Origin of the sequence: Corynebacterium sp. HMSC22B11, from assembly GCF_001815965.1 — a bacterium.
Taxonomy (GTDB): domain Bacteria; phylum Actinomycetota; class Actinomycetes; order Mycobacteriales; family Mycobacteriaceae; genus Corynebacterium.
On sequence record NZ_KV823522.1, the window covers coordinates 1 to 95,383 of the forward strand.

86 protein-coding genes and 1 tRNA gene are annotated in these 95,383 nt (G+C 66.0%); 50 read left to right on the forward strand and 37 right to left on the reverse strand.

All coding sequences use genetic code 11. The features are described 5' to 3' along the window. Positions 1-224: 224 nt before the first annotated feature. Positions 225-944: a hypothetical protein gene (locus tag HMPREF3088_RS09095; protein WP_246818145.1), complete on the reverse strand. Its 720-nt coding sequence runs from the start codon at positions 942-944 to the stop codon at positions 225-227. A gap of 202 nt (positions 945-1,146) precedes the next feature. On the opposite strand from HMPREF3088_RS09095, the gene ppk2 reads away from it, so the two are divergent. Continuing rightward, the gene (gene ppk2 / locus HMPREF3088_RS09100) at positions 1,147-2,046 is read left to right on the forward strand and encodes a polyphosphate kinase 2 (RefSeq protein ID WP_070759621.1); all 900 of its coding nucleotides are present in this window, start codon (positions 1,147-1,149) and stop codon (positions 2,044-2,046) included. A 216-nt stretch (positions 2,047-2,262) separates the two neighbouring features. On the opposite strand, the gene HMPREF3088_RS09105 is transcribed toward ppk2, so the two are convergent. The 5 genes from HMPREF3088_RS09105 to HMPREF3088_RS09125 all read right to left on the reverse strand — a co-directional run bounded on the left by HMPREF3088_RS09105 (position 2,263) and on the right by HMPREF3088_RS09125 (position 6,489). Beyond that, on the reverse strand, positions 2,263-3,225 hold the full coding sequence (locus HMPREF3088_RS09105) for an Abi family protein (protein WP_070759623.1): 963 nt from the start codon (positions 3,223-3,225) through the stop codon (positions 2,263-2,265). Positions 3,226-3,756: 531 nt separating this feature from the next. Next, entirely contained in the window at positions 3,757-4,785 is a 1,029-nt protein-coding gene (locus HMPREF3088_RS09110; RefSeq protein WP_070759625.1) for an NAD(P)H-dependent flavin oxidoreductase, read from the reverse strand. 287 nt (positions 4,786-5,072) lie between these two features. Beyond that, positions 5,073-5,330, reverse strand: coding sequence for a hypothetical protein (locus HMPREF3088_RS09115; RefSeq protein ID WP_070759627.1), 258 nt, complete (start codon positions 5,328-5,330; stop codon positions 5,073-5,075). Positions 5,331-5,514: 184 nt separating this feature from the next. Further along, positions 5,515-5,841, reverse strand: coding sequence for a rhodanese-like domain-containing protein (locus tag HMPREF3088_RS09120; RefSeq protein ID WP_070759758.1), 327 nt, complete (start codon positions 5,839-5,841; stop codon positions 5,515-5,517). Positions 5,842-6,012: 171 nt separating this feature from the next. Next, positions 6,013-6,489 (reverse strand): inorganic diphosphatase, encoded by a 477-nt coding sequence (locus HMPREF3088_RS09125; protein ID WP_070759629.1) that lies wholly within the window; start codon positions 6,487-6,489, stop codon positions 6,013-6,015. A gap of 144 nt (positions 6,490-6,633) precedes the next feature. Here HMPREF3088_RS09125 and dacB point away from each other — a divergent pair, with 144 nt between their 5' ends. The 19 genes from dacB to HMPREF3088_RS09220 all read left to right on the forward strand — a co-directional run bounded on the left by dacB (position 6,634) and on the right by HMPREF3088_RS09220 (position 27,669). Continuing rightward, entirely contained in the window at positions 6,634-8,010 is a 1,377-nt protein-coding gene (gene dacB, locus HMPREF3088_RS09130) for a D-alanyl-D-alanine carboxypeptidase/D-alanyl-D-alanine endopeptidase (RefSeq protein WP_070759631.1), read from the forward strand. 59 nt (positions 8,011-8,069) lie between these two features. Then, positions 8,070-9,323 (forward strand): tRNA lysidine(34) synthetase TilS, encoded by a 1,254-nt coding sequence (gene tilS / locus HMPREF3088_RS09135; RefSeq protein ID WP_210398492.1) that lies wholly within the window; start codon positions 8,070-8,072, stop codon positions 9,321-9,323. Further along, positions 9,316-9,918, forward strand: a complete 603-nt coding sequence (gene hpt / locus HMPREF3088_RS09140) for a hypoxanthine phosphoribosyltransferase (RefSeq protein WP_012360938.1) — start codon at positions 9,316-9,318, stop codon at positions 9,916-9,918. The genes tilS and hpt overlap by 8 nt, the downstream gene beginning before the upstream one ends. An 87-nt stretch (positions 9,919-10,005) precedes the next feature. After that, positions 10,006-12,510 carry an ATP-dependent zinc metalloprotease FtsH gene (ftsH, locus tag HMPREF3088_RS09145; protein ID WP_246818146.1) on the forward strand — a complete coding sequence of 835 codons (2,505 nt, stop codon included), beginning with the start codon at positions 10,006-10,008 and terminating at the stop codon, positions 12,508-12,510. A 20-nt stretch (positions 12,511-12,530) separates the two neighbouring features. Beyond that, a complete protein-coding gene (gene folE, locus HMPREF3088_RS09150; protein WP_012360936.1) occupies positions 12,531-13,145 on the forward strand; it encodes a GTP cyclohydrolase I FolE in 615 nt (204 codons plus the stop codon). A gap of 171 nt (positions 13,146-13,316) precedes the next feature. Next, the gene (folP, locus tag HMPREF3088_RS09155) at positions 13,317-14,171 is read left to right on the forward strand and encodes a dihydropteroate synthase (protein ID WP_173362367.1); all 855 of its coding nucleotides are present in this window, start codon (positions 13,317-13,319) and stop codon (positions 14,169-14,171) included. Next, the gene (gene folB, locus HMPREF3088_RS09160; protein WP_012360934.1) at positions 14,164-14,541 is read left to right on the forward strand and encodes a dihydroneopterin aldolase; all 378 of its coding nucleotides are present in this window, start codon (positions 14,164-14,166) and stop codon (positions 14,539-14,541) included. Before folP ends, folB begins: the two co-directional genes overlap by 8 nt. Positions 14,542-14,545: 4 nt before the next feature. Beyond that, the gene (folK, locus tag HMPREF3088_RS09165; protein ID WP_246818147.1) at positions 14,546-15,220 is read left to right on the forward strand and encodes a 2-amino-4-hydroxy-6-hydroxymethyldihydropteridine diphosphokinase; all 675 of its coding nucleotides are present in this window, start codon (positions 14,546-14,548) and stop codon (positions 15,218-15,220) included. A 5-nt stretch (positions 15,221-15,225) separates the two neighbouring features. Then, a complete protein-coding gene (locus HMPREF3088_RS09170; RefSeq protein WP_070759637.1) occupies positions 15,226-15,702 on the forward strand; it encodes a DUF3180 domain-containing protein in 477 nt (158 codons plus the stop codon). A gap of 26 nt (positions 15,703-15,728) precedes the next feature. After that, entirely contained in the window at positions 15,729-16,907 is a 1,179-nt protein-coding gene (locus tag HMPREF3088_RS09175) for a DUF6779 domain-containing protein (RefSeq protein ID WP_070759639.1), read from the forward strand. 47 nt (positions 16,908-16,954) lie between these two features. Beyond that, positions 16,955-17,902 (forward strand): DUF2520 domain-containing protein, encoded by a 948-nt coding sequence (locus tag HMPREF3088_RS09180; RefSeq protein ID WP_070759641.1) that lies wholly within the window; start codon positions 16,955-16,957, stop codon positions 17,900-17,902. A gap of 5 nt (positions 17,903-17,907) precedes the next feature. Beyond that, a complete protein-coding gene (gene panC, locus HMPREF3088_RS09185; protein ID WP_070759643.1) occupies positions 17,908-18,900 on the forward strand; it encodes a pantoate--beta-alanine ligase in 993 nt (330 codons plus the stop codon). A gap of 18 nt (positions 18,901-18,918) precedes the next feature. Continuing rightward, complete coding sequence (gene panD, locus HMPREF3088_RS09190; RefSeq protein ID WP_070759645.1) at positions 18,919-19,338, forward strand: aspartate 1-decarboxylase; 420 nt, start codon at positions 18,919-18,921, stop codon at positions 19,336-19,338. Positions 19,339-19,480: 142 nt separating this feature from the next. After that, positions 19,481-19,975, forward strand: a complete 495-nt coding sequence (locus HMPREF3088_RS09195) for an RrF2 family transcriptional regulator (RefSeq protein ID WP_070759647.1) — start codon at positions 19,481-19,483, stop codon at positions 19,973-19,975. A gap of 39 nt (positions 19,976-20,014) precedes the next feature. Beyond that, positions 20,015-21,226 carry a globin domain-containing protein gene (locus tag HMPREF3088_RS09200; protein WP_070759649.1) on the forward strand — a complete coding sequence of 404 codons (1,212 nt, stop codon included), beginning with the start codon at positions 20,015-20,017 and terminating at the stop codon, positions 21,224-21,226. Positions 21,227-21,411: 185 nt separating this feature from the next. Beyond that, entirely contained in the window at positions 21,412-22,959 is a 1,548-nt protein-coding gene (gene lysS / locus HMPREF3088_RS09205) for a lysine--tRNA ligase (protein WP_070759651.1), read from the forward strand. Between the two features lie 193 nt (positions 22,960-23,152). Beyond that, on the forward strand, positions 23,153-24,553 hold the full coding sequence (locus tag HMPREF3088_RS09210; RefSeq protein ID WP_070759653.1) for an acyl-CoA dehydrogenase family protein: 1,401 nt from the start codon (positions 23,153-23,155) through the stop codon (positions 24,551-24,553). A 64-nt stretch (positions 24,554-24,617) separates the two neighbouring features. Continuing rightward, entirely contained in the window at positions 24,618-25,823 is a 1,206-nt protein-coding gene (locus HMPREF3088_RS09215; protein ID WP_012360923.1) for an acyl-CoA dehydrogenase family protein, read from the forward strand. Between the two features lie 238 nt (positions 25,824-26,061). Next, positions 26,062-27,669 carry an inorganic phosphate transporter gene (locus HMPREF3088_RS09220; protein WP_070759655.1) on the forward strand — a complete coding sequence of 536 codons (1,608 nt, stop codon included), beginning with the start codon at positions 26,062-26,064 and terminating at the stop codon, positions 27,667-27,669. Positions 27,670-27,787: 118 nt separating this feature from the next. Here HMPREF3088_RS09220 and HMPREF3088_RS09225 read toward each other — a convergent pair whose 3' ends face one another. Next, positions 27,788-29,563, reverse strand: a complete 1,776-nt coding sequence (locus tag HMPREF3088_RS09225; RefSeq protein ID WP_070759657.1) for an AMP-binding protein — start codon at positions 29,561-29,563, stop codon at positions 27,788-27,790. A gap of 401 nt (positions 29,564-29,964) precedes the next feature. Between HMPREF3088_RS09225 and HMPREF3088_RS09230 the strand changes: the two genes are divergently transcribed. Then, positions 29,965-32,661: an ATP-dependent Clp protease ATP-binding subunit gene (locus HMPREF3088_RS09230; protein WP_070759659.1), complete on the forward strand. Its 2,697-nt coding sequence runs from the start codon at positions 29,965-29,967 to the stop codon at positions 32,659-32,661. A 208-nt stretch (positions 32,662-32,869) separates the two neighbouring features. Here the strand turns inward: HMPREF3088_RS09230 and HMPREF3088_RS09235 are convergent, their stop codons facing one another. The 3 genes from HMPREF3088_RS09235 to HMPREF3088_RS09245 form a co-directional block, all read right to left on the reverse strand. Further along, the gene (locus HMPREF3088_RS09235) at positions 32,870-34,243 is read right to left on the reverse strand and encodes a lipase family protein (protein ID WP_070759661.1); all 1,374 of its coding nucleotides are present in this window, start codon (positions 34,241-34,243) and stop codon (positions 32,870-32,872) included. Between the two features lie 79 nt (positions 34,244-34,322). Further along, a complete protein-coding gene (gene brnQ, locus HMPREF3088_RS09240; RefSeq protein WP_070759663.1) occupies positions 34,323-35,714 on the reverse strand; it encodes a branched-chain amino acid transport system II carrier protein in 1,392 nt (463 codons plus the stop codon). A 189-nt stretch (positions 35,715-35,903) separates the two neighbouring features. Beyond that, a complete protein-coding gene (locus tag HMPREF3088_RS09245) occupies positions 35,904-36,887 on the reverse strand; it encodes an HhH-GPD family protein (RefSeq protein ID WP_070759665.1) in 984 nt (327 codons plus the stop codon). 286 nt (positions 36,888-37,173) lie between these two features. On the opposite strand from HMPREF3088_RS09245, the gene HMPREF3088_RS09250 reads away from it, so the two are divergent. Beyond that, positions 37,174-37,788 (forward strand): carbonic anhydrase, encoded by a 615-nt coding sequence (locus tag HMPREF3088_RS09250; protein ID WP_070759760.1) that lies wholly within the window; start codon positions 37,174-37,176, stop codon positions 37,786-37,788. 119 nt (positions 37,789-37,907) lie between these two features. Beyond that, positions 37,908-38,675 carry a hypothetical protein gene (locus HMPREF3088_RS09255; RefSeq protein WP_070759667.1) on the forward strand — a complete coding sequence of 256 codons (768 nt, stop codon included), beginning with the start codon at positions 37,908-37,910 and terminating at the stop codon, positions 38,673-38,675. A gap of 81 nt (positions 38,676-38,756) precedes the next feature. On the opposite strand, the gene radA is transcribed toward HMPREF3088_RS09255, so the two are convergent. Together radA and HMPREF3088_RS09265 are read right to left on the reverse strand one after the other, a co-directional pair. Continuing rightward, positions 38,757-40,157, reverse strand: coding sequence for a DNA repair protein RadA (gene radA / locus HMPREF3088_RS09260; RefSeq protein ID WP_070759669.1), 1,401 nt, complete (start codon positions 40,155-40,157; stop codon positions 38,757-38,759). Positions 40,158-40,289: 132 nt separating this feature from the next. Next, complete coding sequence (locus HMPREF3088_RS09265) at positions 40,290-40,862, reverse strand: hypothetical protein (protein WP_070759671.1); 573 nt, start codon at positions 40,860-40,862, stop codon at positions 40,290-40,292. A gap of 320 nt (positions 40,863-41,182) precedes the next feature. Here HMPREF3088_RS09265 and HMPREF3088_RS09270 point away from each other — a divergent pair, with 320 nt between their 5' ends. From HMPREF3088_RS09270 to ispF, 3 genes are all read left to right on the forward strand, one after another. Then, on the forward strand, positions 41,183-41,755 hold the full coding sequence (locus HMPREF3088_RS09270) for a CarD family transcriptional regulator (protein ID WP_070759673.1): 573 nt from the start codon (positions 41,183-41,185) through the stop codon (positions 41,753-41,755). Positions 41,756-41,817: 62 nt separating this feature from the next. Then, complete coding sequence (locus tag HMPREF3088_RS09275) at positions 41,818-42,618, forward strand: IspD/TarI family cytidylyltransferase (protein WP_070759675.1); 801 nt, start codon at positions 41,818-41,820, stop codon at positions 42,616-42,618. Between the two features lie 42 nt (positions 42,619-42,660). After that, entirely contained in the window at positions 42,661-43,149 is a 489-nt protein-coding gene (gene ispF, locus HMPREF3088_RS09280; RefSeq protein ID WP_070759677.1) for a 2-C-methyl-D-erythritol 2,4-cyclodiphosphate synthase, read from the forward strand. Between the two features lie 371 nt (positions 43,150-43,520). On the opposite strand, the gene HMPREF3088_RS09290 is transcribed toward ispF, so the two are convergent. Continuing rightward, positions 43,521-44,351: a fumarylacetoacetate hydrolase family protein gene (locus HMPREF3088_RS09290; RefSeq protein ID WP_070759682.1), complete on the reverse strand. Its 831-nt coding sequence runs from the start codon at positions 44,349-44,351 to the stop codon at positions 43,521-43,523. Positions 44,352-44,549: 198 nt separating this feature from the next. Here HMPREF3088_RS09290 and cysS point away from each other — a divergent pair, with 198 nt between their 5' ends. Further along, on the forward strand, positions 44,550-46,016 hold the full coding sequence (gene cysS / locus HMPREF3088_RS09295) for a cysteine--tRNA ligase (protein ID WP_070759761.1): 1,467 nt from the start codon (positions 44,550-44,552) through the stop codon (positions 46,014-46,016). 54 nt (positions 46,017-46,070) lie between these two features. Here cysS and HMPREF3088_RS09300 read toward each other — a convergent pair whose 3' ends face one another. Genes HMPREF3088_RS09300 through HMPREF3088_RS09315 form a run of 4 tightly spaced genes read right to left on the reverse strand, consistent with a single transcriptional unit; the run spans position 46,071 to position 49,765 of the window. Continuing rightward, positions 46,071-46,742 (reverse strand): biliverdin-producing heme oxygenase, encoded by a 672-nt coding sequence (locus HMPREF3088_RS09300; RefSeq protein WP_070759684.1) that lies wholly within the window; start codon positions 46,740-46,742, stop codon positions 46,071-46,073. A gap of 20 nt (positions 46,743-46,762) precedes the next feature. Continuing rightward, positions 46,763-47,539, reverse strand: a complete 777-nt coding sequence (locus tag HMPREF3088_RS09305; protein WP_070759686.1) for a heme ABC transporter ATP-binding protein — start codon at positions 47,537-47,539, stop codon at positions 46,763-46,765. Beyond that, the gene (locus HMPREF3088_RS09310; protein ID WP_070759688.1) at positions 47,539-48,726 is read right to left on the reverse strand and encodes a FecCD family ABC transporter permease; all 1,188 of its coding nucleotides are present in this window, start codon (positions 48,724-48,726) and stop codon (positions 47,539-47,541) included. Before HMPREF3088_RS09310 ends, HMPREF3088_RS09305 begins: the two co-directional genes overlap by 1 nt. Next, positions 48,716-49,765 (reverse strand): heme/hemin ABC transporter substrate-binding protein, encoded by a 1,050-nt coding sequence (locus HMPREF3088_RS09315; protein ID WP_070759690.1) that lies wholly within the window; start codon positions 49,763-49,765, stop codon positions 48,716-48,718. The genes HMPREF3088_RS09310 and HMPREF3088_RS09315 overlap by 11 nt, the downstream gene beginning before the upstream one ends. 99 nt (positions 49,766-49,864) lie before the next feature. Between HMPREF3088_RS09315 and HMPREF3088_RS09320 the strand changes: the two genes are divergently transcribed. After that, positions 49,865-50,455, forward strand: a complete 591-nt coding sequence (locus HMPREF3088_RS09320; RefSeq protein ID WP_070759692.1) for a neocarzinostatin apoprotein domain-containing protein — start codon at positions 49,865-49,867, stop codon at positions 50,453-50,455. A gap of 94 nt (positions 50,456-50,549) precedes the next feature. Continuing rightward, a complete protein-coding gene (gene rlmB / locus HMPREF3088_RS09325; protein WP_070759695.1) occupies positions 50,550-51,503 on the forward strand; it encodes a 23S rRNA (guanosine(2251)-2'-O)-methyltransferase RlmB in 954 nt (317 codons plus the stop codon). Between the two features lie 90 nt (positions 51,504-51,593). Here rlmB and HMPREF3088_RS09330 read toward each other — a convergent pair whose 3' ends face one another. The 3 genes from HMPREF3088_RS09330 to HMPREF3088_RS09340 are packed head-to-tail and all read right to left on the reverse strand — an operon-like array spanning position 51,594 to position 54,477. After that, positions 51,594-52,604 (reverse strand): metal ABC transporter permease, encoded by a 1,011-nt coding sequence (locus HMPREF3088_RS09330; RefSeq protein ID WP_070759697.1) that lies wholly within the window; start codon positions 52,602-52,604, stop codon positions 51,594-51,596. Continuing rightward, positions 52,601-53,302, reverse strand: coding sequence for a metal ABC transporter ATP-binding protein (locus HMPREF3088_RS09335; protein WP_070759699.1), 702 nt, complete (start codon positions 53,300-53,302; stop codon positions 52,601-52,603). The genes HMPREF3088_RS09330 and HMPREF3088_RS09335 overlap by 4 nt, the downstream gene beginning before the upstream one ends. After that, a complete protein-coding gene (locus tag HMPREF3088_RS09340; RefSeq protein ID WP_070759700.1) occupies positions 53,299-54,477 on the reverse strand; it encodes a metal ABC transporter solute-binding protein, Zn/Mn family in 1,179 nt (392 codons plus the stop codon). The genes HMPREF3088_RS09335 and HMPREF3088_RS09340 overlap by 4 nt, the downstream gene beginning before the upstream one ends. A gap of 106 nt (positions 54,478-54,583) precedes the next feature. Here HMPREF3088_RS09340 and HMPREF3088_RS09345 point away from each other — a divergent pair, with 106 nt between their 5' ends. Beyond that, positions 54,584-55,714, forward strand: coding sequence for a LacI family DNA-binding transcriptional regulator (locus HMPREF3088_RS09345; RefSeq protein ID WP_070759702.1), 1,131 nt, complete (start codon positions 54,584-54,586; stop codon positions 55,712-55,714). A 126-nt stretch (positions 55,715-55,840) separates the two neighbouring features. On the opposite strand, the gene otsB is transcribed toward HMPREF3088_RS09345, so the two are convergent. The 5 genes from otsB to HMPREF3088_RS09370 all read right to left on the reverse strand — a co-directional run bounded on the left by otsB (position 55,841) and on the right by HMPREF3088_RS09370 (position 61,153). After that, positions 55,841-56,770 (reverse strand): trehalose-phosphatase, encoded by a 930-nt coding sequence (gene otsB, locus HMPREF3088_RS09350; RefSeq protein ID WP_070759704.1) that lies wholly within the window; start codon positions 56,768-56,770, stop codon positions 55,841-55,843. 63 nt (positions 56,771-56,833) lie between these two features. Next, positions 56,834-57,346 (reverse strand): hypothetical protein, encoded by a 513-nt coding sequence (locus HMPREF3088_RS09355; protein WP_070759706.1) that lies wholly within the window; start codon positions 57,344-57,346, stop codon positions 56,834-56,836. Next, positions 57,346-58,908: an alpha,alpha-trehalose-phosphate synthase (UDP-forming) gene (locus tag HMPREF3088_RS09360; RefSeq protein WP_070759708.1), complete on the reverse strand. Its 1,563-nt coding sequence runs from the start codon at positions 58,906-58,908 to the stop codon at positions 57,346-57,348. Before HMPREF3088_RS09360 ends, HMPREF3088_RS09355 begins: the two co-directional genes overlap by 1 nt. Before the next feature lie 54 nt (positions 58,909-58,962). Beyond that, entirely contained in the window at positions 58,963-59,346 is a 384-nt protein-coding gene (locus tag HMPREF3088_RS09365) for a hypothetical protein (RefSeq protein WP_210401525.1), read from the reverse strand. A gap of 94 nt (positions 59,347-59,440) precedes the next feature. Continuing rightward, positions 59,441-61,153: a threonine/serine exporter ThrE gene (locus HMPREF3088_RS09370; protein ID WP_371441317.1), complete on the reverse strand. Its 1,713-nt coding sequence runs from the start codon at positions 61,151-61,153 to the stop codon at positions 59,441-59,443. A gap of 122 nt (positions 61,154-61,275) precedes the next feature. On the opposite strand from HMPREF3088_RS09370, the gene HMPREF3088_RS09375 reads away from it, so the two are divergent. From HMPREF3088_RS09375 to HMPREF3088_RS09385, 3 genes are all read left to right on the forward strand, one after another. Continuing rightward, a tRNA-Thr gene (locus HMPREF3088_RS09375) sits at positions 61,276-61,348 on the forward strand. Between the two features lie 401 nt (positions 61,349-61,749). After that, positions 61,750-63,090, forward strand: coding sequence for an acid phosphatase (locus HMPREF3088_RS09380; protein WP_070759715.1), 1,341 nt, complete (start codon positions 61,750-61,752; stop codon positions 63,088-63,090). Further along, positions 63,090-64,853 carry an alkaline phosphatase D family protein gene (locus tag HMPREF3088_RS09385; protein WP_070759717.1) on the forward strand — a complete coding sequence of 588 codons (1,764 nt, stop codon included), beginning with the start codon at positions 63,090-63,092 and terminating at the stop codon, positions 64,851-64,853. The genes HMPREF3088_RS09380 and HMPREF3088_RS09385 overlap by 1 nt, the downstream gene beginning before the upstream one ends. Before the next feature lie 29 nt (positions 64,854-64,882). Here HMPREF3088_RS09385 and HMPREF3088_RS09390 read toward each other — a convergent pair whose 3' ends face one another. Further along, the gene (locus HMPREF3088_RS09390; RefSeq protein WP_070759718.1) at positions 64,883-65,413 is read right to left on the reverse strand and encodes a GNAT family N-acetyltransferase; all 531 of its coding nucleotides are present in this window, start codon (positions 65,411-65,413) and stop codon (positions 64,883-64,885) included. A 100-nt stretch (positions 65,414-65,513) separates the two neighbouring features. Beyond that, entirely contained in the window at positions 65,514-66,320 is an 807-nt protein-coding gene (locus HMPREF3088_RS09395) for a L,D-transpeptidase (protein WP_070759719.1), read from the reverse strand. Positions 66,321-66,592: 272 nt separating this feature from the next. Between HMPREF3088_RS09395 and HMPREF3088_RS09400 the strand changes: the two genes are divergently transcribed. After that, entirely contained in the window at positions 66,593-67,300 is a 708-nt protein-coding gene (locus HMPREF3088_RS09400) for a response regulator transcription factor (RefSeq protein ID WP_070759720.1), read from the forward strand. Positions 67,301-67,314: 14 nt separating this feature from the next. Continuing rightward, positions 67,315-68,904, forward strand: coding sequence for a sensor histidine kinase (locus tag HMPREF3088_RS09405; RefSeq protein WP_070759722.1), 1,590 nt, complete (start codon positions 67,315-67,317; stop codon positions 68,902-68,904). Here HMPREF3088_RS09405 and HMPREF3088_RS09410 read toward each other — a convergent pair. Then, positions 68,843-69,706, reverse strand: a complete 864-nt coding sequence (locus HMPREF3088_RS09410) for an esterase/lipase family protein (protein WP_070759724.1) — start codon at positions 69,704-69,706, stop codon at positions 68,843-68,845. The genes HMPREF3088_RS09405 and HMPREF3088_RS09410 overlap by 62 nt on opposite strands. Positions 69,707-69,726: 20 nt before the next feature. Further along, on the reverse strand, positions 69,727-70,164 hold the full coding sequence (locus HMPREF3088_RS09415; RefSeq protein ID WP_210401522.1) for an HIT family protein: 438 nt from the start codon (positions 70,162-70,164) through the stop codon (positions 69,727-69,729). Positions 70,165-70,258: 94 nt separating this feature from the next. Between HMPREF3088_RS09415 and purD the strand changes: the two genes are divergently transcribed. From purD to HMPREF3088_RS09445, 6 genes are all read left to right on the forward strand, one after another. Then, complete coding sequence (gene purD / locus HMPREF3088_RS09420; protein WP_070759728.1) at positions 70,259-71,536, forward strand: phosphoribosylamine--glycine ligase; 1,278 nt, start codon at positions 70,259-70,261, stop codon at positions 71,534-71,536. Between the two features lie 19 nt (positions 71,537-71,555). Continuing rightward, entirely contained in the window at positions 71,556-72,458 is a 903-nt protein-coding gene (locus HMPREF3088_RS09425; RefSeq protein WP_070759731.1) for an Fpg/Nei family DNA glycosylase, read from the forward strand. Between the two features lie 55 nt (positions 72,459-72,513). After that, the gene (gene purB / locus HMPREF3088_RS09430) at positions 72,514-73,956 is read left to right on the forward strand and encodes an adenylosuccinate lyase (RefSeq protein ID WP_070759733.1); all 1,443 of its coding nucleotides are present in this window, start codon (positions 72,514-72,516) and stop codon (positions 73,954-73,956) included. Positions 73,957-73,995: 39 nt separating this feature from the next. Continuing rightward, on the forward strand, positions 73,996-74,424 hold the full coding sequence (locus HMPREF3088_RS09435) for an NfeD family protein (protein WP_210401523.1): 429 nt from the start codon (positions 73,996-73,998) through the stop codon (positions 74,422-74,424). 45 nt (positions 74,425-74,469) lie between these two features. After that, a complete protein-coding gene (locus tag HMPREF3088_RS09440) occupies positions 74,470-75,687 on the forward strand; it encodes an SPFH domain-containing protein (protein WP_070759737.1) in 1,218 nt (405 codons plus the stop codon). A 67-nt stretch (positions 75,688-75,754) separates the two neighbouring features. Further along, positions 75,755-76,648: a phosphoribosylaminoimidazolesuccinocarboxamide synthase gene (locus tag HMPREF3088_RS09445; RefSeq protein ID WP_070759739.1), complete on the forward strand. Its 894-nt coding sequence runs from the start codon at positions 75,755-75,757 to the stop codon at positions 76,646-76,648. Between the two features lie 176 nt (positions 76,649-76,824). Here the strand turns inward: HMPREF3088_RS09445 and HMPREF3088_RS09450 are convergent, their stop codons facing one another. Further along, positions 76,825-77,640 (reverse strand): GDSL-type esterase/lipase family protein, encoded by an 816-nt coding sequence (locus HMPREF3088_RS09450; RefSeq protein WP_070759741.1) that lies wholly within the window; start codon positions 77,638-77,640, stop codon positions 76,825-76,827. A gap of 381 nt (positions 77,641-78,021) precedes the next feature. Here HMPREF3088_RS09450 and HMPREF3088_RS09455 point away from each other — a divergent pair, with 381 nt between their 5' ends. The 4 genes from HMPREF3088_RS09455 to purL all read left to right on the forward strand — a co-directional run bounded on the left by HMPREF3088_RS09455 (position 78,022) and on the right by purL (position 83,847). Continuing rightward, complete coding sequence (locus HMPREF3088_RS09455; protein WP_070759743.1) at positions 78,022-80,238, forward strand: S9 family peptidase; 2,217 nt, start codon at positions 78,022-78,024, stop codon at positions 80,236-80,238. A gap of 177 nt (positions 80,239-80,415) precedes the next feature. Beyond that, positions 80,416-80,661, forward strand: coding sequence for a phosphoribosylformylglycinamidine synthase subunit PurS (purS, locus tag HMPREF3088_RS09460; RefSeq protein WP_070759745.1), 246 nt, complete (start codon positions 80,416-80,418; stop codon positions 80,659-80,661). Next, positions 80,658-81,326, forward strand: coding sequence for a phosphoribosylformylglycinamidine synthase subunit PurQ (purQ, locus tag HMPREF3088_RS09465; protein ID WP_070759746.1), 669 nt, complete (start codon positions 80,658-80,660; stop codon positions 81,324-81,326). Before purS ends, purQ begins: the two co-directional genes overlap by 4 nt. Before the next feature lie 58 nt (positions 81,327-81,384). Then, a complete protein-coding gene (purL, locus tag HMPREF3088_RS09470) occupies positions 81,385-83,847 on the forward strand; it encodes a phosphoribosylformylglycinamidine synthase subunit PurL (protein ID WP_070759747.1) in 2,463 nt (820 codons plus the stop codon). A 39-nt stretch (positions 83,848-83,886) separates the two neighbouring features. On the opposite strand, the gene HMPREF3088_RS09475 is transcribed toward purL, so the two are convergent. The 3 genes from HMPREF3088_RS09475 to HMPREF3088_RS09485 form a co-directional block, all read right to left on the reverse strand. Then, positions 83,887-84,546 carry a pyridoxamine 5'-phosphate oxidase family protein gene (locus HMPREF3088_RS09475; protein ID WP_070759748.1) on the reverse strand — a complete coding sequence of 220 codons (660 nt, stop codon included), beginning with the start codon at positions 84,544-84,546 and terminating at the stop codon, positions 83,887-83,889. Positions 84,547-84,631: 85 nt separating this feature from the next. Continuing rightward, positions 84,632-85,984: a molybdopterin molybdotransferase MoeA gene (gene glp / locus HMPREF3088_RS09480; RefSeq protein WP_246818149.1), complete on the reverse strand. Its 1,353-nt coding sequence runs from the start codon at positions 85,982-85,984 to the stop codon at positions 84,632-84,634. A 4-nt stretch (positions 85,985-85,988) separates the two neighbouring features. Then, positions 85,989-87,053 carry an acyl-CoA thioesterase gene (locus tag HMPREF3088_RS09485; RefSeq protein WP_070759750.1) on the reverse strand — a complete coding sequence of 355 codons (1,065 nt, stop codon included), beginning with the start codon at positions 87,051-87,053 and terminating at the stop codon, positions 85,989-85,991. A gap of 156 nt (positions 87,054-87,209) precedes the next feature. Here HMPREF3088_RS09485 and HMPREF3088_RS09490 point away from each other — a divergent pair, with 156 nt between their 5' ends. The 3 genes from HMPREF3088_RS09490 (at position 87,210) to purM (ending at position 90,388) form a co-directional block, all read left to right on the forward strand. Beyond that, on the forward strand, positions 87,210-87,644 hold the full coding sequence (locus tag HMPREF3088_RS09490) for a sterol carrier family protein (protein ID WP_070759751.1): 435 nt from the start codon (positions 87,210-87,212) through the stop codon (positions 87,642-87,644). A 75-nt stretch (positions 87,645-87,719) separates the two neighbouring features. Beyond that, the gene (purF, locus tag HMPREF3088_RS09495) at positions 87,720-89,270 is read left to right on the forward strand and encodes an amidophosphoribosyltransferase (protein WP_173362363.1); all 1,551 of its coding nucleotides are present in this window, start codon (positions 87,720-87,722) and stop codon (positions 89,268-89,270) included. 50 nt (positions 89,271-89,320) lie between these two features. Next, complete coding sequence (gene purM / locus HMPREF3088_RS09500; protein ID WP_012360852.1) at positions 89,321-90,388, forward strand: phosphoribosylformylglycinamidine cyclo-ligase; 1,068 nt, start codon at positions 89,321-89,323, stop codon at positions 90,386-90,388. A 170-nt stretch (positions 90,389-90,558) separates the two neighbouring features. On the opposite strand, the gene HMPREF3088_RS10280 is transcribed toward purM, so the two are convergent. After that, on the reverse strand, positions 90,559-90,732 hold the full coding sequence (locus tag HMPREF3088_RS10280) for a DUF3073 domain-containing protein (protein ID WP_012360850.1): 174 nt from the start codon (positions 90,730-90,732) through the stop codon (positions 90,559-90,561). Positions 90,733-90,949: 217 nt separating this feature from the next. Beyond that, positions 90,950-92,125 carry a CAF17-like 4Fe-4S cluster assembly/insertion protein YgfZ gene (locus tag HMPREF3088_RS09505; RefSeq protein ID WP_070759752.1) on the reverse strand — a complete coding sequence of 392 codons (1,176 nt, stop codon included), beginning with the start codon at positions 92,123-92,125 and terminating at the stop codon, positions 90,950-90,952. A gap of 185 nt (positions 92,126-92,310) precedes the next feature. Here HMPREF3088_RS09505 and HMPREF3088_RS09510 point away from each other — a divergent pair, with 185 nt between their 5' ends. Continuing rightward, positions 92,311-93,201, forward strand: a complete 891-nt coding sequence (locus HMPREF3088_RS09510; protein WP_070759753.1) for an aminodeoxychorismate lyase — start codon at positions 92,311-92,313, stop codon at positions 93,199-93,201. Positions 93,202-93,213: 12 nt separating this feature from the next. Here the strand turns inward: HMPREF3088_RS09510 and HMPREF3088_RS09515 are convergent, their stop codons facing one another. Together HMPREF3088_RS09515 and HMPREF3088_RS09520 are read right to left on the reverse strand one after the other, a co-directional pair. After that, positions 93,214-93,978 carry a heme-binding beta-barrel domain-containing protein gene (locus HMPREF3088_RS09515; RefSeq protein WP_070759762.1) on the reverse strand — a complete coding sequence of 255 codons (765 nt, stop codon included), beginning with the start codon at positions 93,976-93,978 and terminating at the stop codon, positions 93,214-93,216. 10 nt (positions 93,979-93,988) lie between these two features. Then, positions 93,989-94,849: an LmeA family phospholipid-binding protein gene (locus tag HMPREF3088_RS09520; protein ID WP_246818150.1), complete on the reverse strand. Its 861-nt coding sequence runs from the start codon at positions 94,847-94,849 to the stop codon at positions 93,989-93,991. A gap of 148 nt (positions 94,850-94,997) precedes the next feature. Here HMPREF3088_RS09520 and HMPREF3088_RS10785 point away from each other — a divergent pair. Next, positions 94,998-95,383, forward strand: a 386-nt coding sequence (locus HMPREF3088_RS10785) for a GNAT family N-acetyltransferase (protein WP_246818151.1), incomplete at its 3' end; no start/stop codon positions are given.

Genomic DNA, 95,383 nt, shown 5'->3' on the forward strand with positions numbered 1-95,383 from the left:
TGAAAATCAGACACACTTTTTGCTACTTAACCCTTCGTGGGGTCGAAGGGGCTCTGCTGTAGGGGGTCTTGTCAGCAAGCCTCATGCTTCGTAGCGCCGGGCGGTGTGTAAACCTGGTTGACACTTCAAATGAGGTTGGTTTAATCTACTGACGGAAGGCAGGGATTTAGTCCCTAGCTTTGAGGCGGGGAAGGTCCACCGGATGAGACGCCGGTGGGCCTTCCCTATTTTGGTCTCTGCTTGATGATCTCCTTGACTGTGCTGATGCTCGTTAGCCACACGCGGAGCTGCGGGTCGATACTTTCTACGAGGGCAAACGCGTCTCCCAAGACATCTTCAATATCCACATGGAGAAGGCTGTCCATGTGTGAAACGCGGTTGCGTAGTTCGACGAGGTGCGAAACCCGCCAGAATGTTTGCTTACCGTCGGGGTCCTCGACGTGGGGGATGGCCTTGGAGATGGCCTCTTCCCATAGCCGCAGTTTGTTTTTGTTTCTTTGATCGTCCCGGTTGGCATCCGGGGCGTGGTTAGGCAGTACCTGTCTCCAGAAGCTAAACATGATGTGTGCCAACACATCGTCGTGGCTCAGGGGCTCTGACCGGCGAGGGTGGTCTTCTTTCCGCTGCGCTCTGGACTCTTCCGCTCGCTCTGTGGCCTTATGGACGTTGTTTTTGATTAAGCCACGTAGCGGTGCTGCTGGTTTTTCGAGGAGCCAACTTTGTGGCCGGGGAAGATTAGCGTTATTCCAGTCCTGCAGTTCTCTGTCGATTGCGTTTCGGAGCAACACCTCAGTGATGTCGAGTACCTCCTGAACCGAGGCAGCAAGTCGAACGCTCCAGCGGTATAAATTTAAGGCCTGCTTCTTGTGGCCATTTGTCGCCCGCAGGTAGGGCTCCATACGAGCGGCTCCGAGAGAGTCGAGGATGAAATCACGATTGTCCATGTTGTTCGTGTACCTCACTGGTGGTGCTGCAAATGGTTTGAATCAATGTAACAATGAACGCGAGTTGTTCAGGAGCTTTCTAAAGAAGGGGCGCATGTTCCGTTCTTCAATAAGGGGAGGTGTAGTCCACCCCCGGGGTCGTTAAGCAGTAGAATAGAAGGCGTAGAAGTCTCACTCACTAGGCCGAAAACAGGTGCACAGCATGAGCAATAGCAACGAAGAAGACATGCACTTCGTCGACCTCGCATCCACCGAGGGGTACATGGTGGATGACTCCGATGAAGACGACCCGGTACTGATCACCCCAGACGGCCAGCGCGTCGACACCTGGCGCGAGGACTACCCCTACGAAGAGCGCATGAGCCGCGATGAGTACGAACACATCAAGCGCGCCCTCCAGATCGAGCTGCTGAAGTGGCAGAACTGGACCAAGGACACCGGCCAGAAGCACATCATCCTCTTCGAGGGTCGCGACGCAGCCGGTAAGGGTGGCTCCATCAAGCGTTTCAACGAGCACCTCAACCCCCGTGGTGCCCGCACCGTCGCCCTGGAGAAGCCGACCGAGCGCGAGTCCACCAGCTGGTACTTCCAGCGCTACATCCAGCACTTCCCCGCCGGCGGCGAGATCGTGTTCTTCGACCGCTCCTGGTACAACCGCTCCGGCGTCGAGCGCGTCATGGGCTTCTGCACCCACGCGCAGCACGCCGAGTTCATGCGCGAAGTCCCGATGCTCGAGAACATGATCATGGGCTCCGGCATCTCCCTGACCAAGCTGTGGTTCTCCGTGACTCAGAAGGAGCAACGCACCCGCTTCGCGATCCGCCAGGTCGACCCCGTCCGCCAGTGGAAGCTTTCCCCGATGGACCTGGCATCCCTGGACCGCTGGGATGACTACACCCGGGCGAAGGAGGAAACCTTCCGCTACACGGACACCAACGAGTCCCCGTGGATCACCATTAAGTCCAACGATAAGAAGCGCGCCCGCATCAACGCGATGCGTTACGTGCTCAGCAAGTTCGAGTACACCGGCAAGGACCACGAGGTCGTGGGTCAGCCGGATCCGCTGCTGGTCAAGCGCGGCCGCGACCAGATCGGCGACTAAAACCCTCTAGCTGCCCGCGGAGCCCGCGGGGCAGCGGGGATTCTGCGACGCGTTCGTCACGCGCTCACGGCGAAGGGAGGGCTACCCAACCAGGGTGGCCCTCCCTTTTCACGTTTCCTACGGAGTCAGCTCTGCGACGATCGCCGCAGCTGGCCCCGGTCGCGTGAGTTCATAATTCTCCCCGGCCCACAGGTTCAGGTACTCCCGATCGCCGGCCTAAATGGTTTTGCGATCCCAGGTTTCAGAAATTCCTAAACTGCTTGGCTCTACGAGTGGGTTCGGAAGGAAACCCTTATTGATCAGGGATAGGACCTTGTCCGGCCAGCTGGTCCCGGGGGATACCTTGCGCAGGATGTGGGACATCACAACGATGGCGTCGAACACACGCTCACTCTGCGACCTCTCGATCACGCAGAGATTGCCGTTTCCCCGCAACCCGTTGATCGAGACGGGCTTGAATGACTTATTCCAGAGCCTGCCATGATGCGCGCACGTGTTACGAATAATTGTTAACTGGTGGATCCAGTTCGCAAGGGGGTGTCCTTTGGGTAGTTTCTTGCGCTGATTCTGGGAGAGCTCGCCCGTATCTAGGGAGAAGCCCAGATTTTTAGCGATTGCAAGCTGATCGTCATACTCAAGACCTGTGTAGAGGATAGAAATATCTGAGAAATCCATAACCTCGGCGGCAACCCACAGCGGGTAATTGCCAGAGTAATTTTTCTTGTAGTGTTTCACCGGTTCGGAATGAGAGGACGATCGACGGAGGCGGCCGTAAATACGGTGGATCCACGTAAGGTGGTCGAACTCGTCGCGGAAGGCCTCAGATGTGAGGTAAAAGGTCGGATCGCTAGGATGTCGATTGCACAAGTGATCCGTGACCTGGGTTCGGAGAGCGATCTCAACGCGTTCCACGCCATCGTGGAGAAGGGTCCTTAGTTTGCGGTCGGCCTCATAGAGATCGGTGGCATTCTGGAAAGCGAATCCGGGCGCGAAGCGGTCGAGGCGTCTTCCGGTACTTTTATCGAAAGCGCGGGCGGGATACCAGTAACCCGAAAGCCGGTAATAAGAAACATTTGCCAACCATTGCTTGGCGAGTGGGGGATCGACCTCCAGGCCGCGACTCTTGAGAAGTGCAATCTGCTCGTTCGCTGACTTGGCATTTTTTAGGGCTAAGTTCATTCCCTAAGGCTAGCAGTGCAAAAAGAGATCCAGCCCACTCTCCGGTGCTTCGGGAAGCACCGGAGGCGGGCTGAACGGTTAACCTCACTCTAGCGGCCGGTGTCTCAAAAAGCAAGAATTATTGCCACTATGGGCGGTTGGCTCGCGGGTAGCGTGCCTATCATGATGGCTGCGTAGTGGGGTGTAGTTGCGAAAGTAAGAGGGGCGGCCGGGGGGTCCGAGCTCGGGGTGTGCTGTTGCTTCGCGGTTGCCCCGCAAGAACTTTGCGATGAGCAGGATGGTGATCGGGGATTCCCCGATCATGAACAGGGTGATCAGGATAGTGAGCCTGGTGCTGCAATCCAGCGCTTAGGGTGGGATCGTGGTCTCCTCGCCGTTGATGTTGATCGTGGGGTCGGGATCGCGCCAGCCGATGGGGCCATTGGACACATTGATCGTGTTACTGCCCCGCGGGGCGGACCGGCGCCCGGAGTGTAATCCCGGACTAAACACAAAGGAGGGGCCACTTGGGTCCTCCTTTTCCTATGCCTTCTACGGCGTCAGCTCCGCGACGATCGCCGCGGCTGGCCCCGGTCGCGTGAGCCCGTAGTTCTCCCCGGCCCACAGGTTCAGATACTCCCCCTCGTCGGCCTTATCCGCCTCCCCGCGCAGGCCGGAGGTCAGGTAGTGCAACTCCGGGTACAGACTTGGGGCTAGCGGCTGGAAGCGGTCAGTGAAAGCATTGCGGATCGCACGCGCCGGCTTGCCCGTGAACGCCGTGGTGATCACGGTTGGCCTCCCCCTGAGTGTCTGCAGCGCCTGCTGGTGCGTCTTCTTCGTTCCCGCCTCCGCGGCCAGGAGGAATCGCGTGCCCACCTGGGCAGCAACCGCGCCGTGCTCCAGGGCCTCCGCCACGTCCTGCCTAGTGGTGATGCCGCCAGCGGCGATCACCGGCTTATCGGTGGCCTCCTTCGCATGTGCCAGCAGCTCGGTGAGCGAGTACGCGCAGCCCTCCTTTGGGGTGGAGAGCACTGTGCCCCGGTGGCCACCGGCCTCGTTACCTTGCAGCACGATGGCGTCGCAGTCCGTGGCCGCGAGATGCTCGGTCTCCTCCGGGGTCGTGGCGTTGAGCACCACCAGCTTCTGCTTGGTGTGGAGGGCATCCACGACCTCCTGGGCCGGGTAGCCAAAGGTAAAAGACACAACCTTCGCGGCAGAGGAGAGAGCGATCTGCACCTTCTCCTCATAGTGGTCATCCGTGTTGTGCGGGGCCTCCGGAAAAGAGGCCTGCACGGCCGAGTAGGTGCTCAACTGCTCGCGGTAACGCTGCCAACTACCCAGCTCTGCGGCGGAGAGACCCGTGTGGGACGGCGGGGAGAAGATATTGACGCCGAACGGCCGGGTGGTGAGTTTCTCCACTGCTATAAGGCGCTCGCGGAACGCATCGGGGGAGAGGTAGCCCGCAGCCATCATGCCGAGCCCTCCGGCATTGGATACTGCGGCGACGAGCTCCGGGGTGGACGGGCCACCGGCCATTGGTGCCAGGACGATGGGGCGCTGCAGGGATAGGAACTCAGTCATGCGTGCTCTTTCCAACGGGTTGATGGGTAGGTTCCGATATCCACGTTAGCGAGGTAGCGGCAGCGAAAAACCCCGCCACGGGTTCTTCCATGACGGGGTGGGGACAACGAAGGGCGGTGGTTAGGGAGGTGCGGGTGCTCAGAGTGTAGTGAAGGTAGGGCCTAATTGTGGCTTTTGCAGAGTTTGTGGTCGGTTTTCAGGTGTTTGGCGACCTTAAACTCTGCAAAACTGTGCGGAGCGCGGGGTGCGCCCGCGCCGGGGCGTGCTGCCCGCGCGAAGGCTGGGCCTTAGAGGGTCGGGCGGGGGAGGTGATCCGAGCTCGGGGTGCGCTGTTGCTTTGCAGCTTCTTCGCGGTTGCCCCGAACGAACTTTTCGATCAGCAGGATGGTGATCGGGAACTCCGCGACCATGAACAGGGCGATCAGGATGATCAGCCGGGTGCTGCCATCCAGCGCCAAGAACTCAGCTGGTGGTGCGGCGAGGAGGTAGATGAAGGCGGCGATGGCAACCACCGCGAAGACAATGATGAATGCATGTTTCTTCATTGGAATGCAACCCTTAGCTTTGTCGATCAGGGCCTTGTTCCTCCGACGTTAGCGGGGCAGCCGGCTCGGGTAAATGCTTTTGGAGGAAAATCTAAAGTGAATTCTTGATAAAGAAACTCCCGCCACCGGTGGCTGAAAACCACCCGCAGCGGGAGTAGAGAGGGTGCGCACCCAGCGCCAGCGCTTAGGCCGGGTTCGTGGTCTCCTCGCCGTTGACGATGATTGTGCGGCCCGCATCGCGCCAGCCGATGGAGCCATTGGACACGTTGATCGCGTCAATGCCGTTGAGCTCCAGCCACTGGCAGGCCTTCGCCGACCGGCCGCCGGACAGGCAAATGATGTACAGGTCCTGGTCCAGGTCCAGTTCGCCGTAGCGCAGCTGCAGCTCGGACAGCGGGAGGTTCTCCGCGCCCTTGGCGTGCCACTCCGCGAACTCATTGGCCTCGCGGACGTCCACCAACTGGACTCCCTCTGGGACGTCTTCTGCTCTCATGGATTCAAAGTCACTCATGCCCGCCATGCTACTAGCCACCACGCCGCCTGCCCCACGGCGGTGGGGCAGCCCGTACCCCTCCTGTCGCGCGATCCACCCTGCGCATACAAAAAGCGCCCGCCCCACAGCGGGGGACCGGGCGCTGAGAGCCTAAGAAGCCTTACGGTTGAAGTCTAAAATCCTAAGCCGTTACTTCTTGGCGCGCTCGATGGCGTCGGTCAGGATCTTCTCCGCGTCAGCAGCGGTGCCCCAGCCCTCGCCGCGGGCCTCCTTGCCCGGCTCGAGGTCCTTGTAGTGCACGAAGAAGTGCTCGATCTCGTCCTTCGTGAACTGGGAGATGTCGTCCACGTCCTGGTACTGGTCGAAGCGCGGGTCGTCGAGCACGCAGAGCAGCTTGTCGTCGCCACCGGCTTCGTCGGTCATCTTGAACACGCCAACCGGGCGGGCCTTGACAACCACGCCTGGGAACAGTGGCTCCGGAAGGATGACCAGCGCGTCCAGCGGGTCGCCGTCCTCGCCGAGGGTGTTGTCGATGAAGCCGTAGTCAGCCGGGTACGCCATCGGGGTGAAGAGGTAACGGTCCAGGTAGACCTTCCCGTTCTCGATCTCGTACTTGTTGCGGGAACCCTTCGGGATCTCGATGGTGACTTCGATGCTCTGAGCCATAACTCGCGCCATCCTTAAAATCGGTGTTCTGCTTGAAGCGCCTCGTGGCGCCTGACGTACATGCAGGCCCCATCCTAGTCGCAGGATAAGGTGGAACCTACTAACCACCGCCCCTGCCGCCCACACATTGTCAGGATTTAGATTTTGGAAGCTGAGAAGAAGTCCTCTTTCCGCCGCTGGCTCCTCGCGGTGGTGGCGTTCCTCGTGGTCGCCGCTGCCATCATCGCTGGCGCGGTGGTTCTTTCCCAGCGTCCTCATTACGACGTCGCCCCCGCAGCGCTTCCCCGTCCTGACGAACCAGTGATGGTGGAGGCCAGCCCGCCTGCCACCCCGGTGGACTTGACCGAGGTGAAGAAGGCGGCGAAGGACCGGCAGCTGGGGCGCCTGTCCGCGGAGATCACCGACCTGGAAACCGGCGAGGTGATCTACGCCAACAATGAGGGCAAGCACCTGGTGCCGGCCTCCTCGACGAAGGTGTACACCACCGCCGCGGCCCTGCTGGCGAAGGGGCCGCAGGACCGGCTGGCGACCTCCGTGGTCAAGGGCGGCCCGGGCGAGTTGATCCTCGTGGGCGAGGGGGATATCACCCTCGCCCGCAAGCCTGGCTCCGGCTTCTTTACGGATGCCCCGGCCATCAGCGATCTGGCGGATCAGGTTCGCCGAGCGTTGCCGCCGGAGGAGCTGAAGAAGATCACCAAGATCACGGTGGATAACTCCATGCGGGAGAAGTCCACCTTCCACAAGAGTTGGGACCTGGTGGAGATCGGGATGGGCAACGTGACCTTCCTGGACTCCGTGATGATCGACGCCGGCCGCATCATCCCCACGGAAAATTACTCCGCCCGCAGCAACACCCCAGCCCGGGACGTGGCCCAGGCGCTCGCCGAGGACATGGGGCTGGGGGAGAAGCTCAAGAACAAGAAACTGAAGCTCGAGGTTTCCGATGATCCCGTGGGTCCGGCCCACCCTTCCGCTGAGGAAGCGTTGGGGCAGGTGCTCTCCGCGCCACTGAGTACCCGACTGCGGGACATGATGCTGCACTCGGACAACATGCTCGCAGAGGCCGTCGGCCGCGAGGTGGCGATCAGCCAGGACCTGCCGGGCACCTTCAAGGGCGCGACCGAGGGCGTGCTCAAGGTGCTGAAGGACAACGGCGTGGACACCGAAGGTGCGGTGCTGCACGACACCTCCGGCATGAGCGAGGACAACCGCCTGAGCGCCCACAACCTGAACTCCGCGCTGGGCAGCAAGAAGCTGCACGCCCTGCAGCAGGACCTGCCGGTCGCCGGTGCGGAGGGCACGCTGCGCAACCGTTACCTGGCGGGCAGCGGGGCCGAGGACGCAGCCGGGTGGGTGCGCGCGAAAACCGGCAACCTCGACGGGGTCAATGCCCTGGCCGGCACGGTGGTCACCAAGTCCGGCCGCCCGTTGAGTTTCGCTTTCCTGTCCAATACTCCCGCCGACGTCGGCGACGGGCGCGAAGCCCTCGACCGGCTGGCCGCCGCCGTGTATCGGCTCTAGTTTTCTCGGCAGCAGCCACGCAGGGTGACTGGGGCCAGGCCCTGGGGAGGAGGAACACCGTGAGCACCGCAGCGGACTTCCGCGCCTGGCTCGCTGGGCTGCGCACAACGCATCCGGAGCACGCCGCGCAGTTGGCCGAGGGGCCGGTCTACCTGGGGGTTTCCGGGGGTGCGGACTCCCTCGCGCTGGCCTATACCGCCGCCGGGATCGCCAAGAAAGACCTGCCGGGGGCGAGCTTCCGCGCCTTGGTGGTGGATCACCAGCTGCAGGAAGGTTCCGCCGAGGTCGCCGCCACCGCGGCGCAGAACTGTGAGGAGATCGGCATCCCGGCCCAGGTCCTCACCATCGATGTCCCCGGCGGGCCGGGTGCAGATGAGGCCGCCGCCCGCGAGGCCCGCTACCGCGCGCTCGGGGCCGCGGCTGCGGGGCGGCCACTGTTGGTGGCGCACACCGCCTCCGATGATGCGGAAGGGGTGCTGCTGGGCCTCGCCCGCGGCTCCGGGACGGGTGCGCTGGCCGGGCTGCGCCCCATCACGACGGCCACCCACCAGCGCTCGGATAATGGCGAGCAACAGGCCGGCAACGAGCACCCGGCCATTGCTGCGGGGGCCGGGTGGCTCGGCCGCCCCTTGCTGGACAGCACGCGAGAGGACACCGAGGCCACGTGCCACCGCGCCGGGCTGAGCTTTTGGTCTGACCCGCACAATGCCAGCCCCCGCTTTCGCCGATCGCGGGTCCGCCAGGAGCTGCTGCCCCTGCTGGAGGAGATCCTCGGCCCCGGCGTGGCCGACTCCCTCACCCGCACCGCCCGGCTGCTGCGCGAGGATTCCGACTACCTGGAGGCCGCCGCCCACGCGGAATACACCCGGCTTATCGCCGAAGCCGGCAGCCACGGGCACGCCGAGGGTCACGAGCAAGCCGACAACCGTGAGCACGCCGGGGATCGTCCGCACGCCACCGCCGAGCTGGCCTGCGCCCCACTCGCCGAGCTGTCCGACGCCCTCCGGCGCCGCGTAATCCGCCATTGGCTCGCGGGAAAAACCGGGCCGTTGACCTACTCCCACTTGAGCCGCATCGACGCCCTCGTCACGGATTGGGCCGGGCAAGGCGGCGTGTCCGTCCCGTGGCATACAATGAACGGTTATGAGGCTTTAGGCAGAGGCCACGCCCACCCGCCGAGCCCGCCACCAGCGGAGGTGTCGCCCACCGGGCAACACCGCACCCGGCTGGTGGTGGCGCGGCGCGGCGGCGTCCTGCGCCTCGTGGCGGAAGAATCACACAAGCACCCAAAGGATCGACGAGCACATGACTGATCAGAACTCGACTTGGACCAAGAAGAGCACCGACATCCCGGCCCACCCCTACGGTGACGACCTGGAAGCAGTCCTGATCGACCAGGACACCCTCCACTCCCGCATCCGCGAACTCGCTGCCGCCATCGACGAGCGCTACCGCGACGCCCCGGAGGACCTCATCCTCGTCTGCGTGCTCAAGGGTGCGGTCTTCTTCATCACCGACTTCGCCCGCGAGCTGGAGATCCCGAACCAGCTGGAGTTCATGGCCGTCAGCTCCTACGGCAACTCCACCAGCTCCTCCGGCGTCGTCCGCATCATGAAGGACCTGGACCGCGACATCGAGGGCCGCGACGTCCTGATCGTCGAGGACATCATCGACTCCGGCCTGACCCTGTCCTGGCTGATGAAGAACCTCACCAACCGCAAGCCGCGCTCCTTGTCCGTCGTGACACTCTTCCGCAAGCCAGAGGCCGTCAAGGTCGAGATCGAGGACCTCATTGAGGTCGGATTCGACATTCCGAACGAGTTCGTGGTGGGCTATGGCCTGGACTTCGCCGAACGCTACCGCGACCTGCCATTCGTCGGCACCCTGAAGCCGGAAGTGTACGAATAGAGCGTTCACGAACCTTCAGCCAGCGCCCGGACGTCCGCGAGTAGCGCTGGCGAAACAATGCGCGGGCACAACTAACTGATGGGAAATATGGACAACAACAAGGTCCTGAGGATCGCGGGGATTGTCGCCGCCGCCCTCATCGCTATTTACGCTTTTGGCGTGCTCACGGACAGCGACCGTGGTTTCGACAAGGTCGATACCTCCATCGCGATCAAGGAGCTCGACGCCAAGAACGTCAAGGAAGCCGAGATCAAGGACCGCGAACAGACGGTCCAGCTGAAGCTGAAGAAGCCCATCGAGGTCGAGGGCAAGGATGGGATCGAGCAGATCACCACCCAGTACCCGGCCCGGGCCAGCCAGCAGATCTTCGATGCGGTGAAGGGCTCCGAGGCGGAGAAGTTCGACACTCACGTCTCGCAGGACTCCTTCATCGGCGGGCTGCTGATGATGCTCCTGCCGATGCTGCTGATCTTCGGCCTGCTGTTCTTCATGCTCACCCGCATGCAGGGCGGCGGGGGCATGGGCCCCTTCGGCTTCGGCAAGTCCCGCGCCAAGGACCTGCAGAAGGACAACCCGGATACCCGCTTCGACGACGTCGCCGGTGCGGACGAGGCCGTCGAGGAGCTCGACGAGATCCGGGACTTCCTCTCCAACCCAGGGAAGTACGAGAAGCTCGGCGCGAAGATCCCGCGCGGCGTGCTGCTCTACGGCCCGCCCGGCACAGGTAAGACGCTGCTGGCCCGCGCGGTGGCCGGTGAGTCCGGGGTGCCGTTCTACAGCATCTCCGGCTCCGACTTCGTGGAAATGTTCGTCGGTGTCGGTGCCTCCCGCGTGCGCGACCTGTTCAAGCAGGCCAAGGAAAACGCGCCCTGCATCATCTTCGTCGACGAGATCGACGCCGTCGGCCGCCAGCGTGGCGCCGGCATGGGCGGTGGCCACGACGAGCGCGAGCAGACCCTGAACCAGCTGCTCGTGGAGATGGATGGCTTCAACGGCCGCGAGGGCGTGATCCTCATGGCCGCGACGAACCGCCCGGACGTGCTCGACCCAGCACTCCTGCGCCCGGGCCGCTTCGACCGCCAGATCCCGGTGACCAACCCGGACCTGGTGGGCCGCGAGCAGATCCTGCGCGTCCACGCTGAGGGCAAGCCGCTGGCACCGGACGTCGACCTGGCCTCCCTGGCCAAGCGCACCGCTGGCATGTCCGGCGCGGACCTGGAGAACGTCCTCAACGAGGCCGCGCTGCTGACCGCGCGCGTGGACGGCAACGTCATCACCGGCGACGCCCTGGAAGAGGCCACCGACCGCGTGGTGGGTGGCCCGCGCCGCACCTCGAAGATCATCTCCGAGCATGAGAAGAAGGTCACCGCCTACCACGAGGGCGGCCACACGCTGGCTGCCTGGGCGATGAAGGACATCGAGCGGGTCTACAAGGTCACCATCCTGGCCCGCGGCCGCACCGGCGGGCACGCGATGACCGCCGCGGAAGACGACAAGGGCATGTACAACCGCTCCGAGCTCTTCGCTCGCCTCGTCTTCGCGATGGGCGGCCGCGCCGCCGAGGAGCTGGTCTTCGGCAACCCGACCACCGGCGCGAGCGCGGACATCGAGATGGCCACGAAGATCGCCAAGGCCATGGTCGTCGAGTACGGCATGAGCCCGCGCGTGGGTGCCGTGAAGTTCGGCGAGGAGCAGGGCGACCCGTTCGTTGGCCGCGGCGGTGGTGGCCAGTTCCACCCCTCCGAGAAGGTTGCCGCGCTGGTGGACGAGGACGTCCGCATGCTCATGGACAAGGCGCAGAACATCGCCTACGAGGTCCTGCGCGAGCACCGGGAGTACCTGGACACCCTGGCGGAGAAGCTGCTCGAAAAGGAGACGCTGCGCCGCCCGGACCTGGAGGCCATCTTCGAGGGCATCACCCCGCGCGAGGTCTCCGAGATCTTCCCGGGCCAGGACCTGGACCGCCCGAAGGACTACCGCGAGCCGGTGAAGACCCCGGTCGAGCTGGCCAAGGAGCGTGGCGAGGAGCCGCCGAAGCGCAAGGATTACTTCTCCGCTGCCCGCCGCGCGCGCATCGAAAAGCGCAAGCAGCAGCAGGAGGAGCAGGTCAAGAAGCTGGAGCGCGAGCAGGAGGCACGCCAGGAGCCGCAGCGCGGTTTCGAGCTGCCGGAGCACGAGCGCCCGGATAACCCGTGGACCTCGGACGACGCCCCGACCACTCAGATCCGTCCGGTCACCGAGGCAGGGGAGCGGGTCTCGGAGTCCCCGGCCGCCGGCGAGCCGGCACCGCATGTATCTGGCCCGGATGCGGAGGATCCAGAACGTTCGGCGCCGCAGAACCCAGCGTCCGGCAACCCAACGCAAAACACCCCAGCGTCGGGCAACCAAGCGTCGGATAACCCAGCGCCAAATAACCCAGCGTCGGGCAACCCAACGCCCGAGCCCTACACGGGCGGGCGCCACGCCCGCCGCGACCCCGCTCAGCACCCAGGGACCAGCGCCTACGGCGACGGAACTGACCGGGGCGAGCCGGGTGGACGTCATCACTCCGGCCCGGAGGGGAACAACCCCACCGACGAAGAGAAGAACTAAGGAAGGCGGCGAACACCGACATGGCTGATTCGACAAAGCCTGATTCGACCACGTCTGAGTCGACGAGGCACTTCGACCGCGAGCGCGCCGAAGCCGCCGTCCGCGAGCTGCTCATCGCCGTGGGGGAGGACCCCGACCGCGAAGGGCTGGCCGATACCCCGGCCCGTGTGGCGCGCGCCTACGAGGAGGTCTTCTCCGGCCTCGGCACCGACCCCACCGAGGTGCTCAACACCACCTTCAACGAGGACCACCGGGAGCTCGTGCTGGTCAAGGACATCCCGTTCTACTCCACCTGCGAGCACCACCTCGTGCCCTTCTTCGGCCACGCCCACATCGGCTACATCCCGGGGCGTTCCGGGAAGGTCACCGGGCTGTCCAAGCTGGCCCGCCTGGTGGAGGGCTTCGCCCGCCGCCCGCAGGTCCAGGAGCGCCTGACCACCTCCATCGCCGACGCGCTGATGGAACGGCTGGACGCCTCCGCGGTGATCGTCGTTATCGAGGCCGAGCACCTGTGCATGGCGATGCGTGGGGTGCGCAAGCCGGGCGCGAACACCGTGACCTCCGCCGTGCGCGGCGGCTTCCAGAACAACGCCGCCACCCGCGCCGAGGCCATGGCGCTGATCCGCGGGAACTAGAACCCCAGCACTAGCGCCCGGGCCAAGCGCACCAACAGCGAACCCTGCGGGAACCAACCCTAGAAAGACTTGATGATGCAGCCTGCACAGTCTACTCAGCCTGACCAGCCGACCACGCCGGAGAAGAGCACCCAGCAGAACCAGTCGGCCACCCCGCCGCGCACCAAGGTGATGGGGATCCTCAACGTCACGGAAGACTCCTTCTCCGACGGGGGCTCCAACCCGGACACCGCCACCGCCGTGCGCCATGCCCAGCAGATGGTTGACGCGGGCGCGGACATTATCGACGTCGGCGGCGAATCCACCCGCCCCGGCGCCCAGCGCGTTGACCCGGAAATCGAACGCGGGCGCGTGACCCCCGTGATCGCGGAGCTCTCCGCGCTGGGTATCACCACGAGCGTGGACACCATGCGCGCCGCCACCGCACTCGCCGCTGCGGAGGCCGGGGTGGACATCCTCAACGACGTCTCCGGTGGCCTCGCGGACAAGGACATGCTCCCCGTCGCCGCCGAGACCGGCCTGCCGATCTGCCTCATGCACTGGCTGACCGACCGCTTCGAAGGCGCGGAAGGCTACGCGGATCAGAGCGCGGGCACCGGCGTGGATGTGGTCACCGCCGTCCGCGACTGGCTGCTGCGCCGAGTGGACGCAGCACTCGCCGCCGGGGTGAAAGAGGAGAACATCATCCTGGATCCCGGCATCGGGTTTGCGAAGTCCCCGGCGGATAACTGGCAGCTCCTGGGGGCGATGGGACAGCTCAACGAGCTGGGTTTCCCCGTGCTGATCGGCGCCAGCCGTAAGCGTTTCCTCACCGCCCTGCGCCCTGCCAGCGACGGCCTCCCTGGCTCCCCGGAGACGGCGGACGACGCCACCGCGGCGGTCTCCGCGCTGGCAGCCCAGGCGGGCTCCTGGGCGGTGCGGGTGAACAACGTGGCCCCCTCCCGGGCCGCGGTGGACGTGGCTTATTACTCCCGCCTGGGCGACGGCCCGGCGGTGGCAGAAGGGTGGCGAGCGCGCCGTGGCTGATCGCATCGAACTCATGGGCCTGAAGGCCTATGGCTACCACGGGGTCCACGACTTCGAGAAGGACGAGGGCCAGAACTTCGAGGTGGACATCGTCGTCTGGACGGACTTCGCCGCCTCCGCGGCCTCGGATGACCTCGCCGACACGATCTCCTACGTGGACCTGGCAGACATCGCCGTGGCCGTGGTGGAGCAGGAGCGCTTCGACCTGATCGAAACACTCGCCGCCACCATCGCTGACCGGATCATCGCCCTCGGCGGGGCACATGCTGCGGAGGTCACCGTGCACAAACCACAGGCCCCGATCCCGCACCACTTCAGCGACGTGCGGGTGGTTGCCCGCCGCAACCTCAAGCAGCAACGAGGCAGGTAAGACCGTGGCGAGCAACACCGCCGGCTGGCGGGTGGCCATCGGGCTGGGCAGTAATATGCCCGGCGACCAGGGCAGCCCGGAAGCCATGATCCGCGCGGCCGCCAGCGCCGTGCTCGATCTGCCCGGCACCCAGCTGCTGGCAGCCTCCCAGGTCTACGCCACCCCGCCGTGGGGCGTGGTCACCCAGGAAGAATTCCGCAACGCCGTGATTCTCGTGGCCACCGAACTAGAGCCCCTCGATCTGCTGCACGCTTGCCAGCACATCGAGAACGAAGGCGGTCGGGTGCGCCTCCAGCACTGGGGGCCGCGCACCGTGGACCTCGACCTGCTGGCCGCCTACGACGCCGCCACCGGCGAGCCGGTGATCTCCGGTGGGTGCTGGGGCGAGGAGCTGATCCTGCCGCACCCGTACACCACCGCCCGGGGATTCGTGCTCGTGCCCTGGGCAGAGATCGCCCCGGAGGACCCGCTGCCGCGCGTGCCCGGCTCCCCGGCAGGGCCGGCCGCAACCGCCACGGTCGGTGAGTGGCTGGCCCAGCTGCCCGAAGAGGACACCGCAGGCATCACCCAGCTCGGGGCGCTGCTGACCAGTCCAGCCACGCCCGGGGAGGCTGGGGTTGACGTCCTAAAAAACGGCGGCAACGAGCCCAGGAACCGCGACGAGCCCTGGGTAGACTGAAAAACATGAAGAAGATGAAGCAGGTCGCGCCCACGGCGCTGGTGATCGCAGCAGTGATCGCCGCCGCGTTCGCGTGGGTGACCGCACTCGGCTTCTACGCCCACTTCCCGCGCATCGAACTGGCGACCGGCAGCGTGCTGTGGATCGCCGCGATCATCTGCGGGGTGCAGGGCTTCATCATGCGCAAGAAGCTGCAGGACAACGCCATCGGCCTGGACCGTAGCCAGGTCAACCCGATGACGGTCGCGTTCAGCGGGGTGCTCGGCCAGGCCGTCGCGTGGATCGGCGCGATCTTCGCCGGTGCCTACGGCGGGATGGTCATATTCCTGGTCTTCAACGCCGGACACCTCGTCGTCGCGCAGGAGGACGCCCCGGGCGCGATTGTCGGGATGCTCGGCGGGGCACTGGCCGCGGTGGCGGGCAAATGGCTGGAACAGAACTGCCTCACACCACCGGAAGATGGCGGGGTGCCCGGTGAATAACAGCGTCAACAGGTAAGGTGACCAGCATGAGCAATCGGGAGAACTGGAGCCAGAACGCCGCTGCGGGCGGCGCCGAGCAGACGGACGGGCAGAACAGCGGGCCGCGCGTACTGATGGTGCTGCTCGTGGTGCTGGCGCTGATCGCCAGCATCCTGATGCTGTTCCTGGATTCCGACCTGTGGCTGAAGATCGCGGTCATCGCCGCGCTGTGGGCCGCGTTCCTGGGCATCGTGCTGGTCTCCAAGTACTCCAGCGCGCTGCGCGCCGAGCAGAAGCGCGTGAACACCCTGGAGCGTGCTCACCGTGCGGAGATGGAGCGCGAGGTCGCGGGCCACCAGCAGCGCGAGGCGGCGCTGAAGGAGAACTACACCCGCCAGCTGCGCAACCAGCGCGATGAGCACCTGGAGCAGCTGCGCCACGAGCTGATCTCCCTGCGGGCGCAGCTCGCGGAGATGTCCGGCGAGGAGCTGGACGACGAGCAGACCGCCGTGCGCGCCCGCGCCGAGCGCATCATCGAGCTGGACCGGGGTGGGTCGCAGCCGGCCGACCGCCGCTACCAGACCGGTACGTCCGGGCAGGCTGAGTGGAAGCAGCCGCAGGCTGGGCAGACCAAGAAGAGCGCGGCGCGCAGCAGCCAGCCGGGTGCGTCCGCCCGCGCCGCCTCCTCCGCGGGTTCCCCGACGCTTGGCCACAACAGCGAGCCGAGCTCCGATCGCCGCGCCTCGGCATTCTCCACCGGCAGCTTCGCCGCCGTGAAGTGGACCGGGGACAACACCGAGGAGACCACGCAGATCCCAATCGTCGTGGACTCCAGCTCCTCCAGCAGCGCGCAGTCGGGTACCTCGGGCGCGCAGGCCGCAGCCAACCGCGGCTCCGAGGCCGCCGAGCCGAAGGCAGCGGGCCGTGGTCAGCACGAGCAGCGCGAGGCCGCGCAGGCTCCCCAGCAGGAGCGCGCAGCCCAGCCCGCCCCGCGCACCGAGCCGGCGTTCCGCGCCTACGAGCCGAGCCAGGCCGCTGCCGAGCAGGCCAGCGGATCGGCACAGAAGCAGGCTGCGCCGCAGGCTGAGCAGGCCGCCAAGCCAGCTGCTGATGAGAAGCGTGGCGCCCACGAGTACCGCGCCGGCCGTCGCCGCGCGGACGAGAACTCCGAGGGCCTGACGGTCGCAGAGCTCATGAAGCGCTTCCAGCAGAACGACAAGAAGTAGCTCGCACCGCAACCCAAAGATCTCGCACCGCGACCCAAAGACTCAGCATGATTGATCGCCAACCCCCACGCCTGAGCGTGGGGATTATTTCTGCCGGCGCCGTCGGGCTCGCCCTTGCCGAGGCCTTCACCCGGGCCGGGCACCACGTCCACGGCATCCACGCCCACTCCGAGCGCTCCCGGGCACGGGCCACTCAGCGCGTCCCGGGCATCCCCATCGTTTCGGTGGCGGAGGCCGCGATGGCCCAGCTGGTGGTCCTCGCAGTGCCGGACCCGGTGCTGCCGGAGGTCGCTGCCGAGGTGGCCCACACCGTCCGCGACGGCCAGATGGTTATGCACACCTCCGGGCGTAACGGCTGCCAGGTGCTCCAGCCCATCACCGACGAGGGCGCACTCCCGCTGGCCCTGCACCCGGCGATGGGCTTCGTCGGCACCCCGCAGGACACCGACAACCTGCTGGGCTGCGGCTGGGGTGTCACCACCGACTCCGAGGTCGGCCAGGCAGTCGGCGAACTGCTCGTCCAGTCCCTCGGCGGTGTGGCCGTCCACATCGCGGAGGACCGCCGCCCGGCCTATCACGCGGCCATGGCCCACGCCGCGAACCATCTGGTCACCCTCATCTCGGACGCCCACTCCATGCTCAACGCGGTGCTCGATAAGCCGAACGACCCGGCCGCCATCGAGGGGGAGGGGGAGTCGAGCGAAGCCCGGCTGCTGCTCAACTCCATCGTCCGAGCCGGAGCGGATGCCACCCTGCGCGAGCACCTGGGCGCCCTGACCGGCCCTGCCTCCCGCGACGACGCCCCCGCCGTCCTCGCGCACCTCGAGGCACTGCGCCAGCTCTCCGAAAACTCCGCCGACCCTCACTCCCATGACCTGCACCTGCGTTATCTGCCGATGGCCGAGCGCACCGCCCAGGCAGCCGGCTCCCCGGAGGTCGAGCGGGCGCTCATGGCCTACCGCAGCGAACACGGTCTGCCGGGTGGACTAACCTAAGGCGCATGACCAAGAATCAGCCCAGCCCCCAGGCCGACCCGCAGGCAAACCCCCAGCCCTTCCGCCGCGGCGAAGCCACCCTGATGACCACCATCGACGAGTTCAGCCAGGTCACCCGCGCGATGCGCAAGGCCGGCAAACCGGTGTGCCTCGTGCCCACGATGGGCGCGCTCCACGAAGGCCACCTTTCCCTGGTCAAGGCAGCAAAGTCGGTCCCGGGCGCCTTCGTCGCGGTCAGTATCTTCGTCAACCCGCTGCAGTTCGCGGAGGGCGAGGACCTGGACGCCTACCCCCGCACCCTCGACGCCGACGTCGAAAAGCTCAAGGCCGCAGGCGTGGACGCCGTCTTCGCACCCTCTGCCCGGGAGATGTACCCCAACGGCCCCCGCACCACGATTCACCCCGGCCCCGCCGGCGCGATCCTGGAAGGTGAGCACCGCCCGACCCACTTCGCGGGCATGCTCACGGTCGTCAACAAGCTCTTCCAGATCTCCCACTGCGACCACGCCTTCTTCGGTGAGAAGGACTACCAGCAGCTCGTCCTGGTCCAGCAGATGGTCAACGACCTCAACATGGAGCTGCGCGTCCACGGCGTCCCGATCGTCCGCGAGGGCGGGGGACTGGCGCTGTCCAGCCGCAACGTTTACCTCTCCGACGAGGAGCGCGAGCTCGCCCTCACCCTCTCCGCGGCACTGACGGCCGGTTCCTTCGTCGCCGAGGACGGCGCGGATGCGGTGCTGTCCACTGCCCGTGCCATTCTCGACGACGCCGAGGGGGTTGAGGTGGACTATCTTGCTCTTCGTGGCACCGATCTCGGCGAGGCCCCGGAAACCGGGGACGCCCGGCTGCTGGTCGCCGCGCGCGTGGGCAGCACCCGGCTGATCGATAATGTTGGCGTGCCGATTGGTGTAGGGTTCAAGAACTTGGACCCCGAGCAGGGCGCAGGAGGCCCCGACGCTGCCGCCCCTGCCGCTCCCGATGCCGCACCCCAGAGCTAGAAAAGTTAGGTTCATCTCTTGTTCCGCACCATGCTGAAGTCAAAGATCCACCGCGCGACGGTCACCCAGGCCGACCTGCACTACGTGGGTTCCTGCACCATCGACGCAGACCTGATGGACGCCGCCGACATCCTCGAGGGCGAGCAGATCGACATCGTCGATATCGATAATGGCAACCGGCTGACCACGTATGCCATCACCGGCGAGCGGGGCAGCGGGGTCATCGGTATCAACGGCGCGGCCGCCCGCCTGATCAGCCCCGGCGACCTGGTGATCATCATCGGCTACGGCATCTTCGACAATGCCGAGCTGGCGGATTACCACCCGCGGGTGATCTTCGTCGATGAGAGCAATAAGCAGGTTGAGCTGGGAGAGGACCCAGCTCACGCCCCGGCCGGCAGCGGCCTGAAGGACCCGCGCCACCCGGAGGCGGAGTAGCCCCTGCGAGGGATTACTTTTTGGCCCGCCTGCGCCATGGTTGCGCGGCGGGCTTTGCCAATATTTGTGACTGTGATTAACAGCACACCATAAAGATGTATTACAGATGCATCTTTACGGGATTTTTGGATAGGTTGGAATTATGCAACTCACAACATTCGCTGACCTGGGGCTTCGCGTACTGATGGTGCTCGGCGCTACCCAGGCTGTGGATGCTGCCGACCGTTCGCCGGTACGAATTCAGGACCTTGCGGACCAGCTCAACGCCTCGCGAAACCATGTCGCGAAGGTCGTCAACGTGCTGGCCAGCGACGGGCTGCTCGAATCCATCCGCGGACGGCACGGCGGGGTGCATATCACTGAACAGGGCATGCACGCGAGCGTCGGTGCGCTCCTGCGCCAACTCGAAGGCAACCGGGAAGTCGTCGACTGCGAGGGGGCGCTGCAGTGTCCCCTCGCTCGCCACGACTGCGCGCTGCGTCACCGGCTCGCCGCCGCGCAGGAGGCGTTCTTCGCCACTCTCGACGGGGATACCGTCGGCGATCTGGTGTCCGCGACGAAGGGCCTCGCTGCCGGAGCTTCCGACGGGCCTGTGCCTCTCGCCGCTCCGACGTTCAAGGCAAAGCCCACGTCTTAACTTCCCTGCGGGGAGGTTCTTGAGGAGGAATGATTCGCAATGTTCATCGCCGAGACCCCAGCCAATGCCCGCGGCCGCTTGACCCCAGGCAACGCCGAGATCATCAAGCAGACCCTCCCGCTCGTTGGTGCGAATATCACGAAGATCACCCCCATCTTCTATGAGAAGATGTTCGCCGCCCACCCGGAGCTGATCGCCGATACCTTCAACCGCGGCAACCAGAAGTCGGGGGAGCAGCAGAAGGCGCTGGCTGCCTCCATCGCGACCTTCGCCGCAATGCTCGTGGACGACAACGCCCCGGACCCGGTGGAAATGCTCTCCCGCATCGGCCATAAGCACGTGTCCCTGGGGATCGTGGAAGATCAGTACCCCATCGTCCACGACAACCTCTTCGCCGCCATCGTCGAGGTGCTCGGCGAGGACGTTGTCACCCCCGAGGTCGCTGCCGCCTGGGACGAGGTCTACTGGCTCATGGCCAAGGTGCTCATCGACTACGAGCGCGAGCTCTACCGCTCCGCAGGCGTCGACGACGGCGAGGTCTTCACCACCGCCGAGATCGTTTCCCGCAAGCAGCTGCCCGCCGAGGCGATGGAATTCACTCTCCGTCCGGACGAGATGACGGAGAAGTTTATGGATGCCCTCCCTGGCCAGTACATCTCCATCGGCGTGCGACTGCCCGACGACGCCCGCCAGCTGCGTCAGTACTCCCTCGTCGACGTGGACAAGGAGGCTGGCTGCATCCGCATCGCCGTCCAGCGCGACGGTGAGGTCTCCTCCTTCCTGATGGACTCCCTCTCCGATGGGGACCGTGTCGACGCCACCCTGCCGGCCGGTGACCTGGTGCTCGACGATTCAAACGCCCCGGTGGTGCTCGTCTCCCAGGGCATCGGCTCCACCCCGATGGTGGGCATGCTCTCCGCACTGGCCGCCAAGGGCGGCCAGGAACGCAAGGTCGTGGTCTTGCACGCGGACGCCTCCGCCGAGGAGCACTCGCAGGCCGAGCTGCAGAAGAACCTCAGCGAGCAGATCGGCGCGACCTTCAAGACCTTCTACCGCGAGAATGGTAAGCGCATGAACCTCGGGGAGCTGGCTGCCGAGGGCGTGGTGCCGGCCGACGCCCACTGGTACCTGTGTGGCGGAACGTCCTTCCTGCAGAACATCCGCGAGCAGATCGCCGATAGTGAGCAGGCGCTGGCTCCGGAAAAGATTGGCTTCGAGCTCTTCAGCCCGAACGACTGGCTGATCAGCTAAAACTTGCCTCGGGCTGCAGGGGTATAGCGGGGTTCGGCCAGTGGTGGGCCGGGCCCCGTTGGCCGTGTCATCGTTGGGGTAATCTGCGTCCGCGAACCCCTCACGGGTGTGTGCGGGCGATGCAGTAGTCTGGTGGGGTGACTACAAAGAATCCATCCACCAGCAATGATGAAATTCCCGAGCAGATGCGCGTGCGCCGCGAGAAGCGCGAGCGCATCCTTGACGAAGGCCGTCAGGCTTATCCAGTAGAAGTTCCCAGGACTCACACGCTGGCGGAGGTTCGTCAGCAGTGGGCGGTCAAGCCCAAGGAGGACGACCCGGAGGCAGCGGAGAAGCTCGCCGCCCTTCCGGAGGGGGCGACCCTCCTGGGCGTCGGTGAGGAAACGGACAGCGTCGTCGGCGTGGCCGGCCGCGTGATGTTCGTCCGCAACACCGGCAAGCTGGCCTTCGCCACCCTGCAGGACGGCGACGGCACCCAGCTGCAGGTCATGCTCTCCCAGGCCGAGGTTGGCGCGGAGTCGCTGGACCGCTGGAAGGCGGAGGTCGACCTGGGCGACATCGTCTTCGCCAAGGGACGCGTGATCTCCTCCCGTCGCGGCGAGCTCTCCGTCATGGCCCAGGAGTGGTTCATGGCGGCCAAGGCGCTGCGCCCGCTGCCGGTCGCGCACAAAGAGATGAGCGAGGACGCCCGCGTGCGTCACCGCTACACCGACCTGATCATGCGCGAGGAAGCCCGCAAGAACGCCATGACCCGTATCAAGGTGATGCGCGCGCTGCGCCACGCCCTGGAGCGCCGCGGCTTCAACGAGCTCGAAACCCCGATGCTGCAGACCCTGCATGGTGGTGCCGCGGCTCGCCCGTTCGTGACCCACTCCAATGCGCTGGATATCGACCTCTACCTGCGCATCGCGCCGGAGCTGTACCTCAAGCGCGCCGTCGTCGGCGGCCTGGACCGCGTCTTCGAAATCAACCGCAACTTCCGCAACGAGGGCATCGACCGCTCCCACAGCCCGGAGTTCGCGATGCTGGAGACCTACCAGGCATACGGGGACTACAACACCGCGGCGACGATGACCCGCGAGGTCATCCAGGAGGTCGCCGAGGAGGTCTTCGGCACCACCAAGCTGACCATGCACGACGGCACCGAGTACGACCTCGGCGGCGAGTGGCCGGTCATCGAGGTCTACCCGTCCCTGAATAAGGCGCTGGCCGAGAAGTTCCCGGACCAGCCGGAGGTTACCGTCGACTCCACCGTCGAGGAGCTCAAGGCGCTGGCGAAGGTCATCGGCCTCGAGGTCCCCAAGGACGGCGGCTGGGGCCACGGCAAGCTCGTCGAGGAGATCTGGGAGTTCCTGTGCGAGGACCAGCTGTGGGGCCCGGTCTTCGTCTACAACTACCCGGTCGAGACCTCCCCGCTGGTCCGCCAGCACCGCACCGAGCGCGGCGTGACCGAGAAGTGGGACCTCTACCTGCGCGGCTTCGAGCTGGCCACCGGCTACTCCGAGCTCGTTGACCCGGTCATTCAGCGCGAGCGCTTCGAGGACCAGGCTCGCCTAGCCGCAGGCGGTGACGAGGAGGCCATGGTTCTCGATGAGGACTTCCTGCAGGCAATGGAGCAGGGCATGCCGCCAACCGCTGGTACCGGCATGGGTCTGGACCGCCTGCTGATGGCCTTCACGGGCCTCGGCATCCGCGAGACCGTGCTCTTCCCGTTGGTGAAGCCAGAGAAGTAATCTTCCTCTCGGTTGCATAAAGCCACACACCGCCCATGGTGTGTGGCTTTCTTTATGGCATTCTGCGGAAAATGTGATCTGCGCCATGTTGCCAAGTTATGATTAATAAGATCATTATCCGCACATGGTGATGCTCGGCGGATCGCAACGAGCGATGCGTAGGGCACCTCTACTGAAAGGTGGCTACCAGACAATGAGCGACTCCAAGAAGCTCAACGACTCCACCCCGGGGCTGAACAACGTCAAGCGTGACGCCATTGGTGTCGTTATGCGGGCGCTGTCTCGTTTCACTGGTTCCGACTTCGCAGAAAAGTACAACCTCAACAAGGCCGTCGACCGCGCTGCCTACGAGACCGCCAAGGGCGGCATCCGTACCGCAGGCGCGATGAACCGCCAGTTCAAGCGCATCAAGGGCTCCGGCGACCCGGTCCGTCTCCCGAAGCAGAACGAGGGCGACGTCCAGCAGTTCGAGCCGGGTAAGGCACCGTTCGACCTGAACCCGACCGAGGACCAGCAGATGATCCTCGACGCGGTGCGCGAGTTCGCCATCGAGCGCCTGCGTCCGGCCGCCGCGGAGGCCAACGACGAGTCCAAGCCGACCGAGGGGCTGCTCGACACCGCCGCTGAGCTCGGCATCGCCCTCGTGAACCTCCCGGAGGAGTTCGAGGGTATCGCTAGCGCATCCGGCGCCAGCACCAACGCCCTCATCGCCGAGGCCCTCGGCTTCGGCGACATGGGCCTGGCCGTCTCCATCCTCGCCCCAGCAGGCGTGGCCAACACCATCACCAACTACGGCGACGACGCCCAACAGAAGACCTACCTGCCGTCCTTCTCCGGCGAGTCCGTCCCACCGGCAGCCGTCGTGGTCTCCGAAGCCCGCCCGATGTTCGACGCCTTCGAGCTGCAGACCACCGCGAAGCTGGAGGGCGACGACGTCGTCCTCAACGGCGTGAAGACCATGGTCCCGAACGCCGCGGAGTGCGAGCTCTTCGTCATCGCCGTCGAGCTGGACGGCGTGAACACCTTCGTCATCGTCGAGTCCGGCACCGAGGGCCTCGAGGTCGAGTCCGACCCATCCATGGGTCTGCGCGCCGCAGCCCTGGGCCGCGTCGTCCTCAAGGACGTCCGCGTCCCGGCAGCCAACCTCCTGGGTGGCGCGAACCTCTCCGACACCGACCGCACCGAGCAGTACGCGGAGATCGTCCGCCGCTCCCGCCTGGGCTGGGCCGCACTGACCTCCGGCACCGGCGAGGCCATCCTCGAGTACACCAAGAAGTACGTCAACGAGCGTGAGGCCTTCGGCGAGCCGATCTCCCACCGTCAGGCAGTGGCCTTCATGGTCGCCAACCTGCGCATCGAGCTCGACGGCCTGCGCCTGATCATGCTGCGCGGCGCATCCCGCCTCGACCAGGGCCTGTCCTACCACCGCGAGGCCGGCCTTGCTCGCCGCTACGCCTCCGACAAGGGCATGGTCATGGGCCTGGACGGCGTCCAGCTGCTGGGTGGCCACGGCTATACCAAGGAGCACCCGGTCGAGCGCTGGTACCGCGACATGCGCGCGATCGGCGTTGCCGAGGGCGTCGTCGTCATCTAACCCGCCATAACAAGACTTTTGGCATCTACGCACAACACAGTCCCGAAAGCAGAGGAAAAAGATCATGCTTAATCTGGAACTTCCCAAGCGTCTGAAGGCGGGCGCCAACCAGGCACACCAGGCGGCCGCACAGATTTTCCGCCCCATCTCCCGCAAGTACGACCTCAAGGAGCACGAGCGCCCGGTCGAGCTCGACACCATGGCAGCCCTCGTCGAGGGCGCCGCTGACGGCGGCGTGGCCATGGCCGGCGCCACCAGCAGCCGCGGGGACAAGAAGCAGGACACCGGCGTGAAGAACGGTGGCAACATGGCCGCCGCCCTGAACGTCATGGAGACCTGCTGGGGCGACGTCGGCCTGACCCTGTCCATCCCGTACCAGGGCCTGGGCAACGCAGCCGTCGCCGCCGTCGCCACCGACGAGCAGCTCGAGCGCTTCGGCAAGATCTGGGCCGCCATGGCCATCACCGAGCCGCAGTTCGGCTCCGACTCCGCGGCAGTCGCCGCGACCGCGAAGCTGGACGGCGACGAGTACGTCCTGAACGGCGAGAAGATCTTCGTCACCGCCGGTGAGCGCTGCACCCACGTGGTCGTCTGGGCCTCCGTGGACAAGTCCGCAGGCCGCGCAGCCATCAAGTCCTTCGTCGTCCCGCGCGACACCCCGGGCTTCGAGCTGGTTCGCCTGGAGCACAAGCTGGGCATCCGCTCCTCCGACACCGCGCACTTCATTCTCGACAACGTGCGCATCCCGAAGGACAACCTGCTTGGCTCCCCAGAGGTGGACACCAAGAAGGGCTTCGGCGGCGTCATGGCGACCTTCGACAACACCCGCCCGCTGGTCGCAGCGATGGCCGTCGGTGTCGCACGCGCCTCCCTGGAGCGCCTGCGCGAGGTCCTCACCGACGCTGGCGTGAAGATCGACTACGACGCGCCGGCCTGGAACCAGTCCGCTGCGGCGTCCGAGTACATCCGCCTCGAGTCCGACTGGGAGGCTGCTTACCTGCTGACCATGCGCGCAGCGTGGATGGCGGATAACAAGAACCCGAACTCCAAGGAGGCCTCCATCTGTAAGGCGAAGGCCGGCCGCATGGCGACCGACCTGACCCTGCGCGCCGTGGAGCTGGCCGGTGCTTACGGTTACTCCGAGCGCGACCTGCTGGAGAAGTGGTCCCGTGACTCCAAGATCCTCGACATCTTCGAGGGCACCCAGCAGATTCAGCAGCTCATCGTCGCCCGCCGCGAGCTGGGCTTGAGCTCCGCTGAGCTGAAGTAAGCGGAACTTCAGCTTTTCACCCACTCTGAATAACCCCGTTACCGGCAAAGATAATCGCTGGTAGCGGGGTTATTTCTGCGCCGGGGTGAATGCCCACCCCCCGGTGGAAATTATGGGCTTTAGAAAACTCCGGGAGCAAGGCAAAATGTGTAATGCCTGGGATCTCTCTGACAAAGCTGGGAGCCCCGTGAAATGTCTTATTCGCAACTGTTTGATTCACGAGTTAGGTCAGCACTGAATGTCTCAACCGGAGACCAAAGCCCCCATTAACGGGAGCGCAGCAGGACAAGAAAACGACTTCTGGTGGCACACCATCTTCGGCGGGTTGCTGCTCCTCGCGGTTCTCGCACTGACCTGGTGGTCCGTGGATCTCATGCCGGAGTCCGCGAACATCGGGATCCTGATCGTCACGATCATCTTCGGCATGTTCATGGCGTTCAACATCGGCGGTAACGACGTCGCGAACTCCTTCGGCACCTCGGTCGGTGCGAAGACACTGACCATCAAGCAGGCGCTGCTCATCGCCGCCATCTTCGAGGTCGGTGGTGCGCTGATCGCCGGCGGTGACGTCACGGATACCGTCCGTTCCGGCATTGTCGACCTGGACGGCGTGAACCTCGACCCGCAGCACTTCGCTTACATCATGATGGCCGCCCTCCTCGGCGCGGCACTATGGCTGCTGATCGCGACCCGCAAGGGCTGGCCGGTCTCCACCACCCACTCGATCATCGGCGGCATCGTCGGCGCCGCGGTGGCCCAGGGCATTGCCACGGGCACCGGCGGCCTGGAGATGGTCCAGTGGGGCAAGATCGGCGAGATCGCGATGAGCTGGGTGCTTTCCCCAGTGCTGGGTGGCGTGGTCGCCCTTCTCCTGTACTCCTTCATCAAGCGTCACGTGCTGCGCTACAACGATGAGGTCGAGCACAAGATGCGCGAGATGCAGGAGCGCCGCAGCGAGCACAGGAAGCGCCACAAGGACCTCTTCTCCCGCCTCAATGAGGTGCAGCGCGCGGCTTATACCCAGACCATCGCCCGCGACGCCTCCGTCTACATCACCGGGCGCGCCGAGCCGCAGAACCTGGAATCCGACTACTACCGCGAGCTCGTCGTCATCGAGAAGGACGAGCGGGAGATCGAAGCTCACCGCGCCCTGGAGACCTGGGGCCCGTCGCTGGCTGCCCTTGGCGCAATGATCATCACCGGCATGCTCCTGCTGAAGAGCCTGAGCAACATCCTGCCGAACATGACCAGCGCCATGGTCTTCGGGATCGTCGCGATCGTGGGTATCGCGGTGTTCCTCACCCTGCGTTCCTTCACCACCGGGCTGCGCCGCTACACCGTGGACCGTGCAACCTTCGTGATGTTCAGCTGGATGCAGGTCTTCACCGCCTCCGCCTTCGCCTTCTCTCATGGTTCCAATGACATCGCGAATGCGGTGGGTCCCTTTGCTGCGATCTTCGACGTGCTGAAGACCGACTCCATCAACGCGACCGCTCCGGTGCCGATGGCGCTGATGCTTGCCGCCGGTGTGGCTCTGATCTCCGGTCTGTGGTTCATTGGCCGCAAGGTGATCGAGACGGTTGGCACGGGGCTGACCCACATTCACCCGGCCTCTGGTTTTGCTGCTGAGCTCGCCGCCGCGGGTGTGGTGATGGCGGCGTCCATCTCCGGCCTGCCGGTGTCCTCCACGCACATCCTGATCGGTGCGGTGCTGGGCGTGGGCATCGTCAACCGTGCCGCGAACTGGCGCCTGATGAAGCCGATCGCCCTGGCGTGGGTCATCACGATTCCGGCTGCCGCGCTGATCGGTGCGGTGGGCGTCCTGCTGATCGGCTGGATCTTCTAAGAGCCGAGAAGTCTAAGCACACAACAGCGCCCCGGGTGGAGAAACACCCGGGGCGCTGTGCTGTGCTGGTGGCCGAGGTGCGGCCGGGGCGCGCCTGAGAGGCCCTCAGCCCGCCGGCTTAAGCAGCGGCTGCGGACTTTGGCCGTGGCAGCTCGCGGCGCACGACCTTGCCCACCGCGTTGCGGGGCAGGGAGTCCACGTACACGAAGTGGCGCGGCACGGAGAAGCGGGCCAGCTGCTTGGAGACTGTCGCTTTGATCTCCTCCTGCAGCTTCTGCTTATCGGCCGCGCTCAGCTCCTCCTTCGTGACGATCCACGCGCACAGCGCCTGGCCGAACTCGTCGTCCGGAACGCCCTGGACGCAGACCTCGAGGATCTCCGGCAGGGTGCCGATGATGTGCTCGGTATCGGTGGGGTAGACGTTCTCGCCACCGGAGACGACCATGTCGTCCGAGCGGCCGGAGACGAACAGCAGGCCGTCCTCCCAGTACCCCAGGTCGCCGGTGGCGATCATTCCCTCGTGGGTCTCCTTGTCCTTGCCCGGTCGGGTGTAGCCCTCGAACATCATGTTGTTGGCGACGAAGATGCGGCCAACCTCGCCGTCCGGGCACTCGCGGAAGTCCTCGTCCAGGACCTTGACCACCGTGGCCATCGGCGGCTTGCCCGCGGTATTCGGGTGGCGCTGCAGGTCATCTGGGTTGGCGATCGTGGCCCAGCTGACCTCGGTGGAGCCGTAGAGGTTGTAGAGCGCGGGCCCGAACTTCTCGAAGGTCTTCTCCACGATCTGCGGCGGGATCGGCTCGCCGGAGGCGGCAATGACCTTCGTGCCCGGGTCCATGCCCTCCGGCACAGCCTCCAGCAGGCGACGCAGCATCGTCGGCACGATGGCGATCGCATACGGGCGGTTGGCCTCGATGAGCTGCACCGCATCCTCCGGGCGGAACTTGCGCTGCATCACCATCGTCGAGCGGAGTGCGAGCGCCAGCTGGATATTCGCAAAACCCCAGGTGTGGAACATCGGGGCTGCCAGGTAGAACGGGCGGCGTGCCTTCAGCGGGATCCGGCTCATGATCGAGGACGCCGGCAGGTAGCTCGGCGGCTCCGGACGGCGGGTGCCGCGCGGGGTTCCGGTTGTTCCGGAGGTCAGGATGATGGTGCGGCCACGGCGGGGGCGGGACGGAATCGTCTGCTCTGCCGGGGTGGTGCGCAGCACCAGGCTCAGCGACGGCCAGTCCTCGCTGCGGGTCGCGTGGTCCTCCATCTCCAGGGCGTCGCGGATATTCGAGTCCGCGGGCAGTGCCTCCTCGGCCTCCCGGGTGAGCCCGATGGTGTCGCCAAACTCGTGGGCGACGATGACGGGGCAGTCGTCGAAACCCTTCGGCAGCAGCGGGATGAACTCCTCGTCGATGAACAGGACGTCCAGCTTGTTCTCGCGAGCGACCGCGCGGGTCTGTTCGGCCGAAGCCCCGGTGTTGAACAGGACCAGGTCGGTGCCCAGGCGGCCGTGGGCGCACAGCGCCATGATGAAGCCGCGGTGGTTGCGGGTCAGCACGCCGATGCGGTCGCGCTCCCGGATGCCGATGCGGAACAGTGCCTTCGCGAGCTGGTTCACCTGGTTGTGCAGCTCCTGATAGGTCATGGAGCCGCGGTCGTCGATGATCGCGGTGTGGAACGGGTCGCGGGCGGCGCCAATGGCCAGCAGGGAGGCGGGCTGGAACTCCCACTGGTACATGGAACCCAAAGCCTTCGCGGCGGCGACGGGCGTCATCGAGCCCAGCACGCCGGAACGCATCAGGGGGAGAGTGCCGAGCGCGAGCGTGCCCGCCGAACCGAGTGTGTGGCTGAGCTTTTCCTTGATGCCTGCCGGGCCTGCGGGTGAGAACGTGTCGGTCATTGCGATTACCCCTGTCGAATCGGATGTGTCTGCACGGGCGTTCCCCCGCGCCTGGTTCTGCAGCGATAGGTGGGTAGCTTTGCCAACCTAATAGCTATGTTGGTCACCCTATCTAAGTGATGTGGATCACGTTTAGCTTTGCTGATATCGGCGCCGATGAGGCTTCGCTGAGTGATGGAAGCGGCTAGTTTTGGCGGGTGTTCGCTAGGAGCGTACAGGCCGAAAACTGAGGATTATTGGCGCCGGAAAAGCCGTGTGAACTGGTCTTTTATTGGGGGAGGGGTGCATGTGGCAGCCGGAATAGTCTTCGGGGCTCCCGGCGTTGTACGAAATGCGATTTAAGGAAGGCGCTTGCCCGGTTATGGTGGGGCATCAAAGCGCACGAGCGAAAAGGGAGATAAATGTTCGAAAGGTTTACCGACCGGGCACGACGCGTTGTCGTCTTGGCACAAGAGGAAGCGCGAGCGCTGAATCACAATTACATCGGTACCGAGCACATCCTCCTGGGGCTGATCCAAGAGGGTGAAGGGGTGGCCGCCAAGGCGCTCGAGTCCATGGGGATTTCCCTCGACGCGGTGCGTACCGAGGTTAAGGAGATCATCGGCTCCGGTGGCAACCCGCCGAGCGGTTATATCCCGTTTACCCCACGCGCCAAGAAGGTGCTGGAGCTGGCCCTGCGCGAGGCGCTGCAGCTCGGCCACAAGTACATCGGCACCGAGCACATCCTGCTCGGCCTCATCCGCGAGGGCGAGGGTGTTGCCGCCCAGGTGCTGGTGAAGCTGGGCGCCGACCTGTCCCGCGTTCGCCAGCAGGTTATTCAGCTGCTCTCCGGCTACGAGGGTGGTGGCGAGCACGAGGAGGCCCCGGACCAGCCGGCCGTCGCCGGTGTCGCCCCGTCTGGCCAGGGCGGAGCCAAGGCGGGCCAGAAGTCCAACTCCCTGGTCCTGGACCAGTTCGGCCGCAACCTCACGCAGGCCGCTAAGGACGGCAAGCTGGACCCCGTTGTCGGCCGCGCCGGCGAGATCGAGCGCATCATGCAGGTGCTCTCCCGCCGCACCAAGAACAACCCGGTGCTCATCGGCGAGCCGGGCGTGGGTAAGACCGCCGTCGTCGAGGGCCTGGCCCTGGACATCGTCAACGGCAAGGTCCCGGAGACCCTGCGCGATAAGCAGGTCTACTCCCTGGACCTGGGCTCCCTGGTCGCGGGCTCCCGCTACCGCGGTGACTTCGAGGAGCGCCTGAAGAAGGTACTCAAGGAGATCAACCAGCGCGGCGACATCATCCTGTTCATCGACGAGATCCACACCCTCGTCGGTGCCGGTGCCGCGGAGGGCGCAATCGACGCCGCCTCCATCCTGAAGCCGAAGCTGGCCCGCGGCGAGCTGCAGACCATCGGTGCCACCACGCTGGAGGAGTACCGCAAGCACATCGAGAAGGACGCCGCCCTGGAGCGCCGTTTCCAGCCGGTTCAGGTGCCGGAGCCGTCCGTCGCGGACACCATCGAGATCCTGAAGGGTCTGCGCGACCGCTACGAGGCTCACCACCGTGTGTCCATCACCGACGGTGCCCTGCGTTCCGCCGCCACCCTGGCCGACCGCTACATCAACGACCGCTTCCTGCCGGATAAGGCTGTTGACCTGCTCGACGAGGCAGGCGCGCGCATGCGCATCAAGCGCCTCACCGCGCCGAAGTCCGTCCAGGAAGTCGACGACAAGATCGCTGAGGTCCGCCGCAAGAAGGAGGCCGCGATCGATGAGCAGGACTTCGAGAAGGCAGCGGCGCTGCGCGACGACGAGCGCACCCTGACCGAGGAGCGCGCCGAGAAGGAAAAGGCCTGGCGCGCCGGCGAGCTCGATGAGGTCGCCGAGGTCGACGAGGAGCAGATCGCAGAGGTGTTGGCCAACTGGACCGGCATCCCGGTGTTCAAGCTGACGGAGGAGGAATCCTCCCGACTGCTGGACATGGAAGGCGAGCTGCACAAGCGCATCATCGGCCAGGACGATGCCGTCAAGGCCGTCTCCCGCGCGATCCGCCGCACCCGTGCCGGCCTGAAGGATCCGAACCGCCCGTCCGGCTCCTTCATCTTCGCCGGTCCGTCCGGTGTGGGTAAGACGGAGCTGTCCAAGGCGCTCGCCGAGTTCCTCTTCGGCGACGACGACGCCCTGATCCAGGTGGACATGGGTGAGTTCCACGACAAGTTCACCGCCTCCCGCCTCTTCGGTGCCCCTCCGGGATACGTCGGCTACGACGAGGGCGGCCAGCTGACCGAGAAGGTCCGCCGCAAGCCGTTCTCCGTCGTCCTCTTCGACGAGATCGAGAAGGCCGATAAGGACATCTACAACACGCTGCTCCAGGTGCTGGAGGAAGGTCGCCTGACCGATGGCCAGGGCCGCATCGTGGACTTCAAGAACACGGTGCTGATCTTCACCTCGAACCTGGGTACCAGGGATATCTCCAAGGCCGTGGGCATGGGCTTCTCCAACGCCGGCGAGCAGGACGAGGCCGCGCAGTACGAGCGGATGAAGTCCAAGGTAGATGACGAGCTGAAGAAGCACTTCCGCCCGGAGTTCCTGAACCGTATCGACGACATCGTGGTCTTCCACCAGCTCACCCGCGAGCAGATCGTCCAGATGGTGGACCTGCTCATGGGCCGCGTCCGCCGCGCCCTGGAGGACAAGGACATGGGCATCGAGGTCAGCGAGAAGGCCAAGAACCTCCTCGCCAAGCGTGGCTTCGACCCGGTCCTGGGTGCCCGCCCACTGCGTCGCACGATCCAGCGCGAGATCGAGGACGAGCTCTCCGAGAAGATCCTCTTCGGCGAGTTCGGTGCAGGCGAGATCGTCACCGTGGACGTGGAGAACTGGGACGGCGAGTCCGCCGGCAAGGATGCGAAGTTCGTCTTCGGCTCCAAGCCGAAGCCGCTGCCGGAGTTCGACGCCGCTGACTTCGAGGTCGACGGTGGCGAGGCGCATCAGAGCCCGGCCGAGGAGGCCAAGGCCTCCGTCGCCTCCGCGGCGGCCGGCGACGTGCCCGAGGAGGGCGCTACCGGCGAGGACGCTGGCGAAAGCACCGGCTCCGAGGAACAGTCCGAGGACTAAGCCCCTCCCCGGGACGGCATAGCCGGAAAACCGGCCAAAGTTAACGAGCCGCGGCACACCCAGTAACGGGTGGCCGCGGCTCTTGCTATGTCCGGGGCGTTATGCGTCGGCGCAGTGCGACGCGGTGCAGCGCCGGGGCGGGCAGCGGCAGCGTCGAGACAGTCCCGAGGTGGTGCGGGGTCGGGCTGAGCGACCCAGCAGGTTGCTTCTAGCGCGGGATCTGGTCTGCGGTGGACAGCTCATAAGGCTGGCCATTAATGACCTTCTCCAACCACAGCACCGCGGGGGAGAGGTTCGCCATCATCGGGATCACGTGATCCACCAGCGGCGCCACGCTCGGCACGTCTTGCTCCCGGTAGTACACCTTCACCCCCTTGCCCAGCCAGCTGCGGGCCAGGTCGCGGGCCTGGGAGGCCGGGATCGTGTCGTCGTTCTTGCCCTGCCCGATGTACACCGGGACGGACGGGGAGAGCGTGCCGATCAGCTGCTTCTGCACCGCGCTGGCGATCGGCTCCTCCTGCATTAGCTGCGTCAGGGAGGAACCATCCTTGGTGAGGGTGCGGGTGTCCTTATATGCGTGGCGGAGCAGGGACTCCGGCACACACTCGTCCTTCGTCTGCTCCAGCAGCTTCCGACCCTTGTCGTTGAGCTTCGAGTAGATCGGCTCGCGCAGCTCCGGATCGGAGTACAGCAGGCCGTTGATGGCGTAGCCGAGGGCCGCGGCCAGCGCGCCGTTATCGATGGTGCCAGCCACCACGCCCAGGTTCGCCGGGATGCCGCCCGCGTAGCCTGCGACGAGGTTCAGCTCCGGGGCGTAGGAATCCGCCAGCTCCAGGGCAGAAGCACTTGCCCCACCGCCCTGGGAGTAGCCCCAGGTCGCCACCGGGGTCTTGTCGCTGACCCCACGGATGCCCATGTTTTTCGCGGCGCGGCCGATATCCAGCGTCGCGTTCCCCTGGGCCACGCGGTTCATGTACGTGTGCTGCGCGCGGGTCCCCAGGCCCGGCAGGTCGGTCAGCGCGACATCCCAGCCGCGCATCAGTGCCTGCAGGGCGGGCAGCGCCTCGTACTCCAGCCCCCACGGCGCGAGCTTGCCCGGCGCACAGGCGTTGGAGGAGCCCTGGGTGCCGGGGGCGATCAGCATCAGCGGGCGCGGCCCCTTACCCCGCCACGGCTTCGAGGACTCGTAGATGGTGCCGGTGACCGGGATGGTCTTGCCATTCGAGTCGGTGGACACGTAGGCCACCCGGGTGGCCTTGCTGTTCGTCAGGTCTACGAACGGCAGCCCCAGCGCGAGCGTGCTCGGGCCGGTCTTCAGCACCTGGCCGGGCTTGCCCTCCACGTACTCCGGCAGGGAGCTGTAGAAGTTATCCGGATCGTAGTTCGGCATGGAGCTGCCGAGCGCGGCCCCGGAACCCATCTCCGACGAACCCCGCCACGCGCCCTCGACGGAGCCATAAAGCGGGGACGCCGCCGCGCCGGCCACAGAAAGTGGCAGCGCGACGGCGGTGATGGCAGCGGCGGCGGTGAGGCTCGCCGCGCGGCTGGTGCGTCGGGGGTTGTCCGAGCGAAGGCTGAACATGCGTGCTCCTTGGAGGATCGTGGCTGGCAGATAACAGCTAGATCCTATCGGCAGGAACACTATTGCGTCGGGGAAATTACTATTCCGCTTCGGCGACAGCCAGCGCGTCAGCCTCGTGGCTCGAGTCCTTCCGGCTCAGATCCACCACCAGCGCAATAGCGCCGACGACGATCGTGGGCAGCACCCAGCCCAGACCCTCCGGGTACAGCGGAATCACACTCAGGTCACCGGTGATACCGTCCATCGTCTCGCCCAGCAGGTCGCTCAGCAGGTCGATGATGGAGAACACCAGGGCGACCGCGACGGCAGCGCGGTAGGTCAACGGAATCGGGCGGCCACGCACCGCCAGCTGCGTGAAGGTCACCGCGATCAGCGCGATTGCCGGCGGGTAAATCAGGCCGATGATCGGGCCGGAGAAGCTCAGGATCTTCTCCAGGCCGAGGTTGGCCACCGTGAAGCCAATCAGGGTGAAGACCACGGACCACCAGCGGTAGCTGATCGCAGGAACCAGCTCGTGGAAGAAGGATGCCGACGCCGCGATCAGGCCAACTGCCGTCGTCAAGCAGGCGAGCAGCACCACGCCGGAGAAGACCATGTCACCGGCCGTTCCCAGGGAGAGCTTCGACGCCTGCGACAGCACCGCTGCACCGTCCGAATACTGCCCCTTATCCGGCATCTTCGTGCCCATCACGCCCAGGGCGAGGTACACGATCAGCAGGAAGAAACCAGCCAGCACCGCGGAGATCGAGGAGTACTTGACGACCGTCTTGCGCTCCTTGACGCCGTGGGAGTTGAAGGAGCTCACCACGATGATCGCGAAGGCCATCGCCGCGATGGAGTCCATCGTGAAGTAGCCTTCCAGGATGCCCGCGGTCAGCGGGCTGCTGGCATACTCGCCGGTCGCGGCAGCGGGTTCGCCGTTGAGCTTCATGAAACCCAGCACCGCGAGGATGGCGATCAAGGCCAGCAGCAGCGGCGTCAGGAAGTTACCCAGGGTGTCAGCGACCTTGCCGGGGAACAGGACGATCGCGAAAGCCACCGTGAAGAAGATCGCGGTGGTCACCAGGCGCCACGCCTGGCCGGACAGGCCGAAGGTGGACTCGATGCCCAGCTCGTAGCCGATCGCGGCGGCGCGCGGCATGGCGTAGAAGGAGCCGATGGATAGGTAGGCGGCGATGGAAAACACCAGGCCGAACGCCGCGCCCGCGCGCGACGCCAGCTGGCGCACCCCGGCGCCGGAGATAGCCACCGCGATGATCGTGATGGTCGGCAGCAGCACGCCGGTGAGGATGAAGCCGATGATGGCGGGGGTGAAGTTCTCGCCGGACTCGATCCCCAGCATGGGCGGGAAGATCAGGTTGCCGGCGCCGAAGAACATCGAAAACAGCATCAGCCCGACGGCGAAGATCGAGGCGGCGGGTTTCGCCGTGCCACGGCCAGCCGCGGACTGAGTGGAGGTTCCGGAACTCATGAAATGAGGGCCTTTCTACAGCGACGATCCGCGCGGTGGCGGCCTAGGACCAGGTTCAACCACACCCCCGGGTGGGGTGGCGTGAGCAAGCGCGGCCGGTTGTGGCGGTGGTGCCGCTCGAGGGTGAACCAGAGGCGGATCAGAATAAACGTATTTAAGTAGAGGTTAGGGTGCCCCAGTAAGAATCAACTAGTCGGGAAGGGTAATCCCGGCGTTGGTGCGCTCGATCAGTCGGTCAGCCACGAGGGAATCCACCGCTCGCGAAAGCTGAACCCGATCGGGCCACAGTTGATCGATCTCATCGACTGCGACGTGGGTGGTCGCAGATTCTCTCAGGGTTTTGAGGACGAGGCCCCGAACCTGTCGGTCCGTGCCTTCGAACTTCTGGACGCGCCGGGCGGCGGCGGATTTTTCCTCTTCCGTCGGCTCGGGCTTGCCTGCCGCCACCCACGCGCAGCGCGCGGCGATGGGGCAGAGCTCGCACTGCGGGGTGCGGGCCTGGCAGATCAGGCTGCCCAGCTCCATCAGGGAGGCGGTCATGAGCAGCGCTGCATCCCGGTGACGACGGTCGTGCCCCGCGTTGCGGTAGCCGCGCCGGTCCAGGGTGGGGTCGTGGTCCACCCAAGGCATCATGTCGGCGACGTCCGCCAGGTCGCGGCTGCGTGCCGGTCCCTGGAGGAAGTTGCCGTGGGCTGCCCGGTGGCACACGCGACGGACGTTGGTGTCCACCACGGGAACCGCCTGCTCGAAGGCGTAGGCGGCCACCGCTCGGGCGGTGTAGCTGCCGACCCCGGGCAGGCTTTCCAGTTCGGCGACGCTGCTGGGCAGTTCCCCGTCGAAGCGCTCCACGCAGGCCTGGGCGCATTCCTGCAGCCGCAGGGCGCGGCGCGGATAGCCCAGGTTTCCCCATTCGCGGATGACGTCCGCGGTGGCAGCGGTTGCGAGCGCGTCCGGGGTGGGCCAGCGCTGTAGCCAGGCCTGCCACCGCGGGGCGACGCGGGCGACGGGGGTCTGCTGCGACATCACTTCACTCACCAGGATTGCCCACGGGCTGGTGCCGACGTGGCGCCAGGGCAGGTCGCGCGCGTTGCGTGCGAACCAGTGGTTCAGTGCGCTGATGAGGGCAAGGTCGAAGGTGGTTTCCTGCTGACCCTCTGCGGTTGGGAGTGTCATTCGGCCACCTCCCCGGGGTGTCGGGGTGAACCTTGCCCTGCGATGTGTCCCGCGCGGTGTGGGCGGGGTGCCTGGTGAAAGCGCATCGGAGAGTGGATTACAGCGGTTGTTCGAAGGCGGTGGGGGTTCCCACCTGCCGGATTGTCCTACAAAATTGTCCTGGGAAAGCTTTAAGAGCAAGATTGAAGCCATGACTGACTCCCGCAGCCCTGAAAGCCCTTCGAATACTGTACCTGGCCAGCAGGCCAACACAGAGTCGCCGGAGGCCACCGCCCAGCAGCAGACCATGACCCCGGAGCAGGCCTGGGTCGCGATGCGAGATGGCAACCGCCGCTTCATGAGCGAGGATGTTGCCCACCCGAATCAGGACGTCAACCGCCGCCATGTCCTCACCGCAGGCCAGCGCCCGCACGCTGTGGTCCTGGCGTGCTCGGACTCCCGCGTGCCGGTGGAGATCGTCTTCGACCAGGGTCTGGGGGATGTCTTCGTGATCCGCACCGCCGGGGAGATCACGGACCTGTCCGTGCTGGCCTCCCTGGAGTTCGCCGTGGACGGGCTGGGTGTGCCGCTGGTGCTGGTGCTGGGCCACGAGGCCTGCGGTGCGGTGGCCGCGGCGCAGACCGCGCTGAACACCGGCCAGCTGCCGAATGGTTTCCAACGTGTGCTGGTGGAGAAGGTCACCCCATCCCTGCTGGCGGCCCGCCGCGAGGGCCGGGAGGGCTCCCAGGACTTCGAGAAGCAGCACGTCGTGGAGATCACCCGCCACATCATGGACCGGTCCCCGGAGATCCAGCAGCAGGTGGAGCAGGGTCGCTGCGCGGTCGTGGGTCTGCGCTACCGCCTGGAGGACGGCTTGGCCGAGCCGCTGATCTCCTTCGGTTTGGATGAAGACCAGCTCTAAGCTGCTCGGGGCTGCTGCGCCCGCCACTGCCTCGAGCCGGTTCTCGCCGCCTCCCTACCTGGCGGGTGGGGCGTGTTTAAGCGCCATTATTCGAGGTAAGCCGACTAAAATCTGGGGCTGTGAACGCAGGACCAGGGAACACAGGAGACAGCTTCCGGCGCCGCGACCCCGAACGGGGCCAGCGCCCACCTCGTGATGCCCAGCCACCGCTGCCGCCCGAGGTCTACCGTCGTAGGCGCATCGCCGCGATCGCCGCGGTTGTCGTAGTGATCCTCCTGCTCTGGTGGCTGCTCAGTTCCCTCGGCGGATCCCAGGAGGACGCCAGCACGCCTGCGGCGGATACCACGCAGAGCAGTAGTGCGGCGCCGACGTCCGGAAAAGAAAAGAAGCCGGACGCGAAGGACAAGAAGGCCGAATCCGAAAAGCAGGCCGCGAAGAAGTCCGAGGACAAGAAGAAGGACGCCGAGCCGAAGGACCCGGCCGCGGAGAAGACCAGCTGTGAGCTCGCGGATCTGCGCGTGACCGCGGTGCCGGGTAAGTCCACCTTCGACCCGGGCGAGGAGCCGACCTTCTACGCGAAGATCGCGAACCCCACGAAGGCGGACTGCGTGATCGACGTGGACGAGGCCAAGCTGCTCTTCGAGGTCTTCGCGATGGATGACTACCACCGCGTGTGGGGTGACCTGGACTGCAACGAGCCCTCCATCACCGGGGAAGTGACGATCGAGGCGGGGGAGAGCCAGAACTACAAGATGGGCTCCTGGTCCCGGACCACTTCCGCACCGGATCAGTGCGATGCCCGCCAGCCGGTGGGTCCGGGCAGCTACCTGCTCTACGCGCACCTGGGGGATAACGTCTCCCAGCCTGCGACGTTCAACATGAGCTAGCGGCTAGCCCCGTGCCTGGGTCGCCCGTGGCATTAGCCCCGGCGCCTCACACAGCTAGCCCCGCGGCGGGCGCCCCCGCGGCTAGCTTTCGCGCAGCCGCCGCACCACACTCAGCGCCTGGCCGATGTTCTTGACCTGGTGCACCTCCAAACCCTTCGGCACGCTCGGGCTGGTGCCCGCCGGGATGATCGCGTGCTTCATCCCCAGCCGCGCGGCCTCGGAGAGCCGCTGGTTGATCTCCGGGATGCGCCGCACCTCGCCGCCCAGGCCTACCTCGCCCATCGCGCACAGGCCGAGGGGGAGTGGCTCGTCCTGGGCCGTGGAGGCCAGCGCCAGACCCAGCGCGAGGTCCGCGGCCGGCTCGCTGATCCGCATCCCACCCACAGTCGCGGCGTAGACCTCCCGGCGCCCCAGCTGCATCCCGCAGCGTTGGGCAAGTACCGCGAGCATCATGGACACTCGGCCCGATTCGATGCCGGTGACGAAGCGCTTCGGATTGCCCTGCTCGGTCTCCACCGCGAGCGTTTGGATCTCCCCGACGAGTGCCCGGCGGCCATCCATCTTCACGGTGACCGCAGTACCCGTCACGGACTCGGTGCGGTGATTCAAGAACAGCCCCGAGGGGTCCGTCACCTCCTTGATTCCCTCCGCTGTCTGCTCGAAGCAGCCGACCTCCTCGGTGGGGCCGAAGCGGTTCTTGATGCCGCGGAGGAAACGCAGGGAGGAGTGCTGGTCGCCCTCGAAGTGCAGGACGACGTCCACGAGGTGCTCGATGGTGCGCGGCCCTGCGACGTTGCCGTCCTTCGTTACGTGCCCCACCGCCAGCACCGGGGTGCCGGACTGCTTCGCCAGGGTGGTCAGGGTGGACGTCACGGCGCGGGTTTGGGTCACCCCGCCCGGCACGCCCTCCACGCCGCTGGCGTTCATGGTTTGCAGGGAGTCCACAATGATCAGCTCGGGCTTGACCGTATCCACGTGGTGCAGCGCCTGCTCCAGGTCGTGCTCGGCGGCGATGTAGAGCTTTTCGGAGAGCGCGTTGGTGCGCTCCGCGCGGTGGCGTACCTGGCCGACGGACTCCTCGGCGGTGATGATCAGCACCGAGCGGTTGGCCTTAGCCCAGTTGGCGGACACCTCCAGCAGCAGCGTGGACTTGCCCACGCCCGGTTCGCCCGCGAGCAGCACCGCAGAGCCAGGGACGATGCCACCGCCCAACACCCGGTCCAGCTCCGCCGAGCCGGAGGGGATGTGGTTGGCGATCTGCGGGTCGATCTCCGTGACCGGCAGGGCATCGCTGGTAGCTCCGGCGAGGTGCCGGGCACCGGAGCGGGACCCGGCCGCGCTCGCGGCGGCGGGGCGGCGCTCCTCGAGCGTGCCCCATTCACCGCAGCTGGGGCAGCGCCCCATCCACTTGGACAGGACGTAGCCGCACTCGGTGCATTCGTAGCTGGTTTTCGAGCTCCGCTTTGTTGCCATGCCGGTCATTCTAGGCAGCGGTGCAGACACCCCCTCCGCCGAGCGCGCCGATAATCGAACATCCCAGGTCGGCGCCCGCAGAAAACAAAAACCGCCGCCCCAACGAAGGGGAGCGGCGGCAGACCTAAAACCGAGTAGCGACTACTTGTCGGTCGGCTGGCCGTCCTTGTCGCGGTCGAAGGCGCCAGCCTCCGGGGTGTAAGCGACGACCGGTGCGTTCAGGGAGAACTCGGCATCGTCGAACTTGATCTCCACCGGCTTCTGGCCGCCGACGTAGAGGTCCTTCACGCCGGAGACGTCACCAGCGGCGTAGCTGAGGCACTTCTGATCCTTAGCGCCCTTCTCCAGGTCCTTCAGGGCATCCTCGCGGTCCACGACGAGGTTGCAGCCCGGCTTGATGGTCTCGTTCAGGCTCACAGCCTGGCCGTCCACGGAAGCGGAGACCAGCTTGACGTCCTTGCCGTCGTTCTCCGCATTGGAAGCGGTGAACTTCAGGGACGGCTTGCCGTCGGCGCCCAGAACCACGGAGACGTCCGAAACGTCCACGTTGCCTTCCTTGGCGTGCAGGCCATTCACGGCCGGGGCCTGCTCTGCGGTCTGGGTGATCTGACCAGCGGAGCAAGCGGTCATGCCCAGGGCGGCACCTGCAGCAACGATGGCGAGGGCACCGCGGACAACGGTCGACTTCTGAGACTTCACGTTCTGATCCTCCATTGTGAGGCTAGGCCTAGGCCGGTTAAGGCCTTTCAACAGTTGTGGTCATCGTACCCGGCGCAAATTGGCCGGAAACTAATAGCTGCTTCACAGAATAGCCCCTTGGGTGGGCAGATTCCTAGTTCAGGCCACTGTTTTCCCCTAATCCCACCCCGTTGTTACCCCTATTATTTGGGGACGTCGCCCGCCAGCGTCGGCGCGCTGGCCGAAGTATTGTGGCTTTTCGTCGGGACCGGGCCTTTCTGCAGGCAGCGGGCCGATCGGGTATGCTCGAACACGGTTTTTAAAGCGCAACGAGGGCGTAAATAGGAAGGTCACGGATGGATTTCAAGGTCGGCGACACGGTCGTATACCCACACCACGGCGCAGCTCAGATCGAGGGGATCGAGCAGCGCGAGTTCAAGGGTGAGACGGTGGACTACCTGGTGCTGCGCCTCTACCAGGGCGATCTTTCCGTCCGCGTCCCGGCCGCGAACGCTGAGAAGGTGGGCGTGCGCGACGTCGTCGGCGAGGAGGGCCTGCGCAAGGTCTTCTCCGTGCTGCGCGAGACGGACGTCGAGGAGGCAGGCAACTGGTCCCGCCGCTACAAGGCCAACCAGGAGCGCCTGACCTCCGGTGACCAGAACAAGGTCGCCGAGGTGGTTCGCGATCTGTGGCGCCGTGACCAGGATCGTGGCCTCTCGGCAGGCGAGAAGCGCATGCTGGCTAAGGCCCGCCAGATCCTGGTGGGCGAGCTCGCGCTGGCCGATGGCGTCGACGATAAGAAGGCCGACGCGATGCTGGCCGAGATGCACGAGACCATCGAGCGCCACCGCGAGCAGGCCGCTGCCGCCCGTGCGGCGGATACCGAGGGGGACGCCGCCATCGACCTCGACGACGAGCTCAACAAGTAACAGCCACGGTTGCCAGCCGTCCCTCGAGGGTGGCTCAACGAGTAGAGAGCGCCGGGTGAGACGTGTTTTCCAAGACTGATACTGCAGCGCTGCCCGTGGTGGCCGTCATCGCCGCGGCGGGCAGTGGCACCCGGTTGGGAGCCGATCAGCCCAAGGCCTTCGTGGAGCTGGCGGGGCGCACCCTCGTGGAGCGAGCCCTGGACGGGCTGGCCAGCTCCGGGGTGGTGGGGCGAACCTTCGTGATGATCAGCCCGGATATGCAGGGGCGCATGGCGGAGATCCTCGACGACCCCGCGAACCAGGCCGCGTGGGCGGGGATGCGCGTGAGCGCCGGCACCGGGGGCTCCGAGCGCTCCGATAGTGTCTTCGCCGGCCTGCAGCTCGTGGAGGGCGAGCTCGGCTCGCCCGTGGACTGCGTTGAATGCGCGCAGGTGGACGAGGCGATCGTGCTGGTGCACGACGCCGCCCGCTGCCTCACCCCGCCCGCGATGATCGCCCAGGTCGTCGAGCAGGTCCGCGCCCACGGGGAGGCGGGCACCGCGGCGGGAGTGGTTCCCGCCCTGCCGGTGACGGACACGATCAAGACCATTGCGGACGGGATGGTCACCGGCACCCCGGCCCGCGATGGCCTGGTGGCGGTGCAGACCCCGCAGGGCTTCCTCTTCTCCGCGCTGATGGACGCTAATCGGAAGTACCAGGCAGGCCTGGAGCTCGGCCGAGGGCACGCCCGCCTGGCCACGGACGATGCCTCCATCATGGAGCTCGCCGACTACCCGGTAGCCATCACCACCGGCGACGATCGCGCGATGAAGATCACCACCCCGCGGGATTTCGCCATCGCTGAGATGATGGTCGAGCGATGATGATCGACCGATGATGGTCGACCAAGGAAGGAACGAGCACCCATGACCCAGCCGATTATCCCCCGCGTCGGCATCGCCTCCGACGCCCACCAGGTCGAGCCCGGCAAGCCCTGCTGGATGGCCGGGCTACTCTTCGATGGCGCCGATGGCTGCGAGGGACATTCCGACGGCGACGTGGTCAGCCACGTCATCGTCGACGCACTGCTCAGCGCCTCCGGGTTGGGGGACCTGGGCAGCTTCGTCGGCGTGGGACGCAAGGAATACGACGGTGTCTCGGGGGAGCGCCTGATCACGGAGTGCCGCCAGCTGTTGGCCGAGAACGGTTTCACGATCGGCAACGTCGCCGCCCAGATGATCGGCAATAGGCCGAAGATGGGGCCGCGCCGGGAGGAGGCCGAGCGCCGCCTCACCGAGCTCGTCGGGGCGCCGGTGTCCGTTTCCGCGACGACCACCGACAAGATGGGCTTCACCGGCCGCGGGGAAGGCGTGGCCGCTCTCGCTACCGCGGTTGTGTGGAAGGCTGGCGCTTAAATTGCGTGCCCACGAAAATGGACACGATGAAGGTGTAAATCGCGAAACCTAGAAGCTCCACGGTGCTCGCTGAGCGGGGTCCATCCTTGAGGATCAGAATAAGGATGACTACTGCGGGGATCCCGAGCAGTGTGGTTCCGAGCAACGTCGTTCGCCCTAGCGCTGCGTCTCCGTGCCGGTAGTGGTGGGAAGACGAGGCCGCGCCGACGGCAGCCCCCACTGCGAGGATGAGAAATATCAACCAGCTGTGCATCGGTGGGCTCTACTTCTTCCGAATGTGGTTCACGCGGCCAAGGGCAATATTCAATATATTGCCCGATGGTGGGTGCGGAAGGTTTTTGGCTAAATCCGTTTTATGGTCGGCCTAAGAATTAGCGCACGTCGATGGTGCTGGAGATCCGGCCCAGGCCCTCGATTTCAACTTCGACGGTGTCCCCGTGCCTCAGGTACTGGGGCGGCGTCATCCCGTGGCCCACGCCTGCCGGTGTGCCGAGAGCGATGACGTCGCCGGCCTCCAGCGTGGCGAAGTTCTCCACGTACTCGACCAGCTCCTGCGGTTTGAACACCAGGTCGGCGAGGCTGTGCTCCTGACGTAGCTCCCCGTTGACCCAGGTCCGCAGCATCGCGCCTTCCGCCACCGGGTCGAAGGGCTGGCCCTTCTCACCCGTGGCCATCGTCAGCCACGGGCCGAGCGCGCTGGACTCGTCCAGATTCTTACCCTGCAGCCACTGCTGAGTGCGGTACTGCCAATCCCGCTGGGAGAAGTCATTCATCACCGCATACCCCGCGATCTGGCCACCGTGCCCCATCACGATCGCTAGCTCGCCCTCATAATCCAGCTTCTGCGCCATCGCACGTGGTACCCGCACATTCCCATAAGGCGTGGTCAGCGCCGTGGCGAACTTCGCGAACAGTGTGGGGTGGTCCGGCACCGGATGCCCCATCTCCACGATGTGCTCCCGGAAATTCAACCCGGTGCAGAGCACCTTCCGCGGGTTCGGAATCACCGGAGCCAACTGACGGGCCGAGAACTCAATGCTCTCCCCGGCGCTCGCGGAGGCCGAGAGGGTGACGTCCTGAAGAAAACCCCCGAGATCCCCGTCGGCCAGGACGGTACCGGTGCCGTGCGTGCCGTCGAAGCTCTCCACACGGATGGTGCGCAGGCGGCCGGCGGTTTCGATGGTTGCTAGGCGGTGGGCCATGATCCTCCTCGGGCAGGTCTTTTGGTGACTGCCTACCGAGGATAGCCTTCCGGTCGGCAGCCACCGGCCACCGAAGTACAATTGCGGTGACGAGGGGCACGGGGCGCATCCGCCCTGGCCCGCCAGAGCAAAAACCTGCAAGACCCACGAAGGCGGCCAACCATGGTTGATTCTTTGCCCACCGACGCGTCGGAGCCGATGCCGCTCCAGCTGCGCATCTACGACACCGCGAGCCGCAAGGTCCGCGAGTTCACCCCGCTGCGCGAAGGCAAGGTTTCCATCTACCTGTGTGGCGCCACCGTGCAGTCCATCCCACACATCGGGCACGTCCGTTCCGGTGTGGCCTTCGACGTCCTGCGCCGCTGGCTGCTCGCCCAGGGATACGACGTCGCGTTCGTCCGCAACGTCACCGACATCGACGACAAGATCCTCACCAAGGCCGCGGAGAACAACCGCCCCTGGTGGGAGTGGGCAGCAACCCACGAGCGTGCCTTCACCTGGGCATATGACCAGCTGGGCGTGCTGCCGCCGTCCGTGGAGCCGCGGGCAACCGGGCACGTCCCGCAGATGATCGAGTACATGCAGCGCATCATCGATAACGGCCACGGCTACGCCGCCGACGGCAACGTGTATGCCCAGCCCGCCTCGATCGAGAACTACGGCTTCCTCTCTGGCCAGAAGCTCGACGAGCTGGACCAGGGCGAGTCCGCGGGCACGGGTAAGAAGGACCCCCGCGACTTCACCATGTGGAAGGCCGCCAAGCCGGGCGAGCCCGCCTGGGATACGCCGTGGGGCCGGGGGCGCCCAGGCTGGCACATCGAGTGCTCCGCGATGGCCACGAACTACCTGGGCGGGGAGTTCGACATCCACGCCGGCGGGCTGGACCTACAGTTCCCGCACCACGAAAACGAGGCCGCCCAGGCCACCGCAGCCGGCGATGGTTTCGCCCAGTACTGGATGCACAACGGCTGGGTGACCATGAGCGGGGAGAAGATGTCCAAGTCGCTCGGCAACGTGCTGAGCGTGCCGAACATCCTGGAGAAGGTCCGCCCGGTGGAGCTGCGCTACTACCTGGGCAGCGGCCACTACCGCTCCATGCTGGAGTACTCCGAGTCCGCGCTGGCCGAGGCCGCCGCCGGTTACCGCAGGATTGAGAAGTTCCTGCTGCGTGCGGCCGCCTACCTCGCCGCCATTGAGGACGACGCCGCCACCGCCTCGGCCGGTGAGCAGGCTGCCCGCGGTCCGGAGCAGTTGGTGGCTGTGGGGCAGTGGCCGGAGGCCTTCGCCGAGAAGATGAATGACGACCTGGCGGTGCCGCAGGCCCTGGCCGTCATCCACGACGCCGTCCGCGAGGGCAATAAGGCCCTCGAGGTCAAGGACACCGAGACGGTGATGCGGGTCGCCGGCCAGGTTCGTGCGATGATGGGCGTCCTGGGTGTGGATCCATTCGGCGAGCACTGGCTGGAACAGACGATGGCCGGGCAGGGCTCCTCGGCGGCGATGACCGCCCTGGATTCCCTGGTGCAGGACGATCTGCAGCGCCGGGCGGAGGCTCGCGCGGAGAAGAACTGGGCAGTGGCGGACGAGGTCCGCGACCGGCTCACGGCAGCCGGTATCGAGGTCACCGATACCGCCGATGGGGCTCAGTGGAGCCTGAAGGAGTAGCGCCGCTCCGCTGAGGCACGCCCGTGGCGCCGGCCTCTGGCCGGGGTGGGCGGTTTAACGGACGTGCTGCTCAGCTAGGGCCTGGAACACTGCCTGGTTCATGGCGAAGGCCGCGCTGGCGCAGTCAATGATATTTTCTTTGGCCTCGGCGCCGAGCTCGAGCTGGTTGAGCGTGATGCGGTAGCGGTCGCGGTAGGGCTTGATCCGGCCGATGCCGTCGAAATCATAGAAGGACGTGCTGCGCTCATCCAGGCCGTAGTACTTCTCAAACATGCGGGCGATGACCTGACCGCCCGACATATCACCCAGGTAGCGGACGTAGTGGTGGGCCAGCGCTGCCGCGCCGTCCTGTTCCGTGCCGATCTCGCGCAGGGCCTCGACGTAGTTCTGGGTCGCCGGCAACGGTGCAATGTGCTCGCGCCACTGTCCGCCGTAGAGCTGCTCCAGGTCGGACTCCAGCGCAGAAAGCCGCTCCAGGCGCGGATCGTAGATCGGGGCCAGTTCCGCTGTGTCCTGGTTCGCCCGTACCGCGGATTCGAGGGCTTCGTAGATGAAGTAGAGCTGGCCAGTCAGAGCAGCCACCGCGTTGATATCCAGCTTTCCGTCCAGCAGCTGGGTCATGAACACTGAGTTTTCAGCGTCGTGGTGCGCCTGGGCGGTCTCGCTCTTGAGCAGGGCGGAGAGCTGACCCTCGGCATAGAAGGTGTTCTGGGTGGCGGTGGTCATGGGTTTTCCTTCCGTAAGGGTTAAAGATTCTTGAGCGAACTGGGGTTTGTTCTGCGCCGGGGGAGCGCGACCGGGTTGCCCGCCGAGTCCTGGAGTATTTCCACATCGGCGTCGTAGATGGCGCTGATGAGCCCGGAGCTGAGGACCTCGGTGGGGGCGCCTTGGGCGAACACACAGCCACTGCTGAGGACCACGATGTGGTCGGCGTAGGCCGCCGCGGCGGCGAGGTCATGGAGAACCACCACGACCGTCTTTCCCTCGTCGGCGAGGCTGCGCATCGCTTTGAGGACGTCCTCGGCATGCGCCAGGTCCAAAGCCGCGGTGGGTTCATCCAGCAGGACCACGGGGGTGTCCTGGTAGAACACCCGGGCGCAGTGCACGCGGGCGCGCTCGCCGCCGGAGAGAGTGGGGAGAACCCGGGGGAGGAGGTGCTCGATCTCGCAGGTGGCGATCACCTCCTGGCGAAGCTGTGGGTCCGGCGTGGACCACGGGTGCCGGCCGAAGTCGAGAACCTCCTCCGCCGTGAAGGGCACACCGATCGGGTGGTGCTGGGTGAGTACCGCCCGCCGTCGCGCGAGCTGCTTGCTGTTCAGCTGGCTGACGTCCTCGCCCGCGAGGAGGATCTGCCCGGAGTCGATGTCGAGGTCGCCAGCGATCGCGGCGAGCAAGGTCGACTTTCCGGCACCGTTCGGCCCCACCAGCGCGGTGACCTGGCCTGCGGCAGCGGTGAAGCTGACGTCGTCCAGTAATTCGTGATCGTCCACGCTGAAATGCAGGTTTTCTACTGTGATGCTCATTAGTGCTTCACCGACCTATCGGAACGAATCAGCAGCCAGAAGAAGATCGGGCCGCCCACGATGGAAGTCAGCATTCCCAGCGGCAGATCGGTGCCGGTGATCAGCGCCCGGGCGGCGAGGTCTGCCAATGTGGCGGCGAGCGCACCGCCGAGGAAACACGCGGGAACGAGTGCGCGGTGGCCGGGGCCGATGAGCAGCCGCAGGGCATGCGGAACCACGAGCCCGATGAACACGATGATCCCGGAGAACGCCACACCTGCAGCCACGACAAGCGCTGCGATAGCGATAACCACGCGGCGGAGCGCGACCACGTTGATTCCGAGGTGTCCGGCCTGGGATTCCCCTAAGCTCAGGATGTCCAGCTTGGGTGCTAGCACCCAGAGCAGGGCGGCGGCTGGGGTGGTCAGCGCCAGGATGATCCCCACCTGGGACCAGTCGGCGCTCGCGAAGCTGCCCATCTGCCAGAAGACGATGCGATCCCGCGCCGTGGTGCTGGCGATGTAGGTCAGGAAAGAGACGATCCCACCACACACGGCGTTGACGGCCACGCCGACGAGGATGATGCGCGCAATATCGCGGCTTCCGCGTGCGCTTGCTGCGACGATGGCGGTCGCTGCGATTCCGCCGGCGAAGGCGCCGATGGCGATGGTCCAATTCGAGGTCAGGATCGCTGCCAGCCCCGCGCTGCTCAACCCAAGGGCTCCGGCAGCGCTCGCTGTGCTGAGCACGGTGGCCAGCGACGCCCCGACTGCGGCACCAGAGGAGACACCGATCAATCCGGGTTCGGCCAGCGGGTTGGCGAACACCGCTTGCAGCGCCAAGCCGGAGACCGCCAGCCCCGCGCCGACGATGGCGGCTAGGGATACCCGGGGTAGGCGGACCTCCCACAGCACAACATCAAGGGATGTTGATTGCCCAAGGCCGGTGACGATGTGCGCCAGGGAGCGGAGGGACTGCCCAGCGCTGGCCCCGAATTGTCCGACCACGACGGACCACAGGATGGCCGCTACCAGACCAACCGCGAGAGTGGTAATCACCGCTGGGGTTTTGGCGGCACGCAGGCGGTTCCACCGCCTCCGGATGGCCCGCCGCGGGTCGCGTTGGAAGACGAGCCCGGTGGCTTGGCCGCCTTTGGCTGCAGTCGAACGAGGCGCCTTGGACTGCTTTTTGAGCAGGCTAGTCGCCATAGAGCGCCTCCGCCATCGCATCGATGACACCTGGGGTATTTGGCCCGAAGGAGAGCAGTTCGGAATCCGGAACGTCGAGCACGGAGCGGTTCTTCCCCGCTGGGGTCTGTGATACGCCCGGAACCTCCAGCAGGCCATTGACCCCGCCGACGGACTCCAGGCCACTGCTCATGACGATGAGCGTGTCTGGGGCAGCCTCGATGAGCGCCTCGGGGGTCAGTGGGGTGAAGCTGCCATTGATGCCCAGCTTCTCGCCGGCGTCAGTACCGCCGAGCCTTTCGATGAGGCTTCGGCCACCGGATTCCGGCCCGGCGATCATCGCCACACCGGTTCCTCGCACGTAGAGGATCATCATTTTGCGGCCATCTGCGCGGGACTGCGCGGATGCGGTGGCCCGGTTGAGCTTTTCGTTGATCTGGTCTGTGACCTGGTCCGTGGCTTGCTCGAGGCCGATCCCGACGGCGACCTCCTCGACGAGGATGCCGATGGTCTCCGGGGTGCGTTCTGCCGTGATATCGATGACCTTCACCCCAGTTGCCCGCAGCTTCTTCATGACCCGGCTCGGACCGATCGAACCATCGGTGAGGACGATATCGGGGCGCAGGCCCAGCACCGTTTCGGCGTTGATCGAGTGGCCGCCGGGGGTGACCAGGGGGAGGTCTTTGACTCCCGGGAAATCGGAAGCGGTGTCTCGCCCGATGAGGTTTTCCCCCATGCCCAGCGCCCATACCGCACGGGATAGCGCACCTGCGCGATCTAGCGTGAGGATGCGGGCGTCCCGCGCCGGGGACTGCTCCACCGTCTCCCGGTCGACGAGGACGTCGGGGTCGCGGCTGGGGAGGTGTGCAGAGACGTGGCCCGTGGGGGTAGGGGTGTGTGAACTCTCGCCGTCGCGAGTAGGTGCTGTCTTTTCTGCCGAGGTTGCCTGCGACTGCTCGGCCTCGGGGGTGGGCCCCGAACTTGGTGCCCCGCAGCTGCTCAGGGCAAGCACCGCCACGAGGGAAAGCGGCAGAAGTGCGCGCTGTGGGGGTGTCCGCATGGTGGGCGTCCTTAGGAATTCTTGACTGCAACAACATAGGCTAGGTTAACCTCGGTGAGGCTAGCATAACCTAGCTTTACCTTAGGAAGGGGTTCCAGAATGAAGACAATCCGCACCGCACGCCCACGCGCAGTAACCGCTATCGCCGCACTCATGGCGCTGAGCCTGCCCCTGCTGGCAGCATGCTCAGACGATGGATCGGAAGAGCAGGCGTCGGCCACCGCCACCACCGAAGCGCCAGCCAGCGAGGCATCGAGCGAGGCCCCGAGCACGTCCGCTGCCGCCGAGTCCAGCGAAAGCGCCGAGGCTGCAGAAGGCGGCGAGGTGAAGATCACCGCAGACCCAGTTGAAAACCTCGCAGATGGGCAGAAGATCTCCGTCAAGGTCACCGGCCTGGACCCGGAGGCGGGCTACTACGGCGCCATCTGTGCTGCGGAAGGCGTCCCGGGTAAGCCGATGCCAGACTGCACCGGCGAGCGGGGTGAGGCCGGAACCCAGCAGTGGATCACGCAGAAGGACGGCGGCACCGCCAGCCTCTCCCCGGCAGGCGAGACCGAGTTCGAGCTGACCGCAAAGCAGAAGGGCCAGGCCGTCGACTGCGCCACGCAGGAATGCGTTCTGAAGATTTTCGGTGACCACACCGAGGGCTTCGAGGACGTCGCAGACATCCCGGTTACCTTCGCCAGCTAGCCACAGCAGCAAAGCAGTGGCCGGGCAATAGTGTGAATGGGCGCTGGGGCGATAGACTTGGTGCTCGATAATTCACGCACAACTAGGGAGCACGATGGCTGGCAACTCGCGACGGCACGGCGGCGTACGCAAGAACAAGAAGGGCCCGTCGAAGGGCTCGGCCGGGGAGAAGCGCCGCGGCCTCCGTGGTAAGGGGCCGACCCCGAAGGCGGAGGACCGCGTCTACCACCAGGCGCACAAGCGCAAGAAGGCCGCGCAGCGCCGGGCATCCGGGGCGCACGACCGCCGCGATGCCTTCGGTGGCAACGAGCTGGTCGTCGGCCGCAACCCCGTGGTGGAGTGCCTGCACGCGAACGTCCCGGCGTCCGCCCTGTACGTCGCGGAGGGCACCGGCAACGACGACCGCCTCTCCGAGGCCGTCCACATCTGCTCCAGCCGCGGTATCTCGGTCCTGGAGGTCAGCCGCCAGGAGCTGGACCGCATGACCGGCAACGGGCTGCACCAGGGCATTGGCCTGCAGATCCCGCCGTATAAGTACGCAGATGTCCACGACCTCATCGAGCGCGCCGCGGACTCCGCCACCCCCGGCCTGGTCGTGGCGCTGGATAACATCACCGACCCGCGCAACCTGGGTGCGGTGATCCGCTCCGTGGCGGCCTTCGGTGGCCACGGCGTGGTGATCCCGGAGCGTCGCAGCGCGTCCGTTACCGCCGTGACCTGGCGGACCTCCGCAGGTACGGCGGCACGCCTGCCGGTCGCGAAGGCGACGAACATGGTGCGCGCGCTGAAGCAGTTCCAGCAGAACGGCTACCAGGTCGTCGGTCTGGACGCCGGTGGGGACCACACGCTGGACACCTACGACGGCACGACGCCGACGGTGGTCGTTGTTGGCAGCGAGGGCAAGGGCCTGTCCCGCCTCGTCGGGGAGACCGCAGATACGATCCTCTCGATCCCGATGGCCGACAAGGTTGAGTCCCTCAACGCCTCCGTGGCTGCAGGCGTGGTGCTCAGCGAGTTCGCCCGCCAGCGTCGCGTGGCGAAGAAGTAGGGCCAGATATTCAGGCGAAAGGCCGCGCTAGCGAGTGTTGCGCGGCCTTTTCTATGAGGTGAACGGGGGATGAGCCCGTTTCCGAGGCTCTCAGCGCTGGTGGTTCTCCGGGTTGGCGCAGGAGTCCGCCTCACACAGCGGCACGGAACTATCCGCACCCGGCTGCGAGCTAGGGCCCGCCGTGCCTGATTGGCCGGCCCGGCCGGCGACCCCACTTAAGCCCTGACCCGCGGCATAGGAGGCGGCGCGCACCTCGTCGGCGTCCATCCGGCGACCCCGCAGCCACTCGATGAACCAGCAGACCAGGTAGATCAGGAAGCTCAACGTCGTCACGAAAACGGAGACCGGCAGACCGGGTGCCAGCGAGAGCACCAGCCCGCCCACCGCGGCCGTCACCGAGAACACCGCGGACAGAACCACGGCGACCAGGGGATTGGCGGTGACTTTCACCGCCGCCGCACCTGGGGTGATCAGCAGGGCGATCAGCAGCAGGGCTCCCACGATCTGCACGCCCTGGCTGGCCACCGCACCCAGCAGGGCAGCGAAGAGGACGGAGAGCAACCGCACCTTCACCCCGCTAGCAGCGGCCATCGTCGGATCGACGGTGGCGAAAAGCAGCGGCCGCCACAGCAGCGCGATGACCGCGACCACGATCACCGTCATCACCGCCAGCATCTTCATATTCGACGAGCTCACGCCAACGATCTGGCCGGTGAGCAGGCTAAAGGCGGTGGAGGAGCGCCCCGGGTAGAGGTAGATAAACAGCACGGAAAGACCCATGCCGAAGCTCAACACCACGGCGACGATGGAATCCTGCTCCCGGGCGCCCACCACCCCGAGGACCACCGCCGCGCAGACTGCTCCGAGGAGCGCGCCCCAGGAGACACTGAAGCCGAAGAGCAGGGCGGCCGCCGCGCCCATCAGCGCGAGCTCGCCGGTGCTGTGTGCCGCGAAACTCATATTGCGCATCACGATGATCGGCGCGATCGCCCCGGAGAGTACTCCCAGCAACAGCGCTGCGAGGATCGACTGCTGCACGAAATCCACGTTCAGCAGGGCGAGGGTGTCCGCCCACCACTGGCCGGTGTGAAACGCGCTCATAGGACGATCACCTTCCCATCGACCTCGATGACCTTCACCTCGGTCTGGTACAGCTCCGAGAGGGTCTCGGTGTTCATGACCTCCGCCACCGTGCCCTGCCGGTGCCCGTGCGGGGTGATGTACAGAACCCGGTCGGTGACCTCGAGGATCGGGTTGATGTTGTGCGTGATGAACAGCACCGCGGCGTTGCGTTCCCGCCGCTGGCGCTCCAGCAGCTCAACGGTGGCGCGCTGGGCGCGCAAGTCCATGGAGAGCAGCGGCTCGTCGCACAGCAGGATCTCCGGGTCGCCTGCGAGCGCCTGGGCCTGGCGGATCAGCTGCTGCTGGCCACCGGACATCTCCCCGACGCGGCGGTCTGCGAGCCCGGCGGCGCCCACCTCGGCGAGCGCGGCGTCGACCTGCTTCCGGCGGGGGCGGCGGTTGCGGAACACGCCGTGGGCGGTGGAAAGGCCCACGAGGTCGCGTGCGCGAATCGGCAGGTTCGCGGGGAACATCCGCTGCTGCGGGATGTAGCCGATTTTTCCTTCCACGTCGACGGTGCCGCGGATCAGCGTGCGCTGCCCCAGCACCGTCTGGAAGAGGGTGGACTTGCCTACGCCGTTTGAGCCCAAAATAGCGAGAAATTCCCCCGGGGCGACCTCGAGATTGAGGTCGCGCCACAGGGGTTCAATCGCGGCGTTGTGAAACGCTAATCTCATGCGTCCTCTAGCTGCTTGAGGATGTCATCCACGTAGTCGAAGTACGTGGTGCCCCGGTCCGGGGTTTCGTTCACGTTTACGGTAGCAACGTCCTTATCCTTCGCGGCCTTCGTCAGCTCTTCGGCGGCCGGGGTCTGGGCCTGCTCGTTGGTGATCAGGACGTCCAGCTTGCCGTCCGTGATCAGCTTCTTCGCGGCGGCGAGGTCTGCTGCGGAGGGCTCGGCCTCGCGGGCCACGGCCTTGGCGAAGGACTCTGGGGTGATGTCCTCGAGGCTGGAGTCCTCGACGATAGCCTCGGCGACGGACTCGGTCAGCATGACCTTCTTGCCCGGCAGCTTCTTCATGCGCTCGGTGTAGGACGCGGTCTTCTCCTTGATCTCGGCGTCCTCGTCCAGCTCGGCAGGGAAGTCCTCGTCGAGCTCGTGGAGCTGGGCTGCGAGGTTATCGGCGAAGGCGTTGACGATGTCCATGTCCAGCCAGGCGTGCGGGTTCTGGCCGCTGCCGTGATCATGCCCGTGGTCGTGGCCGTGATCATGCCCATGGTCGTGATTGTGACCCTCATGGTCATGGTCATGCTCGTGGGCGTGCTCGTCGTCGCCGTGGTCGTGATCATGGTCATGGCCCTCGTGACCGCCGTGATCATGCTCGTGACCCTCGTGATCGTGGCCTTCGTGATCGTGGTCATGGCCCTCGTGATCGCCGTGATCATGCTCGTGACCCTCATGGTCATGGCCTTCGTGATCATGGTCATGCCCATGGTCGTGATCGCCGTGGTCGTGCGTGTGGGCCGCAGCCAGCGGGAGAGCGGAAACGATCGGGGCGTCGTCCGCATTATCGGTGAGCCAGTTGTCGTAGCCCGCGCCGTTGGCAGCGATGAGGTCCGCGCTCTTCGCCTTGGCGATGTCGGCCGCGGTGGCTTCGTAGCCGTGCGGGTCGTCGTCCTTGTTCTCCATGATGGTCTCGACGGAGAAGGTCTTCTCCGCGCCGTCGACGCTCTCGATGACCGCCTTGGCGATGTCTCCCCAGACCGGGGTTGAGGCGACGATCTTGAATTCCGTGTTCTCGGCCGGGTTGTCCTGCGAGCCGCCCTCGGAGCAGGCAGCGAGGCCTGCGGTGAGGGTGAGGGCGCCGAAGATGGCGGCGCCGCGCTTGCGGGTGGTTGCACTAAAGTTCATAAAAACTTCTCACGGTTGTTGGTAATGGGAACTGGTTGCAATAAGCAATGTAGTGCAGCACCCCTCCACCCAGCAATTTTTTGGCCAACCGCCTACGGTAAGAAGCATGAATCAACCCGCCCGCCGAGGCACCCTCGCCTCCATCGCCGCCGAGTTGGGCGTATCCCGAACCACCGTCTCCAATGCCTATAACCGGCCCGGCCAACTCTCCGAGGAGCTGCGCACCAAGATCCTGCAGACCGCGGAGAAGATGGGCTACCCGGGGCCCGACCCCATCGCGCGCTCCCTGCGCATCCAGCGGGCGGGGGCCGTCGGCGTTCTCCTGACCGAGGAACTGACCTACGCCTTCGATGACCAGGCCTCTGTTGAATTCATGTCTGGCGTCTCGCAGGCCTGCGGCGAGATGGGTGTGTCCATGCTGCTCATCCCCGCCGGGGTGCAGTCTGATGGGAAGGACGCCACCGCCCTGGTCAACCAGGCCGCTGTCGACGGTTTCATCGTCTACTCCGTCGCCGACGAAGACCCCTACCTGGAGGCCGCCATCAGCCGGGGACGACCCGTCGTCATCTGTGACCAGCCCGCCGGCCGGGAGGGGGTCCGCTTCGTCGGTATCGACGACCGCGAGGCCATCAAACCGGTCGTCCGTCGTCTCGTCGACGCAGGTCACCGCAAGATCGGCATCCTGTGCATCCGACTGGATCGGGAACCCAACAACGGGCCCGTCAGCCAGGAGCGGCTTGCCGGGGCGCGCATGAACGTGCAGCGGGATCGTGTGACCGGCGCGCTCGAGATCCTCGCTGAGGCGGGCATCGATACCGCCAGCGTGCCCCTCGTGGAGCGCCACATTAACGACGCTGGAACTACCGAGGACGCGGCCCGCGAACTGTTGGAGAATAACCCGGATCTCACCGCCGTGGTGTGCACGACCGACTCGATGGCGCTCGGTCTGCTGCGCTACGCCGAATCGGCGGGCATCGACGTGCCCGGCGATCTCTCGGTGACCGGTTTCGACGGCATCCCGCAGGCCGAGGCCGCAGGTCTGGTTACGGTGCGCCAGCCCTCCCGCACCAAGGGGCGGCTGAGTGGTGAGCAGCTCGCGGAGGAGATCAGCGAGCGCCGGAAGGCGGCGAAGAACCGGAAGTCCGCGCCTTCGCGGGCGCAGTCGGAGAACCCGCCGGCGGTCTACCTGGAGACCACGGTGCTGGACGGAACTTCTATCGCCGCCCCGCGGGCTTAGGGAAAGCGGGCACTAACCACCCAGCTCCGCGGGCGACTGCACCGCGGGCACTAATGACGCAGCTCCGCGGGCAACTGCGCCGCGGGCTCAAAGGATCTAGCTCCGCGGGCAACTGCGCCGCGGGCACTAACCACGCAGCTCCGTGAGCTGCTGGAGTGCGTCTCGAACGGCGAAGGGGCTGCCCAGGCTACGGGTCGCCGCGGTGGTGTCCGCGAGTCGGCCGCCCACGTGGACGCCGACGTCCGGGCGTGGCTGGGTGAGGGTGGCGAGGACGGTTTCGTCGGTGACGTCGTCGCCCAGGAAGAAGACCACGTGCTCCGGCAGCTGGGTGCGCAAGCCTGCCACGTAGCTGCCTTTCGTTGCCGTGGCCACGCTGAGTTCCAGGATGTCGCGGCCCCAGGTGACCTGCACCGGAACCGCCGGGGTGCTGCAGGTGGCCGCGAACTCCGCCAAACGTTGATTCGCTTGCTGCGCGGCCTCGGGGCTGGCGGCCTGCCGGGTGTGCAGGCCCACCGAGTACGGCTTGTACTCCACCCACATGCCGCGGTCGGTGGCTGCGATCTGTTCGGCGTGCTCGCCCAGCTTCTGCAACACCTGCGCTCGAGCCGAGGGGGCGGGGGCTGCGGAACCGTCCGTGGTGCTGCCGGCGGCGTCCTCGCTCGAGGTGTCGGTGCCGCCCGAGAGTGAGTCCTCCGCGCCGTGGGAGCCGACCAGGCGGATATCGTCCGGGCCCGGGTTTTCGAGTACCGGTAGGCCGGTGACCGCGGAGAGTTCGCGCAGCTGGCGGCCGGAGATGATGAGCACCGTCACCCCCGGGAGCCCGGCGAGCTCGTGCAGTGCCTCCAGCGCGCCGGGGACCGCGCGCACGTCGGTGGGGGAGTCCGAGAACTCCGCCAGCGTGCCGTCGAAGTCGACCGCGAGTAGCAGCCTCTCCGCCGCCGCGAGGTAGGAGAGATCCTCCGCGCCCAGAGTGTCGGGCCCCAGCTTGTTGGGATCCTGTTCCTTGGGACGCGGTGAGTTGGGATTCTGCGGGCCTGGGATCGGGGTGGCGGGCATTGGCGAGCTCCTTAAAGTGTTCTCTTCGCGGGGCCCGTGGCAGCCCCTGGGGGCGGGTACTGCCTAGGCGCGGGAGACCATGCTCAGCGACTTCGGGGTCTCCCACTCCGGGGCATCCGGGTGGAATTGCTGCAGCCGCAGCGAGCGTCCACCGTCGCGCGTGTAGGTCAGTGTCTGGTTCTCCAGGACATCGCGAAGGCGCTCAGCGTTGCGCTCATCGCTCGGTGCGCACTGGGATTCGCCGCCGATTTCCTCGACGCTCAGCTGACCGACCTCCAGCTGGGAATCCTTCTCCCGCCACTGCACGTCGGCCTTGAGATTCAGGCAGCCGCTCGCCCCGGTCAGGGAGTCCTCACCAATGACCAGGAAGAGGCGGCCTTCCTGGGTCTCCGGCAGATCCGCCGGAGTCTCCGGGTCCTGGTAGATGCGGGTGACCTGCCACTGCGTCCACCCCACCGGGGATTCGGACTCGCCGCAGGCACTAAGCCCCAGCAGGCCGGTGGCAGCGAGGATGGCGGCACCCGCCTGAGCCACGGTTCGGCCCCGCTGAGTTCCGCGCAGGTTTCTGAGTTCCATCACCGTTCCTCCCCACTCGGGGACGTCGCGTCCGTGCGCAGTTCGGCCAGGAAGCTGTCCGCCCAGTGGTCGACGTCGAACTCGCGGACGTTCTCCCACATCTTCCGCATCCGCGCCCGGCGATCCGAAGGCGTGGAGGTCGCCGCCGCGAGGATGGTCTGCGAAAGCTGGGTTTTATCGTAAGGGTTGCACATGAACGCGCTGGTCAGCTGCGTGGCTGCGCCCGTGAACTCCGAGAGCACCAGGGCACCAGTGCCATCCGAGTGGCAGGCTACGTACTCCTTGGCCACCAGGTTCATTCCGTCCTTCAGCGCGGTGACCAGCATGATATCCGCCGCCAGGTACAGCGCCACCAGCTTCTTGAAGGACTGGTTATTGTGCACATAGCTGACCACCGGCCGGCCCATCGAGCCATGCTTGCCGTTGATTCGGGAGACGATGCGTTCCACGTCCTTGCGGGTGGCCTGGTAGTCCTCCAGCCGTTCCCGCGAGGGGGTGGCCACCTGCACCATCGAGATGTCCTTGGCCTTGAGACCGTGCTTCTTCAACTCCCCGGAGTCCAGCAGCTCCTCAAGAGCCAGCAGGCGCTGCACGATGCCCTTCGTATAATCCAGCCGATCCACCCCGGCCATCAGCACCTTCGGTGAGCCGAGCTGCTGGCTCAGGTGCTGCGCCTTGGCCAGCGTCTCCGGCTGCTGTGCCTGTCGTTCGACGGCGGCGGAGTCCAGGGAGATCGGGAACACCCCGATGCGAGTGACATGCTCTCGGGCCTGCTGAGTCTTCCCAGCGACCTCGGCCTGTGCGTCGGCAGCGGCAGCACTGGTCGCCGCGGGATTCGTGGTGCACCAGCCGATGACGGAGTTCTCCTCCGGCAGGCGGGCGCCGTTGACGAACTCGGCGTCCGTGGGGTCGTCGTAATGAACGTCGAAATCCAGTGCGCGGAGCGTATGCAGGAAGTTCCGGGCGCTGTCCTGGGTCTGGAAGCCGATGAGGTCCGCGCCGAGCGTGCCGGCCAGCACCTCGCGGCGCCACGGGAGCTGGCGGAACAGCTCCGGGGCTGGGAAGGGGATGTGGAGGAAGAAACCAATCTTCAGGTCCGGGCGCGCCGCGCGGATCATGCCGGGCACCAGGTGCAGCTGATAATCCTGCACCCACACCGTCGCGCCGGGCGCGGCCTCCTTGATCGCCTTATCCGCAAAGCGGCGGTTGACGGCGTGGTAGCTCGCCCACCAGGAGCGCTTATAGCGCGGATGCACAATCAGATCGTGGTACAGCGGCCACAGCCCCGCATTGGAGAAGCCCTCGTAGAACTCTTCGTAATCCGTCTCGGAGAGATTCACCGGGATCAGGTCGATGCCGGTCTTCTTGCGCGACGGCATTTCCTTGGACTTGACCTTCTTGGTCGTTCCGGGCCAGCCGATCCACGCGCCGTTATTGTGCTGCAGCACCGGCTTGAGCGCCGTGACGAGCCCGCCCGGGGAGGCGACCCACTTATCGTCGATCCGGTCGACGGGCAGACGGTTGGCGATAACAAGGAAATCCGAACCACCGTCGGTGGCCATCCTGCCTCCTGAAGCGCTTCCTAGGTGCCGATTATGGCACCAAGTGTACGCGGACTACTGGGCCTTCTTCGTGGCCTTTTTCGTCGCCTTCTTAGCGGCCTTCTTGGCGCTCTTCTTAGCAGCCTTCTTCGTGGCCTTCTTGGTCGCCTTTTTCGCAGCCTTCTTGGTGCTCTTCTTGGCGGCCTTCTTCGCCGACTTCTTCGTGGTCTTCCGGCTCGCCTTCTTCGTGGCGGCCTCGTTGGCCTCCAGCTCCTCGACGACCTTGCGGTGGATCAGGCCATCCGGCTCGACGCCGAGCATGCTCATCAGGGTCACGCCGTCCAGGAAGTCCTCGGCATAGGTGGCAACGATCCGCTGGGCGGCGAGAGCGGTTTCCACCGGTACGGCGTGCAGAGACTCGGCGCTAGCTGGACGATTGTCTGTGACCTTTGGGGGCACTGGCATCCTCTTTCACGAAAACTTTTGAACTGGCGGTGGGCTTTGACGGTGAATCAAAAACTCGTTGCCTGGTAACGGGCCTATTCTACGCTAATCAGTCCCGGCCGTGTTCGGAGCCCGCAGCTGAGGCACCATCGCCGGTGAGGTCCTGCTGAGCCGGGGAGTCGGCCTGCTCCTGCGGCTGCTGTTGTGCCTGCTTCTCGTTCTCCCGGATCTTCGCGAGCTTGCGGCGCTGCCTCGTCCGTAGCAGGGAGTCGATGCTCCACAGGGACCGGGTGCCCTCCCGCTTGCGGCTCATCCGCGGCACCGAGCGGTCCATCGGGTGCTGGTCCAGGGGGTGTGCCGCGTGGTTGCCGTGTCGGCGCCGTGGCCGGCGTTCGCGCACCGCGATGCGGGGGCGGCGCAGGCCGTACTCCCGGTGCAGGATGCGTGGGCGACGCAGGCGGCGGGCCACCCACTCGCCGAAAACCACGCCGGCAGCCAGTGTCGTCGCCGTCGCCGCAGCCAAGGCCAGGTTCGACATACCGATGACCAGCTTGTCCTGCAGGATCGAGGACATTCCACGGTATAGCGCCAGGCCTGGCAGGAAGGGGGTAATGCCCGCAGCCGCGGTGATCTGCGGCGGCACCATGTACCGGCGGGAGAGCAGACCACCGGTCATTCCCACCAGAATCGCGGCTGCTGCCGCCGGCATCATCGTGGAGCTCTCGGCCAGCACCTGGACGATATTGTGCGCGATGGAGGCGACCAACGCGGTCGCCGCGGCGACTACCGTCGCGCGCCGCTCCGTGAAGCAGGCCAAGCAGAAGAAGACCGTCGCCGCCGCGCCAGAGAGCACGCGCACCGTCGTCCCGCCCAGTACGCCTGAGGTGGTGGACACGTCCAGAGGGGTCATGTCGATGCCGACCATGTGGACGAACTGCAGGGCCGCGCCGATACCGGCGATGATCGCGCCCGTGTTCAGCACCGTCTCGAAGAAGCGGGCAGAAGCCGTGACCGGCGCCCCCGTCACCGCATCCTGGAGCGCTTGGACCAGCGTCAACCCCGCCAGCTGCGCGACGATACAGGACGCCACCACCAGTGAGGGTGGGAAATACCAGCCGCGTTCCGTGGCGAACTGCGTGACGACCGCGGCGGGCAAGACCGCGATGAAGCCACCCAGGAAGTTCTGGTAGAACTCCGGCAGCGACTTCGACGCCAACCACGCCGTCGAGAACATGATGAACAGGGTCGTGATCGTCGCGACGAAAGCGACAGCGTAGCCACCGCCCAGCAGCAGGGCGATGGAGAAGGCAAACCCACCCCAGGAGAGCAAAGCCCAGCGGGTGCGGAACGGCAGGGGGCTGCGCTCGATCTGGGCGAGAATCTGCTCCGCGGTATCCAGCGGGGTGGCGCCGGCGATGATGGAGCGCACCAGCCGGTCGATCTCCGTGAGGCGGGAGAAATTCGTGCTGAGGGTCTTCACGACTCGGAAGGCGGACACGGGGCTGCGGGACTCGTCGTTGTGGGCGTACACGGTGATGGTGTTCAGCGTGATGTCCACGTGCGTGTAGTGCAGGCCATACGCGGCGGCGATCGCCTTGATCTCCGCCTTCGCGTCCGAGTTGCCGGTGCCGGCGGCCAGCAGTTGATCCCCGATGCGTGCAGCAAGGTTCAGTACGCGGTGGATTTCCTCCGGGTCCGTGAGGTTCACCGGGGCCAGCGGCGTCGGCGGCGGCGCTAACCGAATCCCGTCGATGGTCGCGCGATTGCCGGTAAAGAGCATGTCGCTGGCGCGTCGGGCGAACCGAGCTAGATAATTTGCCACAACCACACCGTACACAAGGCCCCCTCCCGCACTTGAGGTGATGGTGGGTCTAAAAATTCGTGGGCTCTCGTGGTGGGCTGCTACTCTTTAAGCGCTCATGCCTCGTACGGGGCGTTGGGTGTGCCGAAGTGGCGCAATTGGCAGCGCAACGCACTTGTAATGCGTAGGTTGCGAGTTCGAGTCTCGTCTTCGGCTCTGTGAAAGGCTCCGGGAAACCGGAGCCTTTTCTTTATGTCTTGACTCTTGCTCCGGGGTGCGCCCGGGAGGCCGTGCGGGTGGCGGGGATAAGTTCTTAGTGGTTTGGGGCATTCAATAAATGGGGAGGAAGAGAGAGTTTTGGAATAATGACTTTTCAGGCGAAATAAAAATTAACTCCAGTTTTGCCCTCTATTAACTCGCGATATAACTGGGGTTGGAGAAGTGTTTCTCTAATTAGACCCAAATGGGGGAAATTCATATCCGCGCTGGCACAAGGCTGTTTCGAAGCTATTCTTCTGCTGTGTGTTCGTGCCGCTGAAAGACGTTAAGTATTTCTTCGGCGCGGCTTTCTCGCCAGAAGTAATAATTCACCCCACGCGTAATGTGAAAGCTTTTTCATGCCTCAATTGACCGCAATTCGCCCGTCGCGCTCGAGCAAGATCGCCACCCGCACCGCTGCAACAGCCCTCGCCGCCGCCCTCGCCGGCGGCATTGCCGCGAGCCCGGCGGTCACCACCGTAGCGCTCGCCGCTCCGGCCGGTTCCTCCCAGGCCGGTACCGCACCTCGAGGCAACCTGCTGCCGGAAAGCTCCGCCACCGGACCCGTCCAGCTCCCCGGCTCCTACGACCCCGTCCCCCACAACGGCGCCCCGCAGCCACAGGCCTTCCCGGCCTCCGAGTACGGCTGGTACCTGTCGGATCTCAGCTCCCACCCTTATGGCAACTACGTCACCCTCATCGACGGCTTCAAGGACCTGCGGGCCAAGCACCCGGGCGTCATGAAGTCCAACCTTGACCAGGTCGCCGAGATCAACAACAACGCCCCCACCGCCCGGATTGCCCAGGCCCAAGAGGACGCCGCGACCTCCAAGGAAGGGGTGCTCCGCATCTTCGCCGATGCCTTCGGCGAGGAGCTCGGCGAGCACTTCCGCCAGGCGCTGAAGGAGCACCGTCTTCCCAAGACCCAGATGCTTTTCGGCGGTGCCACCGCACGCGCCGGGGGAGTGGCCTCCTCCACCTTCATCGAGAAGACCTACTACAACAACGACCGCCCCTTCGTTGCCGCCCCGGAGAGGATCACAAAGCACAACCTGCCGGGCAAGGACTTCTACAGCACCTCGAAATCCTTCCCCTCCGGGCACACGAATCAGTCCACCTGGACCACCACGCTGCTGTCCTATATGCTCCCCGAGTTCGCTCCAGAGCTGCTCGCACGCGGCGCCGAGGGTGGCTACTCCCGCGTGGTCCTGGGCGTGCACTACCCGCTGGACGTTATTGGTGGCCGCATGGTCGGCACCGCTGCCGCCGCGGATCGCCTGAACGACCCCCGCATGCGCGCCAACCTGGACGCCGCCGCCCAGGAGATCCGCGCTGAGCTCGAGTGGCGCTGCGGCGACACCCTCGCCAACTGCGCACAGAAGCAGGCCGAGGCGGGCAAGGGGTACAACCCAGAATCCGTGGATCGCTACACCGAGCTGATGAATTACGGCTTCACCCCGGTCTACTCCGAGTCCGCCCCAATGGTGGTCCCGCAGGCCGCGCCCGCCCTGCTGCTGGGTAAATACCCGAACCTCTCCCACGCCCAGCGCGCCGAGATCCTCCGCCAGACCGCCGGCCCGGCCGGGTACCCGCTGGATAAGCAGGGCCCGGAGGGCTCCTGGCAGCGACTCAACCTGGCCAAGGCGCTCACCGCCCAGGTCACCATCGCCGACGACGGCTCCGTGGAGGTGGCTGGCTAATGGCAACGCTTACTCGCCGCCGCGTCCTGCAGGGAATGGCCGCCACCGGTGGGGTGGCCGCCGCGGGGAGCCTGCTGCCCGCCACCCAGGCAGCCCCCGCCCGCGCCGTGCTGGGTGCGGAGAACTGGGACCCCGAGGTCTTCGCCCACTCCGTCGCCTCCGGTGACCCGACCGCCAGCGCCGTCATCATCTGGACCCGCGTGACCCCAACGAAGGACGCGGTTCCCGGCTCCGGGAAGGGGCCGGACGTCCCCGTGACGTGGGAGGTTGCCACCGACCCCGAATTTCAGGACGTCGCCGCGTCCGGGAAGGTCACCGCAAGCGCCGAGTTCGACCACACCGTCAAGGTCGACGCCACCGGCCTGGGATCGGCCACCACATACTTTTATCGTTTCACGGCCGACCTGGGTGAGCGGAAGGCGACCTCCCGGGTGGGGCGCACTCGCACCGCCCCCGGATCCGGCGACGATGTCAGCACGATCCGCTTCGGCGTGTGCAGCTGCTCGAACTACGAGGCCGGCTTCTTCCGCAGCTACCGGGACATGGCCGAGCGCGATGACCTGGAATTCGTCCTGCACCTGGGCGACTACACCTATGAATACGAGACGGGCGGCTACACCGGCGTGTACGGCCAGCAGCCCCGCACCGTGGAGCCCGCGCACGTCACCCAGACACTCGCGGACTTCCGCATCCGCCAGGGTTGCTACCGCAAGGACGCCGACCTCGCCGACCTGCATGCAGCCAAGCCGATGGTCTGCGTGTGGGACGATCACGAGTTCGCGGACAATAACTGGCGCGAGGGTGCGACCGGGGAGAGCTTCAAGAAGGGGGACGACTACCCGGCGCTAAAGGCAGCCGCCTCCCGCGCGTACTTCGAGTGGATGCCCGTGCGGGTGCGCCCCGAAGCGCGCGCCCAGCACCTCTACCGCACCCTGCAGTACGGCCCATTGATGGAGATCATCATCCCGGACCTGCGCTCCTACCGCGATGCGCAGCTGATCCAATCCGGTGACCACCTGCTGGACTCCGACCCGGACTTCATTCGCGCCGCCGGTCGGGAGGGCCGCACCATGATGGGGCGCAGCCAGTTCGAGTGGTTCAGCAACGCCATCAAGTCCTCCACCGCGAAGTGGCAGGTCATCGCCAACGAGGTGATGTTCGCGCCGATGACCCTGCCGGCGACCCTGGACCCGAAGCTGCACGACTGGCTGGTGGAGAAGATCGGCCTGCCGGAGCAGGGCATCCCGCTGAACCCCGACCAGTGGGATGGCTACATGGTGGAGCGGCAGAAGATCATCGACATGATCGCCGGGCTGCCGGATAAGAACGTGGTCTTCCTGACCGGGGATATCCACAGTTCCTGGGCGAACGATATTCCGCGGGATATTTTCGGCTACCGCACAGGCCAGAACACGAAGGCGGTGGCCACTGAGTTCGTGACCCCGTCGGTGACCGCGAAGAGCGCCTTCGATTCATTGGCGGTCAGCCGCGCCTTCGACGCCGCCACTCGGCAGCTGCTGTACACCGGCGAGAACCTGCTCTCCGGGGTGAACCGTTGGTTCAAGTGGATCAACTTCACCGATCACGGCTACATGGCCGTGGAGGTGGGGCAGAAGGCCACGCAGTGCGACTGGCACTACGTGGACCACGTGCTGGCCAAGGACACCCCGTTCCGCCTGGGCAATAGCTTCCGGGCCGAGGTGGGCTCCCCTGGTGCCCGTAGCGTTGGCGCGGGCCTCAATCGCGCCCAGCGGGTTTATTAGTCCGACCGGGAGCGGGGAAGGGGCGCTTGCTAGAAGCGGTAGACCATGACGTAGCACTCCTCGTGGGGTGCCACGCCGTGGTCGATGAAGCCGAACTTGGAGTACATGCGGCGGGCGCGGTCATTGCCGAAGTCCACCGCCAGGCTGACGGAGTGGTAGCCCTTCGCACGGGCGTGGTCCAGGGTTGTACCCAGTAGCTTGCGGCCGAGCCCAAGGCCGGTCATCGTCGGGCGGAGTGCGATGGCCAGCTCCGGGATGTCATCGGAGATATAGCCCGCGCCGGGCTCGGATTCGGTGAAGATCCGCAGCCATGCAGCGCCCGCGGGCGCGCCTTCGTACTCGGCGATGATTCCGCCCTGCTCCGCGGTCCACATGTCTACGTAGCGGACCAGGTCATCCTGGAAGTGCTCGGAGAGGTCTTTCCCAGGATCACCCCAGGTATCGGTTTCGCGGAACATTTCCGTGATGAATCCGCGGTCGCCCTCGGTCGCGACACGAAATGCGACCGCGTCCGTGTTCGGGCGCTCGGCTGCTGACTCTGCCTGAATTTCCTCGCTCATGCCCCCAAATATAGAACACCGGCGCCGAACCGCGGGATCGAGGATCCGTGCTCGGCGCCGGTGGGCTCCAAAATCTAAGGAGCTTTCAGCAGGTCGGGGATTAGTAGATGTAGACCTTGTCACCCGGCTGCAGGTAGTTGAAGAAGGTCTGGGCGGACTTGCGATCCATGCGCACGCAGCCGGCGGACTGCACGTTGGTCGTGCCCTGGTGGAAGGCGTGACCGTTGTTCGTGAAGTAGACGGCGTACGGCATTGGTGCATTGCCGAACTCGTAGCTGATCTCGTCCTTGACCTTGCGGGTCACGGTGAACATGCCGCGGGGGGTCTCCTGGCCTGGGCGGCCGGTAGATACGACGACCGGGCCGTAGGAGCGATTGCCGCCCCTCTGCAGCCAGGCGCGCTGGGCCTTGATGTCAACGCATGCGTGCGCGGAAGCCGGGCACGGGTTGGATGCCGGGCGTGCCTGCTTCTTCGGGGCCTGCTTCTTTGGAGCTGGCTTCGGGGCCGGCTTCGGCGCACGAGCGGCCTCGCGCTGCTGCAGGGCGCCCGGGGCGACGGCGTTGACGAAGTTATCGATGCCCTGGATCACCGGGGTGCGGAACTGCGGTGGCAGGTTCTTGGCCTGGGCCACCAGTGCGTCGCGGGCGTTCAGCAGAGCGGTTACGCCGTTGGCCTGGGCCTGGCGCAGCTGGGCGTCGAAGTCAGCCTGCAGCTGAGCGATCTGCGGCGGCAGGGAGGACCCCGCCACGGAGGAACCGAGCTGCGGGGCAGCACTGGCCTCGGAGGCGGTGGCGACGGATGCCCCAACGCCGAGGGTGGAGGCGCCGAGCGCGAGGGCAGCAGCGCCAGCGAACTGCTTCTTGGAGGTGTTGGACACCTTGCGGTGCTTGCCGATATAACGAGTCATGCGCTTCAGAATAAACCCATTTGCACGTGAGAGAAAGCTGAACGCGCCGGTCGAGCCTCCTGTTAATGCTGCGTTCAACTGGCAACGCTGCCCGTGGGGCGGCGTGGGGCGAGCCAGGTCCCCCGGGATCCGCCGCTATCGCGTCTCAGTGCTGCCGGACCCCACACCGCCCGCGACGGGAATATTCTCCAGCGGACAAGCGCTAAAATATGTACAGCAAGCATTCAGCAAGCTCCCAGTCTCGGTGGAAGCAGATCGGTGAAGATAGAGCCATGACTACCCCAAACACGCAGCCCGTTAAGGTTCTCGTCGTCGACGATGAGGACAACATCTCCGACCTGATCAAGGTCAGCCTGAAGTTCCAGGGCTTCGACGTGGAGACTGCTGACAACGGGCAGACCGCGCTGGAGATCGCGGAAACCTACCGCCCCGACGCCTTCATTCTGGACGTCATGATGCCCGGCATGGATGGCTTCACCCTGCTCAACAAGCTCCGCGAGGCCGGCCACGACGCCCCGGCCCTGTTCCTCACCGCCAAGGATGGCGTGGAGGACCGCATCCACGGCCTGACCATCGGCGCGGACGACTACGTCACCAAGCCCTTCTCCCTGGAGGAGGTCATCACCCGACTGCGTGTGATCCTGCGCCGCGTGGCCAAGGACGACTCCGAGGAATCCAGCCTCATCACCTACGAGGACATCACCTTGGACGACGACATGCACGAGGTCACCAAGGCCGGGGAGGTCGTGGACCTGTCCCCGACGGAGTTCCAGCTGCTGCGCTACCTGATGGTCAACGCAGAGGTCGTCCTCTCCAAGTCCAAGATCCTGGACCACGTGTGGAATTACGACTTCGGCGGGGACGGCAACGTCGTCGAGTCCTACGTCTCCTACCTGCGCCGGAAGATCGACACGAAGGAGCCCCGCCTGATCCACACCGTCCGCGGCGTGGGTTATGTGCTGCGTAAGCCACGCTCCTAGGTTTTGCCTGGTCGATGGCTTCCCTCCCTGAGAATTCGGACGTCCCCGCCACCGGGACAGCGAACCCCGCTGGTTCCCCTGGCGCGGACGATGCCGGCACCGCTGACTGGCCGGTGGACGAGGATCACGGTGAGTTCCAGCGCCCCGGGCGCTTCCTGTCGAACTTCCCGCTGCGTGTCAGCCTTGTCGTCGTCATGACGTTCCTCGCCGCACTCGGCCTATCCTTTTCCGGCGCGGTGACGACCTCGACGTTGCAGCACTTCATGGTCTCGCGCGTGGACGATCAGCTCAATAGCGCGATCAACGGCTGGGCCTACCGGACCACCGACGACGAGCGCTCCTACCAGGACAAGCCCGGTAGTAGCACCCCGCAGCCCAACCGGCCGCCCACGGATTTCTTCGTCCGTGTGGTGGACGGCGAGATCTCCATCGAACCGCTGAACTCGGTCTTCGATTCCGCCCCGGAGCTGCGGGGATTGGAACAGCCGAGGGAGCCCGTGACGGTGCCCGCTCGCGCGGGTAGCGCGTCCCACGCCCCGTGGCGGGCGGCCTCCGTCGAGAACGAGGACGGCACCGTCACCATCGTCGCCCTGCCCCTGGAGGGCGAGGAACACACCATCCGCAGGCTGGTGTACCTGCAGATCATCATCGGTTTCCTGGTGGTGGCGTCCATCATGATCGTCTCCCAGTACCTGGTGCGCCGCGCCCTGCGCCCGCTGAACCAGGTGGAGGAGACCGCTTCCCTGATTTCCCAGGGGCACCTGGACCAGCGCGTCCCGAACTGGGAGCCGGACACCGAGGTCGGTCGACTGGCGCAGGCCTTCAACCGGATGCTCGCGCAGATCCAGGGTGCGTTCCTCGCGGTGGGTGCCTCCGAGCGCCAGGCCCGTAAGTCCGAGGCCACGATGCGCCGCTTCATCGGGGACGCCTCCCACGAGCTGCGCACCCCGCTGACCTCCGTGCGCGGTTACGCGGAGCTCTACCGCTCCGGGGCCACGGACGATGCGGACATGGTCATCGGCCGAATCTCCGACGAGGCCGAGCGGATGGGGCTGCTGGTGGAGGACCTGTTGGCCCTGGTCCGCATGGACGAGGGCCGCCCGCTGCAGAACCAGCGCGTGGACGTGCTGGAGCTGGCGCTGCGCGCCGCCGACGGGGCCCGGGCGGGCTTCCCGGGGCGCAACATCGGCGTCGAGAATCACTATGGCTCCATCCCGGTCGTGATGGGCGACGCCAACCGCCTGCACCAGGTGATCAGCAACCTGCTCACGAACGCGCTGAAGCACGCCGGTGAGGACGCCAGCGTGAAAATCAGCCTGCTCAAGACAAGCCCGGAGCTGGTCACCATCGAGGTCCAGGACGACGGCGAGGGCATTCCCGCCGACGCCCTGCCGCATCTCTTCGAGCGTTTCTACCGGCCGGACGTCTCCCGCTCCCGCGCCTCGGGCGGCTCTGGGCTGGGCCTGTCCATCGTGCAGTCCCTGGTCAAGGCGCACGGCGGGGCGATCACCGTGGACTCCACGGTGGGGGAGGGCACCACGTTTAGGGTGCAGCTGCCCGTGGCGCCGGAGGATTCTCCAGCGCGAATTTCACCAGAAGACTGACCTTTTGGTTGCGGGGCAGCATATTGTGCGCCACCTGCAGCTGCGGGTAGAAGTCCTGCACTCGCACCAACCGCAGCGGGCCCGGATGCTGCGGGATACCACCGGTGGGTTCGGCATCGCCCAGGGCGAAGGCCGCGTTGAGGGGGACCAGGCGGTCGTAATCGGAGGCGATCTGCGTGATCGGCACGGTGCACTCCCCAGCCGGCGCCAGTGCATCGGCCAGCGCGGGGGAGCCCACAACCTGCTCCGCGAAGGCAGGAGCCATGACGGTGCTGATCACCCGGTTGACCAGGGCCTCCCGCGCGGTCCCGGACCAGGGCATGTGCACGCCCCGGAAGTCCGCGCCCAGGCCCACGATGTGGTTGACTGCCTCCCCGCCGGGGCGGCTCGCCACGGCCAAGGAGATCAACCCGCCCTGGGAGTGGGCAACCAGGTCGAAGGACTCCGCTCCGGTGGCTTCCTGGAGCGCGGCGATCTGCGCTCGGGTTTGGGCGATGGATTGCGCCAACGGCGTGGTTCCGTTGTCCCCATAGCTGACGGAGAACACTCGCCGGTCCCGCCCGTCGAAGGTGCTGCGCAGGTAGGGCACCATGCGCGCGAAGTTCCCGCGACCACCCACGGTGCCGTGCACCACCACGATGGGGCGCGGCTCGGAGGGCAGCACCCGGTGGGTGGGGGATTCATTCCATTCGCCCAGATCCGGGATGTGAGCCAGCAGCGAGCGCCGCGGGGTAGCCTCCTGGCCCAGACCGGAGTGCAGGATGGGGCTGCGACCTGGGTTCCGGGGCGTAGATGGGGACATATCGTTCTAGAGCGCTGGTGTTAGGCCTCGTCCTCCGGCACGCCAGCAACCCCCTGGCTGCGCAGCTCCGCGCGGATCTTCGCCGCCGCATCGTCCATCTTTTCCGGGTCCGTCTGATCCATCGGGATGATGTTCTGCAGGCTATAGCCGGACATGTCGGAGGCCGGGAACAGGTGGATGTGGGTGTGTGGCACCTCGAAACCAGCGATCATGTAGCCGCACCGCGGGGCGTTGAAGACCTCGCAGATGGCCTTGCCGATCACCTGGGCGACCTCGTTGAGCTTGCCCCACAGCTCGGCCGGCACGTCGGTCCAGCGGTCGATCTCCTGGGTCGGGACGACCAGCACGTGGCCGTAAGCGACCGGCTCGATGGTGAGGAATGCGGCGACCTCGGCGTCGCGGTAGACGAAGCGACCCGGCAGTTCGCCGTTGATGATTTTCGTGAAAACGGTAGCCATACCTCGTGATGTTACCCGCGAAACCATCGGCGAACACCGGCTTTGGGGCAGCGTCGCGTCGCGATGTCCGGCTGGCTCGCTAGACTGGGACACTATGCGCATTCTTGTACTTGGCAGCGGTGCCCGCGAGCACGCATTGGCTTATTCCCTGTCCCGCGATGAGTCCGTCTCTGAGGTCCACGTGAGCCCCGGCAACCCGGGGATGAAGGCCATCGCCACGCTCCACCCGGATGACTCGAATCCGGTGGGCTTGGCCCAGGAACTCGGGGTGGATCTGGTCGTGATCGGCCCGGAGATCCCGCTGGTCGCGGGCGTGGGCGACGATCTGCGGGAGGCGGGCTTCGCGGTCTTCGGCCCATCCAAGGCCGCGGCCCAGATCGAGGGGTCCAAGGCCTTCGCGAAGGACGTCATGGCGCGCGCCGGGGTCCGCACTGCCTCGGCGGAGTCTCTGCAGCCGGGTACGTCGGATGCCGAGATCGAGGCCGCCCTGGACCGCTTCGGCCCCCGCTTCGTCGTGAAGGACGACGGCCTGGCCGCCGGTAAGGGCGTTGTGGTCACCGACGACCGTGCTGCCGCACGCGCCCACATCGACGACGTCCACGCCGCCGGCAACCCGGTGCTGTTGGAGAGCTTCCTCGACGGCCCGGAGGTCTCCCTGTTCTGTCTGGTGGACGGCGAGACTGTTGTCCCGCTGATCCCGGCGCAGGACTTCAAGCGCGTCGGCGAGGGCGATACCGGCCCGAACACCGGCGGCATGGGCGCCTACACACCGCTGCCGTGGCTGCCGGAGGGCGGCGTGCAGCGCATCGTCGACGAGGTCTGCATCCCGGTGGCCAAGCAGATGGCCGAGGACGGAGTGCCGTACTCCGGCCTGCTCTATGCCGGGCTGGCCTGGACCTCCAATGGTCCTGAGGTCATCGAGTTCAACTGCCGTTTCGGTGATCCGGAGACCCAGCCGGTGCTTCAGCTGCTCGACACTCCGCTGGCTGGCGTGCTGAACGCCGTCGCCACCGGCTCGCTCGCGGAGCTGCCGCCGCTGCAGTGGAAGGACGGCTACGCGCTGACCGTCGTGCTTGCCGCGGAGGGCTACCCGGAGTCCGCGAAGAAGGGCGGGGTCATCACGGGCGCTGAGGCGGGCAGCGAGGCCCGCGGTGTCCGCGCCGCTGGTGTGGCAGAAAAGGACGGCGCGCTCGTCGCTTCTGGCGGCCGCGTGCTCAACGTGGTCGGTGAGGGCGCAACCCTCGAGGAGGCCCGCGAGAAGGCCTACGCCACCCTTGCCACCATCGACCTGCCGGGCGGCCACTTCCGCAAGGACATCGCCCTGGCCGCCGTCAAGGGCAAGATCACCGTCCCCGGCGAGGGACAGGCCTAAGCCAGAAGGCTAGAAACCGATGCCCGAAGGACACGTGATTCACCGGCTGGCGTCCCAGCTCAATCAGCTGTTCGCCGGCCACGCCCTGCGCGTAACCAGCCCGCAGGGCCGCTTCGCCGAGGAGGCCGGCGCGCTGACCGGTGACATGCTCGACCGGGCGGAGGCCTGGGGCAAGCACCTGTTTTTAAGCTTCGGCAACCCTCGTAACCCGCACCGGCGGGCGGATCACATCATCCACGTCCACCTGGGGCTGATCGGCGCCATGGCCGTCGAGCCCTTCACCGGTGGCCAACCCCGCGGCCAGGTGCGCCTGCACCTGCACCGCATCGACGCCGAGGGCGGGGAGGACATGTGTACCTGGGGCAACGCCGTGGAGGCAAACCTGCGCGGCCCCCAGTGGTGCCGACTCATCACCGACGAGGAGATGGACGCCGCGGTCGCCCAGCTCGGCGCCGACCCGCTGCGCTCCACCGGCCCGGAGGTAGACCCGGAGAACGCCGCGAAGCTGGCGGAGCTCGATGACTTCCTCTCCCGCTCCCGCCGCAGCATCGGCTCGATCCTCATGGACCAGGCCCGCTACGCCGGGGTGGGAAACATCTACCGCGCCGAAACCCTCTTCCGCCTGGGCATCCACCCGGACGTCCGGGCCTGCGACCTGGCGGCGGAGGAACGCGAGAATATTTGGCAGGACCTCGTGGAACTCATGGCCGAGGGTGAGGCCAGCGGGCGGATCGACACTGTGCGCCCCGAACACACCCCGGAGGCGATGGAGCGGGCTCCCCGCAAGGACGACCACGGTGGCGAGGTCTACGTGTATCGGCGCGCCGGGCAGCCCTGCTACGTCTGTGGCGAGGAGATCAGCCACCGCGTGGTGGAAGGCCGGAACCTCTTCTGGTGCCCTGGCTGCCAACCCGTGGCATAGCCCTTAAACCGCTGGTCGCCAGCCCCTCGGCGCAGCCCCGTGCCGCTGTGGGATAATGAGGGGCGTGACTGCTGCAAAGAAGAATATTTCCAACGTCCTCGCCACCCGCTACGCCTCCCCGGAGATGACCAACCTGTGGTCCCCGGAGGAGAAAATCAAGATGGAGCGCCAGCTCTGGCTCTCCGTGATGAAGGCCCAGAAGGAACTCGGCATCGAGATCCCGGCCGAAGCCCCGGCTGCCTATGAGAAGGTTCTCGACCAGGTGGACCTGGGCTCCATCGCCGAGCGGGAGAAGGTCACCCGCCACGACGTGAAGGCCCGCATCGAGGAGTTCAACGACCTCGCCGGCTTCGAGGAGATCCACAAGGGCATGACCTCCCGCGATCTCACGGAGAACGTGGAGCAGCTGCAGATCTACCGCTCTCTCGTGCTGGCCCGCGATAAGGCCATCGCCGTCCTGAATCGGATCGGTCGCCTGGCCGGCGAGTACCAGGGGCTCGTGATGGCGGGCCGCTCCCACAACGTCGCAGCGCAGGCCACCACCCTGGGCAAGCGCTTCGCTTCCGCGGCCGATGAGCTGCTGCTGGGCCTGGCGCGCGCCGACGAGCTGCTGGCCCGCTACCCGCTGCGTGGCATCAAGGGTCCGATGGGCACCGCGCAGGACATGCTGGACCTGCTGGGCGGCGACGAGGCGAAGCTCGCGCAGCTGGAAACGCAGATCGCCGACGGTCTGGGCTTCCGCCAGGTCTTCAACTCCGTGGGCCAGGTCTACCCGCGCTCCCTGGACTTCGACGCCCTGTCCGTCCTCGTGGAGCTGGGCGCGGCGATGAGCTCGCTGTCCATGACGATCCGCCTCATGGCGGGCAACGAGACCGTCACCGAGGGCTTCAAGGAGGGCCAGGTCGGCTCGTCCGCGATGCCGCACAAGATGAACGCCCGCTCCTGCGAGCGCGTCGGCGGCATGCAGGTCCTGCTGCGCGGTTACCTGACGATGGCGGCCGACCTCTCGGGTGCCCAGTGGAACGAGGGCGACGTCTTCTGCTCCGTCGTCCGCCGCGTCGCCCTGCCGGATGCCTTCTTCACCTTCGACGGCATGTGCGAGACCTTCCTCACCGTGCTCGACGAGTTTGGGGCGTTCCCGGCGATGATCGAGCGCGAGCTGGAGCGCTACCTGCCTTTCCTGGCCACCACCCGCATCCTCATGGCTGCGGTGCGCGCGGGCGTAGGCCGCGAGACCGCCCACGAAGTCATCAAGGAAAACGCGGTGGGCATGGCGCTGGACATGCGCGAGCGTGGCGCGGAGCAGAACCTCATCGAGCGCCTCGCCAAGGATGAGCGTCTCCCGATGAATGAGCAGGATCTCCACGACGCCCTGGCCGACCGCAAGGCCTTCATCGGTGCGGCTGAGTCCCAGGTCGCCCGCGTGCTGGACCGCGTGGAGTCCATCGTCCAGGACCACCCGGACGCAGCGGCCTACACCCCTGGCGAGATTCTCTAAACCGGCACCGCTCCCACGCAATTCGGTAAATTCGAAGGCGTGGGAGCATTGATTTGGTTTATCGCAGCCCTGGTCCTTGCCGGTCTGGAACTGGCGGCCGGGGAGTTCACCCTGCTCATGCTGGCCGGCGGCGCGACCGTCGGTGGCCTCGTGGAGTGGGCGGGCGCGCCGACCTGGGCGGCGATCGTCGCCTTCGGCATCGCCACTGCTGGGCTGATCCTGTTCCTGCGCCCCATTCTTCGCCGTAGGATGCACGGACCGAAGGTGCTCGATACCTCCCAGCAGGCCTTGGTCGGCGCGACCGCTGAGGTTCTGGAGGACGTCGGTGCCCGCGGTGGGCAGATCCGCCTGGACGGTTCCATCTGGTCCGCTCGTTCGATGGACCCGTCCCAGAGCTTCTCCCGGGGCGAAGAGGTTCACGTCATCGATATTGATGGCCCGACCGCTGTCGTGTGGAAGCGCGAATAGCGGGAAATCAGTCCGTGAAAGAACCAACCAGGAAACGGTAAACACATGTCCGGCATGATCTTCCTCTTAGTTCTGTTGGCTTTCATCGCCCTCGTCGTGGTGAAATCCATCGCCCTGATCCCCCAAGGCGAGGCGGCCGTCATCGAGCGGCTTGGTAGCTACACCCGCTCGGTCTCGGGTGGGATCACGATCCTCGTTCCCTTTATCGACCGGGTCCGCGCCCGGGTGGATACCCGCGAGCGCGTGGTTTCCTTCCCTCCGCAGGCGGTCATCACCCAGGACAACCTGACGGTGGCCATCGACATCGTCGTGACCTTCCAGATCAACGACCCCGCTAAGGCCATCTACGGGGTGGACAATTACATCGTCGGCGTGGAGCAGATCTCCGTCGCAACCCTTCGTGACGTAGTCGGCGGCATGACGCTGGAGGAGACGCTGACCTCCCGCGAGACGATCAACCGCCGACTGCGCGGTGAACTCGATGCCGCGACCGCCCGGTGGGGCCTGCGCATCAGCCGAGTCGAGCTGAAGGCAATTGACCCGCCGCCGTCCATCCAGCAGTCCATGGAGATGCAGATGAAGGCGGATCGCGAGAAGCGCGCGATGATCCTCACTGCCGAGGGTCGCCGGGAGTCGGACATCAAGACCGCTGAGGGTGAGAAGCAGGCCCGCATCCTCTCCGCTGAGGGTGAGAAGCACGCCGCCATCCTGGCCGCCGAGGCCGAGCGCCAGGCGATGATCCTGCGCGCCGAGGGTGAGCGCGCCTCCCGTTACCTGGAAGCACAGGGTGAGGCGAAGGCCGTCCAGAAGATCAACGCCGCCATCAAGGCCTCCAAGCTCACACCGGAGGTGCTGGCCTTCCAGTACCTGGATAAGCTGCCGAAGCTGGCCCAGGGCGAGGCGTCGACGATGTGGATGATCCCGTCCCAGTTCGGCGATTCCCTGGAGCAGTTCGCCAAGGCCTTCGCCAAGAAGGACGACGAGGGCGTGTTCCGCTACGAGCCGGGCCACGTGGACGAGGACACCCGCGAGAAGGCCGAGGCGGATGACACGGAGGAGTGGTTCTCCACGGCCTCCGACCCGGAGATCGCCAAGGCCGTGGCCGCGGCGAACGCGGTGGCCAATAAGCCGGTGGAGGAGGATCCAATGGATCCGGCTCCGAAGCCGCAGCACGCTCGTAAGGAGCTCCCGGCTGAGCCGGTACAGCAGCCCGCCCCGCAGGGCGTGGATCCGCAGAATATGTGGACGAACCCCACGAATTAGGGCGCACCTGGGGGAGGGCCCGGCGGGGGTCTAGCCGGGCCCAATCGCGGTGCTACACTGTCTAGCCATGCGACCAGAATTGTCTGATTACGAGCACATTTCCGCGGGTAAGGTCCGCGAGATCTACGAGATCGATGCAGAGCACCTGCTGATGGTCGTCACGGATCGGATCAGTGCCTACGATTTCGTGCTCGACACCGATATTCCAGACAAGGGGCGGGTGCTCACCGCGATGAGCGCCCACTTCTTCGAGCAGATCGACTTCCCGAACCACCTCGCGGGCCCGCTGGATGACGAGCGCATCCCCGAGGAGGTGCTCGGTCGCGCCATGGTGTGCAAGAAGTTGGACATGGTTCCCTTCGAGTGCGTGGCTCGCGGCTACCTCACCGGCTCCGGCCTGAAGGAATACGAGGCCACCGGCGCGGTCTGCGGCGTCAAGCTCCCGGAGGGCCTGGTCGAGGCCTCCAAGCTGGACGAGCCGATCTTCACCCCGGCGACGAAGGCAGAGGTCGGGGATCACGACGAGAACGTCGGCTTCGACGTCGTCGTCAAGGACTTGGGGGAGGACCTCGCGGAAAGGCTGCGCACCGCAACCCTGGAGATCTACTCCCAGGCCGCGAAGATGGCCGAGGAGAAGGGCCTGATCCTGGCCGACACGAAGTTCGAGTTCGGCCTGGACAAGGCTGGCAACCTGGTGCTCGCTGACGAGGTGCTCACCCCGGACTCCTCCCGCTACTGGCCAGCCGACGGCTACGAGGAGGGCAAGGTGCAGCCGAGCTTCGATAAGCAGTTCGTGCGCAACTGGCTGACCGGACCGAAGTCCGGCTGGGATAAGAATGACGGTTCCCAGCCGCCGGAGCTGCCGGGCTCCGTGGTGGAGGCAACCCGCGCGCGCTACGTGGAGGCCTACGAGCGAATCTCCGGCAAGCGTTTCGCCGACTGGATCGGCAGCTGCGTCTAAAACGCAGCCTGCACGGCAGGAAGCGCTGAACCCTCGGCTTAGCGCTCCTCCGAACTCGCCGGGGCGGTTGGAAAAGACCCCGGATAAGGCTCAACCCCGCTCAACCATGATGGTTGCGCGGGGTTTATGCGTTGCGCAGCGGATGACCGCGCTGCGCGGACGGTGTGGCTGGGCGCCTAGACGCGAGCGGTGTGCTTAGCGACCTCGGTGATGCCGTGGTGCGTCAGGTGGAATGCCAGGTTGCGGTGCTGCGGGGCGACGTCGATGATGCCGGTGATCCAGCGGTCGCGGGCGCAGGTGTCGTGGCCGGTGGTCATCGGCTTGATGTCCACGAAGGTGGAGCGGGTGTCGCGGGAGGCGTTGGCCGCTGCGCGCTGCAGGGCGTCCTCCACCGGGCGAGCCTTGACGATCAGGGACGGGGTGCCCTGTGGCAGCAGGTTCAAGTAGCAGGTCTGGCCGGCCGGGTTGGTGATCCGCGGGTAGCCCAGGACCTTCACGCGGGCGTTCGGGGCCAGGCGCTTGACGTGGTTGACGGTGTTGCGGATGGCCACGCGCAGGTTGTTCTCGATCTGCGGGATCGGCATCTTGTCGTTCAGGATGTACGGGTAGGTGTCGTTAGCACCGGCGAAGATGACGACCTCGCGGGTTGCACCGTTGAGCTTGCCGTCCTGGCGAGCCTTATTCGCCAGGCTGGTGATGTGTTTGCCGCCAGTGCGGAAGGAGGCGCCGGAGCAGGAGTAGTTGTCCACCGGGGCACGCTTGACGGATGCGTAGGCGTGCTTGAAGCGGTCGTCGGAGGCGCAGCCCACGCCATTCATCGGCTTCGGGTCGAGCGGGATGCCGCGCTGGGTCAGGTAGTGCTGGACGGTCGGGTTGGCCATGATCGAGTCGCCGAGCAGCACAGTGTTGCCAGGTGCTGCGGAAGCTGTGGCAGGTGCCAGCATGGCGCCGAGAACAGCAACCACGGAGAGGGCGAGGGCCTTGAGACGCATATTCATCCTATCTGTGGATTGGTGTAGAAGATTCGATGCTCGTTACAGCCGGATTGTATTTGCTTCCCAGAGAAAATGAAACAAATGAGCCTTATTGGGGCGCAAGTTACAGAAGTTATGCAATTTACTGTGTCGTCCCGATGGTTCTGGGGCGTGCCTCTGCGCAGCTCACCGGGTTCGTGATCCGTGTCCGGTGCGGGTGCTAGCTTAGGGGCTTAGCGAAACCGGGAGCTGCGTGCGGACTGGCTGCCTGCCGGGAAGTGTTCCCCGCAGGTGGTGACCAAAACTGGCTGCCATCCCAGCGCCAGTACAGCTGGCTCCCAGGTAACGAATTCATAACACTATCGTGTTTTGGTTAGAGAAGAAAGGTCAAGGGCTTTCGTGACTCAGGGCACTGAAGGGCAGCAGCAGAACCAGGGCGGCACCACGGCCGCGACCAGCGGGGACAAGCAGGTCCCGCGGCTAACCGCTCCCGTGGCCAAGAAGCTAGCCACCCGGCGCAGTTTCCATGGCCGGGACTTCAGCGATGACTACGAGTGGCTTCGAGATAAGGAAGCCCAGGAGGTTCTGGATCACCTCGCCGCGGAGGACGCCTTCGCCGTGCAGGAGACCGAGCACCTGACGCCGCTACGCGAGGCCATCTACCAAGAAGTGAAGTCCCGCGTGCAGGAGACGGACATGTCCCTGCCCGTCCGTGCGGGCGACTGGTGGTACTTCTCCCGCTCGACGGAGGGGAAGAACTACGCCTCGATGTGCCGCGTCCCCGTCGATAACCCGGAGGACTGGACCCCACCGCAGATCGATCCGGAGACCCCGCACCCGCGCGAGGAGGTCTTCCTCGACGTCAACGCCGAGGCCGAGGGGCATAACTTCTTCTCCCTCGGGGCGGCGAGCGTCACCCTCGACGGCACCCGCTTGGCCTACTCCGTGGACACCGCGGGCGACGAGCGCTTCACCATGTACTTCCGTGACCTGGCCACCGGCGAGCAGATCGGGGAGCCGATCCCGGATGTCTTCTACGGCGCGACCTGGGTCGGCCGCGACACGATCTACTACCAGAAGGTCGACGCCGCCTGGCGCCCGCACGAGGTCTGGCGCCACACGCTGGGCACCTCCGTTGAGGAGGATGAGCTGATCTACCGCGAGGAAGACGAGCGCTTCTGGACCGGCGTGGGCACCACCCGCTCCAAGCGCTTCCTGCTGATCGCCTCCTCTTCCAAGGTCACCAGCGAGATCTGGTACCTCGACCTGGAGGCCGAGGAGAAGGGGGAGGGCGCGGAGCTGACCTGCATCCTGCCGCGCGAGCAGGGGGTGGAGTACGGTATCGACCACGCCCGCGTCGCGGGCGAGGAGCACTGGCTGGTCATCCACAACAAGAACGGTGTGAACTCAGAGCTGGGCTACCACCCGGTCGGTCAGATTGCCTCCCTGGACGACGTCACCGTCCTTGTGCCGCACCGCGACGACGCCCGCATCGAGGGCGTGGACTGCTTCCAGAACCACCTCGTCCTCGAGGCCCGCGAGAATGCTGTCTCGAAGAGCTACCTGATGGACATCTCCGACGGCTGGTCCGAGTTCCGCCCAGTCGACTTCGGCGAGGAGATCGCGACCGTCGGGGCTGCCGGGAACAGCGAGTGGAACCCGCCCGTCCTGCGTTTCGTCTTTTCCTCCTTTACGACGCCCACCCGGGTCTACGAGCTCGACCTGGCTACCGGGGAGCAGATCCTGCGCAAGGAACAGCAGGTCCTCCCCGGTCCGGACGGCAAGGAATTCAACCCGGCCGACTACCGGGCCACCCGCATCTGGGCCACCGCACCGGACGGCGCCCAGGTCCCGGTCAGTCTGATCCATCGCGCGGGCGTTCCACTCGACCGGGAAAACCCGGTGTTGCTCTATGGCTACGGCAGCTACGAATCCTCCATGGACCCGGGCTTCTCCATCTTCCGGCTCTCCATGCTGGATCGCGGCGTGGTCTACGCCATCGCGCACGTCCGCGGTGGTGGGGAGATGGGGCGCCTCTGGTATGACAACGGCAAGGGGCTATCCAAGAAGAACACCTTCACCGACTTCATCGCCGTGGCCGACGAGCTGATTGCCCGCGGCATGACTAGCCCGCAGCGCATGGTCGCCGAGGGCGGATCTGCCGGTGGCATGCTGATGGGCGCGGTCGCGAACATGGCAGGCGACCGCTTCGCGGGCATCGAGGCGATCGTGCCCTTCGTTGACCCGCTGACCTCCATGCTTATGCCGGAGCTGCCGCTGACGGTGACCGAGTGGGACGAGTGGGGCGATCCCTACCACGACCCGCAGGTCTACGACTACATGGCGGAATACGCCCCCTACGAGAACGTCACCGCGGACAAGACCTATCCGCCGATCCTGGCTGTGACCAGCCTCAACGACACCCGCGTGCTCTACGTGGAACCCGCGAAGTGGGTGGCGAAGCTGCGCGACGTGGCGGGCGCGAACGTCCTGCTGAAGATCGACATGGAGTCCGGCCACGGTGGCGTCTCCGGCCGCTACAAGGCCTGGGAGCAGGGCGCGTTCGAGACCGCCTGGGAGCTGGACCGCATGGGTGCCACCGAGCTGCTGGACTAGTTTTGCCACCTTCGGTGGTGGTTTTTGCCGCTTTCGGTCGCGCTTTCCGCCACCTTCGGAGGCGCTTTTCCACCTCCCCCGGCGGCGCCATTCCAATAATTCCTTGGCCTTTCAGCCTGGTGTTAACATGGGCACGTACTTAATGGATTTTTCCAACAGCTGGGAGCACTAGAGAACATGGCTCGTGTGGTTGTCAACGTCATGCCGAAGAAAGAAATTCTGGATCCCCAGGGGCAGGCCATCGTCCGCGCCCTTGGTCGTCTGGAGATCAGCGGGGTGCAGGATGTCCGTCAGGGCAAGCGCTTCGAACTCGAGGTCGATGACCAGGTGACCGAGGCAGATCTGGAGAAGATCGCCGCGGAACTGCTCGCCAACACCGTGATCGAGGACTACGAGGTCGTCACCGCGGAGGTTCAGCAGTGAGCCCCCGCATCGGAGTAATCACCTTCCCAGGCACCCTCGATGACGTCGACGCCCTCCGCGCCGTCCGTATCGCCGGTGGCGAGCCCGTCGAGCTGTGGCACGCGGACGCTGACCTGAAGGACGTGGACGCCGTCGTCGTCCCGGGTGGTTTTTCTTACGGCGACTACCTGCGCGCCGGGGCCATCGCCGCGATCGCCCCAGCCATGCGCTCCGTCGTCGAGGCCGCGGGCCGTGGCCTGCCCGTCCTGGGTATCTGCAACGGCTTCCAGATCCTGCAGGAAGCAGGGCTGCTGCCGGGTGCGCTGACCCGCAACGAGGGCCTGCACTTCGTGTGTCGCGACATCGAGCTCGAGGTGGAGAACAATTCCACCCCGTGGACCTCTGGCCTGGAGAAGGGATCCACCCTGCTGGTCCCATCCAAGCACGGCGAGGGTCGCTTCCAGGCGGATGAGGAGACCCTTAAGCGCCTCGAGGGGGAGGGCCAGGTCGTCTTCCGCTACGCGGTGAACCACAACGGCTCCCGCAACTCCATCGCGGGCGTGTGCAGCGAGAAGGGCAACGTCGTTGGCCTCATGCCGCACCCAGAGCACGCCGTGGAAGAGCTCACCGGGCCGTCCACCGACGGCCTCGGCATGTTCCAGTCCGTCCTTCACAGCCTGGTCTAGGGCCTCACCGGCTACCAGCGAGAACTTTTTCAAGAAAGTAGTTCAGGGAAGTAGTTCTATGACGAACAACCTCAACAACGGTTCCGGCGCCGCGGCCGACACTGGCGCTGTCAAGGTGCACAACGACACGGTCGCGAACGCCGAGCAGACCCCGGACCTCGTCCAGCCGTGGGCAGACCTCGGCCTCAAGGAGGACGAGTACGCCCGCATCAAGGAGATCCTGGGCCGCCGCCCAACCGAGGCGGAGCTGGCCGTGTACTCCGTGATGTGGTCGGAGCACTGCTCCTATAAGTCCTCCAAGGTCCACCTGCGTTACTTCGGTGAGACGACCACCGAGGAGATGAACTCCAAGATGCTCGCCGGCATCGGCGAGAACGCCGGCGTGGTCGACATCGGCGACGGCTGGGCCGTGACCTTCAAGGTCGAGAGCCACAACTCGCCGTCCTACATCGAGCCCTACCAGGGTGCAGCCACCGGCGTGGGCGGCATCATCCGCGACATCATGGCCATGGGCGCCCGCCCGGTCGCCGTGATGGACCAGCTGCGCTTCGGCGCCGCGGACGCCCCGGACACCCAGCGCGTCCTGCCGGGTGTGGTCGCCGGTATTGGCGGCTACGGTAACTCCCTCGGCCTGCCGAACATCGGCGGCGAGACCGTCTTCGACGCCTCGTACGGCGGTAACCCACTGGTCAACGCCCTCGGCGTGGGCGTGCTCCCGGCCGAGGACCTGAAGCTCGCCTTCGCCTCCGGCACCGGCAACCGCGTCGTCCTCTTCGGCGCCCGCACCGGGCTGGACGGCATTGGTGGCGTGTCCGTCCTGGCTTCCGAGAACTTCGAGGAGGGCGCGGAGCGCAAGCTCCCGGCCGTGCAGGTCGGCGACCCCTTCGCGGAGAAGGTCCTCATCGAGTGCTGCCTGGACCTGTACAACGCCGGCGTGGTCGTCGGTATTCAGGACCTCGGTGGCGCGGGTCTGTCCTGTGCCGTCTCCGAGCTGGCCGCTGCCGGCGATGTCGGCATGCACGTCGTGCTCGACAACGTTCACCAGCGCGCCAAGGGCATGACCGGCGCGGAGATCCTTTCCTCCGAGTCCCAGGAGCGCATGTGCGCGGTCGTGGAGCCGGAGAAGCTCGATGAGTTCATGGAGATCTGCCGCAAGTGGGATGTCATCGCCTCCGACATCGGCGAGGTTACCGACACCGGTCGCCTGATCTGCGAGCACCAGGGCGAGGTCATCCTCGACGCCCCGCCGAAGACCATCGCGGACGAGGGCCCGGTCTACGAGCGCCCGTACCAGCGCCCGGCCAACCAGGACGAGCTGCAGAAGCAGGCCGACCTGCCGCGCCCGAATAACCTGCCGGAGCTGCGCCAGCAGCTGCTGGACCTGGTCGCCTCCCCGGCGCTGTGCTCCCGCGAGTTCATCACCGAGCAGTTCGACCGCTACGTCCGCGGCAACACCGTCCTGGCGAAGGACGCTGACGCCGGCATGCTGCGTATCGACGAGAAGACCAACCGCGGCATCGCGGTTTCTGCGGATGCTTCCGGCCGCTACGCGCAGCTGGACCCGCGCATGGGTGCGAAGCTCGCGTTGGGCGAGGCCTACCGCAACGTCGCCACCACGGGTGCGACCCCGGTGGCCGTCTCCAACTGCCTGAACTTCGGTTCCCCGGAGGATCCGGAGGTCATGTGGCAGTTCCGCGAGGCCGTCCACGGCCTGGCTGACGGCTGCGTGGACGTCGAGATCCCGGTCACCGGCGGCAACGTCTCCTTCTACAACCAGACCGGTGACACCCCGATCCTGCCGACCCCGGTGGTCGCGGTTCTGGGAACCATCGACGACGCCACCACCCGCCTGCCGCAGCAGATCGCGGAGGGCTCGGAGTACGAGCTGATCCTGGCTGGCGCGATGACCAAGGACGAGCTGGGTGGCTCCATCTGGCAGCAGGTTGTCCACGACAACCTCTCTGGCCTGCCACCGCAGATCGACCTGCACGCCGAGGAACGCCTGGGCAATGCCCTGTCCGCCCTGCGTGGCGTGGCAGCTGCAGCCACCGATCTCTCCGAGGGCGGCCTGGCGCAGACCATCGTCGAGCTGGCGATCCAGTCCAACACGGGTGTCACCGTCAACCCGGCGATGAACCTGGAGCCTGGCCTGGCTGCCAGCGATGACCTGCACGAGCAGCTCTTCGTCGGCCTGTTCTCCGAGACCGCCACCCGCGTGGTGCTCGCGGTGCCGAAGGCAAGCTACGGCAAGGCGATGGAGATCCTCGCCGACCACGAGGTTCCGGCTGCCTGGATCGGCCGCACGGGCAGCGTGGACGCCGAGGGCCGCCCGGAGGTCTGCTTCGAGGTTGGCGCGACCGGCAACCTGCCGGGCGATCAGCCGGAGCCTGCGGAGCAAGACGCATCCGAGGACGGCGAGGTCGCACGCCTGGTCTTCAACGTCGAGGAGCTGCGCAACGTGTGGGAGGCAACCCTGCCTGCGCTCTTCGGCCACGCCACCGGCGCGAACTCCACTGTCTAGGTCGCACAAGCCCTAGCTAGGGGAGGGCTGGCCCAACTGCTAGCCCTCCTGATCGCCGAGCTGAGACTCGAGCGCTTGAATGCGCTCCTTCAGCTCGGCGATATCTTTTCGGTATAGGCCCAGTGTCTCGTCGACCTGGGCCTTCGTCCATCTCGGCTGAATGTGCTTCGAGCAATTCGCGTCGGTGGCCACCAGATCCACGACCATGATGCGTTCGGTGGGCTGGCGGAGCCGTTCGCCACCGATGGTGGTCGCGTCCTCGGCGAGCTCGGGGTCGTCAGCGGCCTCCACGATGCGGGCGTGACCGAAGACCTTCAGACGGCGACGCAGCGGGTAGTCGACAAAGAACAGGCACACCCGCCCGCCGTCCTCCCCGCCCCGGTCCACATTGCCGGTGGTGACGAACTGGTTATTGCCGTGGAACTCCGGCCAGAACAGTCGCTTGCCGTCCGCGCTGATGTGCACGAAGCCCTGCGGTCCGCCGCGGTGCTGCACGTACGGCCACCCGGTGCCGGTGACGGTGGAGATGTAGAAGTGCTGGGCGCTGCGGATCAGCTTGCGGGCCTTGCCGTCGAGCCCGTCGAAGGGGCCGTCGGCGTGCCCTTGTTCGACGCCTGGAAGCTGCGTTTCCTCGCTGTGCTGTCGGGCGCGGACGAAGCGGTCGTAGGCGATCTTCTCGTAGGTCAGCTCATCGGTCATCGGCCGGCTCCTTCCAGGTTTGGTCGTACAGGGTCGCTGAGTTCGGCAGCCGCCCTAGGTCTGGCAGTCACCTTTGACGGTCGCACTAGAGCAGTAGGACGTCCACCTCTTCGCCCTCGGCGGGGCCCGCGGATCCTGCCGGGATCACCACCATGCCATCCAGCCCCACGAGGGAGGCGACGAAGTGGGAGCCGAAGCGCTGGCCGCTGAACGCATCCACCACCGGTTCGGTGCCGGAGTAGTCCACCCGGACGGGGGAGAGTAGCGTGCGCCCAGTGCTGGCTGGGAAATGTCCGCGGACTCGGGCGCGCACGCTCGGGCGGTTGAGGGCGGTGCCGTAAGCAGGCAGCCCCCGCATGCGGCGGAGCAGCGGGGCTACGAAGATGTGGAAGCTCACCCACACACTCACGGGGTTGCCGGGCAGGCAGAGCAGGGGAGTGCCCGCCCACAGCCCGCCGCCCTGGGGCTTGCCCGGCTGCATATTCAGCGGGCCGAACCACATGTCTGTGCTGTTCTCTCCAGCGACCTGTTTGACCACGTCGAAGGCCCCGGCGGAGATGCCACCGGTGGTGACGATGAGGTCGTGGCTGACAGCGAGCTCGTCCAGCAGGTGGCGGAAGGCCTCGGCGTCGTCCCGGACCTGATGAACGCTGGCGGTGACCCCGGCGCCCAGTGCCTCGGCGAGCTGGGCGGCCATCGGGCCGTTGGAGTCCGGGATGCGGGGGAGGCTGCTTTCAGATCCGGCCCCGGCTTGGCCGGTCTCGGCACCCTTGGTCACCGCGACCTCGTCGCCCGTGGTGACCACCGCGACGCGCAATTCGGGGTGGACCTCGACCTCAGCAACTCCGGTCGCGATGAGCGCGGCGACGGTCCCGGCGTCGAGCTCGCAGCCTGCAGGGGCGAGTGCCTCGCCTGCGCGGATGTTGGAACCGGCGCGGCGCACGTGCGACTGCTCGGGGTTGAGCTCGTAGACCTCGATGGCCTCGGGCAGCGGGTGCGGGCCGGCGGGGATATTCGTCGCCTCCACCGGGATGATCAGAACCTCGGCGCCCTCCGGAACCGGGGCGCCCGTCATGATGCGCTGGGCGTGACCCGGTGGCGGCAGCTCGGGGGCCGCACCGGCGAAGACATCGCCGGAGACGGGAAAACGCAGCGGGGTCGTGCGCAGATCCCGGGCTTCCAGGTCTGGGGGCACGTCCGAGGCGCGGATGGCGAAACCATCCATCGCAGAATTGGAAAACGGCGGAACGGCCTGCTGGGCGCTCACTGGGCGCGCCAACACTCGGCCCAATGCCTGGGTAAGCGGCAGCGTCTCAGTTCCACGACCCGTCCGTTGCAGCCAGGCATCGGCCAGCGACTGGGTAAAGCGGTAGTGCTCCTCGATGGAACGCATATGCCCACCCGTGCCGTGGCAGGGGTGGGCGGCGGTGTTTGTCACTGGGCTAGTCGCTGAGCTTGGTATTGCCCGGCAGCGGGGAGACCAGCGGCTTCGGCACGTAGGTGGAGCGCAGCTCGCGCAGCGTCATCGCGTGCTGCTCCAGGCGCTTATCCTCGTTGGTCTGCGGCACGTACTGGCGAGCTGGCAGCGCGTGGCCGTCAACGTCCACCGCCACGTAAGTGAAGGAGGCGTGGATCGCGGTCGGCAGGTTCGAAGTGTCCTCGCGCGGGTCGCCCGCGCGCAGGTGGACGGAGACGGACATCGAACGGGCGTCGGTGCGGATCAGGCGGGCGTCCACCTCGATCAGGTCACCGATGGAGACCGGACGGTAGAAGCGGATGCCACCGGCGTAGACGGCGACGGTGCGCTCCCCGGACCAGCGCATGGTGCAGGCCGTCGCGGCCTCGTCGATCCACTGCATCGCGGTACCACCGTGGACGTCGCCGCCCCAGTTGACGTCCGTGGGCTTAGCGAGGAAGCGGGAGGTGACCTGCGGTGCCGTGGAATCGTCCGTGTAGGACTGGCGCAGCATCTCCTCCTCGATCGCCTTGCGCAGCTGGATGCGGGACAGCGCGGCCTCCTCGACGCGCTTCTCCTCCTCGGTCTGCGGGATGTACTTCGGGACGGCCTTGGACCGACGGTTCTCGTCCATGGCGACGAAGATCACCAGGCAGTCGCAGGCGCGGGTGAACTGGCCGTCGCGCGGGTCAGCGGAGAGCACCTCGTTGACGATGTGCATGGAGGAACGCCCGGTGTAGGCGATGCGGGAACGCACCTCGACCAGGTGGCCGGAAGGAATTGGGCGGGTGAAGTGGATGTGACCCACATAGGCGGTCACGCAGTAAGACTGGGACCAGCCCACGGCGCAGGCATAGGCCGCCTTATCGATCCACTCCAGTACACGCCCACCGTGCACGCCCATGCCGCCGGCGTACAGCACGTCGGTGGGGGAGGCGAGGAAACGCAGCGTGACGAGCGGCGATGGCCCCTCCGTGCTCGTCACTTCTGGTTGAGCCGTCAAGGTCTCATCGGTGTTTGTAGACGTCGCATCTTTACCCATGAAGGCCATGTTAAAGCACAGTCTGATAAAACATTGACACAGTGGCGATTTTGTTGCACAGAAACCTGGGGGAAGTGGTTATTTGTGCAGCTCAAGGGCCTTCTATGGGGTGCCTCACGTTGTTGCGAAAATGGCTTGTCCGCAGAGGTTATTAGGGTGGGGGTCATGAGCCGAAAATTAAGTGGTCTTGAGCTGACTGCCGCGGCGACCGAGGCGATGGCCGCCGTCGCGGACTGGGTGGCGGATCCGGAAGGTCAGCCCGTGCCCTCCCGGCAAGCGCTTGCGGATGCGGTCCGGCGCAGCGCTGAACTTCTCGCACAGGATGCGCCCGGGAATACCGTGGAGCTTCGGGTGCCGCCCTTCGTGGCGGTGCAGTGCGTGGCCGGGCCGGTGCATCGCCGGGGGAATCCGCCCAACGTCGTGCAATGCAGCCCGCTGGCCTGGCTGCGGGCTGCGGCAGGAGCGGCGTCATTGACGGAAATGTCAGAACGAGCGGGCGCCGACGCGGCGGGCAGTCCGATGGGCAGGATCAGCGTCGAGCTTTCCGGAACCCGTGCTTCGGAGATGGAGCGCCACTTGCCTCTGTTTGGAAGACATTAAAGGGCTGGTAATGTCGTGATAGTGGCAAAAGATACTGGCCTGAATTCTTTGAATGGGACCAACTCGGCACCGTCGGTGGACGCGGCACAGCCCGCCCAACCAGCGGACCGGGGGTACGACGATCACGGGGAGCAGCCTCCGCGCGAGGAATGCGGTGTCTTCGGGGTATGGGCACCGGGGGAGGACGTCTCGAAGCTGACCTACTACGGGCTGTACGCGCTGCAGCACCGTGGCCAGGAAGCAGCGGGCATCGGCGTCGGCAGCGGCGACCAGATCCTCGTGTACAAGGACCTCGGCCTGGTCAGCCAGGTGTTCGACGAGCAGATCCTTAACTCCCTGAAGGGGCACATCGCGATCGGTCACACCCGTTACGCGACGGCCGGTGGGGGACGCTGGGAAAACGCCCAGCCGATGTTCCGCATGGCCTCGGACGGCACGGACGTCGCCCTGGGGCACAACGGTAACCTCACCAACTACCTGGAGCTGATGGCCGAGGCCGCGGAGAAGCGCCTCGTGAACCCCGCTGACGAACCGAGCGACTCGGACGTCATGTGCGCGCTCATCGCAGACCTCATCGACGAGAACACCTCGATGGAGGATGCTGCGCTCCAGCTCTTCCCGCGGGTCAAGGGTGCATACTGCCTGACCTTCACAGACGGCAAGGGCCTGTACGCGGTGCGCGACCCGCACGGCGTGCGCCCGCTGAGCATCGGCAAGCTCGCCAACGGCTGGGTCGTCTCCAGCGAGACCGCGGCCCTGGATATCGTCGGCGCGGAGTTCGTGCGCGACGTCGAGCCAGGCGAGTTCATCGCAATCAACGAGGACGGCATCCGCTCCCGCAAGTTCGCCGAGGCGACCCCGAAGGGCTGTGTGTTCGAGTACGTCTACCTCGCGCGCCCGGACTCGGTTATCAATGGCCAGCCAGTGAACGCGACCCGCGTGGACATCGGCCGCCGCCTGGCGGAGGAGTGGCCGGCTGAGGGCGACCTGGTGATCCCGGTGCCTGACTCCGGCACCCCGGCGGCGGTGGGCTACGCCCAGGCCTCCGGCATCCCATTCGGCCAGGGGCTGACGAAGAATGCCTACGTGGGGCGCACCTTCATCGAGCCCTCCCAGACCATTCGCCAGCTGGGTATCCGACTGAAGCTGAACCCGCTGCGCCACGTGATCGAGGGCAAGCGCCTGATCGTGGTGGACGACTCCATCGTGCGCGGCAATACCCAGCGGGCGCTCATCCGCATGCTGCGGGACGCGGGCGCGGCCGAGGTGCACGTGCGCATTGCCTCCCCGCCGGTGAAGTGGCCGTGCTTCTACGGCATCGACTTCCCGTCGCCGAACGAGCTGCTGGCCAACAACGTGGACCCAGACAACATGGTGGAAGCCATGCGGGAAGAGGTCGGCGCGGACTCCCTGGGCTTCGTCTCCACGGAGGCGATGGTGGAGACCAGCGCGCAGCCGCGGGAGACCCTGTGTGCTGCCTGCTTCGACGGCGTGTACCCGCTGGGTCTGCCGGCGGGCAACCCGAACGCGGAGCAGGTTCGCCTCCGGCAGCGCCGCCTCGCGGAGGAGGCTGAGCAGGCCGCAGGTGGCAGCGATGCCTCAAGCAACAACCCCGAAGAAAACTAGCGATTGAACACCCTCGGCGGAAGCCGGATTTCACAAGCAGGAGAAAACTCATGAGTGATGATCAGAAGACTCAAGCTGGGGCGTCCTACGCCGCCGCTGGTGTGGATATCGAGGCCGGCGACCGCGCTGTCGAGCTGCTGGCCCCGCTGGCGAAGCGCGCGACCCGCCCGGAGGTCCGCGGCGGGCTCGGTGGCTTCGCCGGGCTGTTCGCGCTGGGCGAGTACGACAAGCCGCTGCTGGCCGCATCCTCCGATGGTGTGGGCACCAAGCTGGCCGTCGCCCAGGCGATGGACAAGCACGACACCATCGGCCGCGACCTGGTGGCCATGTGCGTCGACGACCTCGTCGTCTGTGGCGCCGAGCCGCTGTTCATGCAGGACTACATCGCGATCGGAAAGGTGATCCCGGAGAAGGTCGCCGAGATCGTCAAGGGCATCGCGGATGGCTGCGAGGAGGCAGGCTGCGCCCTGCTCGGCGGCGAGACCGCCGAGCACCCGGGTGTCATGGGCGAGAATGACTACGACGTCTCCGCCACCTCCGTCGGTGTGGTCGAGGAGGCCAAGCTGCTGGGGCCAGACAAGGTCCGCCCGGGCGACGTGGTTATCGCGATGGAGTCCTCCGGCCTGCACTCCAACGGCTATTCCCTGGCCCGCAAGGTTCTCCTGCAGGACGCCGGCCTGCCGCTCGACCAGGAGGTGCCGGAGTTTGGGCGCACCCTGGGTGAGGAGATGCTCGAGCCGACCCGCATCTACGCGAAGGACTGCCTGGACCTGGCCGCAGAGTGCGACGTCCACACCTTCGCCCACATCACCGGTGGCGGCCTGGCTGCCAACGTGGCCCGCGTGATCCCGGAGGGCCTGGTCGCCGAGCTGCACCGCTCCACCTGGGTACCGGGCCCGATTTTCACCAAGATCCAGGAGCTGGGCGGGGTGGCCCAGGAGGAGATGGAGAAGACCTTCAACATGGGCGTTGGCATGGTCGCCATCGTGTCCGAGGAGGACGCCGACCGCGCGCTCGCGATGCTGGCGGCCCGCCACATGAAGGCCTGGCGCCTGGGCGTGGTCCGCTCCGGCGAGGGTGGTGCGACCCTGCAGGGCGAGCACCCGGCGGAGGGCTAAGCCTCTCTCGGGGGAAGCCCGTGGCGCCGGACGTTGCTGGCAGCCACGGGCCAACACGTAAAGCGGCTTCGCTGCCACCTGGGGGTGGGGCGAGGCCGCGGGGTAAAAAATACGGCCCGAGCGCGACCGGGTTTGTGAGGTCGTGGGCTCGGGCCGTATGGCGCGGGGGACTAGTAGCGGTGGTCGCTCCAGTCGTCCCACTCGTCATCGCGCTCGGAGTACTCGTCCTGCTGCGGAGCTCCAGAAAGCTCTCGCTGCAGACGCTCCAGATCCATTTCCGGAGCCTGGTACTTCAGTCGGCGAGCTACCTTGGCTTGCTTAGCCTTTGCGCGGCCGCGACCCATGGCTGACCCCCTTGAGAGATCGTATGGCGACTCGAGGGAACGGTCGCCTTCTTATTGTTTAAGCATTTCCTGGTCTACACCATAGCGAATTTTTTTCGCGAATTCCGAACCCGGCCCCGCTCCGCCCCGCGCCGCGCCGTGGGAAACCGTGGCCACGATGCGAGATGCATCGCAAAAGTGCAGGTCAGATAGGGTGGCGCGGCGGTGTCCGCGAAAATTAGCCGTTGCGCAGATTTTTGATCGCTGCGCGTCCCGGCTTTTCCGCGTCGTCCACCTTCACGTCCGCAGGGTCGATCGCGGCGTCCACCTCCCCGGCCTGCAGGGCTGGCACTGCCGCCGGGTCCGTCGCCAGCTTTTCCACCACATTGCGCCGCACTAGCGCGAGGGCAATCGGCCCCAGAATCGCGTCGTGCACGCTGCTGCCCACCCGGCCGATGCGGCGGCCACCCGCAGTAAGATCCGCGCCAACCTCCGGGAGCGCGTTCCGGGAGCCATCGAGGTGGAGCAGCACCAGAGTGCGAGGCGGCTTGCCGAGATTCTGCACGCGGGAGACGGTCTCCTGCCCGCGGTAGCAGCCCTTATTCAGGTGCACCGCATGCGCCGTCGGGCCCTCGCTCTCCTGGGCTAGCTGGGTCGCCCCGTGATTATTCTCGCCCAGGTACCAGGGAACCTCGTGGGGGATTGTCTTCTCGTCCGTGTCCTCGCCGATCACCGGCTGACGTGCGGCGATGCGCCAGGCGGTGTAAGCCATCAGCCCGGTTGGAGCGTAGCCAAGCTCACCGGTGGCGTGATCCCAGCTTCCGATCTGCGCATCAGCCGGCAGCCACACATCGGTCACCGCAATCTCGCCCAGTTTCCGGGTGCGCCAGGAGTGCGCATCCGGAAACGCTCCATCCGGGGTGGCTCCGAGCCCAGCCCGGTCATCCTCCGCCGACTCTTGCGCACCGGCCTTCTTCAGGACAGCCACCTGCACCAGGTCCAGGCGTTCGACCTCAACCTTCGCCCAGAAGATCATGCGGCTGAGGTAGGTCTCCAGTCCCTCGGCCTGCTCAGCGGCGACGTCCAGCAGGATGCCGTCCTCCAAGGCAGCGACCCCGAATTGGTATTCCACGTGGCCCTGCACGTCCAGGATGAGACCAAAGGTGGCCTGACCAGGCTGGATGGCGTTGATCTTCTGGCTGATCAGGTCGTTGAGCCAGGTCTTGGCCTCCTCACCGTGGACCCACAGGGCGACGCGGTCGAAGCGGTCGACGAGGCCGGTCGCGCCATCTTCGACGGCGTTCTGCTCACCAAGGGGGTTCCCGTAGTGCCAGGCGACGGGGTAGGTCTTGTCCTCGTTGGTCGCGCTGGCGCCGGGGACGTGGCTCAACAGGGGAGAGCTGGGGGTGGTCATGAAGGGAAAACAACCTTTCTGCGCTCGTTAGTTACCCCGATGCTAGTAGGGAATCGCCACGGCGATCGACCAGGGCATATTCTTAAGATGGATCCCGGCTTTAGCCCCGCGCCCCCGCGCGTGCTGCTTGCGGCGCGAAGGGGGCTAGCCGGTTGCTGAGGTGGCTTGACGAAAAAGGAGTAGCTATGGCGATTGTCATTGATGTTCTCGGCGCCACGGAACCCCGCATCTGGGACGCTGAGCAGCCGTTCCTCTATGCCGACGACCTCGCGGCAATCCGCGGGGATGGAGTCTTCGAGACCCTGATCCTGCGCGAGGACGTGGTGCGCAACATGGACCGCCACGCCTCCCGTTTCCAGTCGAGCGCGGCGATGCTGGAGCTGCCGGAGCCGGATATTCAGCGCTGGACTGCGGCCACCGAGCTGGCGGTCAGCGAGTTCGCTCGCGTCTACCCGGAGCAGCACGAAGCGGCGCTGCGCTGGGTCTACTCGCGCGGTCGCGAGTCGGGCGGTGAACCCACCGGGTGGATCACGGTGACCCCGGTGGGCGAGGCGCAGCTCAAAGCCCGCCGCGAGGGCGTCAGCGTCATGACCGCCGAACGCGGTTTCAGCCTCGATATTTCGGATCGCTCGCCGTGGGCACTGATCGGCGCGAAGACTCTCTCTTATGCCGCGAACATGGCAGCACTACGGGCAGCGAAGAAGGCCGGCTTCGACGACGTCATCTTCTTCAGCGAAGAAGGCACTGTCCTGGAAGGGCCGACGAGCAGCGTGATCATCGCCCGGGAGTCCGAGGGCGGCGGTAAACCACAGCTGCTGACTCCCTGCCCGCACACCGGGATCCTCCCGGGCACGTCGCAGGCTGCGGTATTCCGGCTCGCCGCGGAGCGCGGCTGGCCGGTGGCTGAAGAGCAGCTCACCGATGAGGACCTGCGCACCGCAGCGGGGGTATGGCTGGTGTCCTCGGTGCGGATTCAGGCGCGCGTCACGGCCATCGACGGCCAGCCCATGCCACGGCCGGCCTTCGCCGATGAGCTCGAGGCCCTGATCGCGGAGGCCGTCACCGCGCAGGCCTAGCTAGGCGCAGAGCTAGCCGCGCACTCGCTTGAGCTGCGCGGACATCCACGGCACCATCTCGCCATCGATGAGGCGCTCGTCGACCCAGCCCAGGTCGTTGTTCGGCATGAGACCGTAGAGGCGCTTGCCAGGGCCCAGGGCGCTCGGGCCGGTCTCGGTGGCCAGGGTGGAAGCGCTCTCCAGCTGCCAGGCGCGCTCAGTGAGCGGCTTGCCGTACATCAGCTCGATCATGCCGTCGGAGTGGGCGATGAGCAGCTCGATGTTGTCGTCGTTGTCGATGCGCCAGAAGCCGGCCTCGCGGCGCAGCAGCTCGCCTACCTCCGGCTCGCCCGCAGCCTCAGCGCTAGCCTCGCTGGCTTCCGCCGCAGCATCGCTCTCTGCCTCAGCGCCCTCCTCGGCGGGCGGGTTGATCTTCCAGGTGCGGGACTCGAAGCCCAGGCGGTTCTCGCCATCGTGGAAGATGCTCAGCTGCTGGCCGAAGGTGAACTCCTCCTCGCCCGGGTGCGCAGCCTGGCCCTGGCCGCGCCACACACCGACCAGCGGCAGGAGTGCGAGCAGGCCGTCGTGCAGGTTCGGGCCGAAGCGCAGGTTGGCGGTGTCCTCCGGGATCGGCAGGTCGCCGAAGACCGGCAGGTTCTTATCCGCCGTGCTCTTCGACTGCTCGGCGGCGAGGTTCACGGCCTGGTTGCCGTCCAGCTTCGGGCCGGAGTTGGTGCTTTCTGCCGGGGTGTTGGCACCCTGGTCAGGAGACTGATTATTAGCCTTATCGGAACTCATGGCCTCCACTCTATAGGGACGGCCGTTGCTCTTCCGTGAGGGGACGGGTCGGAGGGGTGAGGTCCCCGATGCTGACGGTGGTGTAGTAGTCCTCCGCCTCGATGAACACCGAGCCCCCTCCCACGTAGACGCGCATCGGGATCCCGGGGAAGGGGATGGAGTCCTTCTCGATCTTCAGTCGGAAGCCGTCCATCAGCGCCGCGGTGGTCGCCTCGTCCAGCTGATCAGCGGGGACGATCTCCGCGCCCTCCTTCTTGTTCACCGGTCCCTCGATGACGGTGACGGGGCGCAGGTAGACGTCGCCGCGCTTGATGCGGACCTTCATCTCGACGATCGCGGGGGCACGGAAACCCTTCGGGGTGCCGCGGAAGATCGCTTCGGTTTCCCACCCGCCGCGCGGGGAGATGTCTGCCTTATTCGAGACGTCCAGGTCAGGTATGCCCATCAGCTTTCCCAGGGGGACGACGCCCAGCTGGAGGCGGTGGAAGACCTTGCGCGCAGGAGCGTCGTGAATATCGCCCGTGAAGATCTGGGAGGCATTGACGTCGACGTACTGGGCGGAGGAGTGGACGGTGACGTCGCCGAATCCGGCGATGGGGACGTCCTTGGCGGTGACGGTGACGGCCTCCAGCTCCTTGGTGAGAGCCTGGGTGACGTAGGGGAATCCCGCGAGCATGACCTCCGGCGGCTTGGGCAGGTGCGAGCCCTCGTAGAGCTGCTGGGAGATCTTCGCCTCCGTGCGGGCGGCGATGAGGGAGTCCGTGAGCGTGAGCGCGAGGGATGCGACCAGAAGACCGGCGAGAACCTTCCACAGGCGGTGCCGGGGGCGCGGTGCTGGGGAGGTATCAGCCGAAATCTGCGGGTTTGCCATGAAGAACATTATGGCGCATCGATGGGCGCGGGCCATACCCGATCCGCGGCGGTGGGGTATCGATGGCGAAATCCGATGTCTGGGTGCTTGCGTAGGGTGGATAGAACACCAAGCGAGATGAACCAGAATTTTTCCGGGAGCGAGTTTTATGACCTGCACTTTCCACGCCTACGAGCAGCTTCACGCTCAGCCGGAGGTGGTCGCCGCAGTACACACCCTGCTCCGGGAGGTTGAACAGGCCGACGGGGTGGCTGCGCTGGGCGAGGCCTTCCTCAAGGGCATCGATGGGGACCACGGGCACCAGCACATCGTGGCCATGACCGACGAGCGTGTGGTGGGCGTCCTGGCGCTGGATGGCGCCGTGACCGCCAGTGTGAGCGGGGAGAACCCGACCGCAGAGCTAGCCGTCGCGCCCGATGTTCGTCGCCAGGGGGTAGCCCGTGGCATGCTCGCGGCGGCGCGCGAAGACCTGGGGCTGACTGGCCCCCTGGATACGTGGGCGCACGGGGATTTGGCACCGGCTCGTGCGATGGC

Excerpts from the sequence above, each read along its gene's own strand:
- HMPREF3088_RS09095 (WP_246818145.1), bottom strand. The coding sequence starts at position 944 with ATGGACAATCGTGATTTCATCCTCGACTCTCTCGGAGCCGCTCGTATG.
- ppk2 (WP_070759621.1), top strand. The coding sequence starts at position 1,147 with ATGAGCAATAGCAACGAAGAAGACATGCACTTCGTCGACCTCGCATCC.
- HMPREF3088_RS09105 (WP_070759623.1), bottom strand. The coding sequence starts at position 3,225 with ATGAACTTAGCCCTAAAAAATGCCAAGTCAGCGAACGAGCAGATTGCA.
- HMPREF3088_RS09110 (WP_070759625.1), bottom strand. The coding sequence starts at position 4,785 with ATGACTGAGTTCCTATCCCTGCAGCGCCCCATCGTCCTGGCACCAATG.
- HMPREF3088_RS09115 (WP_070759627.1), bottom strand. The coding sequence starts at position 5,330 with ATGAAGAAACATGCATTCATCATTGTCTTCGCGGTGGTTGCCATCGCC.
- HMPREF3088_RS09120 (WP_070759758.1), bottom strand. The coding sequence starts at position 5,841 with ATGAGTGACTTTGAATCCATGAGAGCAGAAGACGTCCCAGAGGGAGTC.
- HMPREF3088_RS09125 (WP_070759629.1), bottom strand. The coding sequence starts at position 6,489 with ATGGCTCAGAGCATCGAAGTCACCATCGAGATCCCGAAGGGTTCCCGC.
- hpt (WP_012360938.1), top strand. The coding sequence starts at position 9,316 with ATGACTGATCAGAACTCGACTTGGACCAAGAAGAGCACCGACATCCCG.
- ftsH (WP_246818146.1), top strand. The coding sequence starts at position 10,006 with ATGGACAACAACAAGGTCCTGAGGATCGCGGGGATTGTCGCCGCCGCC.
- folE (WP_012360936.1), top strand. The coding sequence starts at position 12,531 with ATGGCTGATTCGACAAAGCCTGATTCGACCACGTCTGAGTCGACGAGG.
- folP (WP_173362367.1), top strand. The coding sequence starts at position 13,317 with ATGGGGATCCTCAACGTCACGGAAGACTCCTTCTCCGACGGGGGCTCC.
- HMPREF3088_RS09170 (WP_070759637.1), top strand. The coding sequence starts at position 15,226 with ATGAAGAAGATGAAGCAGGTCGCGCCCACGGCGCTGGTGATCGCAGCA.
- HMPREF3088_RS09175 (WP_070759639.1), top strand. The coding sequence starts at position 15,729 with ATGAGCAATCGGGAGAACTGGAGCCAGAACGCCGCTGCGGGCGGCGCC.
- HMPREF3088_RS09180 (WP_070759641.1), top strand. The coding sequence starts at position 16,955 with ATGATTGATCGCCAACCCCCACGCCTGAGCGTGGGGATTATTTCTGCC.
- panC (WP_070759643.1), top strand. The coding sequence starts at position 17,908 with ATGACCAAGAATCAGCCCAGCCCCCAGGCCGACCCGCAGGCAAACCCC.
- HMPREF3088_RS09195 (WP_070759647.1), top strand. The coding sequence starts at position 19,481 with ATGCAACTCACAACATTCGCTGACCTGGGGCTTCGCGTACTGATGGTG.
- HMPREF3088_RS09200 (WP_070759649.1), top strand. The coding sequence starts at position 20,015 with ATGTTCATCGCCGAGACCCCAGCCAATGCCCGCGGCCGCTTGACCCCA.
- lysS (WP_070759651.1), top strand. The coding sequence starts at position 21,412 with ATGCGCGTGCGCCGCGAGAAGCGCGAGCGCATCCTTGACGAAGGCCGT.
- HMPREF3088_RS09210 (WP_070759653.1), top strand. The coding sequence starts at position 23,153 with ATGAGCGACTCCAAGAAGCTCAACGACTCCACCCCGGGGCTGAACAAC.
- HMPREF3088_RS09215 (WP_012360923.1), top strand. The coding sequence starts at position 24,618 with ATGCTTAATCTGGAACTTCCCAAGCGTCTGAAGGCGGGCGCCAACCAG.
- HMPREF3088_RS09220 (WP_070759655.1), top strand. The coding sequence starts at position 26,062 with ATGTCTCAACCGGAGACCAAAGCCCCCATTAACGGGAGCGCAGCAGGA.
- HMPREF3088_RS09225 (WP_070759657.1), bottom strand. The coding sequence starts at position 29,563 with ATGACCGACACGTTCTCACCCGCAGGCCCGGCAGGCATCAAGGAAAAG.
- HMPREF3088_RS09230 (WP_070759659.1), top strand. The coding sequence starts at position 29,965 with ATGTTCGAAAGGTTTACCGACCGGGCACGACGCGTTGTCGTCTTGGCA.
- HMPREF3088_RS09235 (WP_070759661.1), bottom strand. The coding sequence starts at position 34,243 with ATGTTCAGCCTTCGCTCGGACAACCCCCGACGCACCAGCCGCGCGGCG.
- brnQ (WP_070759663.1), bottom strand. The coding sequence starts at position 35,714 with ATGAGTTCCGGAACCTCCACTCAGTCCGCGGCTGGCCGTGGCACGGCG.
- HMPREF3088_RS09245 (WP_070759665.1), bottom strand. The coding sequence starts at position 36,887 with ATGACACTCCCAACCGCAGAGGGTCAGCAGGAAACCACCTTCGACCTT.
- HMPREF3088_RS09250 (WP_070759760.1), top strand. The coding sequence starts at position 37,174 with ATGACCCCGGAGCAGGCCTGGGTCGCGATGCGAGATGGCAACCGCCGC.
- radA (WP_070759669.1), bottom strand. The coding sequence starts at position 40,157 with ATGACCGGCATGGCAACAAAGCGGAGCTCGAAAACCAGCTACGAATGC.
- HMPREF3088_RS09265 (WP_070759671.1), bottom strand. The coding sequence starts at position 40,862 with ATGGAGGATCAGAACGTGAAGTCTCAGAAGTCGACCGTTGTCCGCGGT.
- HMPREF3088_RS09270 (WP_070759673.1), top strand. The coding sequence starts at position 41,183 with ATGGATTTCAAGGTCGGCGACACGGTCGTATACCCACACCACGGCGCA.
- ispF (WP_070759677.1), top strand. The coding sequence starts at position 42,661 with ATGACCCAGCCGATTATCCCCCGCGTCGGCATCGCCTCCGACGCCCAC.
- HMPREF3088_RS09290 (WP_070759682.1), bottom strand. The coding sequence starts at position 44,351 with ATGGCCCACCGCCTAGCAACCATCGAAACCGCCGGCCGCCTGCGCACC.
- cysS (WP_070759761.1), top strand. The coding sequence starts at position 44,550 with ATGCCGCTCCAGCTGCGCATCTACGACACCGCGAGCCGCAAGGTCCGC.
- HMPREF3088_RS09300 (WP_070759684.1), bottom strand. The coding sequence starts at position 46,742 with ATGACCACCGCCACCCAGAACACCTTCTATGCCGAGGGTCAGCTCTCC.
- HMPREF3088_RS09305 (WP_070759686.1), bottom strand. The coding sequence starts at position 47,539 with ATGAGCATCACAGTAGAAAACCTGCATTTCAGCGTGGACGATCACGAA.
- HMPREF3088_RS09310 (WP_070759688.1), bottom strand. The coding sequence starts at position 48,726 with ATGGCGACTAGCCTGCTCAAAAAGCAGTCCAAGGCGCCTCGTTCGACT.
- HMPREF3088_RS09315 (WP_070759690.1), bottom strand. The coding sequence starts at position 49,765 with ATGCGGACACCCCCACAGCGCGCACTTCTGCCGCTTTCCCTCGTGGCG.
- HMPREF3088_RS09320 (WP_070759692.1), top strand. The coding sequence starts at position 49,865 with ATGAAGACAATCCGCACCGCACGCCCACGCGCAGTAACCGCTATCGCC.
- rlmB (WP_070759695.1), top strand. The coding sequence starts at position 50,550 with ATGGCTGGCAACTCGCGACGGCACGGCGGCGTACGCAAGAACAAGAAG.
- HMPREF3088_RS09330 (WP_070759697.1), bottom strand. The coding sequence starts at position 52,604 with ATGAGCGCGTTTCACACCGGCCAGTGGTGGGCGGACACCCTCGCCCTG.
- HMPREF3088_RS09335 (WP_070759699.1), bottom strand. The coding sequence starts at position 53,302 with ATGAGATTAGCGTTTCACAACGCCGCGATTGAACCCCTGTGGCGCGAC.
- HMPREF3088_RS09340 (WP_070759700.1), bottom strand. The coding sequence starts at position 54,477 with ATGAACTTTAGTGCAACCACCCGCAAGCGCGGCGCCGCCATCTTCGGC.
- HMPREF3088_RS09345 (WP_070759702.1), top strand. The coding sequence starts at position 54,584 with ATGAATCAACCCGCCCGCCGAGGCACCCTCGCCTCCATCGCCGCCGAG.
- otsB (WP_070759704.1), bottom strand. The coding sequence starts at position 56,770 with ATGCCCGCCACCCCGATCCCAGGCCCGCAGAATCCCAACTCACCGCGT.
- HMPREF3088_RS09355 (WP_070759706.1), bottom strand. The coding sequence starts at position 57,346 with ATGGAACTCAGAAACCTGCGCGGAACTCAGCGGGGCCGAACCGTGGCT.
- HMPREF3088_RS09360 (WP_070759708.1), bottom strand. The coding sequence starts at position 58,908 with ATGGCCACCGACGGTGGTTCGGATTTCCTTGTTATCGCCAACCGTCTG.
- HMPREF3088_RS09380 (WP_070759715.1), top strand. The coding sequence starts at position 61,750 with ATGCCTCAATTGACCGCAATTCGCCCGTCGCGCTCGAGCAAGATCGCC.
- HMPREF3088_RS09385 (WP_070759717.1), top strand. The coding sequence starts at position 63,090 with ATGGCAACGCTTACTCGCCGCCGCGTCCTGCAGGGAATGGCCGCCACC.
- HMPREF3088_RS09390 (WP_070759718.1), bottom strand. The coding sequence starts at position 65,413 with ATGAGCGAGGAAATTCAGGCAGAGTCAGCAGCCGAGCGCCCGAACACG.
- HMPREF3088_RS09395 (WP_070759719.1), bottom strand. The coding sequence starts at position 66,320 with ATGACTCGTTATATCGGCAAGCACCGCAAGGTGTCCAACACCTCCAAG.
- HMPREF3088_RS09400 (WP_070759720.1), top strand. The coding sequence starts at position 66,593 with ATGACTACCCCAAACACGCAGCCCGTTAAGGTTCTCGTCGTCGACGAT.
- HMPREF3088_RS09405 (WP_070759722.1), top strand. The coding sequence starts at position 67,315 with ATGGCTTCCCTCCCTGAGAATTCGGACGTCCCCGCCACCGGGACAGCG.
- HMPREF3088_RS09410 (WP_070759724.1), bottom strand. The coding sequence starts at position 69,706 with ATGTCCCCATCTACGCCCCGGAACCCAGGTCGCAGCCCCATCCTGCAC.
- HMPREF3088_RS09415 (WP_210401522.1), bottom strand. The coding sequence starts at position 70,164 with ATGGCTACCGTTTTCACGAAAATCATCAACGGCGAACTGCCGGGTCGC.
- purD (WP_070759728.1), top strand. The coding sequence starts at position 70,259 with ATGCGCATTCTTGTACTTGGCAGCGGTGCCCGCGAGCACGCATTGGCT.
- HMPREF3088_RS09425 (WP_070759731.1), top strand. The coding sequence starts at position 71,556 with ATGCCCGAAGGACACGTGATTCACCGGCTGGCGTCCCAGCTCAATCAG.
- purB (WP_070759733.1), top strand. The coding sequence starts at position 72,514 with ATGAGGGGCGTGACTGCTGCAAAGAAGAATATTTCCAACGTCCTCGCC.
- HMPREF3088_RS09440 (WP_070759737.1), top strand. The coding sequence starts at position 74,470 with ATGTCCGGCATGATCTTCCTCTTAGTTCTGTTGGCTTTCATCGCCCTC.
- HMPREF3088_RS09445 (WP_070759739.1), top strand. The coding sequence starts at position 75,755 with ATGCGACCAGAATTGTCTGATTACGAGCACATTTCCGCGGGTAAGGTC.
- HMPREF3088_RS09450 (WP_070759741.1), bottom strand. The coding sequence starts at position 77,640 with ATGCGTCTCAAGGCCCTCGCCCTCTCCGTGGTTGCTGTTCTCGGCGCC.
- purS (WP_070759745.1), top strand. The coding sequence starts at position 80,416 with ATGGCTCGTGTGGTTGTCAACGTCATGCCGAAGAAAGAAATTCTGGAT.
- purL (WP_070759747.1), top strand. The coding sequence starts at position 81,385 with ATGACGAACAACCTCAACAACGGTTCCGGCGCCGCGGCCGACACTGGC.
- HMPREF3088_RS09475 (WP_070759748.1), bottom strand. The coding sequence starts at position 84,546 with ATGACCGATGAGCTGACCTACGAGAAGATCGCCTACGACCGCTTCGTC.
- HMPREF3088_RS09485 (WP_070759750.1), bottom strand. The coding sequence starts at position 87,053 with ATGGCCTTCATGGGTAAAGATGCGACGTCTACAAACACCGATGAGACC.
- HMPREF3088_RS09490 (WP_070759751.1), top strand. The coding sequence starts at position 87,210 with ATGAGCCGAAAATTAAGTGGTCTTGAGCTGACTGCCGCGGCGACCGAG.
- purM (WP_012360852.1), top strand. The coding sequence starts at position 89,321 with ATGAGTGATGATCAGAAGACTCAAGCTGGGGCGTCCTACGCCGCCGCT.
- HMPREF3088_RS10280 (WP_012360850.1), bottom strand. The coding sequence starts at position 90,732 with ATGGGTCGCGGCCGCGCAAAGGCTAAGCAAGCCAAGGTAGCTCGCCGA.
- HMPREF3088_RS09505 (WP_070759752.1), bottom strand. The coding sequence starts at position 92,125 with ATGACCACCCCCAGCTCTCCCCTGTTGAGCCACGTCCCCGGCGCCAGC.
- HMPREF3088_RS09510 (WP_070759753.1), top strand. The coding sequence starts at position 92,311 with ATGGCGATTGTCATTGATGTTCTCGGCGCCACGGAACCCCGCATCTGG.
- HMPREF3088_RS09515 (WP_070759762.1), bottom strand. The coding sequence starts at position 93,978 with ATGAGTTCCGATAAGGCTAATAATCAGTCTCCTGACCAGGGTGCCAAC.
- HMPREF3088_RS09520 (WP_246818150.1), bottom strand. The coding sequence starts at position 94,849 with ATGGCAAACCCGCAGATTTCGGCTGATACCTCCCCAGCACCGCGCCCC.